The following is a 115,343-nucleotide window of genomic DNA, read 5'->3' as shown; positions in this document are numbered from 1 at the left end:
GGCCACTGTCGTGTTCGGGGCTGACATCGCGCAACGGCGCCAGGGAGCGGGCCAGTTGCTCGCACCAGGAGGCGTCCACGTGGTCGGCCCGCACGTCCGCGATGTCGGGCAGGCCGGTCTGGCGCACCGTCAGATGCCGACCCGTGGCCAGCACGACGGCGGCGCACTCCTCGGGCAGCAGCCGCTCCTGCTCGTCCAGGCAGACGCTGAACACCCGAACGGCCGGGCCGTCGGTGAGCACCTGGACCATGCCGGGCACCTCGCGCAACTGCCGGGCGCCGTCCGCGATCACCAGGATGTCGGGGCCGCTGAACATGGCCTGGCCCATCGACGAGCCCATGCTGCGCCGGCGGCCCTGGATCTGCGCGACCAGTTCGGAGATCCGGTTGGCGGTGGACTCCGGGTCGGTGCCCAGCAGCACGACCGGCGCGGCCGAGCCGGACTGCGGGCGCAGATGCGGCAACCAGCGCACCCAGGCCCAGCCGGCGGCCCGATCGGGATCGGTCAACACCACCACGCGCAGGTCCCGCGGGCTGTGCAGGACGGCGGACTGGATCACCAGCCAGCGGGCCAGCGCCTGGATCGGTTCGCTGGGGCCGGCCACCCCGAGCACGCCGTGGTCGGCGATCTCGACGCCGATCGGGGTGTCCGGCAACGTCCAGCGGGCGGTGCGGTGATGCTCGTCCCGGGCCGGGTCCTCGACCTCCTTGACCGAAGGCTGATCCACCGTGCCGATCCGCAGTACCAGATGGTCGGCGTCGCGCCGGCGCCGCTCCCACAGCCGGCTGCCCGGGCCGGTCGCGATCAGCGCGACCGCGGCCGGGTCGGGGCCGACCTCGCCCCGGACGATGCGCTCGCGCCGCACGGCGGTGCGGATGTCGGTGTGCAGGACGCGCAACCGGCGCCGATACTGCACCCCGTCGAGCTGGTGCTTGAGCCGGTTGCCGCGGCGGCCGGAGATCCAGTTCGCGATCGCCATGAGCGGGCTCATGATGCAAAAGATCAGATAGAAGTACGACTGGAAGAACCCGACCATCGCCAGACCCATCACCAGCGGCGCGATCATCACCAGCAGCGGGAACGGCAACCGGTTCGGCTCCAGCGGCGGCGAGGGCAGCCGGATCTTCTCCGCGTCCAGGTGCGGGGCGATCCGGGGCGGCCGGTTGTAGTCCAGCCCGACGCCGTCGTCGGAGGGCGTGACGTCGGCGTCCGCCTCGACGGGCCCGGACAACCGCAGCAGGGACGGGCCGACGACCAGGTCGGCCTCCTGCGGCCAGGGCGTGCCCGGCGGCGCGGGGGCGCGGACCACCGGCTCCTCGGGCGGGGCGATCCGGGCGCTCTCCCGCTCCACCTTGAGGTCCGCCTCGCGCTCGTCCTCCAGGACCCGTTCCTCGTGCTTGCGCGGCAGCGCCGCGGCGGCGGTGATCGCGTCGGTGGGCGGCGGCGCGACCTCGCGGCCGTGCACCGCGCCGTCGTCGGGGACGGTGCGATGCCAGTACGCCGAGCCGTCCGGGCAGACCGTCACCCACAGGCCCCGGGCCGGAACGCCGGCGACCGGCAGCCGGATCGCGCAACCCTCGTCGGCGCCGATCTCGTGGCTGCCCGGGCCCAACGGCCAGATCCGACCGGTGTAGGGGCCGGAGACCGCGTGCACCTGGACCAGGGTCTGCGGATCGAAGGGATGCCGCGGAGCGCGCACCCGATCGGGCTCGGCGGGCGGTGCACCCAGGCCGAGGACGGTGGCTTCGCGGATACCGCAGACGGTCAACGGAGCGTGCGGATCCAACGCGGTGTCGCCGAGGTAGAGCGACTGCCCCTCGGCCGGCGCCTCGCCGTCGAGGAACGCGCCCAGCTCGGGGGCGCGGCCGTCGGGAGCGGCCTCGACGGGTGCGGTCGGTCGGCGCACGGCGGTCGCGAGGTCCGCCACGATGCTCCCGGGCGGGAGGTCCACGAGATGGTCGCGGCGCAGACCGTCCGCGGCGTCCACGGTGGTGACGGTGAGTCTCACGTTGGCGTGCTCCTGGGGGTGGGCGGGGATTTGCGGCCGGGGGTGCGGCCTGGGATGGGACACGGGAGGTTCGGCCCGGCGGATCACGACGGCGCTGCCCCACCGGGATCCGCCGGAGAGGACCCGAACGCCGGACGGGCCGATCAACGGCCCGTCCGGCGTGGGGACAGTTCACCACCGGACCCGACGGCTCGCCCGACGGGATTCCCAAAGGGTGCGGCGCCGCGCGGGATCACACGTCGACGGAGACGCCGCTCGGCTTGTCGGTGTCGGCGGGCTCGTCGAAGTCGTCGTGCGGGGCCGGCGCGGCCGGGGTCGCGCCCGGCGTCGAACCCGAGGCCGAGGCCGGTGCGTGGGTTGCTGCTCCCGGAACCGGAACCGGAACCGGATCCAGGTCCGGGTCGGCCGCCGGCGGGCCCGGGTGCGCGGCGTCCTCCGTGGACCACGGCGGCAATTGCCACACCGTCGCGGCGATCGCGCGCGGCAGCGGACGGGCGTCCACCCGCAGCGGGGTGCCGTGTACGAGCAGGGCGCCGGTCGGGGACACCGCCAACAGCCGGGCGTGGCCGCGCGGCGTACCCAGGGTCACCACCGACACCGGTGAGGCGGCGGGCACATCGGGGATGTCCGCGCACACCACGACCTGCGGATGGCGGCGGCTCGACGCGGCGGTGGTCGCCAGGGTGAACGCCTCGGCGGTACTCGGCCCGGCATGCCGCGGGTGGATGCCGTCCGCGACGGTGACCGCGCCCGCCGGCAGCCGCGCGTCGAGCTGGGCCGCGAGGGCCTGTACGGTGGCCCGCGCGCCGCGCCGCTCGCCGGACACCGCGAGCACGCGGGGGCCGGTCGACAGGTCGAGGAAGACCACCGCGTCCTCCCGGGTACCGATCGCGACCGGCAACGGGGCCGGACCGGTGCCCACTTCCAGGTCGGTGCGCGCGATCCACCACAGTCGGGGGTCGAGTTCGTCGACCGCCCACGGCTCGGCGGGCTCGGGCAGGTCCGGACCGCAGGTGACCAGGACGCCCACCACGTCGCGCTCCACCAGCGCCGCGTACGGACGCGCACCGGCCGCCACGTCGGCCGCGAGCCGCAGCGCGTTCTCGGCGTCGGCCCAGGTGTCCGGCCCGCGCAGCGCCCGTACCAGCAGTCGGCGGCGCCGCCGATACCGGCTGAGGGCGGCGACCGGCTCGGCGAACGCGGCCACCGTGAGCGCCAGTTCCCGGCGCAGCCGGCGGCGGACGAAGCGCCATCCGCCGCGCCGCATCGCGGCCCAGTGCGCGAGGGCGAAGACGAGGACGACGATCCCCGCATAGCCGAGCAGGGTGGTCAGGTCGTGTCCGGCGACCTGCATGGCGAGGTCCTCGGAGCCTGTCATCCGCTCTCCTCGATCGCGGCCGGCTCCCGACGGATGGCCGCGATCCCGTGGTAGGTACGAGACTTGACCGTTCCGCGCGGTATCCCCAGGGTGCGGGCGACGTCCGCGCCGCTGCGATCGAGCAGGTGCACCTGGGCGAGCGCCTCGCGGTGCGGCGCGGCCAGTGCGCGCAACGCCCGTACGAGCACGCAGCGATCCACGACCGTCGCGGCCGGATCGGGCACCGTCGGCAATCCGGTGAACTCGCTCGGATCGATGCCCACCGGTAGCGACCGGTTGCGCCGCCGGGCGTCCACGGCCAGGTTGCGGGCGACCCGGAACAGCCACATCCGGATCGGCCGGCCGTCCCAGTCCAGCCGATCCGCGGCCTCCCACGCTCGTAACAGCGTTTCCTGAACCACGTCTTCGACGGTGTGCAGGTCGGTGCCCAGGATTCCGCTCACATACCTGCGCAACGGCGCACTCTCCGCCATCAGCAGTTCGATCCGCCGTTCGCGCTCGTGGGTCTCACGGCCAGGCGACACGACTGGGCTCCTCGGAAGTTCGGCCGACGTCCGTTCCGCCGGTCAAGATCACGATATGGAGCCGGAAACACCCTCGGCGGGCCGGAAAATGAACAGTCGGCGATCTTCTGGCGGACCTTCGGTGACCCGAGGTCGTGCGGCCCGAACGTATCTGCGCGCGCGGCCGGTGCGTGCGCCGGGCCGGTCAGCCGATGGCCGGCGGGTGCTGCGCGTCGTAGCGCTCGCGGGCCCGGTCCACCTCGGGGATGTGCTGCTCGGCCCAGGACTTGATGGCCGACATCAGCGGCAGCAGGCTCTCGCCCAGGGGGGTCAGCGCGTAGTCGACCCGGACCGGGACGGACGGCGTGACGGTGCGGGTGACCAGGCCGTCGCGTTCGAGGTTGCGCAGGGTCTGGGTGAGCATCTTCTGGCTGACCCCGGCCACTCGGCGGGACAGGTCGCTGTAGCGCTGCGGGCCGTCGGCCAGCGCGTTGACGAGCAGGCTCACCCATTTGTCGCTGATCCCGTCCAGGAGCCGCCGGGCCGGGCAGTCGGCCATGTACGCGTCGAACGCGGAGCGGGCCTGGGCGCGGCGTTCGGCCGCGGTACGGGTCGGCATGGCTCTCCTTCGGGTGGCATACGCACTTTCGGGTACGTGCTTACCCAGGGAGAGTAACTCTTCGTAGGTTGGCGGTCGAGGGGCCGGACGAACCGGCCCGACGCAGAGCGTGGGAGTGGTGTCATGCGTGCGGTGATCGCCCGAGCCGGATCGCCCGTGGTCGAGGTCGTGGACACGCCCGACCGCGAACCGGGGCCGGGGCAGGTGCGGATCCGGGTCGCGGCGGCGGCGGTGAATCCGGTGGATTCGATGGTGCTGGAGGGTGCGCCGGTGCGATTCGGCCTGGTGCCCGCGCGCGAGGTCTTCGGCCTGGGCTGGGACGTCGCCGGCGAGGTGGCCGGCGTCGGCGCGGGAGTCACCGGGTTCGCGGTCGGCGACGCGGTGCTCGGGTTGCGTGATCGGCTGGATGTACGGACGGGTGCACAGGCCGAGTTCGTGGTGCTGGACGCGGACGCGGTCGGGCCGCTGCCGGCCGGCCTGGATGCCATCGCGGCGGCGACGATCCCGTTGAACGGGCTGACCGCGTGGCAGGGACTGGAACTGCTCGACCTCGCGGCCGGGGACACCCTGGTGGTGACCGGGGCGGCGGGTGCGGTGGGCGGCTTCACGGTCGAACTCGCGGCGGCGCGCGGGGTGCGCGTGGTGGCGGTCGCGGGTGCCGCGGACGAGGACTTCCTCCGCGGGGTCGGCGCCGAGTGGTTCGTGGCTCGCGGCCCGGAACTGGCCGACCGGATCCGGGCGATCGTGCCGGGCGGCGCGGACGCGGCGCTGGACGCGGCGATGCTCGGCCCGGACGCGCTGGACGCGGTGCGCGGGGGCGGGGCGTTCGTGGCGCTCAACGCGGGCGCGGCGCCGCCGGCCCTGCGCGGGACGCGGGTGCACCACGTCTGGGTGCGCGCGGACGGTGCCCGGGCAGCCGAACTCGCGGCGCTGGCCGACAAGGGCGGGCTGACCCTGCGGGTGGCCGGGGTGATCCCGCTCGCGGACGCGGCCGAGGCGTACGCCCCGCCGACGAAGGGCGGGCTGCGCGGGCGGTGGGTGCTGGTGCCGTGAGGGGACGGGCGCCGGGCCGGGGGGCCGGAGGCCGAGCCGAACCAGGGGCCGGCGCGGGGGGCTTCGAGGGTCGGGTCCGCGAGTTCGGTCCGTGCGGGTCGGAGCCGTGCGGGCCGGGTCCGGGGTCGAGTTCGCGTGGGTCGGGCCCGCGAGGGTGGGTCCAGGGTCGGGTCCGCGAGGGTCGGGCCGTGAGGGTGGGTCCGGGCCGGGTCCGCGAGGGCCCGATCCGTGGGCGTCGGGAGCGCGGGGCCGGCTTCGCGTGAGTCGAGTCCAGGCCGGGATCGCGCGGGCCGGGTCCGCGGGGGTCCGGCCCGCGTGGGTGGATCAGGGGGTGCGTGCGTGCGGCGGCTTGGGCGTGTGTACGTGCTCCTCCCACGGCTGCCGCGGCGGCCCGGGGTGGATCGCCTCGTCGATTTCCAGCAGGGATTCACTGTGCCGTTCGCGCTCGAACGCCTCGGCGCCGCCGCGGACCCCGAACAGCCGCTTCGCGACGATGATGTAGACGACCGCGAGGATGTTCAGGGTGAGCGTGGCCACCTTGAACGCGCTCACGTGCTCGCGCATCTCGTAGCCCTCCAGCGGCAGGAACGCCGCGGTGGCGACCACCGTGAGGTATTCCGCCCAGCGCTCGAGCAGCCACAGACCGACCGCCTCGACGATCTCGATCACCGCGTAGACGACCATCGCGACGGCGACCCAGACCAGCGTCGAGTGCTTGTAGTCGAAGGTCTTGCGGATCGAGTCGACGATCGGCGAGTGGTCCAGGTCGTAATGGAAGTGCTCGGCCACCGGCCGGAACGCGGTCAGGTCGTCCTCGAACAACCTGCGCACCGAGTCCTGCGAATTGCTGAAGCGCCAGACCGCGTAGGCCGCGAGCAGGATCAGTACGCCGCGCGCGGCCCGCTCGACGGCCAAAAAGCGCAGGATCAGCACGTCGCGCAGGGCCCGCCCGCGCATCACCGTCGGCGCGTCGCCGGCCGGGCCGCGGCCCTTGACCTCGCCGAGCACGTAGTCCCCGCAGCGCAGGCAGCGCCACGCCTCGCCGACCGGTGTGCTCGCGTGCAGTCGGTCGCGCAACGCCGGTTCGTCGGGAGCGTACGTCTCGTGTCCGCGCCGGGCGCAGGTCCGTCGATTCCAGTCCACGCGGTGAAGTTACGGCCCGTGGATCCCGTTCCGTCCGGGATTTGGCCGGGTGCGGATCAAGGATTGGTCATCGAAGCGTGAAATGACGGCCGCCGGCCCGCCCGGGGCCCGATCACGCCGGGTCGGCCCGGCTGAGCCCGGCCGAGCCGGCTGATCCGGGATGAGCCCGAACGAGCCCGGATCACGCCGGGGTACGGCCGGCCAGCACGGTGTCCAGGTGCAGCGCCCACTGTCGGACGATAGCCCGCCGGCACGCCTCGTCCTCCGTGAGCAGTTCCCTGATGCCCAGTCCGCGGGCCAGGCTCAGGGTGCCCTCGACGGCGGCCGGCACCCCGGGGCGGGACACGTCGGCGTCGAGCAGGTCGACCGCCATGTCGTACATCGCGGCGCACAGTCGCCGATCCAGCGGCACCACCCTGGCCCGCAGCGTGTCGTCCTCCACGGCGGCCACCCACAGGTTGAGTGCGGCCCGGTAGAGCGGGCCCCGGAACATCGACACGAGCGCGTCGACCACCGCCTCGGTGTGTGCGGGGCCGGGCGGGATCCGCGTGCCGTCCAGACGTATCCGGGCGAACAGGTCGCCGGCCATGTGATCGATCGCGGCGGTGAACAGGTCCTCGCGGGTGGGGAAGTGGTGCTGCACCGCGCCCCGGGAGACGCTCGCCCGCTCGGCGACCACGGTCACGGTGCCGCCGAGCCAGCCGACCTCGGCCAGCACCTCGACGGCGGTGTCCAGGAGTTTTGCTCGGGTGACGCGACTGCGGTGCTGGCGTGGTTCGCGTACGGGTGCGCTGGTCACGAAGTTCAGCCTAGGGCCTGTCCTCGGTCCCACATCGCGGTGCTCGGTGTCGTGACCGGCAACGTTCGGTGGTGCTCGGGTCGATGCTTGACAGGGGTTGCGCCGGAGGGTCGAATGTCTTTAGCGAACGTTCAGTAACCTTGCGGATCCGAGGAGACGAAGCCCCATGACCACAGCCGTCATCGTCGACGCGGTGCGGACCGCCTCCGGCAAGGGCAAGCCCGGTGGCGCGCTGTCCGGCACCCATCCGGTCGACCTGCTCGCCCACACGCTGCGTGCCCTGGTCGAGCGCAACGGTCTCGACCCGGCGCTGGTCGAGGACGTGATCGCGGGGTGTGTCTCCCAGGCCGGCGACCAGTCGCTGAACATCGCACGCAACGCGGTGCTCGCCGCCGGATTCCCGGAGAGCGTGCCGGCGACGACCGTGGATCGGCAGTGCGGATCCAGTCAGCAGGCCGCGCACTTCGCCGCGCAGGGCGTGATCGCCGGCGCGTACGACATCGTGATCGCGGGCGGCGTCGAGTCGATGAGCCGGGTGCCGATGGGCTTCGCCGCGCGCGGGGGCGACCCGTTCGGCGAACTGCTCGGCAAGCGCTACCCCGAGGGGCTGATCCCGCAGGGTTACTCGGCCGAGTTGATCGCGGCCCGCTGGAACCTGGACCGGGCGGCGCTCGACCGCTTCTCCGCCCGTTCGCACCGGCTCGCCGCACAGGCCGCCGCCGAGGGCGCGTTCGATCGGGAGATCGTGCCGATCACGCTCGCCGGCGGCGAGCACCGGGTGGACGAGACGGTGCGGCCCGCCACGACCGAGGAGGGTTTGGCCGGGCTCAAGCCCGCGTTCGTGGACGAGGGCATGGGTGCTCGCTTCCCGGAGATCGACTGGCGGATCACCCCGGGCAACTCGTCGCCGCTGACCGACGGCGCCTCCGCCGCGCTGATCATGAGCGAGGAGCGCGCGACCGCGCTCGGATTGACCCCGCGGGCCCGCTTCCACGCATTCGCGGTGACCGGCGACGACCCGCTGCTGATGCTCACCGGGATCATCCCGGCCACCCGCAAGGTGCTCGAACGGGCCGGCCTGGGCATCGACGACATCGACGCGTTCGAGGTCAACGAGGCGTTCGCGCCCGTGCCGTTGGCGTGGGCGGCGGAGGTGGGCGCCGACTTGGAGAAGGTGAACCGGCGCGGCGGTGCGATCGCGATCGGGCACCCGCTCGGCGCGTCCGGCGGGCGGCTGCTGAGCACGCTGCTGGGGGTGCTGGAGTCCACGGGTGGCCGGTACGGCCTCCAGACGATGTGCGAGGGCGGCGGGATGGCCAACGCGATGATCATCGAACGCCTCTGAGGGTTGTGCACCCGCCCACCCTGTTTTCCGCCGATCCGGACTCACCCTGTTTCCGGCCCGGCACCCCGAATTGCCGACCTCGCTTTGATCGTTTTGATCGTTACGGAGACACATAGATGCGCATCGAAGGCACCACCGCCCTGATCACCGGCGGCGCCTCGGGCCTGGGCCTGGCCACCGCCGAACTGCTCGTCGACAAGGGCGCGTCGGTCGTGCTCTTCGACCTGCCCTCGTCACAGGGCAAGGAGGCGGCCGAACGGCTCGGTGAGCGGGCCGTGTTCGTGGCCGGCGACGTCACGCGGGAGGACGAGGTACGTGCGGCGGTGGACGCGGCGGACGCGGACGGCACGCTGGCGATCACGGTCAACTGCGCGGGCGTGGCCAACGCGGCCCGTACGGTGGGGCGGCAGGGCGCCTTCCCGCTGGACCTGTTCGCGCGCGTGGTCAACGTCAACCTGATCGGTACGTTCAACGTGCTGCGGCTGGCGGCGGAGCGCATGGTCGGGCACGAGCCGGTGGACGGCGAGCGCGGGGTGATCGTCAACACCGCGTCGGTGGCGGCCTTCGACGGACAGATCGGGCAGGCCGCGTACAGCGCGTCCAAGGGCGGCATCGCGGCGATGACGCTGCCGATCGCGCGGGACCTCGCCGGTCTGGCCGTGCGGGTGATGACGATCGCGCCCGGGTTGTTCGAGACGCCGCTGCTGGGGGCGCTGCCGGAGGCCGCGCGGGCGTCGCTCGGTGCGCAGGTGCCGCATCCGAGTCGGTTGGGGCGGCCGGCGGAGTATGCGGCGTTGGTCGCGCACATCGTGGAGAACCAGATGCTCAATGGTGAGGTGATTCGGCTCGACGGCGCGATCAGGATGGCGCCGAAGTAGGCGTTGGGCACTGGGCCTTTGGCCTCAAGCGCCGGCCGGGCTGGGGACCCGGCCTCCGGCCGACGGGGCCTCAAGCGCCGGCCGGGCTGCTTGGCCTCAAGCGCCGGCCGGCTGCTTCGCCTTGAGCGTCGGTCGGTCGAGTGGTCTCAAGGGCCGGGTGGGGTGGGTTTGTGGCCGACTGTGGCCAGCGAGATGGTTATGTAGCGGTTGGCGATTTGTTGGGGGGTCAGGGGGCCCGTGGGGCGGTACCAGTTGGCCACCGCCTGGCAGCACGTGATGACGGCGCGGCCGGCGTCCACCGGGTACGGGGTGGTGAACTCGCCCAGGGCCACGCCGTCTCGTACCGCGTCGTGCATCAGGGCTTCGAGTTCGTCGCGCATGGCGATGTAGCGGGCCCGGTTGTCGGGTTCGAGGCTGCGCATCTCGCTGTCCAGGAAGGCCAGCGGCGCGCGGTTCGCCATGTACAGCACGATGCACTCGACCAACGCGGCGAATCGCGCGGTGGGCGCGTCGTCGGCCTCGGCGAGGGCACCTCGGCAGCGACCGAGTGCCGCGTTCATCGAGCCGATCAGCAACTCGACCAGCAGCGCCTGCTTGTTCTGGTAGTGGTAATACAGCGCCGGCACCGTCACGCCCACCCGGCGGGCGATGTCGCGCACGGTCGTGCCGTGATACCCGTGCTCGTCGAACGCGGCGAGCGAGGCGGCCAGGATGGGCGGCAGCAGCAGCGGGTCGTACGCGCGCCAGTCGGTGTGGCCGTCGGCGCGCAGATCCGCCGCGAGTGGCTCCGCCATGGGTCCGGCTCCTGATTCCGCACACGGGCTCCGGCCGCTCCGGGGCACATCGTCTTGGGTGTGGCTATTTCGGGTGTCGCCGTTTTTGGGTGTCGACAGTCTAACGATCGCTCGCTCGGTACCGGGGCGCGGCCGGTGCCCGGGTTGCGGCGATTTCGAACCGGCCCCGAACCCGGCCACGCGGTGCGGTACTTCGTGCCGCCGCTCAGCCGCCGATCTGCTGCAGGGTCTTGACGAGTTCGGCGAAGCCGATGCCGACCTCGTCCAGGACCCGCAGCAGGGCCGGCGGCGGGTCGCCGATCTGCCGGTTGAGCGGACCGACCCGGCCCGGGACGCTCGCCAGGTCGCCGCCGCGGAAGCGCGACTCGGGGTCGGCCGGGGGACGTATCTGGTAGCTGCGCCAGTTCCGGGCAGGCCAGTTCAGCAGCGTCAGGTCGGGCGCGTGCCAGGCCATGAAGGCCCAGCGGCGCTCGTTGCCGGCCTGGATCAGCACCGGCTCGCCGTACTGCGCCAGCCGGGTCGCGGCCACCGCCGCGATCGGGACCGGGTTGCCGAACGAGCCGGTGATCCGCCAGATCCCGTCCTCGATGCCGGCGACCCAGCCGTGTGCGGCGAACTCCTCGATGGCCTCGGCGTACGGGCCGTCCTCGGCGGGGGCGGTCGGGACCGGCTCCGGGTCGAGGTGGGACGGCACGTACAGCGGCGCCGGCGTCGGGGTCGGCGCAGGCGGCGCGGCGGGGGCGGGGGTCGGTGCCGGCGGGCGCGGCGCCGGTGTCGGTGCGGCCGGTGGCGCGGACGCGGCCTGGACCGGCCGCGGCGCGACCGCGGGAGCCGGTGCCGCGGGCCGCGGGGTGGGCGGCGCGGGTTCCGGGCGGGCGGCGAGCCGGGTGTCGCTCGGTCGCGCGGCGGCGGCCGGGCTGTACGCGAAGACCGCGGCGGAGTGGACCACGCCGCCGTCGGCCCGGGTGAAGCTGCCGCGCACGGCCGGCCCCAGGCCCGCCGCGGGCGGGAAGTCGGCGCTCGACGCGCCGCTCGGGATGACGCCCAACTCCCGCCAAGAGCCCGGTGATCCGTCGGCGGAGGTGCTCACCGTGACCGGCTCGCGGGCGGCCTCGGCCAGCACCACGTGCAGCCCCGCGCCGTCCGCCTGCGCGCCGAGCAGCACGAGTTCGGCGCCGACCGCGACGCCGCGCAGCGCGTCCAGGTCGGCGAGCGAGGTGGGCCGGCCGTCGCCGAGCGGCAAAACCGGACCGCCTGCGGTGCGCACCGCGAGGTCGAGACCGCCGCCGGCCGCCGCGGTGCCGGCGAACCCGGCCCGGGTCAGGTCGGCGTTGCCGGTCAGCGCGAACCACCGGTCGCCGATCCGCCACTGCGCGAACCGGCCGTGTACCAGCCGCTGTTCGGGCAGTACGAGCACGTCGGCGGGACGACCGCCGAGTGCGGAGCGCAGCAGCGCGCCGGTGTGGCCCGACCAGTTCTCGTGCACACCCAAGAGCACCCGCGCGGGGGCCAGTCGCGCGATCAGCTCGCGCAGCGTGTCGCCCGCCGGGTCCACGGCCGGCGCGTACACGTGCAGTTCGTCCACCGGGCCGGCCGGCACCCGGTCCAGCAGCGAGCGGTCCAGGTTGTCCAGCAGCCGCGCGTCGGGACCGGGCGTCTCGTCGGCCAGGATGTGCCGCTCGGTCAGCAGCACGGCGATCTCGCGCAGGTACTCGGCGGCCCACGGGGCCATCGCGACCCCGTCGAGTTCGGGCAGCTTGTCCAGCCAGTCGGCCACGTCGGCCAGCAGCGCGTTGGACGCGTCGTCCTCGGTCTCCACCACCGTCCACAGCCGGTCGTCGCCCGCCCAGCCGGGCAGCGCCGGGGTGCCGCCGCCGATCGCGATTCGGCACGCGTGCTCGCCGAGCAGCACGACCAGCTTGGCGCGCAGGCCACCGGGACACACGGTGGGCGCATAGAGGTAGTCACGGCCGGCGCCGCGCACCTCGTGCGGGTGGTGCGCCTCCTGCGCGGCGTCCCCGAAGATCGCGACGCGGGCGGAGAGGCCACGGGCGAGCGGGACCGCGACGCGCTCCAGGAAGGGCAGATCGACGTTCAGGCCGAGGAACAGGGCCTCGTGCAGGGCGGCGCCGTCGGTGCGCTCGTGCCATTCCCGCAGGAGCGTGACGGGGGATGCGGATCGGGTGTGCTGCGACGCGGTCATATGTCGATGTCCAAGGTCGTTCGTCCCGAGGGGATGGCGTGCGGGTGCGGCTCGCGGATGCGGTCGGAGGAGCCCTCGACACGCTTCCGATGGTAGGCCCGGTCGCGAGTCGGAGGAGAAAGGCCGATCACCGCACGGGCGCGCCTCGGATCGGCGCCGGTCGGCGTGCGGGCCGCGCGGGTCATCCGAAACCACCTTCCTCGTCGCGAGGATCATCGCAGGAGTCGGCGGTGGCGATGGCAGAGGTCCCACGTCGTGGGCACCATCCGGGAGCGGAGCGCCCCCGCATTCTCGTCGCGACCCGGCTGCCTGAGATATTAGTCCCATGCGGCATGGGAGTGTCCGGCCGCGTCGGAGTCGATACGCAGGTCACCGGGTTCCGTGAACCGGTCGCGGCACCGGCTTGCCGATCTTCGCCGATCCTCGTCGCCGACACCGATCGCGGCCGGGATCCGAGGAGAATCCGGACATGACGCCGACCTCGACTGCGCGTACCAAGAGCCGGACCGCCCTCGCCCGGGAGACGATCCGCGGCCGCATCCTGCGCCTGGAGATGTTGCCCGGGACGGTGTTCAGCGAAGGGGATCTGGCGACCGCTCTGGACATGGGCAAGACGCCGGTGCGCGAGGCGCTCAACCTGCTCACCCACGAGGGCCTGGTCGCGGTCGCGCCGCATTCGGGCTACCTGGTCATGCCGGTCACCCTGCGCGACATCCGGGAACTGCTCGAACTGCGCCTGACGATCGAGACGTTGGCGGCCCGACTGGCGGCCGGCCGGCGCGATGCGGAGGGGCTGCGCGGGTTGGACGAGGCGGCCCGGGCGTGGCGGCGCACGGCGCTGGGCGGGGCCTCGACGGCGGATCGGGCGTCCGGGTCGGGTCCCGGGGCGAGCGTCGGCTCGGGGCGCGGGCCGGATGTCGGGTCGACGCTCGGACCCGCCGTGGGTGGCGGAGTACGTGCGCGAGCCCGAGTCGCGTCGGTGCCGCTCGGGTGGCTCGGCTTCGGCGCCGCGCTCGCCGAGCGGGCCGGCAACGGGCGGGCCGCCGAGATCGAGGAGTACGTGCTGCGCCACCAACTGCGCCACCTGTGCCTGGCCGTCGTACTCGGCGAGCCGACCTGGCCGGCGCCCGACCACGGGCCGCTGAGCGCGGCACTGGCGGCGGGCGACCAGGAGGCCGCGGCCGCCGCCGTCGAGCACGGCATCCGGGCGCTGGGCACGGCCGTGTTCGGCGCGCTGGTGCCGCCGGTCGCCGCGCACCTGGGCCGCACGGTCGGCGCCGAATGTGCCCCCGAACTGCCGGCCGACCTGCTCGACCTGGACCTGGGCACACTGCTCCGCACGGGCGCGAGCTGAGCCGGCGCCCCGACGGCGGCGTCGGTCGAGTCCGGGCCCGGGTGCGACCGAGCCCGCGTCCGGACGGGGGCGTGGGCCGAGTTCGCTCAGGCCCCGAGCGCGGACCGAGACCGTGCCCCGACGGCGGCGCCGGCCGAGTTCGTTCAGGGCACGGGCGCGAGCGGCGCCCGTGCCCGACACCGGCGCCGGCCGGGTTCGGTCAGGGCCCGGGCGTGGGTCCTGCGATGTTCACGTCCAGGAGGGCGTCGCTGGACAGGAGTGCGTCCAGCACCCGCTCGCGGCATCCGGTGAGCCGGGTGTGTACCGCGTGCCGGGCCGCGTTCGGGTCGCCGGCTGCGAGGGCGTCCAGCAACGGCGCGTCGTCGCCTGCGATCGAGCGCAGGTGCGGCCCGCCGGCGGCCACGCACAGTCGGAGCAGCCGGTGGTGTGCGTGCAGCGTTCCGCCCAGGGCGCGGCGCAGGTGCCGATTGCCCGCCAGCTCGCCGAGCAGCAGATGCAACCGGGTGTACCGGTCCAGCCACGCGTCCGGGTCTTCGACCGGTCGCGCGTCCCGCACCCACGCGCCCTCGCGGGCCACCTGCGCGACGACCTCGGCCGGCCGCCGGGCCACCGCGGCCGCCGCGTCCTGCTCCAGCGCCCGATGCAGGTCGAACAGTTCGCGCGCGGAGCGCAGGGTGACCCGGGAGACCCGGTATCCGCTGCGCGGAAGCACCTCGACGAAGCCGTCCTCGGCGAGCAGGGCGAGCGCCTCGTGCACGGGCGTCTTGCTCATGCCCAGTTCGCCGGCCACCGCCTTCTCGGTGAATCGGGCGCCGGGCGCGAGTTCCAGGTGCAGCACCCGACGCCGGACCTCCCGGTACGCCGAGCCGGTCAGCGACCCGGGCCGACCCTCACCGCCGGTGCGGTAGTAGCCGGGCGGACTCGCATTCGCCATGACACTCCTCTCACTGCTCACCGGCCGGTCGCATCCCGGCGCGCGTCGATTCGGTCCGGTGCGCGGGTCGACCCCGGTGCGGCGGGTCGGCCCGGGCCGGTCAGTAGAAGTGCCGCAGCTCCGGCCACAGGCGCGACCAGGGCTTCGCCGTGCCCGCGCACAGTTCGACCACCGCGTGCTGTTCCTCGTTGTCGACGCCCTCCCCGTTGTCCACCCGGGTGACCAGCCGGCAGTCGACGAAGGCCCGGTATCCGGCCGTCACTTCACCTTCGCGGACGATCACCACCGGACCGTCGGCGCGATCCGGCGGCGGACCCCAGTCGGCGAAGGACATGTGGCCCGAGTACGGCTTGGGCAGCCCTCGGGCGGGGCCGTACCGGTCGAGCGCGCCGGCCTCGCCGTAGTTGCCCGCGAACAGCACCGCCCGGTCGCGCTGTTCGGGCGGGATGCGCGCCCAGGCCACCGCCGCCGCGTCGGCCAGTTCGGGCCAGCCGATCTGCTCGCCCTGCTCCGGGTTGATCCCGTTCACCGCGTTCACCCGATCGGCCGGCAGCAGCGGCAGCGAGATCACCGCGCTGGTGACCGTGGCGACCAAGAGCATCGAGCCGACCGGCACCCGCCGAGCGGGTCGGGACGCGGCCCAGCGCACGGTCGGCTCGCAACCGGCCGCGACCAGCACCAAAAGCAGCGGCAGTGCGTAGTACGACTTGCCGCCCGAGCCGATCACCAGGACGCACAGGACCAGGTATCCGGGCAGTATCGCGCGAGCCCAGCGAAGCTCCGCCGAACGCCACAACCGCACCCCGCCGGCCACCCAGATCGGCACGAACAGCGGTGACAGGTAGGCGATTTGCAGGGGGACGAACATGATCCGGTTCTCGGCGCCGTCGTCCGTACTGATCCCGCCGGCGACGGTGAACTGCGGCCAGCCGTGGCCGGCCTGCCAGATCAGGCCGGGTGCGCTGAGCAGTACCGCGATCGCGATGCCCGCACCGAACAGGCGACCGCGCAGCACCTCGCGCGGGCCGACGGCGAGCAGACCGGCGAGCAGGGCCACCACGAGATAGCCGACCAGGTACTTGTTCAGCATCGCGCCGCCGACGGCCGCTCCCACCGCGAGCCACCAACGCCCGTCGCCGGTGCGCAGCAGGCGCAGCAGGAACCACGCCACCATGAGCCAGGCGAGGATGTCCAACGTCGCGGTGGACCACAGGTGGCCGACGCCCAGCACGATCCCGGACGTGGCCGCGCAGGCCGCGGCGAGCAACTGGCCCGCCCGGCCGGTACCGAACTCGCGTGCTATCAGCGTGACGACCAGGACCGTCGCCGCGCACGCGAGCGCGGCGAAGATCCGTAGATCCTGCGGCTCGTCCCCGAACAACTCGCCGGACGCGCGGGCGAGCAGCGGCGTGAGCGGGGGCTGGTCCACGTAGCCCCACGCGAGATGCCGACCGGCCACCACGAAGTACAACTCGTCGCGATGGAAGCCATAGCGCGCGGACAGCGCCGCCTGCACCGCGAAGACCGCGATCACGATCAGCGCGATCGGCCGCTTCGCGAGCGGCGGCAGGGCGGGCGGTACCGGTGCGGGCAGCAGTGGTTCGGTCGACGTGCGTTTCTCCACACGGCTCATTACGTCATGGTGCCGGATCCGGGGTCGGTACGGCAGAGACTCGCGTGCAGGTCCGGACAACGAGTCGGGATCGAATTCCGGAGTCCGCGACTTCGATGTCGGCGACCCCGGGATGTCCGTTTCCCGACGCGATGACCGAATCGGCCGCACACTGTTTCCCGCTGCTCTGCCCGCTGCCCACGATCGTGCTGCCGGTCCGGCGGACGAAACCTGTCCGGCCATGGGGGACGTGCCCTCTTCATACGGGTAACGTCGCGGTGCGAAGCCCGGCCGCTCCGCACCGCCACTCCATCCCGTATCCCGCATGTGGCATTCCGCATGCCGCATCCCGCCCGAGGAGACCACGACATGTCCAAGACCCCCGAGGTCGGCGCCCCGGCACCGGACTTCACCCTCGACGCGGTACACCTGAGCGACGGCGAGGTCCGCCGGGAATCGCTGACCCTGTCCGCACAGCGCGGTCGTCCGGTCGTGCTGGCCTTCTACCCGGGCGACGACACGGCGGTGTGCACCAAGCAACTGTGCTCGTACTCCTCGGGCTTCGAACAGTTCACCGACCTCGACGCCACCGTCTGGGGAATCAGCCCGCAAGACTTGGACAGCCACGAGAAGTTCGCCCGCAAGCACTCCCTGCGCATGCCGCTGCTCGCCGACACCGACCACAAGGTGGTCGAGTCCTACGGCATCGGCCTGGGCAGCAACGCGCTGCGCCGTGCCGTCTTCATCATCGACGCCGACGGCATCCTGCGCTGGAAGCACGTAGCCCTCGTCGGCCTCACCTATCGCGGCGTGGACACCCTGACGGCCCAACTGAAACTGCTCCGCGGCTGAGCGGCGGTGCCCGGACCGAAGGTTCAGAAGTTCAGGGGTTGGAGGAAGGTGGGGGCGCCTTCGGGTGGGCCGCCACTGATCAGGGCGACTCCGGTGGGGCCGATGTGGACCGGGCCACCGGAGTCGCCGGCGGCGCCGGACTGGGTGCTGCGGACCAGGCCGGTGACCGCGCCCTCGGGGTAGTTGACGGTGACGTCGGTCGCGTCGACGGTGCCGCACCGGGTGCCACTGGCGGCACCGGTGCCGCAGACCCGGTCACGGAGCCGGGGCACGGCGAAGCCGGTGATCGCGGTGGTGGAGTCGCCGTCGACGATGTCGGCCGTCGGAGTCAGGCCCTCGGCCGCGGGGATGACCGCCCAGTCGCCGCCGGGGAAGCGGTACTGGTCGACGTTGCCTACGAGGGCGCCGGTGCGGTCGTACCAGGTGGGGGCGTCCCGGGCGCAATGGCCCGCCGTACCGGTCGCGTTCGGGCGGTAGCCGTTGAAGCCGGCGGTGCAGATGAAGACCGTGCCGGTGAGCCCGCTGTAGATCGTGCTGCCGCCGTGGAACCCGGTCGCGGCGCGGGAGTTCGGGCCGGCCGCCGGTCCTCGGGCCACCCGCGGTCGGATCGGCGCGGGGAGTTCGAGCACCTCGACCGACGCGGGCAACATCCGGGCGGTGCGCAGGAAGGCCGAGGTGGCCGGGTCGGCGGCGCCGCGCAGCTTGGCGATCGTGAGCGTGCAGCGCTGATGGTCGACGTACCAGTACTGGTTGTCGCCGGCTCGGCCGTCCAGGGCCAGCCCGTCCAACCGGTGCCGCAGCGTGAGCAGTTGGTCCAGCCGGTCGACCAGGCAGCCGACGGCGGGCGGATCGGCCGTGGCCGGGCCGACCTGCGTGGTCAGGACGAGCGCGGACGCTGCGGCCATCGACAACATCGAACGCGTCATGGTGGTCCGCTTCATGCCGGACACCGTAGGGACCGGCACCGGGCGCGCGGCGGTCAACCGCACCGCGCTCACCCGAACGAGCGGCGGGATCCCCCGCCCGGGTACCGCACGTTCGCGGCCCGGGCGTGACGTGTGCCACCCGGGCGGATGGCGCCCCGTACCGCCTTGCGCAACTCTGGGAAGGTAAGGCTAACCTAAGCACGACCCCGGGGGTCGTGCCGAGCCCCGGCCCCCGTCCTTACTCGTGCCCGGAGCCCCACATGCCCTCATCTCATCGCCCGCTCGCGACCGCCCGACGGCGCGCGGTTCGGCTGCTCGCCGTGGCGGGGGCGGCCGGTCTGCTGCTCACCGGATGCGGTTCCGACTCCGACTCCAAGTCGGAGACCAAGCCCGCCGCGAGCCAGGGCGGCGGGGCGCCGGCCGCCGGCGACTCGGCCGGCGGCACCCGCACGGTCAAGGACGCGACCGGTACCGCGGTCCAGGTGCCGGCGAGCCCCAAGCGCATCGTGGTGCTCACCCAGGAGGACCTGGACGCGGTGCTCGCGCTCGGCGTCAAGCCGGTCGGCATCACCAACGGCCAGGGCCTGGACAAGCCGCCCGCCTACCTGGCCGACAAGGTCAAGGGCATAGAGGTGGTCGGGAACCTGCTCCAGCCGGTGATGGACAAGGTGATCGCGGCCAAGCCGGACCTGATCCTGGCCGGCGACATGCAGGACGAGCAGGTGCTCAAGCAGCTGCGCAAGATCACGCCGGCGACGCTGGTCACGATGGCCCCCACGGACGACTGGAAGTTGTCCTTCCGCGGTATCGGCAACGCGGTCAACAAGCTGGACCAGGCGAACAAGGTGATCACCGACTACGAGGCCAAGGCCAAGAAGACCGGCGAGGACCTGACCGCGAACAAGGGCGCCGCGGTGAGCATCGTGCGCTGGAACCCGAATGGCCCGAGCTGGATGGAGAAGCGCCAGTTCGCCAGTGGTGTCGCCCTCGACATGGGGCTGACCCGGCCCAAGGCGCAGGACAAGGACGGCAACGCGCACACTCCCGCGCTGAGCCTGGAGAAGATCGCCGAGATCGACGGCGACTGGCTGTTCCTGGGCACGCTCACCGCGGACGGCGCGAGCGCGCTCAAGGAGGTCCAGGAGAAGCCGGCGTACAAGGAGTTGAACGCGGTCAAGAAGAACCACGTGGTCACCGTGGACGGTTCGGTGTGGTCCACCCGAGGCGGTCCGCTGGCCGCCGACGTGGTGCTCGGTGACATCTCCAAGGCACTGTCCGCCACCTCCTGACCCGCCGTCGACGGCAGCGACCGGCCCCGGGACGCGACACGCGCTCCGGGGCCGGGTCCGTTCGTCTTCGTCTTCGCGCAGAAAGTCGAGCATCATGGACACCCCGATACTGAACGCGCTGACCGAGGCGGTCGCCGCCGGACGAGCCGATGCCGGCGCCGAGTTCTGGGCCCGGGTCGAGGCGGTCGGTGCTCCGCTGGTCGAGCCGGACCCGGCCGATCCCGGGCAGCGCCTGGTCACCTTCGTGTGGCGGGACGATCCGGCCGCACCCGCCGGGGACGTGCTCGCGCTGCTGCACACGTTCACCGATCGGGACCGGCACGCGGGCGACCTGACGCCGCATCTGATGCGCCGCGTGCCCGGGACGGATGTGTGGGCGCTCACCCATCGGTTGCCCGCCGACCTGCGTGCGTCGTACCAGTTCTTCGTCGGCGCCGGTCCGCGCGGGCGGATCCTGCGCACCGATCGTGCCGCCTGGCTGGGCGTATTGGACGGCGCGGTGCCCGACCCGTACAACCACGCGCCCACGCTGGCCGCGCGGGACGGTCGCAACCCGTCGTCGGTGCTCGCGCTGCCCGACGCGCCCGAGCAGCCGTGGGTGCGCCGACGGCCGGGCGTGCCGCGCGGATCGCGGCTGGACACCACCGTGGACGGACGCCGGGTCAGCGTGCTGGTGCCCGCCGGCGACCGGCGGGAGCCCTACCGGGTGGCGGTGTTGCTGGACGGCGAGGTTTGGGGTTCGGTACTCGACATCGGCGACACGCTGGACAACCTGCATGCCGAGGGCCGCATCCCGCCCACCGTCGCACTGCTCGTGGACACCATGGGTCGGGATCGCCGGATCGCCGATCTCACCTGCAACGAGGCGTTCGTGGACTGGCTGGCGGACGTGCTGTTGCCATGGGCGGGTCGGCAGTACGGGATCGCCGGGGATCCCGCGCACACCGTGGTCGTCGGGCAGAGCGCGGGCGGTCTGACCGCCGCGTTCGCGGCCCTGCGTCGACCGGACCGGTTCGGCAACGTGTTGTCCCAGTCCGGGTCGTTCTGGTGGCCCGACCCGGACGAGAGCAACGACGGACCGGAGTGGCTGACCCGGCGGTTCGCCGCGACCGAACGGTTGCCGATCCGCTTCCACGTCGAGGTGGGGCTGCTGGAGTGGATGCTGATTGCCGAGAACCGGCGCCTGCGCGATGTCCTGCTCGAACGCGGATACCCACTCACCTACACCGAGTTCGACGGCGGCCACGACTACGCCTGCTGGCGCGGCGGGCTCGCCGTCGGACTCGTCGGGCTGTTGTCAGCCTCGGCCGGGGACTGAGGCACCGGCCGCATCCGTGCGGTCCGGTTCGACGGCGTCGTCGTCCTCGAACGGTGGGGGAGCGGGCGCCTCGCGCGGGAGTCGCAGTGCGAACACCGCACCGAGCGCCACCAGTGCGGCCGTGACCCAGATCGCCGCGCGGTACGGCCCCGGCGCGCTCGCGTCGTGGCCCGAGCCACCACCCGCCTCGATCACCGCGGCACCGGCCGCGATCCCCAGCGACCCGCCGAGCGTGCGCACTATGGTGAACAGGGCCATCGCGTGGCCCATGTCCGGTGGTTCGATCTCAGCGAATCCGGCGATCTGCACGGTCAGCACCGCGGTACCGAGCACGAGCCCGACACAGAACATCAACACCCGTACCGCCCACGCGTTGTCGGCGACCCCGGGCAGGGCGAGCGCGCCGAACACCAGCGCGGCCGAGAGCAACGCGGGCGTGGCCAGTCGCCGCGGGCCGAGGCGGGGCAACAACCGGTCGACCACCTGTGAGGCGAACATCAGGCCGACCGCCTCGGGGAAGACCCCCAGGCCGGCGTCCAACGCGGAAGCGCCGAGCGCCGCCTGATACAGCAGCGGGAAGACGAACAGCACACCCATCAGCCCGGCCGAGGTGACCAGGGCCAGTGCGGTCGCCGCACCGAAGGCTCGGTCGGTCAGCAACCGCAGGCGCAAGAGTGGTTCGGTGACGCGGAGTTGGTGTGCGATCGCGACGCCCAGCAGGACGAGGCCGAGGATCCCGGAGACCGCGATGGCGGGCGTGCTCCAGCCCTGCGACGGCCCGAAGCCGAGTGCGTAGGTGAGCAGTCCGAGGGTCGGTGTGGTGAGCCGGAAGCCGGTCCGGTCGAACGGCCCGACCACGCCCGCCCGGTGCTCGCGCAGTCCGAACAGGCCGAGCAGCACGGCGGCCGTGCCGATCGGCACGTTCACCAGGAACAGCCAGTGCCAGGACAGGTGTTCGGTGAGGAACCCGCCCAGCGGCGGGCCCAACGCGGGCATCAGCGCGGTCGGCACGATCAGCCACTTGGCCAGCCGCATGCGCTCGTGCGGGGCGAACGCGGTGAACAGGATGGTCATCCCGACCGGGGTCGACAGCCCGCCTGCCAGACCCTGTACGACGCGCGCCAGGACCAGCGAGGCCAGGTTCTGCGACAGCCCGCAGGCGGCCGAGGCAGCGGTGAACACGGCGAGCGAACCGAGGAAGACGCGCTTGGTGCCGAATCGATCACCCAACCGCCCGGCGACGGGCAGCGCGGCCACCAGCGCGACCAGGAACGCGATCTCGACCGTGTTCGCCGCCACCGCGGGCCGATCGAAGTCCTCCGCGATGGTCAGCAGCGCCGGATTGACGATCGTCGAATCCAGGCCGTTCATGCACATCGCGGCCGTGTAGACGACGATCACGATCCACCCGGAGGCGCGTTTCGCGGTCGCCGGAGCAGGTCCCGGGTGTTCCGCGGTCACCGCGCGGCCGGGCTCAGGTCGGTCCAGTGCTCGGTGATCCACTCCAGCGCCGCCGAGCGCGCACACGGCCCGTGCACCCCGGTCCAGCCGTCCGGCACGGCGGCGAAGTCGGGCCACAGGGAGTGTTGCCCGAGGTCGTTCACCAGGACCAGGAACTCGCCCGTGTCGTCGTCGAACGGGTTCGTCGGGGTCTCGTGGTCACGAGAGGTCATGGGAGGGGCTCTCCAACTCGGTGAGGCGGTCCCGGACCACGCGCGCGATCCGCGCGATCGGGCCGGGCAGGGTCATGTCCTTGTGCGAGCAGGCCACGTTCGTGGTGTCGATCCGACCGCTTACGTACGGGGCCCAGGTGTCGGGGGTGAGGGTCTCGTCGATGGTGTCGACGGTGGCCCGGAAGAACAGCACGTCGCCGCGGAACACCCGGTGATCGAAGGCGCGGACGAGGTGGTTGGTGTTCAGGTAGATGTCGTTGAGCGCCTCGATCGTGGCTTCGTCCAGACCGGCCAGCGGGCTGCCCTCGCGGCGCAACACCGCGATCACCTCGGCGAGTTCGAACGGGGCGCCGGCCAGGCTCTCCGGTCCGTAGCCGCCCATGGTGAGCAGCGCCTCCAGCGCCTCGGCGAGATCGGGCACCGGCAACTCCCGAAAACCCTCGGCCGGATACGCGTCCAGGATCGCGAGCAACTCCACCTCGTGTCCCAGGTCCTGGAGCCGGGTCGCCATCGCGTGCGCGATGATCCCCCCGGTCGACCAGCCGAGCAGCCGGTACGGACCCTCCCCATGCACCTCGCGCAGCCGGTCGACATAGTGCGCGGCCAACTCCTCCAGCGTGCCCGGCAGCGGCTCGCCGGCGGTCGCCGGGCCGACGCCCTGGGCCTGGAGGCCGTACAGCGGCAGCTCCGCCGGCAGGTTCCGGATCAGGCCCGCGTAGCACCAGGAGAGCCCGCCGGCCGGATGCACGCAGAACAGCGGCGCCCGGTCCGTGGGACCGGCCGGGCGCAGCGGAAGCAGCACGTCCAGCGCGTCGGTGCGATCCGTCGCCTCCAGCGCGGCGTCCAGGCCGGCGGCGGTGGGGGCCTGGAAGATCGTGCCGATGCCCACGTCCGCGCCCAGTGCGGACTTGATCCGCCCGGCCAGCCGGACCGCGAGCAGCGAATGGCCGCCCAGGTCGAAGAAGTTGTCGTGCACGCCGACCGTGGGCACGCCGAGCACGTCGGCGAACAGCGCGCACAGCTGCTCCTCGCGTGGTCCGCGCGGGGCACGACCCGCGGTGGCCGGGGCGGTGTGCTCCGGCCGCGGCAGCGCCTTGCGGTCCAGTTTGCCGTTCGCGGTCAGCGGCAGCCGATCGACCACGACCACGGCCGACGGAACCATGTGCGTGGGCAGGGTCCCGGCGGCGTGTTCGCGCAGTGCGGATCCGTCCGCGAGCGAACCGGCGACCACATAGCCCACCAGTCGCTTGTCCCCGGGAGTGTCCTCGCGCAACACCACGGCCGTGTCCGAGACCTCCGGATGCGCGGCCAATACCGCCTCGATCTCCCCGAGTTCGACCCGGAAGCCGCGAATCTTGACCTGTTGGTCGGCTCGGCCGAGGTAGTCCAGGGTGCCGTCCGCGCGGCGCCGCGCCAGGTCGCCGGAGCGGTACATCCGGGCCCCGCGCTCGCCGAACCGGGCCGCGTGCGGATCGGCCACGAATCGGCCCGCGGTCAGCGCATGCCGACCCAGGTAGCCGCGCGCCAAGCCCTCGCCGGCGACGTACATCTCACCGGTCACCCCCGGTGGGACCGGTTGCAGCCGATGGTCCAGGACGTACACGCGCAGGTCCGGGATGTTCACCCCGATCGTGCTCGCCGCCCCGGCGGCGGCCGACGCGCGGTCCAGCGGGTGGTAGGTGACGTGCACCGTGGTCTCGGTGATGCCGTACATGTTCACCAGGCGCGGCGCGTCGTCGGCGTGCCGCTCGTACCAGTCGGCGAGCCGCGCCGGTTCCAGCGCCTCGCCGCCGAACACCACATACCGCAGCGCCAGTTCGCGCCCGGGGCGATCCCGGTCGGCGGCCACCAACTGGTGGAACGCGGACGGGGTCTGGTTGAGCACGGTGACCCGCTCGCGGGCGAGCAGGTCGAGGAACTCGGCCGGATCGCGGCTGACCAGGTGCGGTACCACGACCAGCCGGCCGCCGAACAGCAGCGCGCCCCAGAGTTCCCAGACCGAGAAGTCGAACGCGTAGGAGTGGAAGAGGGTCCACACGTCGTCCGGACCGAAGCCGAACCAGTGGTCGGTCGCGGTGAACAGCCGGGCCACGTTGTGGTGGGTGACCGGCACACCCTTGGGCCGACCGGTCGATCCGGAGGTGTAGATGACATAGACCGGATCGCTCGCCCGCAGCGGGCGCTTGCGCTGGTGCTGCCCCAGGTCGGAACTCGGGTAGGCGTCCGCGTCCCGGCCGTCCACCGCGATCCGGGGCAGGTCGTGTGCGGGCAACCGGAGTGCGGTCGCCGAGTCGGTGAGCAGGAGCACCGGCGCGGCGTCGTCGAGCATGTAGGCGAGCCGATCGGCCGGGTAGTCCGGGTCGAGCGGCAGGTAGGCGGCGCCCGCCTTGGCGACCGCGAGCAGGGCCACGACCAGTTCGGGCGAACGCGGCAGGGCGAGCGCGACGATGTCGCCGGGACCGATGTCCCGGGCGACCAGCAGCCGGGCCAGGCGGTTGGCGCGCGCGGACAGCTCCGCGTGACTCAGCGACAGGCCCGCACAGCTGACCGCGATGCGCTCGGGGTGGGTACGCGCGGCCTGTTCGTAGCGGGCAACCAGGGTGGCCGACGCGGTCGCGGTCGCGGTGGGTCCGACGTTCCACTCGACGAGCGCGCGGTGCCGCTCGGGTTCGTCGAGCAGCGGCAGTGTGTCGATCGGCGCGTCCGGGTCGGCGACGGCGGCGGCCAGCAGCGCGGCGAGCCGACGGGACAATCCGAGCACGGTGGCCCGGTCGAACAGGTCGGTGCGGAACTCGACGAACCCACCGACGCCGCGCCCGGGTTGCTCGCCCACGTTCAGGGTGAGGTCGAACTTGGCCGTCCCGGACGGCACGGCGGTCATCCGCGCGGTCAGCGGACCGAGCGCGAACTCGGTGTCGGGCAAAGACTGCCACGCGATCAGCACCTGGAACAGCGGGTGCCGGCCCAGCGAGCGCGGCGGGTTGAGTTCGTCCACGACCCGGTCGAACGGCACGTCGGCGTGGTCGTATCCGGCCAGGGTGGCGGTGCGCACCCGGTCCAGCAGGGTGCGGAAGCTCGGCGCACCGGAGGTGTCGGCGCGCAGCACCAGGGTGTTCACGAAGAACCCGACCAGGTCGGCGGTGGCATCGTCGTCGCGGCCCGCGACCGGGACGCCCAGCGGGATGTCGGTGCCGCAGCCGTGCCGGGTGAGCAGCGCGGCCAACGCGGCCTGGACGGTCATGAACACGCTGGTGCCGGTCGAGCGGGCCAGCTCGGCCAGGCCCGCGGCCGCGGTGGCATCCAGGTGGAACGGCACGGTGTCGCCCGCGTAGGAGGCGACCTGGGGGCGTGGCCGGTCGGTGGGCAGGTCCAGTTCGTCCGGCAGGCCGGCGAGGGTGCGCTTCCAGAAGTCGAGTTGCCGGGCGGCCAGGGGAGTGGGCGCCGCGGCGGTGCCGAGCAGGCGGGCCTGCCACGCGACGTGGTCCGGGTAGCGCACCGGCAGCGGGGTGAACTCCGGTTCGCGACCGGCGACCCGGGCCGCATAGGCGGTGGCCAGGTCGCGCGCGAGCGGCGTGGTGGACGCGCCGTCGCCGGCTATGTGGTGCAGCAGCAGGACCAGCGTGTGGGTGTGCTCGTCCGTGCGGAACAGCGTGCCGCGCAGCGGCGGTTCGACCGCGAGGTCGAAGGGATGCCGCACTGCGTCGGCGATCGATTCGCCCGGCGCCGCGAGACGCAGCCGGGGCCGGGCCTGATCGACCGTCAGAACCCGCTGATACGGCTCGCCCGCCTCGCGCACCTCGCCAAGTGTGGGCGCCTGACGCACCTCGCCCTGCGTGGGCGCCTCGTGCACCTCGTCGGGCGCGGGCGCCGTGCCCACCGCGGTCGGCGAGCCCACCGCGCCCGTAGGAGTCGCCGTGTCCATCTCGCCGGCCTCGGGGGGCTCGCCGGTTCCACCCGCCTCGTCCCCGAGCATCGGGTAGACGGTGCGCAGCGTCTCGTGTCGTGCCACGAGGTCGACCAGCGCGCGTTCGAGCGCGGTGTGCTCCAGCGGGCCGGTCAGGGTCAGCACGAGCGGGATGTTGTAGGTGGGGCTGGGCCCTTCGAGCCGGTACATGAACCACAGCCGCTGCTGCGCGGAGGACAGCGGCAGCCGGTCGGCGGGGTGCGCCACCGGTGCCGGCACCGGGCGCGGCCCGGGCGCGGTGCCCGCCCGAACGAGTTCGGCCAGACACGCCGGGGTCGGCCGGCGGAAGACGTCGGCCAGGCCGATCGGCGCCTCGAAGCTCTCCCGGGCCCGCGCCGCCAGCCGCGCGGCGAGCAGCGAATGACCGCCCAGCTCGAAGAAATCGGCGTCTCGGGCCGGTTGTTCGGCCAATTCCAGGACGGCCGCGAACAGATCGCAGATGATCTCCTCGTGCAATCCGCGAGGTCCCTTCCGCAGACCGGGCGCGCTCGGCGCCGGGTCCGGCAGCGCGCGCCGGTCGATCTTGTCGTTGGCGGTGCGCGGCAGCGCCGGCAACACGAGCACCGCGGCCGGAACCATGTGCTCGGGCAACTCGGCGGCCAGGTACGCCCGGAGCGTCTCGGGGGATGGGCTGCGCCCGGCGACCGGGACGGCGTAGCCCAGCAACCGCTTGCCGTGCGCCGCGTCCCGGGCGATCACGGCGGCCTGCGCGACGTCCGGATGGGCGGCCAACACCGCCTGGACCTCGCCCGGTTCGATCCGGAAGCCGCGGATCTTGACCTGTTCGTCGGCCCGGCCGAGCAGTTCGAGCGTGCCGTCCGCGCGGCGTCGGGCCAGGTCGCCGGTGCGGTACATCCGGGCGCCCGGATCGCCGTGCGCGGCGCCGAACGGGTCGGCCACGAACCGCTCGGCGGTCAGGTCGGGCCGGTTGAGGTAGCCGCGGGCCAGGCAGGCGCCGGCGATGTGCAGTTCGCCGGTCACCCCGACCGGGGCGGGGCGCAGCGAACCGTCCAGCACGTAGGCGCGCGAGGCACGAACGACACTGCCGGTACCGTCCGGGCCCCAGAAGTAGGCGTCGACGGTCGTTTCGGTGGGTCCGTACAGGTTGATCGGTCGGCTGCCCGGGATCGCGGCGAGCCGTTGCCACAGCGGTTCGGCGACGCTCTCGCCGCCGACCACCAGCACGGCCGGGTGGTGCCGATCGGGCGCGTCCAAGCCCTCGGCGAGCAACGCCTCGGCGTAGGTGGGTGTCACGTCCAGGTAGTCGATCCGGTGCTCGTTCAGGTAGTCGAGCAGGGCGAGCGGATCGCGGTAGCCGGCGTCGTCGAGCAGGTGCAGCTCGTGGCCGTGCACCATCCACAACACCGGGTCCCACGAGGCGTCGAAGGCGAACGACGCGCTGTGCGCGATCCGCAGCCGGGTACGGCCGGTGCGCTCGACGGCGGGCGCGATGTGGTCGGTGCCGTGGCTCGCGTACAGATTGGCGAGCGAGGCGTGGGTGACCGCGACACCCTTGGGCCGGCCGGTCGAGCCGGAGGTGTGGATCACGTAGGCGCTCTGCCGCAGGCCGGGCGGTTGCGGGGCCCGGTCCGGGTGCGCGGCCAGTCGGGCGCGGGTGGCAGGATCGTCCGACAGCAGGGTGGGGATGGTGTGCGCCGGCAGCTTCGCGATCGTGTCGGTCGTGCCGATCAGGCAGCCCGGTGCGGTGTCGGCCAGCACGTCGCGGATCCGCCGGGCCGGGTGGCCGAGATCGAGGAACTGGCAGACGCCACCGGCCTTGAGCACCGCGAGCAGCGCCACCACGGTGTCCGCACCGCGGTGCAGCGCGATGGCGACCGGGACCTCGGCGGTCACCCCGATCGCGATCAGCTCGTGGGCGAGCCGGTTGGCGGCCGACTCGATCTCGGCGAACGTACGGGCGTCGGCGCCGGCGCGGACCGCGATGGTGTCCGGAGTGCGTGCGGCCCGGCGGGAGTACAGCTCGGGCAGGGTGGTGTCGGCCGGCGGCTCGGCGCGACCGGCGGTGGCCTGCTCGACCTCGGCGGGGGTGAGCAGGTCGATCCGGCCGATCGGCCGCTCGGGCGCGTCGTGCAACCGGTCGACCAGTGCGTCGAGGTAGCGCAGCAGGCCGAGTTCGTGGCCGGCCAGGTCCGCGGCGGAGTAGCGCGCGGGATGCGCGTCCAGGTCGATCCGCAGGCCGCCGTCGGCGGTGGGCACCACCCCGACGGCCAGGTCGTCCACGGGGCCGGCGGCCAGGTTGTGCACCCGGCCGACCGCTTCGCCCAGGTCCGGATCGCGCTCGAACGCCTTGATGTTGACCATCGGCCCGTACAGCGGTCGGGCCCGGCCCGTGGCGCCGAGTTCGCGGAGCAGGTCTTCCTGGCGGAACCGCTGGTGTCGGCGCACCGCACGCAGTTCGAGCACCACCCGGCGCAGCAATTCGGCTGCGGTGTCCCGGGGTTGTACGCGCACCCGCAGCGGCAGGAGGTTGACCGTCATCGCCGGCGTGCGCAGTGCGGTGGGGCTGCGCCGATTGAGCAGCGGCAGGCCGAGCACGATCTCCCGGGCGCCGGTGCGGCGGTGCAGATAGCCGGCGGTGGCCGCGATGAGCAGTTCGGCCCACGTGGCTCGGGCACTCGAGGCGGCCTCGGTGAGCCGCGCGGTGCGGGCGGGCGTGAGTTCGACGCTGCGGCGCAGAATCGGGCCCGTGGGCAGCACGGTTGCCGGTGCCCGGGACAGGGTGACCGGTTCGGGATGATCGGCGAGGCGATCCAGCCAGAACGCGCGATCGGTGTCGTACGCTTCGCTCCCTCGGTAGTCGGCCTCCTCCGCGACCAGTTCGCGCAGCGTGCCGAACGGGTTGGGGGTGGGCCGGTCATGGCGGGTGAAGGCGGTGTACACCTCGGCGACGCGGCGGTCGATCAGGGTGAGTGCGTACGCGTCCACCGCGACGTGGTGCACGCGCCGGTACCACCAGTGCACGTCGTCGGCGAGTCGGAACACGGCGTGCGTGACCAGCGGGCCGGTGGTCGGGTCGACGGGCCGGGCCAGGTCCGCGTGCAGCCAGGCCCGGGCCTTCGCCGCCGGGTCCCGCGCGGTGCGCAGATCCAGGAGATGCACCGGGTGTTCGTGGTCGGTCACGCGCTGGGTCGGGGTGCCGTCGGTGCCCGCGACCACCAGCAGGCGCAGCGTCTCCGCCTCGTTGCCGACCCGGCGCAGTGCCCGGGCGAACAGGTCGGCGTCCAGCGGGCCGCGGATCTCGACCCGGTCGCCGGTGTTGTACCCGGGATCGTCCGGCGTCAGGGCCTGCGCGTAGACGATGCCGGCCTGGGCGGCGAGCAGGGGCAGCCGGGCGGCGTCGGTGCCGGCGGCCGGCGCGGGCGCATCGGCCTCGGCGGGCTCGGCGGTTGGCGCGCTCTCGGCGGCCCGGGCGGGCGCAGCGGGGTCGGCGGATTCGGCCGGATGAGGGACGGTGGTCTCGGCCTGGTGGTGACGCATGGTGTGGAGACTCCCGGGGCGCGACGACGACAGGCGGCACGTACCGGTCCCCGGCACGTGAAGTTAGGTAAGCCTAAGCTATCTTCCGAGGGTTCGTCAGGGTGCCCCCGGGACGAAGAAATCTCGATGGAGCGGAGCGGAACATGAGCGTGGCCGACGTTGCGGACCGACCGGCCTCGGATGCCGACCGGGCCGCGATCCGCGATCGGGTCCGGGCGAACCGGGACGAACTGCTCGCACTCAGCAGGCGCATCCACGCCCACCCGGAGCCGGCGTTCGCCGAACACCGGGCCGCCGCGTGGTGCGCCGACCTGCTGCGCGCCCACGGCTACGCGGTCACCGCGCCCGCGTTCGGCCTGGACACGGCCTTCGTCGCGAGCATCGGCTCCGGCCCGATCACCGTCGCGATCGCATGCGAGTACGACGCGCTGCCCGGAATGGGCCACGCGTGCGGGCACAACCTGATCGCGGCGGCCGGCGTCGGCGCGGCGCTCGCCCTCGGGCCCGCCGCGGACCTGCTCGGCCTCACCGTGCGCGTGGTCGGCACCCCGGCCGAGGAACGCGGCGCGGGCAAGGCGTTGCTGCTGGAGGCGGGCGCGTTCGACGGCGTGGACGCGGCGATGATGGTGCACCCGTGCCCGTTCGAGGTGGCCGAGTTCCGCTCCTTCGCGCTCGGCACGCTGTCCGTGGAATACCTCGGTACCGCCGCACACCCGAGCCTGAACCCGCACGAAGGCCGCAGCGCCGCCGACGCGCTGACGGTGGCTCAGGTCGCCCTGGGCCTACTGGGACGGCAGTTGCCCACCGACTGGCGCGTGCACGGCATCACCACGGCGGCCGGCACCTCGCCCAACGCGGTCCCGGACCGGGCCACCGCCGAATACGAGCTGCGCACCACCGACGCGGCCCACCTGGCCGAACTCCGCACCCGCGTCGAGGCCTGCTTCCGCGCCGGCGCCCTGGCCATCGGCTGCGAGGTCCGGCTGACCCGCCCCGAGCCGGACTACCTCGACTTCCGCACCGACCCGACCCTGATCGCCCTGTGGCGCGCCAACGCCCGGGAGTTGGGCCGCCCGGACCCGATCGAGCGACCCCCCTTCGCATGCACCGACATGGGCAACGTCTCGCACGCCATCCCCACCATCCACCCGGTCCTGGACATCACCGGCGGCACCTGCGGCCCCCACGAGCCGGCCTTCGCCGAAGCCGCCGTCTCCCCGGCCGCCGACCGCGCCATCCTCGACGGCGCCACCGCCATGGCCTGGACCGCCGCGGACTACGCCCTCCTGCGGCAAGGGGGCGGAGGGGGCGCGACGGGGGGATAGCGGCTCGGGATCGAAGCCGGCCCCGTCAGCCCTCCCGGCCGGTCGATCGGAGGCGTTTGCCGATCGTGGTCAGGAACGGCTCGTCCATCGAGGTGAAGGGGTGGTCGCGGACCATGTAGGTCCAGGTCGAGGTGGGGCGTTGGATGTCGGATCGTTCGGCGTCCAGGCCGGCTTCGGTGATGTGGGCGGTGTCCAGGTGCTCGGCGGCGGCCTCGCGGGCGCGGTCGATCAGCGGGACGAAGGCGCGTTGGGTCTCGGCGTGGAAGGCGTCGATCGGGTTCTGCCGGCCGAGGGCGCGCAGGTGGATGCCCTCGCGCAGGTCGGCGGTGCGGGCCAGGTGCTCGCTCCAGGCCGCGTCGAGGTCGTGCAGGAGGATCTGTCGGGCGGCCTCCGCCAGGACGGATTCGCCGACCGCGTCCGAGAGTTCGGCCCAGCGTTCGGGACGCAGGTCGGCCAGGACGCGGGCGGCCTCGTCGCCGTGCAGGACGCGGCGGCGCAGGTCGAGCACCTCCTCGCGCTGAAGCCGCAGTTGTCGGTTGTACCGCCACGTGGTGCGGTGCCCGTCGAGCAACGCGCCCTCGGCCACCCGCTGGACCTGCTCGACGTAGCGCCGCACCGAGGCATCGCGGATCCGCCCGTCGTCCTCCACCCGGGCGGATCGCGGCGGCGGGTCGGACGCGTGCCGGGTGATCGATTCGTCGTCCAGGCTGGTCAGGAAGACCGAAGTGCCCGGGTCGCCCTGCCGGCCGGCCCGGCCTCGGAGCTGGTCGTCCAGGCGGCGGGTGGCGTACCGGCCGACCCCGACCACGAGCAACCCGCCCAGTTCGGCGACCCGTTCGTGATCCGCGCCGTCCCTGCCACCGAGGCGGATGTCCGTGCCGCGCCCGGCCATCTGGGTGGACACGGTGATCGCCCCGACCGCCCCCGCGTCGGCGATGATCGCCGCCTCCCGGCTGTCGTCCCGGGCGTTGAGCACCGCGCAGTGCAGGCCCGACTCCCGTAGCGTCGCGCCGATCTGCTCGGACTTGGCGACGTCGCGGGTGCCCACCAGGATCGGCCGACCGGTGGCGTGCGTGCGCTCGATCAGGTCGATCAGTGCGGCATCGCGCGATGCCTCGTCGTGGTAGAGCCGGTCCGGTTCGTCGACCCGTACACACGGCACGTTCGGCGGCAGGTCGCCGGTCTCCAGGCGGTAGAACTCGCGCAGTTGCTCGGCCACGATCACGGCGGTGCCGGTCATCCCGGCGACGGTGGGATATCCGCCGATCAGGTCCTGGACGATCAACTGGTCCAGCACCTCACCGCGCGGCCCGACGACCAGGCCCTCCTTGGCCTCCACCGCCGCATGCAGCCCGTCCGGCCAGCGTTGGCGCTGCGCCAGTCGGCCGCGATTGGCGTCCACCAGGCGGATCCGGCCGTCCCGGACCAGGTAGTCCACGTCGCGGCGCAGCAACACGCTCGCGTACAGCGCCACGTTGATCTGCGAGAGCCGGGCATCCATGCCGAGTGCGAAGAGGTTGTCCACGCCCAGGGCGCGTTCCACCTCGGTCACGCCCGCGTCGGTCAGGTGCACGGTCATCCCGTCCGCCTCGGCCTCGAAGTGCAGGCCGTCGACCAGGCCCCGGACGACCCGGGCGGCCTCCGCCTCGTCCGAGCCCGCGGCCACCCCGCCGGCCAGGACGAGCGGGATCCGGGCCTCGTCGATCAGCACCGCGTCGGCCTCGTCGACGATCGCCACGTCCGGCTCGGGCAGCACCAACTCGGCGGCGGCGGTGCGCAATCGGTCGCGCAGCGTGTCGAAGCCCACCTCGCCGACCGCGACGTGCACGACGTCCCGGGCGTAGCCGGCCCGCCGCTCGGCGTGGGTGGATTCCTGGGTGACGTAGCCGGCCTGTACGCCCAGGAGTTCGTAGACGGGCCGCATCCACTCGGCGTCGCGGCGGGCCAGGTAGTCGTTGACCGACAACACGTGCACGCGCCGACCCCGGATCGCGAATCCGGCTGCGGCCAGCGCACCGACCAGGGTCTTGCCCTCGCCGGTGGCCATCTCCACCACCGTGCCGCGGAGCAGGCCCAACATGCCCAGGAGCTGTACGTCGAATGCGCGTTCGCCCAGGGCACGGTGGGCGGCCTCGCGGCCCAGTGCGCACAGTTCGACCAGGGCGTCGTCGTCCCAGGACGCCGCCGACGCCTTCCGCGTCCCGGCTTCGTCCCGCGCGGCGGCCCGGCTTCGCAGCACATCCACCGCCGCGCGCAGCTCGGCGTCGGTCAGGGCGCGCAGGGCCGGCTCGCGCTCTCCCGCGCGCCGGACCAGCGGGCGCAGGCCGGTCGAGCCCACCGTCCCGGGTCTGCCCAGGAAGCGACGTACGGACCGGGTGAGAGCACCGGACGAGCCCACTGGGCCTCCACTTCCGCGGGCGCGTGCACACCCGTGTCGTCGTCGACGTCTGGCGCGCCGGGCGCCACGCGACGCCGCTCGAACAACGAAGCGGGGTTCGACCCTGTTCCCCGCGCCACCGCGCCGGAAGCCGCCGATCCGGGCTCCTTGCCGGATAATCGCTGCGGAGATAGTCTCCGCATAGTGTAAATCGATGGACGTGTTCGCGGACGTCCCGGCGGACGTCGCGGTCGAACAGCGAACGAACAGTGCACGGCGAAACCGAACGAACCGGGAGCAGGCGCATCATGTGGACTCACGAGCACACGGTCGAGACCGAAGTCGGCGTCGAGGCGATCTGGGCCGTCCTCGCGGACCTCGACAACTGGGCACAGTGGGACACCTCGTTGGAGGCGGTCTCGCTGGAGGGCCCGTTCGAGGTCGGATCGCACGTCTCGATGACGCCCACCGGTCAGGATCCGATCCGGTTGCGAATCGTGGAGATCGAGGAGCACGCGCGCTACGTCGACGAGACCGAGTTCGGCGGCGTACGGCTGCGTTTCGGCCACACCCTGACCCGGCTGCCCGGCGGTGGCGCCCGGGTGGCGCACCGGCTGGAGATCACCGGCGCGGCGGCGGACGAGGTGGGTCCCGAGCTGGGCCCGGCCATCACGGTCGACTTCCCGGAGGCCATGGCCGCACTCCTGAACCGCGCGGCGGCGCTGCCGGCACCCCGCGGCTGACCGGCCTCGGGCCGGACGGACAACGGGTCGGCAGGCGGTTGGGCCCGCCGGGTCGGGCCGGCGGGGTCGGACGCGGGTCGCGGGCCCGCCGGTTTCCCGGTGCGCGCCGCGAGCCCGTGTCCCCGGGCCCGCGGCGCCGGCCGGTCAGTCGGCCAACAGTTCCGCGCGCAGCCGGGTCAGGATGCGGTTGAGCAGGCGGGACACGTGCATCTGGGAGATGCCGAGGCGTTCCCCGATCTGGGCCTGGGTCAGTTCCTCGCCGAACCGCATCGACACGATGTCCCGGTCGCGTTGCGGCAGCGCCGCCAGCAGCGGCTTGAGCACGTGCAGATTCTCCGCGATCTCGAAGCCGGGATCGACGAAGGAGGACCGTACGGCGTAGCTCTCGGCGGGGCCGTCGTCCCCGGCCGGCGCGTCCAGCGAGGCGGCCGAGTATCCGGCGGCGGCGGTCAGCCCCTCGGTGACCTCCTCGACGCTGAGACCGAGTCGCTCGGCCAACTCGGCGGGCGTCGGCTCACGGTCGAACTCGCACGTGAACGCGTCCCGGGCGCGGGCCAGTTCCAGGCGCAGTTCCTGAAGTCGGCGCGGGACGTGGACGGCCCAGCTGGTGTCGCGGAAGAAGCGCTTGATCTCGCCCGAGATGGTGGGTATCGCGAAGGTGGGGAACTCGGTCCCGAACGACGAGTCGAACCGGTCGATCGCCTTGATCAGGCCGATCGTGCCGACCTGGACCATCTCCTCGGTGGATTCGTGCCGCGAGCGATAGCGGGCGGCCACGAACCGAACCAGAGGGATGTTCAGTTCGATCAGCGTGTTGCGCACGTACTGGTACTCGTGCGTGCCTTCCTCCAACACCTTCAGCCGGTCGAAGAGCACCTTGGACATCGCTCGCGCGTCGCTCGCGGTGACCTCCGACATGTCTTCGACGACCGGCAGGTCGACCACCGGCGGTTCGGCCGCCGACGGCGCGACGGGAGGAGCGGCGTAAACGGCCTCCGCGGCGGCAGTGGAAGCGGTCGTGGCGCTCGGGTTCATGGTCGGCTTCCCCCTCTTGGTCGTACCCGGTGCGTGGTGTTCGGTGCCCGGGCATAGTGCCCCGCCCGTTTCGGAGTACACCCGTTCGGCGTAATTTCTTGTCGCCCGGGCATGTCCGGGCGCATCCGAGCGGGGCAGAGTCGGGCAAAGACGGACAGAACAGGCAGGCCGGGCTTCGGGCAGACCCGCGTCCGGCGGGACGCAGGCACGGAGCGGGCGCAGGTGGTCCGCGCAGCCGCCGCCGGGCCTGATCCTACGCGCGCGTCGCGCTCGATCGCCCCAGCAGCACCCACAGCAGGAACGGCCCGCCGAGCACCGTACCGACCACGCCCACCGGAATCTCGGCGCCGTCCAGCAGGATGCGGCCGAGCATGTCGGCCAGCACGATCAGGATCGCGCCGACCAGCATCGAGCCCAGGATCGGCACCCGCAGCGGCCCGGCCAACCGGCCGGCGATCACCGGGGCGGCCAGCGCGACGAAGCCCACCGGCCCGCAGATCCCGACCGCCAGTCCGGCCAGACACACCGCCGCGATCAGGCAGACCAGCCGGATCCGGGCCGGATCCACGCCCAGCGAGGCGGCGGTGGAGTCGTCGAAGCGCAGCACGTCCAGTTTGCGGCCGAGCACGAGCGCGAGCGGGACCAGTACGGCCAACCCGATCAGTACCGGCCCGGCCACGTCGTAACCGCGCCCGTTCAGGCTGCCCGAGCTCCACACGTACAGCGCGCTCGCCGAGTTGAGCGAGCGTCGGGACAGCACCACCTGGGTGATCGCCGAGGCCAGTGCGGACAGCGCGAGCCCCACCACCAGGACCCGGTAGCCGCGTTGGCCCAGGCCGCCGGCGACCGCGGTGACCACCAGGACGGCGACCATCGCGCCGATCGGCCCGGCCCACCACGCGCCGAAGCTGCCGCTCGCACTGAACGTGACGGAGATCAGCACGGCCGCGGTCGCGCCGTCGTTGACGCCCAGCAACTCCGGGGTGGCCAGCCGATTTCGGGCCAGGGTCTGGGTCAGGCAGCCCGCGACGCCCAGCGCCGCGCCCGCCGCCACGCCGGCGATGATGCGACCGAGCCGGAACTCGCGGACCAGCAGCACGTCGAAGTGGTCGCCGTGGCCGAAGACCGCGTTGAACGTGCGGACCAGGCCCAGTTCGCGTTGACCGGAGTACACGGACAACACGATCGCGCCGAGCAGGGCGACGGCGAGCACGACCGTGGTCAGCACGGCCCGGCTGGGCAGCAGCAGGGACAGGGCGCCGCGACGCAGCACCAGGTGTTCGGGCAGCGTGCGCAGCCGGCGCGGCAGTCGGGCGGCCACGGCCGGGCCCAGCCGCCGCAGTGGCGAGCGCCGACCGCCGGTGCGGCCGGCCGGTTCGGCTGTGGCCGGATCGGTCAGGCCCAGCGCGCCCAGTCGTCGGGAGCGGACCACGCCGATCAGCAGCGGTGCGCCGATCAGCGCGACGATCACCGACACCGGCGCCTCGAACGGCCGGGAGACCACCCGCGCCGCGACGTCGGCGGCGGTCAGTACGGCCGCGCCGATCAGGGCCGCGAAGCACAGTTGGGCCGGGATCCGCGGGCCGACCAGGGTGCGGGCGAGGAAGCCGGCGAGCAGGCCGAGGAAGGAGATCGGGCCGACCAGGGCGACCGAGGACGCGGTGAGCAGGGTGACCGCCAGGGCGACCAGGACCCGGGTCGCCGCGGGGCGGTGGCCGAGGCTGCGGGCGAGGTCGTCGCCGAGCACCAGGGCGGACAACGAGCGGGAGGTCAGCAGCGCGATGGCGAAGCCGACCGCGAGCACCGGGGCCAGGCTGCCGAGCGCCTCGTAGCCCTGGATGCCGGCCAGTGAGCCGAGCACCCAGAAGCGGAAAGTGTCGTACGCCTCGGCCGAGTTGACGATCAGTACGTTGGTGATGCCGCCGAACGTCGCGCTCAGCGCGGCGCCCGCCAGGACCAGCCGCATCGGCGAACCGCCGCCGCGCTGCCCGGAGATCAGCAGCACGAGCAGTCCGGCGACGGCCGAGCCCGCGAACGCCCAGAGCAGGTAGCCGTATCCGGTCTGCACACCGACCAGGGTGATGCCGAGTACGACGCCGAGCGAGGCGCCGGCGTTGACGCCGAGCAGGCCGGTCTCGGCCAGCGGGTTGCGGGTGACCGTCTGGAGCAGGCATCCGGCCATACCCAGCGCGGCGCCGGCGAGCAGTGCGGTCAGTGTGCGGGGGAGCCGCAGGTCGCGGATGACCAGGGTCAGGTGGGTGTCCGAGCGCGCGCCGCCCCGGTCGAAGAGGTAGTCGAACGCGCCGCCGAAGCCGACCTCTCCGGCGCCCACCGAGAGCGAGACGCCGGCCAGCACCGACACCGTGGCGATCAGTGCGATCCCGGAGAAGAGCACCGTGCGCCGGCCGTGCGGGTTCCTCGACAGGGCGTCGGGGCGTTCGTCCGAGGGCGGCTCGGGCGTCGCGTCGGCGGGATCGCTCGGAGGATCCGCCGAGTTTCGCAGAATCGGCTGATGCACAGTCATAAGGTGAGGCTAACCTAAGCATCGAGGGCTCTTCGAGGTGCCCGGAAGGGGTCGTCCTGCGGACCGGCGGCGCCTTGCACCTCTTCCGAGCCTGCGCCGCGAGGGATGCATCCCCGGGAGAAATCCGGCCACTTGTCGAGGTTCGGGTGATTCGAGGATGTCCCCGGCCACCATCGACCGAACATGCGAAGTTAGGTTAGGCTCACCTAAACTCCGACCCCGGAGTCGTGTTTGCCGAGGGGATTTTCGTGCACCCATCAGACCTCGCCGGCCGCGTTGCGGTGGTCACCGGCGCCGCCCAGGGCATCGGTGCCGCCGTCGTCCGGGCCCTCGTCGACCACGGCGCGACCGTCGCCGCCACCGACCGCGACCCGGTCGGCGTCAAGAAGTCGACGGCCGACCACGGCACGGACGCGGTGGTCGCCTACCCGCTCGACGTCACCGACGGCCCGGCGGTCACCGCCACCGTGGCCGCGATCGAGCGACACCTGGGGCCGATCGCCATCCTGGTCAACGTCGCGGGCGTGCTGCACACCTCGCCGGTGAGCGAACTCACCGACCGGGCCTGGGCGGACACGTTCGCGGTCAACAGCACCGGGGTCTTCCACACCAGCCGCGCGGTGGCCGGCCCGATGGCCGCACGCGGTGCGGGCAGCATCGTCACGGTCGGCTCCAACGCGGCCGGCGTCCCGCGCACCGGGATGGCGGCGTACGCGGCGTCCAAGGCCGCCGCGACCATGTTCACGATGTGTCTGGGCCTGGAACTCGCGCGCAGCGGCGTGCGCTGCAACGTGGTCTCGCCCGGCTCCACCGACACCCCCATGCAACGCGCCCTGTGGACCGACGCGGACGCGCCGCGGCGGGTCCTCGACGGCGACCTCGCCAGCTACCGCACCGGGATCCCGCTGGGCCGGATCGCCGACCCGGCCGACATCGCCGAGGCGGTCGTCTTCCTCGCCTCGGATCGGGCCCGGCAGATCACCATGCACAACATGTACGTCGACGGCGGCGCGACGCTGCACGTGTGACGGACCCTCGGCACCTGCGCCGGGCCCGACCCACACCGTCCCGCCCGGCTCGGCGGACACCCCCGCACCCGCACCGGTTCGACCCGGCTCTTCGAACGAGCCACCGCACGCCTCCGCAGCACCCCGCCGGAGAATCAAAGGAGCCTCAGGTGACCACCCCAGAAGCCACCGGCCTCGCCACAGTGGGCGCGGCGACCGCGCTGCTCGACGCGTATCGACCCGGCAGCGCGCGCTTCTTCGCCTCACCCACCCGCACCCTGCTCGCACACGGGGTGCAGGCCGAAATCGGGCACGACGAGCGGCCGTTGACCACCCGGGTGGCGCAGACCCTGGCTGCGGCGAGCCCGGTCGGCGGGCGCGGCCCGATCGTGCTCGGTGCCGTTCCGTTCGATCAGCGCGAGCGCGCCGCGCTGGTGGTCCCGGAGGCGGCCGGCTGGGGACCGCCGCTGTCCGCCGACCCGCTGATCGCGCTGGCCGCGCCCGAACCGGCCGCAACCGCATGGGACATCCGACCCGTGCCGGCGCCCGAGGCATACGGAGCGGGCGTGACCGAGGCGGTCCGGCGGATGCGCGCCGGCACGCTGGACAAGGTGGTGCTGGCCCGCACCCTGGAACTGCGCTCCGCCGAACCGCCGGACATACCCGTGCTGTTGCAGCGACTCGCTCGCCGCGACCCGCAGGGCTACACCTTCGCGGTGCCCGGAGTACGCGCCGGCAGCACGCTGATCGGCGCCAGTCCCGAACTGCTGGTCTCCCGCTCCGGCCGAAACGTGCTGGCCAACCCGCTGGCCGGCTCCGCCAAGCGCAGCACCGACCTGGCCGAGGACGTGCGCCGCGCGACCGGCCTGCTGGAATCCGAGAAGGACCTGCACGAACACGCCGTCGTGGTGGCCGCGGTGCGCGCCGCGCTCGCACCGTTGTGCGAGACGCTGGAGGTGCCCGAACGGCCGACCCTGGTCTGCACCGCCGCGATGTGGCACCTGTCCACCACCGTCACCGGCACGCTGCCGGCCCAGGACCCGGCCTCCGCCCTGGAGTTGGCCTGCGCCCTGCATCCGACCCCGGCCGTGTGCGGCACCCCGACCGCGACCGCCCGGCGCACCATCGCCGACCTGGAGCCGTTCGACCGCGGCCTGTACACCGGCATGGTCGGCTGGGGCGACGCGGACGGCGACGGCGAATGGGTCGTCACCATCCGCTGCGCCGAGGCGGACGCGGACACCCTGCGGCTGTACGCCGGCGCCGGCATCGTGGCGGCCTCCTCGCCGGAGGCGGAGATCGCCGAGACCGAGGCCAAGTTCCGTACCTTCCTGCACGCCGTGGCAGGCCGCTCGTGAGCGCCCCGATCCCCGTGCCCGCACCCACCTGGCCCGCCGAGTTCGCCGAGCGCTACCGGGCCGCCGGGTACTGGCGCGGCGAGACGTTCGGCGGCATGTTGCGCGAGCGCGCCGGCGCACACCCGGACCGGATCGCCATCGTGGACGGCGACCGCCGCTGGAGCTACGCGGACCTGGACGAGCGGGCCGACCGACTCGCCGCCGGGCTGCTCGCCCGCGGGATCGGCAAAGGCGACCGGGTGGTGGTGCAACTGCCCAACGTGGCCGAGTTCTTCGCCGTGGTCTTCGCGCTGTTTCGGATCGGCGCACTGCCGGTCTTCGCGTTGCCCGCACACCGCGAGACCGAGATCGCCTACTTCTGCGCGTTCACCGAGGCGGTCGCCTATGTGATTCCCGACGTGTCCGAGGGCTTCGACCACCGGGCGCTCGCGAGCAGGGTGCGTGCCGACCTGCCCGCACTGAAGCACGTCCTGGTGGTCGGCGACCCCGGCGAACACACCGCGCTGGCCGACATCGAGCGCGACCCCGTGGAGCTCACCGACCCACCCGGACCGGACGAACTCGCCTTCCTGCAACTGTCCGGCGGCAGCACCGGCGTGCCCAAGCTGATCCCGCGCACGCACGACGACTACATCTACTCGCTGCGCGGCTCCAACGAGATCTGCGCGGTGGACGCGGACAGCGTGTACCTGTGCGCCCTGCCCGCCGCACACAACTTCCCGCTCAGCTCGCCCGGCACGCTCGGCGCGCTGTACGCGGGCGCCCGCGTGGTGTTGTGCCCCAGGCCCACCCCGGACGTGGCGTTCGCCCTGATCGAGCGGGAAGGGGTGACCATCACCGGGGTGGTCCCGCCGCTCGCGCTGGCCTGGACCGAGGCAGCCGAGCGCGGTGGCTTCGACCTGAGCAGCCTGCGCGTACTGCTGGTCGGCGGCGCGAAGTTCAGCGAGGAGGCGGCCCGACGGGTCACCCCCACGATCGGCTGCACGCTCCAGCAGGTCTTCGGCATGGCCGAGGGTCTGGTCAACTACACCCGGCTGGACGACCCGAACGAGCTGATCGTCACCTCACAGGGCCGACCGATCTCGCCGGACGACGAGATCCGGATCGTCGACGACGCCGACACGGAACTGCCCGAGGGCGCGACCGGTCACCTGCTCACCCGCGGGCCGTACACGATTCGCGGCTACTGGAACGCGCCCGAGCACAACGCGAGATCCTTCACCGAGGACGGTTTCTACCGCACCGGGGATGTGGTGCGCCGGCTTCCCTCGGGCCACCTGGTGGTCGAGGGCCGGGCCAAGGACCAGATCAACCGCGGCGGTGAGAAGGTCGCGGCCGAAGAGGTGGAGAACCACATCCTCGCCCACCCGTCCGTGCACGACGCGGCCGTGGTCGCGGTACCGGACGCCTACCTGGGCGAACGCACCTGCGCCTACGTGATCCTGCGCACCGGGGCCGCGCCGCTCAAGCCGGTGGCGATCCGCCGCTTCGTGCGCGAACGCGGTCTGGCGGGCTACAAGGTGCCCGACCATGTCGAGTTCGTCGAGACGTTCCCGTATACGGGCGTCGGCAAGGTGAGCAAGAAGGACCTGCGCGCGGCGATCGCGGCCGGACTGGCCGGGGCCGCGGGACCCGGCGATTCCCCCGGGGTGGCGGACACCCCGGGGGCGGTCGACTCCGCGGGGTTCGTCGACTCCCCGGGGCCGGCAAATTCCGCCGAACCGGGCGGTACGACGCACTGATTCGGGCGATTCACCCTGTTTCATCCTCTCCTGAAAGGCCGTCATGGCACTGCCGAACATCGCTCCGTACCCGATGCCGGACCCGGCCGAGCTGCCGGGCAACCGGGTCGACTGGGTCGTCGACCCGGCCCGTGCCGTGCTGCTCGTCCACGACCTGCAGAACTACTTCCTGTCCGCATTCGCACCGGACGCCTCACCGGTCACCGAATTGCTGGCCAACGTCGCCCGGCTCAAGGACGACTGCGACCGACTCGGCGTGCCGGTGGTCTACTCCGCGCAGCCCGGCGGCCAGACGGCCGAACAACGCGGCCTGCAACAGGATTTCTGGGGACCCGGACTCCCGGACGACCCGCACGCGGCGGCGATCGCACCGGCCGTCGCACCCGGCCCGGCCGACACCGTGCTGACCAAGTGGAAGTACAGCGCCTTCGTCCGCACCGAGCTGCGCGAGTGGATGCGCGAACTCGGTCGCGACCAGCTGGTGATCGTCGGGGTGTACGCGCACATCGGCGTGATGACCACCGCGTGTGACGCCTGGATGCAGGACATCCAGGCATTCGTGGTGGCGGACGCGGTGGCCGACTTCACCTCGGACAACCACCGGATGGCGCTGCAATGGGCCGCCGCGAACTGCGCGGTGGTCACCGACACCGAGTCGCTGTTCCGTGGGAAGTAGACCTGACATGGCCCTGACCCTGGACATCATTCGCACCGACGTCGCCGACATCCTCGGCGAGGATCCGGCGGACATCCCCGACGACGAGAACCTGGTCGACTACGGCCTCGACTCGGTGCGGGTGATGGCCCTGGTGGAACGTTGGACGCGCGAGCACGGCGTCACCGTGGACTTCGCCGACCTCGCGGAACGGCCCACCCTGGAGGGGTGGGCCGAACTCCTGTCGCCCAAGGGGTAGTCGGTCGGCGGCCGGGCCCGGGCGTTCACGGACGAGTCGGATCCGGCGCGCACAGGGCGTGGTCGATCAGTGCCCGGGTCGCCGCGTCCACCCGCGCGCCGCCCGCCTCGTCGTTCTCGTCGACGCCGTTCTTCACCACCAGGACGGCGCGCCGACCGTCGGCCGTGACGCCGTTCTCGCTGGAGAAGCCCAGATCGTCGCCACCGTGGTGCCAGTAGCGCCCGCCGCAGCTCGACTCGGTGCTCTCCAGGCCCAGGCCGTAACCGCGCCCGGGCTCGTCGGGGATCGCACGGGTGTGCTGCATCTCGGCGAGTTCGGCGGGGCCGAGCAGCCGACCGGAGAGCAGCGCGACGAAGAACCGGTCGATGTCGCCGGGCGTGCCGTACATCGCGCCCGCCGCGTCGGCCACGGTGTGGTTGAGCACCGTCGTGTCGGTGGGTCGGTCGTCACCGGCGAACGTGTGCTCGGCCTGCGCGTGCGGACGAGGAAGATACGGATCGTCGCCCGGGACGCGGGTGTCGTGCAGGCCGAGCGGTCGCAGGATCCGGTCGCGCACCTCGTCCCCCCACGACCGGCCGGTCACCCGCTCGACGATCATGCCCACGAGCACGTAGTTGGTGTTCGAGTAGGCCCACGCGGTGCCCGGCTCGAACCGACTCGGCAACGTCAGCGCGGCGGAGACCAGTTCGTCGGGCGAATAGTGCCGGAAACGGTTCTCCCGGTAGCCGCGCGCGGAGTACAGACCCGGGACGGCGGCCGGGATCGCGGTGTAACCCGGGATGCCGCTGGTGTGCTGGAGCAACTGCCGCAGGGAGATCCGGCGACCGTCGTTGCCGTTGCCGCGCACCACCCCCGGCAGCCAGGTCTCGATCGGCTCGTCCAGCCGCAGCCGCCCCTCGGCCACCAGTTGCAGGGTGACGGTGGCCACGAACGTCTTGGTGGTGCTGCCGATCCGGTAGTAGCCGTCCCGGGGCAGCGGTCGGCCGCTGTGCGATTCGGCTTCGCCGCTGCGGGTGGTGCGGACCGTGCCCGGTGCGGTGTAGCGCACGGTGACGCCGATCGCACCGGCGGCATGGATCGCGTCGGTGTCGCGTTGGAGACGGGACGCGGGCGGGTCGGAAGGCGTGTTCGGCGCGGCCGCCGTGGTGCCGGCGAGCACGACGCCGACGGCGAGGAGACATGCGGCGCGGAGCCCGGAACGCGATGTCGGGGTGGGTAAGTTCGGCACGGATTGCCTTCCTGTCGGGCGGCGCCGAGGTGGTTCGACGGCGGTGGTGACGTGGTTCGGCATCGGTGGTGACGTGCTGCGGCGGCGGTGCGGACGTGGTCTCAGGGCGCCGCGGGGGCGAGCAGTCGGTCGGTCAGCCGCTGCACGGACACCTCGGAGGACAGTTCGTGCTCGTCGTCCGCGTAGGTGCCGTTGACCACGATCACGGCGCCGCGCCGGCCGTCCTCGGTGACCCCCATCCGGATCTTCGTGCCCTCGATGTCTCCGCCGTGCCCCCAGCGGAATCCGCCGCCGGGCAGCGGCTGGCGCATCAGTCCGAGCCCGTAGCGCACTCCGGGCATGACCTGCTCGAAGTCGGCCGGCATCGGCACGGTGTCGCACATCCGGGCGAGTTGGGCGGGCGGCAACAGCCGGCCCCGCAGCAGCGCGGTGAAGAAGCGGTCCAGGTCGGCGTGCGTGCTGATCATCTCGCCGGCGGCATCGCCCCAGGTCATGTTGCGGATGGTCGTGTCCACCCAGGCGTCCCGGTCCGCGAAGCGGTGGTAGGAGTGGGCATACGGCGCGCGCAGCGTCGGGTCGTCGCCGGGTGCGTAGGTGTCGGCCAGGCCGAGCGGGCGGACCACGCGGCTGTGTACCTCGTCCGCCCAGGAGCGACCGGTGACCCGTCGGACGATCATCCCGGCGAGCACGTAGTTGGTGTTCGAGTACTCCCAGTTCGGCGTCGGATCCGCCGGATCGGCGGGCGGGAAGCTCGGCGCGAACCGCATCGCGCCGGCGACCAGTTCCTCCGCACGGGTGCTGCGCAGCCGCGTCTGCTCGAAGCCCGCCGCGGTGTCCGGCAGTTCGTTGCTGTAGTTGTGCAGGCCGCTGGTGTGCTGGAGCAGGTGCCGCACCGTCACCCGGCGACCGTCGTTCCCGTTGCCGGCGACCACCCCGGGCAACCATTTGTCCACCGGGTCGGTGAGCGCCAACCGCCCCTCGGCGACCAGTTGCAGGACAACGGTGGCCACGAACGTCTTGGTCGCACTCCCGATCCGCAGTTGCCCGTCACGCGGTACGGGCCGCCCGGTGCGCAGATCGGCCGGCCCCGCGTGTCCCTCGGTGTACTCGCGCCCGTCCCGCGCCAGGATCGCGGCGTTCACGTAACCACCGTCCCGAAGCAACCGCTCCGCCTCGCCGCGCAATCGCTCTCGGGCGGGCGTCCGCTGCTCGGCCGCGGCCGCCGGCGCAGCCGCCGCAACCGCCGATCCGGCGAGCGCGACGGCCAGCGCACAACACCGACGGCGGCTCAGCAGGAACGGGCTGCCGGGGACATGGACCACGTGTGCGGACACGACGACTCCTCAGGGTTCACCGATACCGCACCACCATCCCGCGAGACAATCATGGCCAACTACCGTGTGGGCACCCGAAACCACGGTGGTGCGACCCGGTGCGTGAAGGGTGTGGCAAACCGAACCGGCGCACGGCCGGGCGCCGGGTCGAACGGTTTGGGGTGGTGCGGTGATTCCGGCGGGTGGGGGATCGAGGTCAGGGGCCGGTCAGGATGTGGAGTAGGCGGCGGGCCTCGGTGCGGGAACGGGAGGAGCCGGGGCCGGCGGCTTCGGGAAGGCCGGGGATGGGGCCTCGGGCGGCGGTGATGTCGGCCACGTGGACGGCCAGTTCGAGCAGGTCGGCGTGCCGGGTGGGTGGTGGGGTGGCGGCCAGGGTGTGGGGGAGGGCGGCCCGGAGGAGGTCCCATACCGGTTTCGGGGCGCCCGCGTCGGCGAGTTCGCGCAGGCTCGGGACGATTCGGGTCGGGGCGAGTTCGCCGGCGGCGGTGGACCGGCCGATCAGGTCGCCCAGGAAGGCGCCGTCCAGTTGGCCGCGTGCGGCGAGGATGGCCAGGGCGTCCGTGGCGTGCGTACGGTCGGTGCGATCGCGGGCGTTGAGGCCGTGCGCCAGGGCGAGGGCCAGGCCGGCCCCGAACGGTCCGTCCGCGATGGCGAGCATCGGCAGCAGGCGTCCGTCGCCCCGGCCGACCCGGGCGCGGTGGGCGAACTGCGGCACCAGGTGCGCGGCGATCAGGTCCCGATCGTTGGGCAGGAAGGACGGCAGGCAGGCTGCCCAGCGCCCGCTGCGGTCCCCGTCGTAACCGTCCACAAGCCAGTCCTCGGGCGTGTCCAGGCCGAGCCGGCTGCCGGTGGGGACCACGGCCAGCGTCGCGGTCATCGGCTCGGCGATCCGGTGGCCGAACCGACCACGATCGGTGCTGCGGCGCACGGCGCGGGTCGGGTCGGCCGACGGTAGATGCCCGGCGGCCAGTCGCAGCGCCGCCCGGTCGCCCTCGGCGGTGCCCAACGCGCGTGCCTGTGCCGCGAGTTCCGGCTCCGCAGCGATCGGCAGGCGACGCAGCGCGTGCTCCAGGTCGAACGGCCACGGCTGCCAGCCCTCGGCCGCCGCCCGACGCAGCCGGTCGACCAGCACGGCCGGGTCGATCAGGCCGTTCGCGCCGGTGGGGGTGGAGAGCAGGGCGGGACGGGGTGCATGGGCCACGCCGACCGCGATCGCCCGCAGCCGGCGGGCGTAGACCTCGTGCAGCGGCGTCGACTCGGGCCGGCGCAGCAGGGCCCGCCAGTGCCGGTCGCCGGGTGTCGGGTCGGTGCCCGGGTAGGGGGCGCCGAATGCGCCTCGCGCGGGTGCCTGGGCGGCCGCGACCACCAGCATCAGTTCGTCCGCGTGGTGCAGTCGCCGATAGGGGTCGTCGATCGAACCCGCGGGAAGCTCGGTCGGCAGGTACGCGTCCCGGGCGAAGAGCGGCGCAAGCGCGGCCCGCACTCCCGACCGGTCCACGGCGCCGAGTGCGACGAGCGCGGCGAGTACCCGCTCGACCCCGACCGGATCGAGTTCCTCCCGGGACTGCCGGCGCAGCACCGCGATCTCGACCGCCAACTCGGCCGCGTCCACGATGGGCGCCGGCATCTCCTCGGGAACGTACGCCGGCATCGGGAGCGGCACCGGCGCGGCGGAACCGTCGTCGGCGCCCAGCTCGGCCCGTTGGTCGGCGGGCAACTGCCGGGCGGCGGCGAGGAGGTCGGCCCGAGCCCGCGGGTCCGCGTGGTCGATCCAGCGAAGCGCCGAGGAGACGGCTCGTTGCTGGAGGTCCGCGGCCTGCCGGCCGAACGCGACGGCGAGCACCGACAGCGCCGCGCCCGCGCGTGCCGCCGGGTCGCGCGCGGTCAGCGTGTCCAGCCAACCGAGCGCGGTGCGGACGAGTTTCTTCTCGGTCCGGGTACAGGCCGCCTCGACGGCGCTCAGGGCGATCTCCGGCGGCAGCGACCCCGCCCGATCGGCCCGGATCAGCGCCGCCAGGGCGGCATTCGCCACCCGGCCCGGCGCCATCGTGGTCACGGCCACCAACTCCTGCGCATGCGTGCCGATTTCGTTCGCAGTGAGGTCGAGGGCGGTGAATACGCGCAGGTAGCCGGCCAGTTCGCTGGTCCGACCGGGACTGCCGAGTCGGGTCACGCACGCGGCCACCACGTCCGCGCGATCGACGTGCCCCTCGGCGATCAGGGCCGGGAACGCTTCCGGCCACCAGTGCGATGCGTCGAAGAACGAACCCACACCCGGAACCTCGAACAGACGCAGCAACAACGCGCCACACTCCGCACGGTCGGAGGGGAACATCGCAGCCGGCAACGTCGTTCCCGCCACCGTGGATCGCGATGTCGCCGAACCCACGGACACGGAACCCATCGACAACAAACCCATCGACGTGGATCCCGATGTCGAACCCGCGGACCGCGAACCGCCGAACGTGGAATCCACCGACAACAGCCGGGCGGCGCGAGGTTCGTCCAGCCAGGTCAGCACGTACCCGTCGCTCGGCGGCGGGGCCGAGCCGGTCTCCGCCGCCAGCGCCCGGACCAGCAGGAATCGGGCCCGATCGAAGTCCCGGACGGGCAAGCGCTCGGCCAGCCGGGACATCAGGTTCGGCAACCAGGTCGGCGCCCGATCCCGCAGTGCGGTCATCACCAGTTCGGCCCCGACCTCGTCGGTGATGTCGTCCGACCACATGCGCAACCGGTGGCGTGCCAGCCAGGCGGCCAACGGCGCGGCGCCCGGCAGTACCGCCGCGCCCGCCACGGCCAACGCCGGACCACGCCGCCACAGGGTGCTGTCGCGACGCGCGTTTCGTTCGTAGGCGACGAGCGGATCGACCAGGGCCCTGCGGCCGGCGGTGTCGAGTCCGTGCATCGCCGCGCCGACCTCGCGCGGGTCCTGGGCCTCGATCAGCTTGTGTAGCGTCGCCCACTCGGTCATCCGGTCCCCACCGCTCCGATCCCACAGCTCCGACTTCGCAGTCGCGCCGTCGCGCGACCCCGCATACGGTGCCGGCGCGTCCCGACATCGGCGAGCCCCGGCGGCCACGGCCGGCGAACCTCCCGGCACCGCAGCCCGCACCGCTCCCGGCACAGCATTCGGCACAGCTTCGGCCGAAGCCGACGCGTGCGGTATTAGAGTCGGGCCATGGCAACGACAGACGAGGGGACCGTACGCGTCGACAGCTGGATTTGGTCCGTGCGCCTGACCAAGACCCGGTCGCTGGCCGCCGCGGCGTGCAAGGCCGGGCACGTGCGGGTCAACGGCGACAAGGTGAAGCCGGCCCAGTCGATCGGGATCGGTGACGAGGTACGGCTGCGCCAGGACGGCCGCGAGCGGATCGTCGTGGTCAAACGCATCGTCCGCAAGCGGGTCGGCCCGCCGGTGGCCGCCGAGTGTCTGATCGACAACAGCCCCCCGCCGCCCCCGCGCGAAGAGGCGGTCGTGGTGGCCCGGCGCGACCGGGGCGCCGGCCGTCCGACCAAGCGCGACCGTCGTGTGCTGGAGCAGTTCCGCGAACGCTGAGCGATGGTGGGTCCGGCCCTCGGACCGGACCCACCCCGGCCGAGGTCAGGACCCGGCCGTACCGCCGGCCCCGGGGGATCCGGTCGTCGGCCCTACCGACCCCACCGGCCCCACCGGCGCGTCCGGTGTCCTCGGCGGCTCCCGCTCGGCCACCGCGCGCGGCAACGTCTCGCCGCGGAAGAACGCCGGCTGCATGAATCGATAGACGAGCATCAGCACCGCGCCCAGGAGCAGCGCGCCGATCCCGGTCAGGAACACCCCGCCCAGTTGCCAGTGCGGTGGGAACGGCAGGGTCCAGTAGGTCGTGCCGTAGTCCTTGTCCGAGTACACGATGCACGCGTCGATGAAGAAGTACGCCAGCAGCGCCCCGCCCAGGCCCGGCATGATGCCCTTGGTGATCAGATCGCGTCTGCTGCGGGTGAGTACGCGCCGGTGGAACCAGACGCACGCGAAGCCGGTGATGCCGTAGTAGAACGCGATGGCCAGGCCGATCGAACCGATCGAGTCGGTGAGCACGTTGGTGCTGACCCGGGTGATCGCGACGTAGAAGGCCACCGATGCGATGCCCATCCCGACCGTGGACCACGTCGGTACCAGGTTCCGGCTGTGCACTCGGGCGAAGTTCTGCGGGACGGCCCGGTGGGCGGCCATGGACAGCGTGGTGCGCGCGGTCGGCAGGATCGTGGTCTGGGTGGACGCGGCCGACGAGGTGAGCACCATGAACACGAGCAGCTTCGCCATGAACCAGCCGAACCCCTCGGTGCCGAACACGCTCGACCCGAGACTGGACAGCACATCCCCGGAGCTGTCCGGATTGGCCAGGCCGTTGCCGGTCTCGCCGGCGCCCGCGAAGGACAGCGCGGAGGTACTGATCAGCACGTAGATCAGCAGCAGCAGGACGGTCGAGATCACCGCGGCCCGACCCGGTGTGTGCTTGGTGTCCGCGGTTTCCTCGTTGATCGAGACGGCGGTGTCCCAACCCCAGTAGATGAACACCGCGGCCAGTACGCCCTTGGTCAGCGCGTCGATGGAGTCGATCTCGAACGGGTTGAACCAGGACCAGCCGATGTGCACCGAGCCGTCCGGGGCGTTGCCCAGGTAGACCTTCCACAGCGCGGTCAGGCCGAGGGCGATCAGCACCACGACCTCGATGGTCAGCAGTACCTTCTGGAGATCGGCCGACAGTTCGATGCCGACGTAGCAGATCCAGGTCATCAGGACGATCCACACGACGCCGGCGAACGTCGTCCAGAACGTGTCCTCGGCGAGGCCGTGGGCACCGATCAGTCGGAAGCCGTACTGCCCGGCGATCTGCGCGAGGTTGGCCATCACGATGACGTCCGCGACGATGATGGCCCAGCCGCCCATCCAGCCGGTCATCGGGCCGAAGGTGCGCGATCCCCAGGTGAAGGTGGTGCCGCAGTCCGGGGTGTCCTCGTTGAGTTCCTTGTAGCCGTAGGCGATCAGGAACATCGGGATGAAGGCCAGGACCATCACGATCGGCGATTGCAGGCCGACGCCCGCGACGATGATGCCGAGCGTCGCGGCGATGCTGTAGGCCGGTGCGGTGGAGGCGAGTCCGATCACGACGCTGGAGGCGAGACCCAGCGCGCCGGTCTTGAGGCCCTTCTCGCCGGCCGCGCGACGCAGCGGCGATTCGGACGCGGGCGGTCTCGAGGGGTCGATGGTGGCCATGGCGAACCGTCCTGTCCTAGACGGGCACTTTGTACCCGTTCGACCGAAAACGGACCATCGGAAGCAGGCCATCAGATTAGACCCGCCGGTAACCCGACCGGCAGCCCCGGAGCCCGGGAAAATCAACGGAACTGATGCCACGTCAGACGCTCCGGTCGGTGCGTCGACCGTCCCGTCGCAGGATGCGACGGGACGGTCACGTCGTGGCGCGACGGTGATCCCGGCGGACCCTTCTCGCCGCGCCCGGTCGCCGGTGCGGTGCGGCGAGGGCGCGGGTGCGGTGCGGCCCGGACGAACAGGACGGCTCCCGGATACGGCCTAGAGGGAGAGCCCGGCCGCTTCCCGAGCCGGGACGGTCGGCGACGCGGCCTCGGCGCCGTGGTCATGGGCGCGGGTACGCAGGCGCGAGTCGAGTCGGGCGGCGGCCAGCGCGGCCAGGCCCAGGCCCGCGCCGACCCAGGCGACGGCCGCGTAGTCGAAGCCGGCCGCGATCACCCGGCCGCCGAGGAGCGGGCCGATGGTGATGCCGACGTTGAACGCCGCCGTGTTGGTTGCCCCGGCCAGGGTGGGTGCGTCGGCCGCGATGGCGAACACCCGGGCGTTCACGGCCGGGTTGGCCGCGAATCCGGCCAGTCCGAGCAGGAATACCAGGACGAGTGTGGCCGGAACGTTCCGGGCGGTGAGGGCGAGCAGGACGCACACGGCCACGATGGCGCCGATGCTCGCGTACAGGGTGCCGAACGGGTGTTCGTCGGCCAGTCGTCCGCCCACGGTGATCCCGACCACCGCGCCCACGCCGTACCAGGACAACACGAGGGGCACCCATGCCTCGCCGATGCCCGTGGTGTTGGTCAACATCGTGCCCAGGTAGCTGAAGACGGCGACCACGGCACCGAAGCCGGCCGCGGTGGTCGTGTAGGCCACCCACAGTTGTGGCCGCCGCATCGCGCGCAGTTCGCCGCGTACCGAGCGCGGCGCCTCGTGGGCGGGACGCCCCGCCGGCAGGACCATGTACACGGCCACGGTGCTGAGGGCGGTGAGCACCACGACGGCCCAGAAGGCCGCCCGCCAGCCCGCCCAGTTGCCGATCATCGTGCCGAGCGGAAGGCCGACGACGGTGGCCAATGACAGGCCGCCCGCCACCACGGCCATCGCCTTGGCCTTCGCGTTCGCGGCGACCAGGCCGAGCGCGGTGACGGCGGCGACCGCCCAGAACCCGGCATACGCGACGGCGCTCACGAAGCGGGTGGCCAGCACGAGCCAATAGCCGGGCGCGAGCGCGCCGACCACGTGGCCGAGGATGAAGACGACCTGGAACGCGACCAGTGCGGTACGGCGCGGCCATTGCAACGTGGCGACCGCGAGCAGCGGCGCGCCGACGACCATGCCGACGGCGAAGGCCGAGATCAGCAGTCCGGCGTCGGGGATGGACACGCCGAGGTCGGCGGCCATCGTCTCCAGCAGCCCGGAGAGCATGAACTCCGAGGTGCCTTGGGCGAATATGCCCAGTCCGAGGATGTAGACGGCAAGGGGCATGGGGGACTCCCGGGTGGTTCGTGTTTTGTAATGAGCAGTTCAAAACGAAGGCGTGCGTGATTGTGTGATCGCCGGGATGACGGCCGGTGTCGCCCCCGCCCGCCGGCGCCGCCGGTGGGCGGGGGATTCTGCGATCGGCCTAGAGGGCGCCCAGGGTCGTGTTCACGATCGCTTCCAGGCCGGCGCGGTCCACGCCGCTGCGCGCGGCCAGGCGGAGGGCCGACACCGTGCCGATGACGGCGTGTGCGAGCGCGCCGGCGTCCTTGTCCCGGTCCACGTCGCCGTCGAGTCGGCCGGTGTCGATGGCGGCCTTGATCGCGGCGTGGCGGCGTTCGTAGTCGCGCTTGAGCACCTGTGCCACCTCCGGGTCGCGCCCGGCCAGCTCGATCGCGGTGTTCACGACCAGGCACCCGCGCCGGTCGCCGCTCGGATCGGTTTCCTCGGCCACCACCACGGCCAACAGGTCGCGGATCTTGTCGTGCACGGGCCGATCGCTCTCCAGATTCGCGACCTGGAGGGATGTCATGTGCTCGATGTAGCGACGCAGCGCCCGCAGGAACAGGTCGCGCTTGCTGGTGAACGTGTTGTAGATGCTGCTGCGGCCGAGGCCGGTCGCGTCGCACAGGTCCTGTGTCGAGGTGGCTTCGTAGCCGGCGACCCAGAAGGCTTCGAGCGCCGCCTGGACCGCTTCCTCTTCGTCGAACTTCCGAGGTCGGGCCATGGGAGAGACGCTAGCAGGTTTTGTAATGGGCGGTCCAATATGGTCGGGCGATTTGCCGGGGGGCAGGCGCCCTATGCGCCCGTGAGGCTCGGTGCCAGGGTGGTCGGATCGGTGGCCGCGCCGAGGAGGCGGGTGCGGATCGCGGTGCCGGCTCGGGAGTAGGCGCTCTCGTCGTCGTGCAGCATGCTGATGCCGTTGGCGGTCTCCAGGAACGCGATCAGTTCGAAGACGAGTTGGGCCGTGTCGAGGTCGGCCGGCGCGTCGCCGATCGTCTTCGCGGTCTCGACCTCGGTGAGCAACATTTCGCGCCAACCCCGCCAGGCGCCCGCGAGGGTGTCCCGGACTCGACCCGGCCGTGCGTCGAACTCGGCCGAGGCGTTGAAGAAGAAGCAACCACCGGGGAACACCCGATCGCGGGAGTAGGCGATCCAGCGCTCGGTCAGGCGCCAGAGCCGGATCAGACCGGCGGGCTCGGCGAGTGCGGGCGTGACCACGTGCTCGACGTAGACGTCGACGGCCGCGCCGATCGCGGCGAGTTGGAGCTCCTCCTTCGACCCGAAGTGCGCGAACACCCCGCTCTTGCTGATGTCCAGGTCGCCCGCGAGTCGACCGATGGAGAGCCCTTCGAGGCCCTCGACGGACGCGATGTCCGCTGCGCGGCGGACGATCGCCTGTCGGGTGCGATCGCCCTTGCGGACCCGCCCGTCCGTCGGGGACGCACTCACGGCCACTCCTACCCTCGGCGGTTCGACCGATCGGCTGATCGGCCGGACGGTCGTTCGACCGATCGCCGTCGATTATCTCCCGGCGCTACCCGCCTGCCCCGTCTCCGGGCATCTCCCGGCTCCACCTCTTGATTCCCGCTTCCCGGCTTCATTGCCCGGTCTGCCTTGACAGGATCTCGATGCTCAGTAAATAGTACGACCGGTCGTGCAGTTTTCAAGGACACGCTTCCCGTGGCCGGCCGCCCGCTCGCCTGCTCGCCCACTCGTTCGCCCGGGGCGCCGGGCGCCCACCGGCCACGCGTCCACCCGCCCTCGTCCATGGAGGTCGCCTCATGATCGACACCGAAGCACCCGCCACCACCGGCCCCGCCGCCGATATCGCCGGCCTCGACGTGCAGGCGTCGGACCGCCGGGCGACCGTGATCGCGCTGGATACCCTGCGGCTCGTCCGGCGTGATCAGTGGGACCTGCCCACCCCGTGCACCGGGTGGAACCTGCGTGATCTGCTCGGCCACATGGTCGCGGAGAACCGAGGCTTCATCGCCGCTGCCGCCGGCGCCACGGATCCGGACGTCTGGCGGGACGACGCGCTCGGCGAGGATCCGTGGGTCGACTTCGCCGGCTCGGCGGTGGGCGTCACGGCGGCGCTGTCCGGCCCCGACGTCCGCGAACGGCAACTTCTCATCCGCGAGTTCGGTACGTTCCCCGGCGCGGTCGCGATCGCGATGCACTTCGTGGACAACCTCGTGCACGCCTGGGACATCGCCCGCACGATCGGTTTGCCCGGCCACATCGAACCCGAACTCGCGCTGACCGCTCTGGCGTTCGCCGAGCGTTGGGAACTGGGCAGGCCCGGAACCGCATTCGGCGGCGCGGTCGAGCCGCCCGTGGACGCGACACCGGGGGAGCGTCTCGTCGCGCTGCTCGGCCGCACGCCGCACCGGCGGTCGGCATGAGTGCCGTCGAGGCGTCCGCGCGGATCACCCTGCGCGCCACCGGCACGTTGTCCCCGCGGGCGGCCGGCGCGCTGGCGTACCTGCTGTTCCGGCGTCCGTTCGTGCGAGGTCGGGTGCGGCCCGCCGAGCGTTCGGCACACATGTTCGCGACCACCGACACGATGTACGTCGGCGGCAAGCGGGTGGTCACCTATCGGTGGGGCAACGGCGCGGAGCCGGTGCTCCTCCTGCACGGCTGGCAGTCGCGCGCCTCGCGATTCGCGCCGTTCGTCGAGGAGTTGCGGGCTCGCGGGCTGACCCCGATCGGGTTCGACGCGCCGGGACACGGGGATTCCGGCGGGACGAGCACGACCGTCCTCGAATATGCCGAGATCGCTCGCCGACTCCAGGACGAATACGGCGACTTCCGGGCGGTGCTCGCGCATTCCTTCGGCGTGCTCGGCGCGTTCCAGGCGCTGCGCTCGGGTGTACGGGCCGATCGGGTCGTGGCGGTGGCCGGGGTCTGCGACATGGAGTACCTGTTGGACCGGTTCAGCGTCGAACTCGACCTCGACCCACGGGTCAAGGCCATGGTGCGGGAGCGGGCGGACGCTCGCCTCCTGGCGCCGGAGTCGGCCATCTGGCAGCGGTTCTCCGCTTCCTCCGGAGCCGGTCCGGAGCGGGTGCCGATCCTGGTCGTGCACGACGAGGACGACGCGATGGCGGTGGCCGACCAGGGATATCGACTGGCGGCGGCCTACCCCGACCAGGCCCGACTGTTCGTGACCCGAGGACTGGGCCACAACCGGGTACTGGGCGACGCCGCGGTACTCGCCGAGGTGCTCCGCTTCCTCGACGCACCTCGACGGGAGCCCATGATGGAGTGCGTCTAGGCCGTGTCCGGCGAGGCATGGTGGCAGGCTTCGTCGGGCGTTCACCGAGGCCATTCGCCGGCCCGCCGGTTCGTGGGCCAGGGCACCGGCCACGGGTAACGATCCAGGTTTCGCGCGGGCGGCACCACGACGGGCGTCCCGTCGTCGAGGATCCGGTTGTACCGCAGCGCGAAGTAGTTCGCGGTCGGGTGGCCCGCGAGCAGCGGATCGGCGAAGCTGCCGGTGTCCTTGGCCATGTCGGAGTTCGAGTTGGCCATCTGGATGTAGGTGAACGTGCCCGCGTCGCGGCTCACCCACCCGGTGAAGAGCACCACGTGGCCGTCGTCGGTGTCGTCGAGCGCGTCACCCGGGAGCAGGTTGTCCCGCTCGATCCGGCCGGTGACCGAACGCCGATCGAGAGTGTCGGTGTCGACGTCCGTGTTCGGGAGATGCCAGGCCATGGCGACCATGCCCGAACAATCCGTGCGGTAGTCGTGCGTGCCTTCCCGGTCCGGGGCTTCGGCTCCCTGGTCGTACTGGACGCCGCGGTCGTACCAGTCCTCGGCGCGCTCCAGGACCTCGGAACGGGTGATGCTCCCGCCTGCTTCGGAGAAGGGCGGTGCGGCGGCTCCGGAAGGGGCGGCGGCGGGAACCGCGGCTTCCGCCGCCGGTGCGGCGGGCCCGCCGAGCACGGCGGTGACGAGGAGCGGGAGAGCGACCAGGGCACGCGTGCGGCAATATGCGCCGAACATGATGATGTGGTGCATTCGTCCAGAGTTGGACATATTGGCGCGCTCGTGGTGGACCGCAACGCGGGTCGGCCCGGGAAATCACGACGCGGGCGGCCCGGCGGCGATCGGCGCACCGGGCGCGACGTGGTGCGGGCGACGCCGGCAGGTGCCGGTTCTCCCCGCCCGGGGATCAAGTGTCGAGCGCCGCTCGGGAAGCGGCCAGGGCGGTGCCTTCGATCGACGCGGGCGGCGTGCGGCCGGCCGCCAGGTGACGACGGACCGCCGCGTACGGGATGTCCACCAGCGCGAAGGTGACCCGCTCCAGCGCGACCGAGGTGACCCGGCCGAAGCGCGCGCGCGTGTGCGTGCGCAGCGCGTCGGCCACGGCGTCGTTGAGCGTGGTCGGCTCCGAGCCCGGTTCGTCGGGCCAACGCGCGATCAGATCCTCGCGTCGGTGCAGGAGCAACACGGCTGCCTCGTGCGGGTGTTCGCGCACCCAGGCGAACACGGCCCGGACCGCGCGGGTGGCCCCCCGGTCCGGGTCGGGGTCGGCGAGCGCGGTCAGGAACGGATGTTGGAAGCGCCGTACCGTGCGCACCCACAGGCGGGCCAGCAGCAGGTCACGCGACGCGAAGCGGTGATACACCGACCCGACCGGGGCCCCCGCCTCGGCGGCCACCGCCGCGACGGTCACTGCGCCGGCGCCGGTGCGGGCGATGACCCGGAGCGCGGCGTCGAGGAAGTCGTCATCGGTGAACCTCGGTTTGCGGCCCATGCGCATCCGTCCTTGACACTGTCCGCCGCTTGGCGTTTTCTGGAATTGGGATTCTAGTATGGATCGACCAATACGGCGAATGATTGATGGTGCAGCATGCCTAGTTCACCGACTTCACCGACTTCACCGACTTCACGGGCCGCACGGGCTTCATCGACCGCAGCGACGGCGTCGGCGCTCTCGGCCGCCTCGGCGCACCCGATATCCCCGACCTCACCGCCCGGCGCCCCGAACCCGGTCGATGCGGCGCTGCGCATCCTGCGCTCGTATTCGCTCGGCTTTCTGGCCACCATTGGCGCGACCGGCGCGCCGAACGTGCGCCTGGTGCAACATCTCGCGGTCGACGACGACGCGACGATCCGGATCGGCACGAGTCCGCGTTCACGCAAGGCGATCGACCTGGTCGCCCGGCCGGAGGTGTCCTACTCGGTCGAGGATCGCGCGGCGGTGGCCTACGCGACGTTCTACGGACGTGCCGAACTCGTCTGTACAGGACCGGAGTTGATGGACCACTGGGACGAGACGCTGCGGCCGTTCTTCCCGGCCGGGCCCACCGGCGGCGACTTCGCGCTCATACGCCTGGTGCCGCATCGAGTGGAACTGATCGACTTCACCGCCGGAATCCACCCGGACCCGTATGGGCTGGTCTCGGCGGTGTCGCAGCTGCCGTAGCGATGTGCACGACCGCGGTCAGGCCGGGAAGTCGAAGGTGTACCCCTGCTGAACCAGCCAGGGCAACAGCTGCTTGAGCGCCGCCAGGGTCTGCGCGCGGTCGCCGCCCGCGTCGTGCATCAGGATTATCCCGCCGGGCTTGAGCTCCTTCTCGGCCGTGGCCAGGATCTTGTCCGCGCCGGGACGCTGCCAGTCGCGCGTGTCGTCGGACCAGTCCAGCGAGCGCATGCCGTATCCGGCCGCCATCGCACGCACCTGCGGGGACCAGTCGCCGCCGGGTGCGCGGAACCAGTCCACCCTGGCCCCGGGACCGGCCGCCGCGACGATCTGGTCGTGCGCGGTGGTGATCTCGTACTTGATCCGGGACAGCGGGCGCTTGGCGATGCCCTCGTCGTGGGTGACCGAGTGGTCGCACAGCCGGTTGCCGTTCGCGACGACCTCCTTGACCAGCTTCGGATTGGCCTTCGCGTTCGGGCCCAGCATGCAGAAGGTGGCCTTGGCCCGGTACTCCTTCAACAGCGCGAGCACCTGCGGCGTCCACTGTGGACTCGGCCCGTCGTCGAAGGTCAACGCGACGGTACGGCCGCCGCCCGCGGTCTTGCGCACCAGCGCGTCCGGCACCAGCGGCGGCGGTACCGACACGTTCGGATCGGCCGCCGTCGGTGCGTCGGAGGGGGTCGGCCCGGCCTCGGCCGCCCCCTCCCGCCCACCGGGCTGGGCCGCCTTGTCGTCGGAGTCCGAGGAGCACGCTGCGGTGCCCACCGCGAGCACGCCGGCAACGGCGAGAACGGTGAGATTACGCAGGCCACGACGGGTGTTGAGGCTTGTCACCGGTTGACTCCCAGCACTGTTCGAAAGCGAGGACACGCTTGCGAACACGACCGGATCCAACGAAGGGGTTCCGTACCGGCGACCCATTTTGCGGCGACTTTGTGCGTTGTCGACCAGCCGCAGACGTGCGGCGCGCGCGGGGCGTGGGGCGTGGGACACGGCGCGGTCCGACCCGACCTGCCGCAACGCAACGCGGCGTGACCCGAGGAGACGCGGGCCCGGCGGCTCCCGGTCGGTCGGGTGGGCGCGGCTCGGGCCCGCGCCTCCTCGGGCCGCGCCGGATCGGGTGCGATCAGGTCCGGTCGAGGGCGGTGAGCGTGCCGGCCAGGTCGGGGGCTTCCGCGGCGGGGCGGTTGTACGGGAGCCTGCCGAGCACCGACGCCATGCCGCACGTGTTGGTGACGGCGGAGAAGATCAGACCGGAGCCGATGGCGCCGGCCAGCAGGCGGGCCTTGGGCGAGCGGCGGCCGGCGGCCAGGCCGAGGACGACCAGGGTCCCTGCGGCCAGCCGGACCTGACGTTCCATCGGCCACACGTTGCGGGCGCCGATCGGGCCGTCCAGGGCGTGACCGTCGGCGACCCAGGCCGAGGTGCCGCCGGTCAGGTGCGCAGCCTCGATGCCGGCGGCGGTCAGCTCGGCACGGGCGCGCTCCGAGCGGGCTCCGGACGCGCAGACGATCAGCAGGTCGGCGTGTTCGGCCCGCTTGAGCACCGGTACCGCCTCGCGCAGTCGGTCCAGCGGGACGTTGTGCGCGCCGGGGATGTGCCCGGTCGCGTACTCGCCGGGGGTGCGCACGTCGAGCACGGTGAACTCGGTCAGCCGGGCGCGGACCTGCGCGGGGGCCAGGGCGGTCATGATGATCGGGCCTTTCGACGGAGCCCGGCGCCGGACCGGGAGGGGCGCACCGGTTCGCGGCGGATCCTTCGGTCGGACACCGGGCGGCAATGTGGAACGCTACCTGCCGGTTGTGACTACCTTCGGGTAACGGTGGGGTCGAGCTCGGTGTTCCGGGTCCGGCTCAGGTTTCCGGTCCGCTCTTGATCTCGGTCCCTGTCGCGGTCCCTGTCTCGATCTCGATCTCGGTCTCCGTGTCCGTCCCGGTCCCGGTCCCTGTTCCGATCCCCGGAATGGTGCGAAGCCGGGTCGGGGGCCGGAGCGGACGGCGGAGCCGGAGTCGAGGCCGGGACCCGGGCCGGACCCGGACCACCCGGACCCGGTCCCGGGTCCGGAGCAGTGCTCGGCTCCGCGGTTCCCTCCGGAGCTTCGCTCCGGCCCGTGTTCCCCGTCCGTTCCAGCAACTCCGCGAGCAGTGGCGCCACTTGATCCAGTTCGATCAGGAAGCCGTCGTGGCCGTACGGCGACTCGACCACCCGTAGCGGACCCGCTCCCGGGATGCCGTCGGCGAGGGTCTGCTGTTGGCTCGGCGGGTACAGCCGGTCGCTGTCCACGGCCGCGACCACGGTCGGTGCGGTGACCCGGGCCAGGGCCGCGGCCACGCCGCCGCGATCCCGGCCCACGTCGTGGCTGTTCATCGCCTCGGTGAGGCTGACGTAGCTGCCCGCGTCGAAGCGTGCGGTCAGCTTGGCGGCATGGTGGTCGAGGTACGACTCCACGGCGTACCGCCCGGGCGGGGCATCGCCGGGTTGCCGGTCCCGGCCGAACCGGGCGGCCAACTCGGTTTCGCTGCGGTACGTGATGTGCGCGATCCGCCGGGCCAGGCCGAGCCCGCGCCAGGGCCCGGACTCGGCCGGCCGGTCGTGGTAGTCGCCGCCGGCCCAGCCCGGATCGGCCCGGATGGCGTGCACCTGGGTCGAGCACCACGCAATCTGCTCCGCACTCGCCGCCGCGGTGGTGGCGATCAGGAACAGCGCGCCGACCCGGTCCGGGTGCGTCACCGCCCACTCCACCGCACGCATGCCGCCCATCGACCCGCCCACCACCGCCGACCAGCGCTCGATGCCGAGCAGGTCGGCGGTGGCCGCCTCCGCCGCGACCTGATCGCGAACGGTCAACCGGGGAAAGCGACTTCCCCAGGCCCGGCCGCCCGGCCCGGGTGACGCGGGTCCGGTGGTGCCGCGGCAGCCGCCGAGCGCGTTCGGGGCGACCACGAAGTACCGATCGGTGTCCAGTGTGCGGCCCGGCCCGATCAGGCCGTCCCACCACCCCGGGGTGGGGAACCCCGGGCCGGCGGGCCCGGCGACGTGGCTGTCCCCGGTCAGCGCGTGCAGGACCAGAACCGCGTTGGAGCGGTCCGGGGCGAGCCGACCCCACGTCTCGTAGCCGACGTGGACCTCGGGCAGCACCTGCCCGGATTCGGTCCACAACGGCTGCGGCAGGGTCAGGGAGTGCGGTCCCGCCGGGGCGGCGGGAGTGGTGGGCGTGGCATGCGACATGGTGAGCCGTTCCGTCCGGATTCGCGGCTAGTGCGCCTGCGCGGCGCGGAGGCCGGCCACCAGGTCGGCGCGCAGATCGGCCAGGCCCTCGATGCCGACGGAGAGCCGGACCAGGCCCGGGGTGACCCCGGTGGCCAGCCGCTCCGCGTCGGTGAGCTGCGCATGCGTGGTGCCGGCCGGGTGGATCACCAGACTGCGCACGTCGCCGATGTTGGCCAGGTGGCTGAACAGAGACAGGCCCTCCACGAATCGGCGGCCGGCCTCGATCCCGCCCTTGAGCTCGAACGCGACGATCGCACCGGCACCGCGCGGCAGATAGCGCTTGCCCGCGTCGTACCACCGGCTGCTCGGGAGACCTGCGTAGTGCACGGTCTCCACCTCGTCCCGGGCCTGCAACCACTCGGCCAACGCGCTCGCGTTCGCCACGTGCCGCTCGATCCGCAGCGACAACGTCTCCAGGCCCTGGAGCAGCAAAAAGCTGGTCAACGGCGCGATCGAGGCGCCCACGTCGCGCAACAACTGCACCCGCAACTTGGCCGCGTACGCCCCCGGGCCCAGGTCCGGCCAGTAGCGCAGCCCGTTGTAGCTCGGGTCCGGCTCGGAGAAGCCGGGGAAGCGGTCCGGGTGGGCACCGAAGTCGAACGTGCCGCCGTCCACCACGATCCCGCCGATCGCGGTGCCGTGGCCGCCGAGGAACTTGGTCGCCGAGTGCACCACGACGTCCGCGCCATATTCGAGCGGCCGGAGCAGATACGGCGTCGGCACCGTGTTGTCCACCACGAGCGGCAGGCCCGCGGCGTGCGCCAGGTCGGCCACCGCCGACACGTCGAGCACGTTGCCGCGCGGGTTGCCCAGCGTCTCGGCGAACAGCAGCTTGGTCTCCGGTCGGATCGCCGCGCGCCACGCGTCCGGGTCGTCCGGGTCGTCGACGAAGGTGACCTCGATGCCGAGCTTGGGCAGCGTCCAGTGGAACAGGTTGTACGTGCCGCCGTACAGCGACGAACTGGACACGATGTGGTCGCCGGCGCCCGCGAGGTTGAGCACCGCCAACGTGGTCGCGGCCTGCCCGGACGCGGTCGCCACCGCCGCAACGCCGCCTTCCAGGGCGGCCACGCGCTGCTCCAGCGCGTCGGTCGTCGGGTTGTGGATCCGGGTGTAGATGTGTCCTTCCTCGGACAGGTCGAACAGCCCGGCGGCGTGCGCGGTGTCCCGGAAGACGAACGACGTGGTCTGGTAGATCGGCACCGCACGGGCCCCGGTGGTCGGGTCGGGCGAGGCGCCGGCATGCACCTGGCGGGTCTCGAAGGACCACGCCGCGGGGTCGTCGGCGGGCACGGTTTCGATGCCGGGCGGCGCGTCGGTTGCTTCGAGGGTCATCGGGAAACTCCTTGCGGGGTAAGGGAGTCGACGGCGTTGTCGGGTGCGCCTGTGCTCGGCGCTCGGTGATTTCGGGTGCACGACACTCGGGCACTCGACGGACGGGCGCTCCGTCCGAGCAGGACGGAGCAGGACGGAGCAGGACGGAACGGCGCGCGGCAGGCCGGGGCAGTCCGGTGGAAGCACGCCGCGGGTAGTGGCGATCGGGTACGCGCGATCGACCGCGGGCGCGCCGAACCGGCTCGCTACGCGGCGATCCGCGGACGAGGTCCGGACGCAGCGGGCCCGGGTGGGAAGAGCGGGAGCGGGACGCGGGGAGTCGGCGGGTCAGCGCCCGGACTCACACACCGCGCGAACCATCGGGACCGAAACGGTCACCGAGGTTCAGTGGGACATTCGACACGCCATGCTGGTCACGCGCACGAGATCCACGTGGCGGCGACTGACGAGCATGGGACTGGACATGGCCGCGAGTCTAGGCGGCCCGACCGGCATTGCGCCACGGGGTTGCCCACAAGACCCGGGAAAGAGCCGCCACGCGACCCGGAGGGCAGTCCCACGGGCGGTTCGGGGTGCGGGCGCGAGTGGTTTCGGCTGGACCGATGCGCCTTCCTCGTGCTTACATCACCGCCATGACTCCGCGTCAGGTCGCTTCCGCGCTGCTCGACCCCTTCTGGGTGGGTCGACGAGCCGACCACTTCGACCAGATCTGTCGCTGAACCCTGCGTTCGTGCGGCTTGCCGCCGCCGAATGAGCAGAGCGTGCCCCCGCCCCGCGTGACCCTCGTCGGTCCGCCGCGCCCGGGCCCGGCCCTGCCGCGTCGCCGCCTTCCGTGCCGCGCCGCCTTCGCACCCGATCCTGCCCCACCCGCCGCAGGTTCGTCCCGCCGTGTTCGGCCCGTCCCGGGCCGCCGCCCGGCGTGCTCGGACCGAGGCTGTACCGAGGACCCAGTCATGGCAACCACCGCACCGCCCACCCTCCCTGTGATCGATATCTCCCGATTCCGCGACCCCGCCGCGGACTCGGCCGCCTTCCTGGCCGAACTGCGCTACGCCGCACGTGAGATCGGCTTCTTCTATGTGGTCGGCCACGGCGTCGACCCGGAGCTGCGCGCCCGTGCCCTGGAGGTCTCCAAGCGCTTCTTCGCGCTGCCCGAGGCGGACCGGCTCGCGGTCGAGAACGTCAACTCGCCGCAGTTCCGCGGCTACACCCGCACCGGCACCGAGTACACCCGGGGCGGCCCCGACTGGCGCGAGCAACTCGACATCGGCCCGGAGCGCGCCGCGCTCACGCTCGGCCCGGACGACCCGGCCTATCTGCGTCTGATCGGGCCCAACCAGTGGCCGGCCGCGCTGCCGGAGCTGCGCGAGACGGTGCTCGCGTGGCAGGGCGAGGCGCTGCGGGTCAGCCGTGAGGTGCTGCGCGCGCTGGCCGCGGCGCTGGGCCAGGACAGCGGCTACTTCGACGAGTGGTTCGACGAGGAGGCCGCGGTACACGTCAAGGTCGTGCACTATCCCGGTCGACCGAGTGCCGACGTGGACCAGGGGGTGGGTGCGCACAAGGACTACGGGTATCTGGCGCTGCTGCAACAAGACGACGTCGGCGGCCTTCAGGTGCAGGCACGGGACGGGTCGTGGATCGATGCCACGCCGCTGCCGGACGCGTTCGTGTTCAACATCGGCGAGATGCTGGAGATCGCCACGCGTGGTTATCTGCGTGCCACGCAGCACCGGGTGATCGCACCGCAGCCCGGCGTGGACCGCTATTCGCTGCCGTTCTTCCTCGGCCCGCGCCTGGACGCGGTGGTCGAACCCCTCACCCTGCCCGCCGAGTTGGCCGCGGTGGCGGACGGCGTCACCGAGGACCCGAACAATCCGCTCAAGCCCGCGTACGGCGAGAACGCGCTGATCGGCTGGCTGCGTTCGCACCCGCGCGTGGTCGAGCGCTGGTGGGCGGACCGACTCCCGGCGCAGCCGGCCGGCGGCACGACCGATGCCGCGGCGTCGGACGCGACTCCGGGCGCCGAGTCGGCGGGCGCGGAATCCCTCGCCGCGTCGCCGCGCGCGGGATCCGTGGGGTCGGCGGGGGCGGCCTCCCACTCCGGGTCGCCGAGCGTGACACCCGATGTCGCCCCGGTGGGCGGAACTCCCGCCGCCGGGCCGACTTTCGAGACCCTTCAGGTGCACGCGGGTGCCCGACCCGATCCGGGCACCGGCGCCCGCGCCGTGCCGATCTACCAGACCAGCAGCTACGTCTTCCGGGACGCGGCGCACGCGGCCGACACGTTCGCGCTCACCGACCTGGAGACGCACGCCTACACCCGGCTGTCCAACCCCACTACCGCCGTGGTGGAGGAGCGGATCGCCGCCCTCGAAGGCGGCACCGCGGCGGTGGCCGTGGGCAGCGGCCAGGCCGCCACCACCCTCGCGCTGCTCAACCTGGCCCGGGCCGGCGACCACCTGGTCGCGGCGGCCTCGTTGTACGGCGGCACCCGCACCCTGCTCGAACACACCTTTGCCGACCTGGGTATCGAGGTCACCTTCGTCGACGACCCGGACGACCCGGACGCGTGGCGCGCGGCGATCCGGCCGCGGACCAGGGCACTGTTCGGCGAGAGCGTCGGCAACCCGCGCGGCAACGTGCTGGACCTGGCCACCGTGGCCGGCATCGCGCACGAGGCCGGCGTGCCGTTCGTGGTGGACAACACCGTGCCGACGCCGTACCTGCTGCGCCCGTTCGAGCACGGCGCGGACATCGTGGTGCACTCGACCACCAAGTTCCTGGGCGGCCACGGCACCGCGATCGGCGGGATCGTGGTGGACGGCGGCACGTTCGACTTCGGCGCCCACCCGGATCGTTATCCCGGCCTGGTCGCGCCCGATCCGACCTACCACGGACTGTCCTTCTGGGAGCGGTTCGGCGCCGACCGGGTCGCCTACGCGCTGCGTCTGCGGGTGCGGCTGCTGCGCGACCTGGGCCCGGCGGTGTCCCCGCTGAACAGCTTCCTGCTGCTCCAGGGCATCGAGACGTTGTCGTTGCGGATCGAGCGGCACACCGCCAACGCCGAACGGGTCGCGGCCTGGCTCGACGCGCGGCCCGAGGTGTCGCGGGTGGACCACCCGAGCGTGCCCACCAGCCCGTGGCACGGTGCGGCGCAGCGCTACCTGCCGCGCGGCGCGGGCGCCGTGCTCTCGGTGGACCTGGCCGGCGGCCTGGCCGCGGGTCGGCGATTCGTCGAGGGACTGCGACTGTTCAGCCACCTCGCCAACATCGGCGACGCACGCAGCCTGGCCATCCACCCCGCGTCCACCACACACGCGCAACTGGATCCGGAGCAGCAGGCACACGCCGGCGTGACCCCGGGCCTGGTCCGGCTGTCCATCGGCCTCGAAGGCATCGACGACCTGCTCGCCGACCTGGACCGCGGCCTGGCCGCGGCGACCGACCGCGGTGACCGCGCCGGAAGCGGCGTCGGTGTCGAGACCGGCACCGGTGCCGGTGCCGAGGCCGAGGCCGGTGACAGTGCCGACGCGGCCGTCCACGCCGCCACTGGCGTCGTTTCCGCCGCCGTCCGCGCCGAGAGCGCGACGGAGGGCGTGCGATGACGACGCGTCAGGCCGTACACGAAAGCCGGATCCGCAGTGCGCGCGGCGAGATCCATCTGCGGGTGTGGCCGGCCGCCGACGAGCCGGTCGCGGTCGTGCTGTTCCTGCACGGTCTGGGCGAACACGCCGGTCTGCACGAGCCGTTGGCGCATCGCCTGAACGCCGACGGGATCGAGGTGTGGGCCCCGGACCAGATCGGCCACGGCCTCAGTGCCGGCACCCGCGTCCTGGTGGAAAGCCTGGACGCGCTCGCCGACGACGCCGAGCTGATCCTCGAACGCATCGCAACCGGCCGCCCCGGCGTGCCGCTGATCCTGGCCGGCCACTCGCTCGGCTCGGCGGTCACGCTGCTCCTCGCGGGCACCCGCGCCGCCGCCGCACCCGCCCGCGCGCTCGTTCTGGCCGGCGCCGGAACCGGCCTGTCGGCGGGCGAGAGCGGCCTGCGCAGGCTGTTGGCGGAGCACGGCATCGACCCGATGTCGTTGCGCAAGGACCCGAGCGAGCTGTGCGGGAACGCCGAGTACGCCGAACGGCTGCGCAACGACCCGCTGGTGTGGTCCGGCGGCCTGCGCCCGGAGACCCTGGACGCGCTGGAGGCGGGCGGCGAGCGAATCGCCGCACTGATCGCCGCCGGCACGATCACCCGGCCGGTGCTCTTCGTGCACGGCGAGGCGGACGATCTCGCCCCCGCGAGCGCCGTACTGGCCGCCGCGAAGACGTTGCCGAACGCCCGGGCCCGGATCTTCCCGGGCGACCTGCACAACGTGCTCGCCGAAAACGACCGCGCCCGAGTGCACGACGAGATCGCCGAGTTCGTCCTGGCCGCCGCGCGCGACTGATCACCCGCCCGCCCGGCGAGCACCGGGCGAGGCACACCCCGAAACGCCCTTTCCAGCAAGGAGATCGATCCACCATGCGCCGCTCCGCGCTCCGCATAGCCGCCGTCCTCGCCCTGGCCGGACCGGTCCTCGCCGCATGCGGCTCCGGCGGCACGCCCACCCCCGGCGCCACCGGTGCCGACTCCCAGGCCCCGGCGCCCGCCGCCGGCGCGCTCGACCCGAACGCGACGGCCAGGGTGCGTCTGGTGCTGGAGCCGACCAGCCTCAACCTGACCAGCACGGCCGGTGTCGCGGTCGAGCAGGTCCTGCTCGACAACGTCTACCAGGGCCTGCTCAGCGTCGACACCACCGCGGACAACAAGATTGTGCCCGCGCTCGCGACCGGCTTCGAGACCTCCGCCGACGGCCTCACCTACACCTTCCACCTCACCCCGGGCGCCACGTTCCACGACGGCTCGCCCGTCACCGCCGAGGACGCCGTCTGGTCGCTGCAACAGGTGCTCGCGCCGGGCTCCAAGCAGCCGAACGCCAAGACCCTGGCCACCATCGCGAACGTCGCGGCGCCCGACCCGGCCACCGTGGTGATCACGCTCAAGCAGCGCGACACCAACCTGACCTGGGCGCTCACCCAACGGGTAGGCGTCGTGTACCGAAAGGGCACCGACTTCACCAAGCTGGACGCCGCGGAGAACGGCACCGGCCCGTTCAAGCTGGACGGTTGGCAGCGCGGTTCGGCGATCACCCTGGTGCGCAACGACGCGTACAAGGGCGCCAAGGCCAAGGTGGCCAAGGTCGTGCTCAGCTACATCCCGGACCGCAACGCCGCGAACAACGCACAGGCCACCGGGCAGACCGACATCGAGACGGCGGCCGAGGCCACCCTGCTCCAGCCGTTCACCGGCAACGACAGGTTCACCGTGCTGCGCGGCACCACCACGGACAAGTACACGCTGGCGATCAACAACGCCAAGCCGCCGCTGAACAACCCGGCCGTGCGGCACGCGATCCGGCGCGCGATCGACAAGGACGCGCTGATCAAGACGCTCGGCGGGGCCGGCGTCCGGCTCGGCGGTCCGATCCCCACCTCCGACCCGGGCTTCCAGGACCTGAGCACGATCGACCCGCACGACGCCGCCGCGGCGCGGAAGGCGCTGGCCGACGCGGGCGTGGGCAATCTCAAGTTGACGCTGAAGATCCCCAACATCTACCCCGCGGCGATCGGCGACGTGCTGGTCGCCAACCTCAAGGAAGCGGGCATCGAACTCACGGTCAAGCAGCAGGAGTTCACCGCCTGGCTGAGCGAGGTCTACACGGCGCGGGACTACGACCTGAGCCTGGTCAACCATGCCGAGCCGCACGACATCGCCAACTTCGCCACCCCCGGCTACTACTTCGGCTACGACAACGCGCAGGTGCGCGAGTGGTACGCCCAGGCCGTCGCCGCACCCGACGAGCGCACCCGTACCGAGCTGCTCAGCAGGATCGGCCGCCAGGTCACCGAGGACGCCGCCGCCGACTGGCTGTTCCAGGCGCAGACGTTGACCGTCGTGCGCAAGGGCGTCAGCGGCGCACCGCAGCACCACACCAGCAGCCGGCTCAACCTCGCCGGCATCGGGATCACCAAGTGACCGCCCGCAGCCGCCCGTTCCGACCGGTACCGGTACCGCACCCCGTCCCGCGTCGACCGGCAGAGCGGCGTCCGACATGACGGTGTTCGTCGCACGCCGACTGGGACTGCTCGCGCTGTCCCTGCTCGGCGCGAGCGTACTGACCTTCACGCTGCTTCGGCTGCTGCCCGGTGATGCCGCCACCTCGGTCGGCGGCATCACCGCGGACACCGCGCAACTGCGGGCGATCCGGCACGACCTGGGCCTGGACCGGCCGTTGCTCGTGCAGTACTGGACCTGGCTGACCGACGTCCGCACCGGCGACCTGGGCCACTCGCAGCTCAACGGTTCCTCGGTGACCGGCGAACTGGCCGAGAAGTTGCGGGTCACCGGCCCGCTGGTACTCGGCGCGCTGCTGCTCGCGCTGACCTTCGCGGTACCGCTGGGCATGCTCGCGGCGGTGCGCCGCGAGCGTCGCGACGGCACCGTGATCAGCGTCGCGAGCCAACTCGGCATCGCCCTGCCCACGTTGTGGGTGGGCCTGTTGCTGATCCTGCTGTTCGCCGTGCAGACGCCGCTGCTGCCCGCACAGGGCTTCCCGGTGGAGGGCTGGGCGGACCCGGGCGAGGCGGCCCGCAGCCTGGTGCTGCCGACGCTGACCCTGGCCCTGTCCGAGGGCGCGGTACTGCTGCGGTTCGTGCGCTCGGCCACCCTCGACGTGCTGCACCGGGACTACCTGCGCACCGCGCGGGCCGCCGGGCGGACCCGCACCGGCGCGCTGCTGCGGCACGGCGTGCGCAACGCGGCCGGCCCGGTGTTGTCCATGCTCGGCGTGCAGGTCGCCGCCCTCCTGGTCGGCGCGATCGTGGTGGAGAAGGTCTTCACCCTGCCCGGCGTCGGCTCGATGCTGGTGGCCGACGTGGGCAACCGCGATCTGGTCAAGGTGCAGGGCGAGGTGATGCTCCTGGTGGCGATCGTGCTGTTCGTCGGCTTCCTGGTGGACGTCGCACAACGGCTGATCGACCCGCGCCTGGCGGACGTTCGCACCCGGGAGGTGTCCGGATGAAGGCCCCGCGGGCGCCCGGTTCGCCCACCCGTACCGTCCTGCGCGCGCTGGTCCGCGACCGCAACGGCCTGATCGGCGGCACACTGGTCGCGATCCTGGTCGGCGCGGTGCTGCTGTCGCTGGTGTGGACCCCGTACGATCCCACCGCCGTCGACCCGAACGCGCCCTGGCTGCTCCCGTTCCGGGACGGACACGTGCTCGGCACCGACATGCTCGGGCGCGACCAGTTCAGCCTGATCCTGGTCGGCTCCCGGGAAACCCTGCTGATCGCGCTCGCCTCGGCCGGCATCGCCGCCGTGCTCGGCCTGCCGCTCGCACTGGCCGCGGCGCTGGGACCGCGGCGGTTCGCGGCCGGCGTGGTCCAGCTGATCGACGTCGCGATCGCCTTCCCGGCGCTGCTCACCGCGATGATCCTGGCCGCCGTGTTCGGCGGATCGGTGTGGACCGCGGCCGGCGCGATCGGCGTCGCGTTCGGGGTGCACCTGGCCCGGATCGCGCGCGCCGAGATCGAGCGGGTGCACGGCACCGACTACGTGCTCGCCGCGACCGCGAGCGGATCGAGCACGTGGCGCACGGTACGCCGGCACATCCTGCCGAACATCGCGCCCACCCTGCTGGTGCAGCTCTCCCTGGTGATGGCCGTCGCCTCGCTGACCGAGGCCGCGCTGTCCTATCTCGGCTACGGCAGCCCCGCGCCCGCCGTGTCGTGGGGCCGGATCCTGCACGACCAGCAGCCGTACATCTCGGCCCGGCCGCTGCTGGTGGTCTGGCCGGGACTGGCCGTCGCGCTGTCCGTCCTGGGCTTCAACCTGCTCGGCGACGCCTTGCGCGACGCGACCGATCCGCGACTGCGCCGGCACGCGGGCGAAACCCGGCCCGACGACGTCGGCGAATCCGAGGAAGTGGCCGCGCCCCGTGCGCCGTTGCCGGCGGACGGCGCGCTGCTCCAGGTCACCGACCTCACCATCCGGATCGCCGGACGGACCGTGGTCGACGGCATCGACCTGACCTTGGCCCCCGGCGAACGGCTGGGCCTGATCGGCGAATCCGGGTCCGGCAAGTCGCTCACCGCGCTCGCCGTACTCGGCCTGCTGCCGGAGGGCGCCGAAGTCACCGGCAGCATCCGCCTGGACGGAGTGGAACTGCTCGGCAAGCGCGAGCGCGAACTCGCCCGCATCCGCGGGAACCGGGTCGCGATGGTCTTCCAGGAGCCGCTCACCGCACTCGACCCGACCATGCGGATCGGCCGCCAGATCGCCGAACCGCTGCGCCTGCACCGGGGGATGTCCCGCCGTCGGGCCGACCTCGCGGCGATCGAACTGGCCGAGCAGGTGGGCCTGCCGGACCCGGCCGAGTTGGTCCGGGCCCGGCCGCATCAACTCTCCGGCGGCCAGCGTCAGCGGGTGGGCATCGCGATCGCGCTCGCCTGCCGACCCGCGCTGCTGATCGCGGACGAGTCGACCACGGCGTTGGACGTCACCGTGCAGCGGGACATCCTGGCGCTGCTCGACGCATCGACCCGCCGGCAGGGCACCGCGCTGCTGTTCATCACGCACGACCTCGCGGTGGTGTCCCGGGTGAGCGATCGGATCGCGGTGCTGCGGACCGGTCGGGTGGTCGAACAGGGGCCGCTGGATCGCATCCTGCACGACGCCGACGCGGACTACACGCGTGCGCTGCTGGCGGCGGCCCGGGCCACGGCGTTCGACGCAACCGCCTTCGGCGCAGCCGCTGTCGGCGCCGACTCCGATGCCGCCCGCGACGCCGACTTCGGTGCGGTCGAGCCGACGCCGGGTGTCCGTACCTCGACCGAGACCGTGGAGGCACCACTGTGACCGCGCCCGCCGTACTGCTGCGCGCCGAGGGGCTGACCCGGACGTATCGTCTGCCGCGCCGGTCGTTGTGGCGCCCGGCCGGGCAGCGGTACGCGTTGCGTGGGGTGGACCTGGAACTGGTCGAGGGTGGTGCGCTCGGCGTGGTCGGCGAATCCGGCGCGGGCAAGTCCACCCTGATCCGGCTGCTGCTCGGGCTCGACCGGGCCGACGCGGGAACGGTGCGCTACCGCGACCGCGAGGTCCGGCCCGGGCCGGCGCGCTCGCTGACCTGGTTCCGGCGCGAGGTACAGATCGTCCTCCAGGACCCGATGAGCTCGCTCGACCCGCGCCTGCGCGTACGCGACATCGTGGCCGAGCCGCTCGAATGCCTCGGCGTCGGGGGCGACCACGACGCGCGCGTGGACGAGGTGTTGGCAGCCGTCGGATTGGATCCGCAGGCCCGCACCCGCCACCCGCACGAGTTCTCCGGCGGCCAACGACAACGCATCGCGATCGCCCGGGCACTGGCACCCGACCCGCGCGTCCTGGTCGCGGACGAGCCGGTCAGCGCCCTCGACGTCTCCGTCCGAGCACAGGTCCTCGACCTCCTCCGCGACCTCACCGCCCGCCTCGGCCTCTCCCTGATCCTGGTCTCCCACGATCTCGGCGTCGTGCAACACCTGTGCGACCACGTCCTGGTCCTGAAGTCCGGCGAAGCCCTCGAATCAGGTCCCACCCGCCAAGTGCTCGGCAACCCCCGACACCCCTACACCCGCACCCTCCTCAGCGCGATCCCCACCCTCCCGACCCCGAGGGCGCCGGCACCCACGGACGCGCCGGCACCCCCGGACGTCGCGGCGCCTCGGGACACGCCGGCCGCCAAGGGCTCGGGGATCGGCTGAGGCCACTCCGGGCCCGGTCCGGGCACCTTCAGCCCGGCCGGCGGTCGAGGCAAGGGAGCCGGGCCGGCATTCGTGGTCACCCCGGCCGCAGGCCGGTCGAGCCCGGCTCGGCCGGGCGGAACGAGGCCGAGCAGCCCGGCCGGCGTTCGCGGTCACCCGGCTCCCGAACCCCGAGTGTGAGGCCACCGGCTTCGGGTACCAGCGAAGATCCCGGGCCGGGCCCACGGCCCCGAGCGTGCCCTCGGGAGGGAGCATGGCCGCCGACGAAGTCGCAGCCGAAGTCGAAGCCGAAGCCGAAGTCGTCGAATTCCGCGTCAACGGCGTGGCCCGAGCGCTTCGCATCGACCCCCGCGTCACCCTGCTGGACGCCTTGCGTGAAGTCCTCGGCCTGACCGGCCCCAAAAAGGGCTGCGACCTCGGTCAGTGCGGCGCCTGCACGGTACTGGTCGACGGCCGCCGAATCACCTCGTGCCTGACCTTCGCGCTCATGCACGAGGGCCGCGACGTGACCACGATCGAGGGCCTCGGCGGCGATCCCGAAGGGGACCTGCACCCGGTCCAACAGGCGTTCGTCGACCACGACGCGTTCCAGTGCGGGTTCTGCACGCCGGGCCAGATCATGTCCGCCGTCGCGCTCCTGGCCGAGGGCCACACCGGTGACGACGACGAGATCCGCGAGTGGATGAGCGGCAACCTGTGCCGGTGCGCCGCGTATCCCAATATCGTCGCGGCGATCGCCGCCGCGGCCGGACGGTAGGCCCCGATGCGTTCCTTCACCTACACCCGTCCGGCCGAACCGGCCCGGGCCTGGGCCGACCTGGGCCCGGACGCGATGTACATCGCCGGCGGCACCAACCTCGTCGACCTGATGAAGTGCGGCGTGGCCGCCCCGGCCCGACTCGTCGACATCGGCCGACTCCCGCTCGCGGACATCACGGTGGACGCGGCCACGGACACGCTCCGGATCGGCGCCCTCGTGCCCAACAGCGACCTCGCCGCGCATCCGGTGGTGCGCGAGCGCCTGCCGGTACTCTCCCGCGCGCTGCTGGCCGGCGCGTCCCCGCAGTTGCGCAACCTGGCCACGCTCGGCGGGAACCTGTTGCAGCGCACCCGATGCGGATACTTCCGCGACCTCGCGATGCCGTGCAACAAGCGCACGCCCGGCAGCGGATGTGCCGCGCTGGACGGCGAGCACCGGGGCCACGCGGTGCTCGGCACGAGCAGCCGGTGCATCGCCACCCACCCCTCCGACCTCGCCGTCGCGCTGCTGGCGTTGGAGGCGCGGGTGTCGATCGACGGCCCGAACGGCCCGCGTGTCGAGCCGATCGAGGCGTTCCACCTGCCGCCGGGGGACACCCCCGAGCGGGAGACCACGCTGACCCACGGCGAACTGATCACCGCGGTGGAGGTGCCGATGACCGTGCTCGGCGCCCACTCGCACTACCTCAAGGTGCGCGAGCGGGCCTCGTTCGCGTTCGCGATGTGCTCGGCGGCGGTTGCCCTGGAGGTGCGCGAGGGCACGGTACGCGCCGCGCGGATCGCACTCGGCGGCGTGGCGACGACGCCGTGGCGGGCGTACGCGGCCGAGGCGGCGCTGATCGGCGGCCCACCGAGCACCGGTGCGTTCGCCCGGGCGGGCGATGCCGCCACGGAGGGCGCCGTACCGGGCCGGGACAACGGCCACAAGGTCGAACTGATCCGCCGCGTCGTCGCCCGCGCCCTGAGCACCCTGACGGCCGGCGACCCCCCGGCCGCCGGCGAAGCCCCCGGCCCCGCGGAAGGGGATCACCGATGAGCCCGCACCCCACCCCGTGGATCGGCGCCGACGAACCCCGCGCGGACGGCCCGGCCAAGGTCACCGGTACCGCGACCTACACCGGCGACGTGGAGCTGCCGGATCTCGCGCACGCGGTGCTGGTGCAGAGCACGATCGCCAAGGGCCGGATCACCGGGATGGACATCGCCGCCGCCGAGACCGCACCCGGCGTGCTCGCGGTCTGCACCTCCGACGGGTCGTTGGGCATCGGCCGGGTCGCCTCGTTCTACTCGGCCGACGGCGGCCCGATGGGCGACGGCCGCGTTCCGCTGTCCGACCCGGTGATCCACCACCACGGGCAGCACATCGCGATGGTGGTGGCGGAGACGCTCGAACAGGCGGTGGCCGGCGCCGAGCGCATCCGCATCCGCTACCGCCACGAAGCGCCGCTGGTCCGGATCGAGGACGCCATTCCGCAGACCCCGCCGGGTCGGGAGGACATCGTCCGCGGCGACCTGGCGACCGGCCTCGCGGTGGCCGACGTGACGGTGGAGGCGTACTACGAGACGCTGCCGCAACACATGAACCCGATGGAGCCGTGCACGACCACCGCGCGCTGGTTGGGCGACCGGCTCACGGTGTACGACTCGACGCAGTACGTGTACGGCGTGCGGGACGCGCTGGCGACCGCGTTCGGGGTGCCGGCGGCGAACGTGCGGGTGTTGTCCGACTTCGTCGGCGGCGGCTTCGGCAGCAAGGGCACGGTCTGGCCGCACGTACTGCTGGCCGCGGCGGCGGCGCGACTGGTGGGCCGGTCGGTGCGACTCGCGCTGACCCGGCCGCAGATGTTCACCTCGTGCGGCTCCCGGCCGGCGACCCGCCAACGGATCGTGCTCGGCGCGCATCGGGACGGCCGGGTGACCGCGATCGGGCACGACGGCACGTCGGCCACCTCGCCCGGGGAGAACGTGGTCGAGTCGACCGGTGGGCTCACCTCGATCCTGTACGCCTGCCCGAACGTGACGATCCGTCAGCGCATCGTCCGGCTGGACATGCAGGCGCCGACCTTCCAACGGGCCCCGGGGCGGGCTCCGGGATCCTTCGCCCTGGAATCCGCACTGGACGAGCTGGCTCACGAACTCGGCCTGGACCCGGTCGAGTTGCGGATGCGCAACCACGCCGACGCGGACCCGTCCTCGGGCCGGCCGTGGTCGGGCAAGCACCTTCGGGAGTGCTACCGGATGGGCGCCGAACGATTCGGCTGGGACCCGGCCGACCGCACCCCCGGCACCCGCCGCGAGGGCGACGTGCTGATCGGCAGCGGAATGGCGTCCGCGACCCACGAGATGGACCCGGGCGCCGCCTCGGCCTACGCCGAACTACGCGTCGACGGCACGGCGGTGGTCGGCGTCGCGTCGCACGACATCGGCACCGGGACGTACACCGTGTTCGGCCGGATCGCCGCGGACGTGCTGGGCCTGTCCGCGGAGCGGATCATCGTCCGACTCGGCGACACCGATCTGCCCGAGGCGCCGCCGTCGATCGGCTCGCAGACCGTCGCCTACGTGGGCCCGGCGATCCGGCGCGCCTGCGAGGCGGTGCGCGACAACCTGCTCGCGGCGGCCGTCGCCGACCCCGAATCGCCGCTGTACCAACGGGAGATCGACGCGATCGAGTTCGGCCCGGAGACGTTCGTCGCCGAACTGGCCCGGATGGGGGAGCCGTCCGTGTCGGCGGTCGGCCACCACCACCCGGACGCCAACTCGCGCTATGCGGTGCACTCGTTCGGCGCGCAGTTCGCCGAGGTGGCGGTGGACGCGCTCACCGGTACGGTCCGGGTGCGTCGCATGGTCGGCGCGTTCGACATCGGCCGGGTGATCAACCCGCGTACCGCACGCAGTCAACTGCTCGGCGGGATGACCTTCGGCCTGGCCCAGGCGCTGATGGAGGCGACCTTGATCGACCCGCGCCGCGGACATGTGGTCGAGCCGCATCTGGCGGGCTATCACCTGCCGGTCAACGCCGACATCGGCACGATGGACGTGCTCTTCGTCGGCGAACCGGACCCGCACATCAGCGATCTCGGCGCACGCGGCGCGGGCGAGATCGGCGTGGTCGGCGCGGCGGCGGCGATCGCCAACGCGGTGTTCCACGCGACCGGAGTGCGGGTGCGTACGCTGCCGATCACGCCGGACCGGGTGGTGACCGGCTCGGCCGTCGGCAGGTGACTCGCGACCGGCCGGCGTCGGCTCGTCCGGTGAAGTCCGCCCCGCGGCGGGAGCTTTCCCGCCGGTCGGCGTTCACCTCGCGGTGGGTGCCTGCTTCTCGGTCGGCGTCTGCTCCTCGGGGGGCGCCTGCCGATCGGTCGGCGTCTGCTCCTCGGTGGGCTTCTGCTGCTCGACGGGCGCCTTCTTCTTGGTAGGCGCCTGCTTCTTGGTGAGCGCCTGTTTCTTGGGGGGCTTCGTGACGGTCGGTGTTGTGCCGGCGCGGGTCGTGTCGGTCGGTGCAGCGTCGGCCGGTGTCGTGATGGGCAGGGTGAAGGTGATCCGGGTGCCGGTGGTGTGTTCGGGGTCCAGCGCGATCGTGCCGCCGTGGAACTCGACGATCTTCTTGCACATGGCCAGGCCCATGCCGTTGCCCGGATACGCGTCGCGGGTGTGCAGCCTCTGGAAGATCACGAAGATGCGGTCCGCCTGCGCCGGATCGATGCCGATGCCGTCGTCGGTCACCGAGATCCGCCACATCCCGTCCACCTGCTCCGCGCCCACCACGATGTGCACCGGCCGGTCCGGCCGGCGGAACTTCACCGCGTTGGCGATCAGGTTCTGCAACACCACGGACAACTGGATGCGGTCGCCGCGCACGGTGGGCAGTGGATCGTGCGTGATCTCGGCATCCGCCTCGCGGATGGCGATGTCGAGATCGCCGACGACCGTCTCGTACACGGTGTTCAGGTCCACCGAGGTCTCGTTCACCGGTCCGCGGCCGACCCGGGAGAACGCGAGCAGGTCGTTGATCAGGGCCTGCATTCGGACCGCGCCGTCCACCGCGAAGGCGATGTAGCGGTCGGCACGCTCGTCCAACCGTCCCTGATAGCGCTTCTCCAGGAGGCCACAGAAGCTGGCCACCTTGCGCAGCGGCTCCTGGAGGTCGTGCGAGGCGACGTAGGCGAACTGTTCCAGATCGGCGTTGGAGCGGCGCAGCTCGGTGGCCTGTGCGTCCAGGCGGCGCCGGGCGTCGTCGGAGAAGGCCAACTCGTCGGCGAGCCGGCTGCGCATCGCCTCCATCGCTTCGGCCAGGGCGCGCAGATCGGCCGGTCCGGTGGGGGTGATCGCGTGCCCGAAATCGCCCCGGGACACCGCGTCCGCGTCGGCCACCAGTCGGCCCACCGGCAGCGTGACGCCGCGGCGCAGGCCCGCGAACACCATGATCGTGCCCGCCACGATCACCAGCGCGATCGCGCTGAACACCCACGTGCGCAGATCGCGGACGTCCTGGAGGTCGGCTCGGGCGACGTCGCGTTGACGCTGGAGGCGCTCCACCTGGTCGCGGGTCGCCGTGCGCAGCGCCGCATAGGGCGACGGGTCGGCGAGGGCCGCGCGTACCTCCGCCGGCGGCGTCGTCCCGGGTGTGACGGTCAGGGCCGGGCGGACCACTCGGTCCTCCCACGTCCGGGCGCGCTCCAGCACCACCCGCAGCCGGGCGATCGAGCGGGCGTCGTCGCGCAACAGCTCGTTCAGCACGGCGACCTGCTCGCGCTCGGTCTCGCGGCCGACCGCATAGGCGTTCGGGAGAGGTGCGTTGCCGGTCAGGATGTGCTCCCGGATCGCGGCGTCCTGGTCGGCGTACGCGGTCTCCAGGCGCACCGCGGCGATCAGCGCCGGCGAACTGTGGTCGACCAGGTGCCCGTTGACCGAGGTCGACCGCGTGAACACCCAGATGCCGGACAGCGTCAGCAGGGCCAGTACGACCAATGTCGCGGACACGCCCACGAGCAGCCAGCGTCGGGTGTCCCACGCCCGCCGGCGCGGGGCGTGCGTCGGCGACCCCGATCGCGGGTCGGCTTCGTCCGGTTGCTCCACCACATCGTCCCCATCGTCGCGAACCCGCTGCCGTGCCGGCCGTGAGCCCGGACATCGTACGAGGACCGATACCTGCCCGGATCGCGGATTCTTGCACCTGGTGGGGGGACGCGCGGTCGGGTACCACGCGGGGTGGGGTCGGGGGCGGGTGGGAGCGGGGTTGGGGCGGGGGTCAGGCGCCGGTGGTCGAGCCCGGGCGCACGATCATCAGGACCGTCACGGTCGCCCAGAGCAGGTTGAAGATGCCGGTGAACATGGCCAGCCGCACGGTGGCGCGGTGTGCGGCGGATGGTTGGGCGGGGGGTGTGGGGGTGAGTGGGGGCGTGCGTGTGGGTTCGGTCGCGGTTGCGAGCACGGGTTCGGCCGTGTGTCCGGGGGTGGGCGCCGGCGCGGGTTCGGTGGTGGCGATGGTGGTGAGGAGGGCGTCCTGCCGGGGCAGTACGAGCAGCGCCAGGACCGCCGCGGCGAGCGCGGTCAGCACGATCGAGACGATCAACCAGGTGTCGCCGAGCACGTCCATGTTCAGCGCGACGCCCAGGCCGAAGACCGGTACCACGACGCCGACGACGGCGTAGATGCGGCAGATCCGCGACAGGTTGCGGACGATCGCGAGGGCATGTTCGTCGTGCGGGTCGGCGAGGGCGTGCCGGGCGGCGGGCGGGAACATGCTCGCGGCGACCGTCACGGGTCCGATCGCGACGATCGCGGCGAGGACGTGGATGGCGAGGAGGAACTTGGTCACGGACCGAGGCTAGAAGCGGTACCGGGGCGCGACGAGTGGCAATAATGACACTGTTCCACGGATTCTCGCCACGTCGATTCCGGGCTCGGCGGGTGCCCGGTATCCGGGGCCGATTCTGGTGTGTCCGCCTTCCGGCCTTCTCGCCTTCCCGCCTTCTCGCGCTCCGGCCTTCTCGCCTTCCCGCGTTCGTGTGTCGGTGTGCGGGCGTGTTGCCGAGTCGGCGACTTTGGCGGGAATCGGGTGGACGCATAGATTATTGCCATGCATACCGTCGCCATTCTGGCCCTCGACGGCGTCATCGGGTTCGATCTGACCACGCCGATCCAGGCCTTCGGACGCTCCCGGTTGCCGGACGGGCGGCCCGCCTATCGGGTCCGCGTATGTGCGCTCGAGGCGGGGGCCGACGTGGACGCCGGGGAATTCACGCTGCGCGCACCGTGGGGGCTGGATGCGCTGGCCGAGGCGGATACGATCGTCTGTCCCGGCAGGGCCGACCCGACCGAGCCCACGCCTGCGGCTGCGGTCGCCGCGCTGCGGGAGGCCGCGGCGCGGGGGACCCGGATCGCGTCGATCTGCGTGGGCGCGTTCGTGCTCGCCGAGGCGGGCCTCCTGGACGGTCTGCGGGCCACCACGCACTGGCTCGGCACGGCCAAGCTGGCCGAGTGTTATCCCAAGATCGCGGTGGACCCGGACGTGCTCTACATCGACAACGGCTCGATCCTCACCTCGGCCGGTGCCGCCGCCGGTCTGGACCTGTGCCTGTACATGATCCGCCTCGACCACGGCTCGGCGGTGGCCGCGGACAGTGCCCGGGACGCCGTGATGCCCCTCGAACGTGCGGGCGGCCAGGCCCAGTTCATCGTGCACGAGCCACCCGCCCCGGACGGCGCGAGCCTGGAACCGCTGCTCCGCTGGCTGCGCGAGCACAGCGACCGCGAACTGCTCCTGGACGACATCGCCGCGCAGGCCGGAATGAGCGCGCGGAGCCTGAACCGGCACTTCCGCGAACAGACCGGCACCACCCCGCTGCAATGGTTGCACCGGGTCCGGATCAGCCGAGCCCAGCACCTCCTGGAAACCACCGCCCACCCGGTGGACCGGATCGCCACCGAGACCGGGTTCGGCTCGCCCACCGCCTTCCGCGACCGCTTCAAACGCATCACCGGCACCACCCCCCAGTCCTACCGCCGCGCCTTCCGCACCCGTAACACCTGACCCGGTCCCCGCCGACCGCTGCCGACCGCTGCCCGGCCGCTGCGCCCGCGCCGGCCACCGTCCGCCCCGTTCGCTCGCCGTACGGGCGTTCGCGCCCCGCTCCGCTCGTCCGTCCGATCCGCCGTCCGCCGGACGCGTGTTCGTGCGGCTTGTCGTCGGAGGGTCGATGAAGTGGGGCCGGGTTGGGCAGGACTGACGGTGGGCTCGGACGGATTTGTCGGGGCGGGATGCAGAGGGGACGGGGATCGAGGGATGACGCTCGACGGTGTGGGGGCCGCGGACGACGTGTGGTGGAAGTCCGCCGTGGTGTATCAGATCTATCCGCGCAGTTTCGCCGACTCCGACGGCGACGGGATCGGCGACCTGGCCGGGATCACCGCACGGCTCGACTACCTGGCCGCCCTCGGGGTGGACGTGTTGTGGTTGTCGCCGGTGTACCCGTCGCCGCAGGACGACAACGGCTACGACATCAGCAACTACCGGGACATCGACCCGATGTTCGGCAACCTGGCCGACTTCGACCGGCTGCTCGCCTCCGTACACGAGCGCGGGATGCGGCTGGTGATGGACCTGGTGGTCAACCACACCTCCGACGAGCACCCGTGGTTCCGCGAGTCGCGCGAGGGGCCGAACAGCGCCAAGCGGGACTGGTATTGGTGGCGGCCGGCGCGCAAGGACGTTGGTACCGCGGCGGATCGCACGGGGGAGGAGCCGCCGAGCGCGGGGGCGCCGGGTGCCGGGGCGCCCGGTGCGGAGCCGAACAACTGGGGGTCGTTCTTCTCCGGGTCGGCGTGGCAGCTCGATGCCGCGAGCGGGGAGTACTACCTGCACCTGTTCTCGCCCAAGCAGCCCGACCTCAACTGGGAGAACCCCGAGGTCCGGCAGGCCGTGTACGCGCTGATGCGATGGTGGCTGGACCGCGGGGTCGACGGCTTCCGGATGGACGTGATCAACCTGATCTCGAAGGACCCCGACCTCCCGGACGGCCGGCTGCACGGGGACGGCCTGTACGGCGACGGCTCGCCGTACTACGTCTGCGGCCCTCGGGTGCACGAATACCTTCAGGAAATGCACCGCGAGGTCTTCGCCGGTCGGCCCGAACGCCTGCTCACCGTGGGCGAGATGCCCGGGGTGACCCTGGAGCAGGCCCGGCTGTTCACCGATCCGGCCCGCGGCGAGGTGGACATGGTCTTCCAATTCGAGCACGTGGGCCTGGACTTCGATCGGAACAAGTTCGACGTGCGGCCACTGCGGCTCACCGACCTCAAGGCCTCGCTCGGCCGCTGGCAGACCGGACTGGCCGAGTCGGGCTGGAACAGCCTGTACTGGAACAACCACGACCAGCCCCGGATCGTCTCCCGGTTCGGCGACGACGGCCCGGAACACCGGGTGCGCTCGGCGACCATGCTGGCCACGGTGCTGCACCTGCACCGCGGCACGCCCTACATCTACCAGGGCGAGGAACTGGGCATGACGAACGCGCCGTTCGCCACCATCGAGGACGTGCACGACATCGAGGCGCTGCGCCACTACGCACAGGCGGTACGGGCCGGCGAGGACCCGGACCGGGTATTGCACGGTCTGCGCGCACGGGGTCGGGACAACGCCCGTACACCGATGCAATGGGACGCGTCCCAGCACGCGGGCTTCACCACCGGCACGCCCTGGTTGCCGGTCAACCCCAACCACACCACGATCAACGCCGTTGCGGCGGTGGCCGATCCGGACTCGGTGTATCACCACTACCGCCGGCTGATCGCCCTCCGGCACACCGAACCGGCGGTCGTACACGGCGACTTCACCATGCTGCTCGCGGACGACGAACGCGTGTACGCATTCACCCGCCGGTACCACGACACCACGCTGCTCGTGCTCGCCAACTTCACCGGCGAGGCGGTGGCGATACCGGCCGAGTTGGCGGCGGAGTGGGCGCAGGCGCCGCTCGTACTGGGCAACGCGGGGCCGATCGACGAGATGGTGCTGCGCCCGTGGGAGGCCCGCGTACATCGGCACGGGTAGCGGCCCGAGAGACCGGATGCGGACGGTGTATCAGGGCTGTCGTTTCCGTCACCATCCCTGCCGTCGTGTGTCGCCGGTCGTGGTGACGGGCCCGGCCTCGACGACCGGCGCTCGGGAGGGGAGCGGGCCGCCGTCGAGGTCGTCGTTTCGGGCGAATCGGGCACGGTGCGGTGGGTGTGCGGTTTTCAGGGCGGATACTTGAGGTCTACCTAAGGAATCTCATGATTCGCAGGACTCGCATGACCCTCGGCATTCTCGGTTCCTCCTTGAAGGAGAACGAGCACCGGTTGCCGGTCCACCCGCTGCACATCGAGCGGATCGCCCCGGACGTGCGCGAACACCTGTTCCTGGAGGAGGGGTACGGCGAGCGCTTCGGCGTCGCCGACGCGGAACTCGTCCGGCACGTGGCCGGTCTGCTGCCGCGTAAACGGTTGCTTGCGGAGAGCGACGTGGTGTTGCTGCCGAAACCCACCCACGAGGACGTGGCCGCGCTGCGCGACGGCCAGGTGTTGTGGGGCTGGCCGCACTGCGTGCAGGATCCGACGATGACCCAGCTGGGCATCGATCGCAAGCTGACGATGATCGCGTGGGAGGAGATGAATCACTGGACCGCGGCGGGCGCGTTCAGCGTTCACGTCTTCCACAAGAACAACGAACTGGCGGGCTACTGCTCGGTGTTGCACGCACTGGCACTCGGCGGCGCGACCGGCAGCTACGGTCGTCGGATGCGGGCGGCGGTGCTCAGCTTCGGAGCCACGGCGCGCGGCGCGGTGATAGCACTGGAGGCGATGGGCGTTTCGGACGTGACCGTACTCACCGCGCGGGACGCGGTGGCGGTCGCCTCGCCGATGCCCTCGGTCGTGATGGGCCACTTCCAGTTCGGCGAGGACGATCCGACGCGGTTGGACGCGCTCACCGAGACCGGGCCGGTGCCGCTGGGCACCCACCTCGCCGGCTACGACATCGTGGTGAACTGCATCCGGCAGGACACCGACGCGCCCTTGACCTTCGTGCTGAACCGGGACCTTCCCGAGTATCGGCCGGGGTCGTTCTTCATCGACGTCTCGTGCGACGACGGCATGGGCTTCGAATGGGCCCGCCCGACCACGTTCGAGGAGCCGACCTTCACGGTCGGCGACAACTGCCACTACTACGCGGTCGACCACAGCCCGTCCTACCTGTGGGACTCCGCGACGTGGGAGATCAGCGAGGCGCTGATCCCCTATCTCGGCACGGTCATGGACGGCCCGGAGGCGTGGGACGCGGACCCGACCATCGCCAAGGCGATCGAGATCCGCGACGGCGTCGTGCGGAACCCGAAGATCCTCAGTTTCCAGCAGCGTTCCGCGGACTACCCGCACCCGACGAGCGCCGCGGTCCACACGGGAGGATGACGCCGACGGTCGCAGCTTCGAGGCCCCATGGCTCGAACTCCGGCCGTACGTGGTGTGCACACACGCGCCGAAGGCCCCCGTGGATCTTCCTGGGGGCCTTCGGCGTCGGTTTGCTCGCGTTCCCTGCGTCGCTTCGTACGTACCGTGTGGTGCTTCGTGCGTCGTTTGCGTGGCCGTCCGGTCACTCCTTGTGCCAGGGGCGGCGGTGGGCGCCGCCGGATTCGGTGTGCGTCTCGGGCTGAGCGGCGGTGTCGGCGGACCAGGTGGTGTCGGCTTCGTCGGCGCCCACGGGCTCGTGCCCGGCACGCTCGGCGCGCGCCTCGGCCTCTGCGGCCCGCTCGCGGGCCTTGGCCGCGTCCTCGCGGGCGGCGGCGGAGTCGCGTTCGAGGGCGGCCTGGTCGCGGGCGCGCCGCTCGCGGTTGCGCCGGGCCCGGCTCAGCCGTGCCTTCCCGCCCATCAGGAGCAGGCCGAGGCTGAAGATCAGGCCCAGAGCCAGGCCCGAACAGAAGATCGCCAGCGAGTTGAGCGTGACCATGTCGGTGCCGAAGATGGTCACCGTGTACTCGGGTCCACCAGAGGTGTTGTAGGCGATCAGCAGGGCCGCGAACGCTCCGGCGCACGCGGCGAGCAACAGTCCCAGAAGGAACATGGCTTCACCTTTTCCAGAGGGCGATGACCCCCCGCAGTCAGCGCATACCCGCTCACCCACCCCCCACACGGCCGACTGTGCCCGCCAAGTCCGACGCGGGAGACAACCGGCGGTAGGGACGGAGGCGGCGGACGCGGCGCAGGCCGCGCGAGACGCTGGGGCGGTCCGTGAGTGGTGCGTGGGGTGCGACGCGGACGGGGTGGCGTGGCATGGCGGCGCGAGCCGGTCGCGGTGGAACGCGCGGGTGGCGGCGGGGCGCGGGGTGTGCGGGGGTAGCTAGGGTCGGGGCGACTTGGTTGTTGTTCGGAGGGGACGTCCGGAGCATGCGTCTTGGGTTTGCCGGGTTTGCGCACAGTCACCCGTTCACGGATGCGGGTGTGGCCCGTGACCTGGGGGTGCGGCGGATCGACGGCTGGGATGCCGGTGAGCCGGAGCGGTTCGCGGCCTTTCGGGAGCGGCACGAGTGCGAGCCGGCAGGGTCGCTCGCGGAGTTGCTCGACCGCCGGCCGGACGCCGTGGTGGTCACGGTGCGGCCGGCGCTGATCGCGGACACCGTGTCCCGGATCCTGCGGGCGGGCCTGCCCTGTTTCGTGAACAAGCCGGCCGCGTCCTCGGCCGCCGCGCTTGCCGAGTTGGATCGGGCCGTGGCCGGGTACGAGGAGCGTTTCCTGACCACGTCCGTGTTGCGCTACGCGCCTGCCGTAACCGAGTTGGCCGAGCGGGTCGCGGGCCGCCGGGTGCTGAGCGCCCGGGCGCTGGTCCGGCACGACATCGCCGGTTTCCTGACGCCCGAGCGCGCCTGGCAGGACGACCCGGCCGAAGGCGGCGGCACCCTGGTCTCGCTCGGCCTGCACGGCGCCGAACTCCTGGACGCGGCAGCCGGCCCCGGCGCGCGTGTACTGGCCGCGACCGGCTCGGTGCTGGTTCACCCGACGACCCGCTCGGAGGACGTCGGCGCGATCCTGCTCGGCTGGCCCGACGGGCGGGTGGGCACGATCGAGGTCGCCGGCGTGGGCGGCGACGAGGTGTACGAGGTGGCCGTACAGACCGAGGACGGCGTCGAGACCGCTCGCCTGGGCGGCGCCGACTGGCAGGAGGCCCTGGGCTACCGCGCGACCATGCGCGCCGTACTCGCCATGGCCGCCGGCGCCCCGTCCCCCATGCCGTGGCCCCGTACCCGAGCAGTCCTCACCTGCGCCACGACCGCAGCCGCCCTCGCCCGCCCCTGAGTCCACCCCGCGCCGCGCTCGCCTTCCCACGTGCGGTGCGGTGCGCCGTCTCGTACCGGTTCAGGGCCGGGACGGGGGCTTGGGGCGGGTGCTTTTGTGGAGGATCGGGAGGGAGGCCAGGAGGAGGATGGGCAGGAGGAGGAACGCGGTGCGGACCGGCATCAGGTCGGTGGCCAGGCCGAGGAGGAAGGGGGCGCCGCCGGCGGCCAGCGTCGTGGCCACGGCCAGGCGGGAGACGGCAAGGTCGGCTCGGCCGTCGGCGGCGCGGATGGCGGCCGCGGTGGCGAGTGGGAACTGTACGGACATGCCCAGGCCGGAGACGAACAGGCCGAGGTAGGCGAGCCAGGGGACCGTGGCCGACCAGAACAGGGCGAAGCCGACCAGGTTCACCGCGACGGCGCTGCCGTACAGCCGGTCCAGCGGTATGCGCAGGGCGAGCCGACCGCCGGCCAGGCGACCCAGGCACAGGCCGGCCACGACGGCGGTCATCGCGGTGGCCGCGGCGCCCTCGGACATGCCGGTGCGGTCGCGCAGCAATGTGGAGGCCCACAACGACAGGGAGAACTCGACCCCCACCGAGCACACGGTCAACAGCCAGGCCCACCAGTACGCGGCGGGCAGCGACCCACTCGACGGCGAGGTCGGCGAGGTCGGTGATGTCGGGGAGGTTGGTGAGACGGGCAAGGCGGGTGAGACCGGCGAGGCGTGCGCAGACGGCGGGGCCGATGCCGACGACGGAAGCGTCGGCGCCGAGAAAGGGGCCGGGCTGGTCGACGAGTCCGAAGAGCCCGGTGTGGATGCGGGCGTCTCGGTCGAAGCCGCCTCCGGCGCCGTGGGCGGGCCCGATGAATCCGGCGAATTTGATGAACCCGGCGAACCGGACGAGATCGACGGGCCCGGTGTGGTCACCGGCGCGCCTGCCGAGGACGCCCCCGACGTCACCAGATCCGGTATCCGCGTTCGACCGAGGCTCACCGCCAGCGTGCCGAAGAGCAGCGGGACCACCACCATCGCCCAGCGCCAGCCCGGTCCGGAGGAGTCCATCACGCCGATCAGCAGGGGAGCGGCCATGCCGACCCCGGCCGCCAGGCCGTTGGCCTCGTTCAGGGCGCTCGGGCCGGCGATCGGGCCGTGGTGGTCCGCGAGTGCCGTGCCGGCCACATTGACCACCAGGAACGCGCCGAAGCCGCACAGCAGCGCCGCGCTCAGCGACACCGCCGGCGTGCCGGCCGCGCAGTACGCCAACACGCCCGCGCTCAACAGTGCGCAGCCCGCCCACAACGTGCGTCCGCGCCCGAAGCGGCGCATCGGCCGGTCGCCGAGCAGCGCGATCAGCACGCCGGCCGCCGCGTACGCCGTACTGTGCAGCGCCGCCACCGCGTTGCTCACGCCCAGGTCGTCGCCGAGCAGCGTGACGGACGGGCCGAAGCAGTACAGGAAATAGCCGAACGCGGCCATGTGCAGATACAGCAGCCAGGTCGCGCGGTCACGGGTCAAGCCCGATACCGAACCGTCGGTCACGCGAAATCGCCCACTGTCGTCCTCGTCCGCATCATGTGGGTCCCCTCGCGGATGGTCCCGCCCCGCCGGGATCGTATGCGACCGACGTGAACACCCGGGATGCCGCCCGCCTCCGCTCGCGGGGCACCAATTGGGGCCGGGTCGTACGTGGTGGTGTGGTGGGTCGCACGTGCGCTTCGCGGCCGGGGTTCGGTCCGGTGCTCCGCATCCGTGTTGCTCGTCCGCTACGCGGCCGGTGCTGCTCGGGTCGGCCGCACGAGTCGGCGGCAGCGGTGCCGTTGTGGCCGACGTGAAGCCGGGGTGGCGGCCGGTGGGCGGTGAGGCTGCGCTACCTCCCCGCCCACGCGACGCCGCCCGGTTCGGCCGTGCGCCCTCGCCGAGCGCGCGGCCGACTCCCCGCCCCGCCCGTCGGGTCCCCCGCGGCACGCCGGCCCTCTCCCGGCGGTACGCAGGCGACCCCCGTGCCGGGCGCCGCGGTCGGGTCAGGCCGTACGCCCCCAGCCGGTTCGCAGCAGGTGCTCCGCCTTGCCCGTCGGGTCCTCCGGTGCTCGGCCGTCGGCGCGGAGGCGGTCCAGGCCCAGCAGGGCCGCGCCCACCACCGGTGGATCGACCGCCACCCGCAACACCGCCCGTGGCGCGGAGTGCAGGATCAGGCGGGAGACCGCCGCCATCAGCATCGGGGGCTGGGCCGCCAGGACCCCGCCGCCCAGCACGACGTCGGCCTCCTCCGCCAGCAGATCGAGTCGGCCCAGCGCGGTCACCGCCATCACCGCGATCTCCTTGGCCTGCCGCTCGACCACCTCGCCCGCCACCGGATCCCCGGCGTCGGCGATCCGGAACAGCAGCGGCACCAACTCGTGCAGCCGCTCGGACGGCAACTCGCCCAGATGCACCGCCTCGGCCACGGCGGTCGCCGAGTCCAGGCCGAAGTGCCCGGCCGTCGCGTCGGCCAACGCGGTCGCCGGACCACGACCGTCCTCGGCTCGGACCGACGACCACATCACCTCCTCCATCAGGCCGAGCCCGCCGCCCCAGTCGCCGGTCATCCGCCCCAGCGCCGGGAAGCGCGCGGTCCGGCCGTCCGGCAGCAGGCCCACGCAGTTGATCCCGGCCCCGCACACCACCGCGACCCCGCGCGGCGCGCCCGTGCCCGAACGCAGCACCGCGAAGGTGTCGTTGCCGACGGTGACCGTGCGGGCCCAGCCGCGATCCTCGAACTCCTTGCGCAGGTGCAACTCCTCGACCGGCAGGTCGATGTTGGCCAGGTAGGCCGCCACGTGCTCCACCGGTCCGGCCCCCGCGGCCGACCGCAGCACCTCCTCGACCAGCGAGGCGATCCGCTCGACCGCCGCGTCCTGGCCGAGTTGGTACGGCGCATAGCCCGCGCCCCGGCCGCGCCCCCAGACCCGACCGTCCGCGTCGACCACCGCGACGTCGGTCTTGGAGTTGCCGGCGTCGATCGCGAGCACGGCCGGGGCCGCACCGGAGGAATCGGCCCCGCCCTCCGTCACCGGGCCCACGGTAGGTGCTCCTTGCCCGCCGCGAGCAGTCGATCGGCGAGGGCCTCGGCGATGTCGTACTGCCCGACCAGCGGATGCGCGAGCAGCGCGGTGACCACCCGCTCGCGCCCTCCGCGCAGCGCGGCATCCAACGCGAGTTCCTCGTACGCCGCGACATGCGCGATCAACCCGGAGTGCAGCGGCCCCAGCGGCGCCACCGGCAGCGGCGTCGCGCCGTTCGCGTCGATCCGCGACGGCACCTCGATCACCGCGTCGTCCGGCAGGAACGGCAGCGTGCCGTTGTTGCGCACGTCCGCGACCTGGACGCGATCGGCGTCGTCGGAACCGGACCCGGAACCCGTGCCCAGCAGCGCGGCCACCAGGGCCACCGCCGCCTCCGAGTAGTAGGCCCCGCCTCGGCGTTCCAGCAGCTCCGGCTTGGTGTCCAGGGTCGGATCCGCGTACAGCTCCAGCAGTTCGCGCTCGATCGCGGCCACCTGCTGGGCCCGGGACTCGGTGTGTCGCTGTGCGGAGACCACCGCGTCGTGCGCGTAGAAGTAACGCAGGTAGTACGACGGCACGGTGCTTTGCGCACGCAGCAGTTCCACCGGCAGCTCGATGTCGGCGGCGATCGCCGGACCGTGCTCGGCCAGCAGCGTCGGCAGCAGGTCCGGACCGGGCTCGCCGTGCTCGTCCAGGACGTGCACCCCGCGTTCCCAGGTCAGGTGGTTGAGTCCGACATGGTCGAGCCGCACCCGGTTCGGCGCGACGTCCAGCATCGCGGCGAAGCGGCGCTGGAAGCCGATCGCGACGTTGCACAGCCCCACCGCGCGGTGACCGGCGTCCAGCAGCGCGCGGGTGACGATGCCGACCGGGTTGGTGAAGTCCACGATCCACGCGTTCGGCGCGGCCCGGCGCACCCGTTCGGCCGCGTCCAGCACCACCGGCACGGTACGCAGCGCCTTGGCCAGGCCGCCCGCGCCGGTGGTCTCCTGGCCCACGCAGCCGCAGTCCAACGGCCATTCCTCGTCCTGCGCGCGGGCCTCCTGACCGCCCACCCGGAGCTGGAAGAGCACCGCGTCGGCGTCCTCGACCCCCGCGTCCAGGTCGTCGGTCAGCACCACCCGGGCCGGGTGGCCGTACCGGGCCAGGATGCGACGCACCACCGCGCCGACCGGTTCGAGTCGTTCGATCACCGGGTCGACGAGCACGAGCTCGTCGACCGGCAAGGTTTTGTGCAACCGGCCCAGGCCGTCCGCCAGTTCGGGCGTGTAAGTGGACCCACCGCCCACCACCGCGAGCTTCAACCCTTTACTCCCGTCAACGTCACGCCCTCGATGAACGCCTTCTGGGCGAAGAAGAACACGAGGATCACCGGCGCCATCACAAGAAGCGTGGCGGCCATCATGAGATTCCAATTGACCTGGTGTGCACCCTTGAACGATTCCAGGCCGTAGGACAGGGTCCACGCGCCCGGATTCTCGGACGCATACACCTGTGGACCGAAGTAGTCGTTCCAGCAATAGAAGAACTGGAACAGCGCCACCGCCGCGATCGCCGGCCGGATCATCGGCACCACGATCGAGATCAGGATGCGCAACTCGCCGCACCCGTCCACCCGGGCCGCGTCCAGGTATTCGGACGGGATGGTGAGCAGGAACTGGCGGAGCAGGAAGATGGTGAACGCGTCGCCGAAGGCCATCGGGATGATCAGCGGCCACAACGTCCCGCTCAGGTGCATCTGTTTGGCCCAGAAGATGTACATCGGGATGACGATCACCTGCGGCGGCAACATCATCGAGGAGATCACCAGCATCAGCGCCACGCCCCGGAAGCGGAACCGGAACTTGGCCAGCGCGTAGGCCACCGGCAGGCTGGAGACGACGGTGAACAGGGTGCCGAGCCCGGCGTACATCAGCGTGTTGCGCCACCAGGTGCCGAAGCCCGGCGTCTTCATCACCTTGGTGTAGTTGCCCCACTCCCACGAGGTGGGCCACAGGTCGCTGGTCAGCGCCTGCTTGTTGCTCATCACCGAGGTCAGGAACAGGAACACGAACGGCAGGATGAAGAACAGTACGGCGGTGACGGCGAGCGTGTGCACGCCGATCCAGGTCAGTACGCGCTTGCGCCGTTGTGGGCGCGGCGGCGTCCGGGCGGGCGCGAGCGGCGGCGCGATGCCGGCAGCCTCGGCCGTGACGGTCTGGGCCATGGATCCGATCCCTTCTGGGCACGGTGGATCGTCGAACTCGGGCTGCCGGACCGGGAGTTCCGGTTCCGGCGTGATGGCGTGCGGTGCCTCAGTCGTCGTCGAGCAGGCCCGAGCGGCGACGCAGCAGCAGGAAGGTGAACGCCATCGCGATCACGAACAGGAGCAGCGAGATCACGCACGCCGCGCCCGTGTTGAAGGTGGAGAACCCTTCCTCGTACACCAGTTGCGGCAACGTCAGCGTGGTGCCCTGCGGGTAACCCGGTTCGAACGACTGGCCGGAGTTGCCGATGATGCCGCTCGCGACCTTTCCGGCCACCATCGCCTGCGTGTAGTACTGCATGGTCTGGATCACGCCGGTGACCACCGCGAACAGCACCACCGGGGTGATCGCCGGCCAGGTCACGTAGCGAAAGCGTTGCCACGGCCCGACGCCGTCCAACTCGGCCGCCTCGTACTGCTCGCGTGGCACGTCGAGCAGCGACGCGGTGAAGATCACCAGCAGGTCGCCGATGCCCCACAGGGCGAGCAGGGTCAGGGCGGGCTTGGACCAGTCCGGGTCGTTGAACCACCCGGGCTGCGGCATACCGACGTTGCCGAGCAGGTGGTTGACCGGTCCGGTGCCCGGGTTGAGCAGGAACGCGAAGCCGATCGTGGCGGCCACCGGCGGGGCCAGGTAGGGCAGGTAGGACAGCGTGCGGAAGAGCCCGCCGCCGCGCTTGAGCCGGATCGCCAACATGCCCAGGCCCAGGCCGAAGATCACCCGCAGGGTGACCATCACCACGACCAGCCACAGCGTGTTGCGCAACGCCTGCCACAGCGGCGGGTAGTCGTTGAGCACGTAGTTCCAGTTGCGCATGCCCACCCAGACGGGTGGGTTGATCAGGTCGTAGCGGGTGAACGAGTAGTACACGGTCGCGCCGAGCGGATACGCGAAGAAGACCGAGAAGCCGATCAGCCACGGGGACAAGAACGCGAGCGTGCGCAGGTTCCGCCGGCGGCGCTGCCTGCGCAGCGCCGCCGGGACCTCCGCCGCCGCGGGGGCGGTCGTGGTCATCGGATCACTTGACCTGGGCCACGTCGGTGTCGATCTGCTTGTCCAGATCGGCCAGACTCTTGGTCAGGTCGCCGCCTTGACCGGCCTCCCACTTGTAGGCGTACTCGGAGAGGGTGACCTGGTACTTGCCGCCGTTGGGGCTGGCGGGCGTGGTGTTGCTGGCGGGGTGCTTGAAGGCGTCGATGAACGGCTTGAAGTGCTCGTCGTTCGCCAGCGGCGACGCGGCCAGCGCGGCGTTGGTGCTGGGCACGTTGTGGATCGCCTGCGAGAAGGCGACCAGCGCCTCGGTGTCGGTGGTGACGAACTTGACGAACTCCCAAGCCGCGGCTTGGTGGTGGCTGGACTTGGCGATGCCGACGGTGGTGCCGGTGAGGTAGCTGCGGCCGTACTTGTCGAGTTGGTCGTCCGGGACCGGGAACGGCGCGGTGCCGTAGTTCAGGTTCGGCGCGTCCTGGGCGATCATCGCCGTGCGCCACTCGCCGTCCATGGTCATCGCGAGCTTGCCGCTCATGAACGGGTTCTCCGCGGAGAACTCCTCACCGAAGGTGGTGCGGAACTTCTCCAGCTTGTCGAACCCGCCCTGGCTCTCCACGAATTGCTTCTGCCAGTTGAAGAACTGGGGAACGACCGGGTCCTTGGACAGGTTCGACTTGCCGTCGGGCGTCTGGTAGGTCGGTCCGAACTGGGCCAGCGTGTGCGCGGCGGAGAACTCGTAGGCGTGGAAGGTCGGCAGGAAGCCCGCGACCTTGAACGTCCCGTCGCCGTTGAGCTGGTTGAGCTTCTTGGCGGTCTCGGTCAGCTCGGTGAACGTCTTCGGCGGCGCGGTGATGCCCGCGGCGGCGAACATGTCCTTGTTGTAGTACAGCCCGTAGGAGTCGGCGAGCAGCGGCAGTGCGCACCGCTTGCCCTGGAACTGGGTGTAGTCCAGCACCGGCTTGGGGAAGGTCGTGGCCGGGTCGATGTTGGACTTGGCCAGCCACGGAGCCAGATCGGTCCACGAACCCGACGTACAGAACTGGCCGACGTTGTCGGTGGTGAACGAGGAGACCACGTCCGGGCCCTTGCCGGAGCGGATGCCCTGGGTGATCTTGTCGTCGGTGACGTTGGAGACGACCTTGACCTTGATGTTGGGGTGCTTGGCGTTGAACTTGGCGACCAGGTCGTCGACCGCCTTGACCTCGCTCTCGGCGCTCCACCCGTGCCAGAAGGTGATGGTGACCTTCTTGTCGGGCGCCTCGTCGGCACCGGTCCCCGAGCCGCCGTCGTCGCCGGCGCACGCCGAGGCCAGCATGGCGAGCGTGGCGGCGCACGCGAGGGTCGTGATGGAACGACGGAGCCGTGGGAGTCTGTGCACTGGGTCCTCCTCCGGAGATGGCGACGGCGCGGCCGGGACGAGCGGCGCCGGGGGCCTTACGGTGGTGCGGGTCGGGCGACAGAGCGCGCGACCGGGCAAACGGGCACACCGCAGTGGGAGTGCGGTGCCGAGTCGCGAACGAGAGTGCGGTGCCGGGTCGGACGCGGATGCGTCAGGTCGTGGTGAAGACGACGTCGCGGGCGACGTCGAGCGCCGCGTGTACGGCGCCGGTGAGAACGGGATTGGCCGGTACGTCGCCGAGTACGACGCGCGGACGCGGGATCGCGAGGCGTTGCAACTCGTCGACCACGCGTGAGCGCAGCGCCTCGCCGCCGGCCATCGGGATGGCCCCCGACAACACGACGAGTCCCGGATCGAGCACCGAGACGATCACCGCGAGGCCCACCGCCAGCCGGTTGGCCAGCTCGTCGAGGAAGGCTCCGCCGCGCGATTCGGTCGCGCGCACCGCTCGGGCGACCGCCTGCGGCGCGGTACGACTGCCCACCCCGTAGGCGCGGGCCAGGGACAAAACGGCGGGCGCGCCCGCGAGTTGCTGGAAGCCGCCGGTGTTGCGGCGGCTGACGTCGTGCGGCAGCGGGGCGCCGGGCATCGGCATGTAGCCGACCTCGCCCGCGCCACCGGTGGAACCTCGGTGCAGTCGACCGCCGAGCACGATCGCGCAACCGATGCCCTCGTCGACCCACAACAGGACGAAGTCGCCGCCGTCGCGGGCGGATCCGTCCCGCTGCTCGGCGAGTGCGGCCAGGTTGACGTCGTTCTCCACGTCCACGGTCAGGCCGAGTTCCTCGCGGACGAGGTCCAGCACGCCGGGGGAGTGCCAGCCCGCGAGGTGGCGGCCGTAGCGGAACTGTTCGGTGGTCGGGTCGAACGCGCCCGGAATGCCGATCACCACGTGCGCGAGGTCGGCGAGATCGAGCCCGGCGGGCTTGGCCGCGGCGCGCACCGCGTCCCGGATCCGGCCCGGCGTATCGGCCGCTTCCCGGCGTGGGGTGGGCAGTTCGTGTTCGCCCACCACCCGTCCGGTCAGATCGGCGATGGCCACCCGGATCCGGGCGGGCGTGACGTCCAGGCCCGCGACGTGTCCGGCCGCCGGGTTGATCTCGTACAACTGGGCGCCGGGTCCGCGGCCACCCTCGGTGGTCCCGACCCCGACGACCAGGCCGGCCGCCTCCAGGCGGGAGAGCAGCTGTGAGGCGGTCGGTTTCGACAAACCCGTCATCGAACCGATCTGGCCCCGGGACAGCCGCCCGTGCCGCAAGAGGAGTTCGAGCGCGGCCCGGTCGTTGATGGCCCGCAATAGGCTCGGCCGCCCGGCCTGCTCCCGCCCGGACGCTCCCGCGCCGCGCTCGGTGCTTCCGGCCATGAGCGGTTCTCCTCTTCGCCACTGTTAGGAAACCTTCCTAAGAGTTGTAAGGAAATTAGGCCCGCCCTCTCGGCACTGTCAAGGGTGTCCGCCAAGGTCGTTTGCCGTGCGGGGCAGGGGAATCGGGGCCGAGGTCAGCCGGCGCGCGGATGTGCGGCACGTGCGGCGGCTCGGCATCCGGCGCGGAGCCCGGCCGCGACGACCGCGCCGGAGGTGTTCAGGAGCACGTCGTCCACCGAGGACACCCGCCCGATCGCAAGCAACCACTGGGCGATTTCGATCGCCACCGACCCCGCCGCGGCCAGGCCCGCGATCCGCCACGCGCCGGACCGACCGGCGAAGCGCGGTGCGTGGAACGGCAGCAGGAAGCCGAGCGCCGCGAAAACCGCGAGATTGCCGCCCACCTGGATCACCGCGGTCACCGGATCGCCGCCGAGGACGGCCACGAGGTCGTGCAGCGGCACCAGGCTGAGCGCGCGGCCGGAGCCGACCGGGGTCAGCACCATCCACACCCACGGGAGGGTGCCGAGCACCATCCCGGCGACGACCGCGACGCGCGGCCGGCGCAGGGCGAGCAGCACGACGAACGGCGCGACGACGGCGCATGCGATCAGCACCGCCCCCCACCGGGACCACACCCCACCCATTCGGCGGACTGTACCGGCGAACGGCGGGGCGCGCGGGTGTCCGCAGGGGTGTGACCGGCGCCATCCGGGCGCACGGTCATGGTTAGGGCGGTGATCTCGGGCAACTCTCAGAGTCCGGCGAGTTCCTTGGACCACGGCATCGCACGCACCGCGCCGGATCGGGACGAGTGCACGGATCGCAGGAGGCGGCGTTGGCCGGCAGCACATCGACGACCGGACAGTCGAGTGGCGACACCTATACGGAGCACCTCGGCCACGTCATCTTCATCACCGCCGCCGCCGCGATGGGCGGATTCCTCTTCGGCTACGACAGCTCGGTGATCAACGGCGCGGTCGAGGGCATCCGGGGCAAGTTCGAGCCCGGATCCAGCCTGCTCGCCCAGGTCGTGGCCGCAGCGTTGATCGGCTGCGCGATCGGCGCGGCGATCGCCGGACGGATCGCCGACCGGATCGGCCGGATCCGGGTGATGCAGATCGCCGCCGTGTTGTTCGCGGTCAGCGCGGTCGGCTCGGCGCTGCCGTTCGCGCTGTGGGATCTGGCCATGTGGCGGGTGCTCGGCGGGATGGCGATCGGGATGGCCTCGGTGATCGGCCCGGCCTATATCGCCGAGGTCGCCCCGCCCGCCTACCGAGGTCGGCTGGGCTCGTTCCAGCAGGCCGCGATCGTCACCGGCATCGCGGTCTCGCAGCTGGTCAACTGGGGCATCCTCAACCTCGCCGACGACGACCAGCGCGGCAAGCTGCTCTTCGGCCTGGAGGCGTGGCAGGTGATGCTGGGCGTGATGGTGATCCCGGCCGTGCTGTACGGCCTGTTCACCTTCACCATTCCCGAGTCGCCGCGCTATCTGATCTCGATCGGCCGGGTGGATCAGGCCAAGAAGGTGCTCGCCGAGGTGGAGAGCGACCAGGTCGACCTCGACGCGCGCGTCGCCGAGATCAAGGAGGCGATGCGCCGCGAGCACAAGTCCACGTTCCGGGACCTGCTGGGCGGCGGCGGGTTCCTGTTCCTGCCGATCGTGTGGATCGGCATCGGGCTCTCGGTCTTCCAGCAGCTCGTCGGCATCAACGTGATCTTCTACTACTCGGCGTCGTTGTGGCAGTCGGTGGGCATCGATCCCAACAGCTCGTTCCTGTACTCGTTCACCACGTCGATCATCAACATCATCGGAACGATCATCGCGATGTCGCTGGTCGACCGGGTGGGCCGCAGGCCGCTCGCGCTGGTCGGCTCCACCGGCATGGCGATCTCGCTCGGCCTGGTCGCGTGGGCCTTCTCCGCCCGGACCGGCAAGGGCAAGAACATCAAGCTCCCGGACACCGAGGGCACCGTGGCGCTGATCGCGGCCCACTCGTTCGTGTTGTTCTTCGCGCTGTCGTGGGGTGTGGTGGTGTGGGTCTTCCTCGGTGAGATGTTCCCGAACAGGATCCGCGCCGCGGCCCTGGGCGTGGCCGCGTCCGCGCAGTGGATCGCCAACTGGGTGATCACCGTGACGTTCCCGACGCTGTCGGACTGGAACCTGTCGGCGACGTACGTGATGTACGCGTGCTTCGCGGTGTTGTCCATCCCGTTCGTGCTCAAGTTCGTCAAGGAGACGAAGGGCAAGACACTGGAGGAGATGGGCTGAACGCGGCCCCCGGCCCCCGGCGGCCGGGCCCGTGGGGGCTCGGCCGCCGGGGTGCGATGCCGGTTCGGAGTGGTGTCGGTTCGGGTGCGATGTCGGTCGGGGTTCGGTCTCGGTCCGGGTTCAGTCCAGGCGTGCCCGCCGCCCAGGGTCGGGTCCGGCCCGCGTCCGGGTCCGGTGTTGCGTCCGGAGTCGGAGTCAGTCCAGGTCGCGCCCGCGGAGCGTGCTCAGGCCCGCCGCCGGCAGCGCGAGTGCCAGGGCGAGCAGCCACACGTACGGCGTGGCCGTGACGTCGGCGCCGGGCAGTTTCGGCAGGTGGCCGAACGGCGACACGTCCAGGACCGCCTGCGGCAGTTCGAGCACCGGCCCCAGCCAGCCGAGCGCGATCACCGACCCGACCAGCCCCCACACCGCCGCGCTCAGCCGCGGCAACGCACCGACGACCAGTACGGCGAGCCCGGTCAGCACCCACACGGCCGGGAGTTGGGCGAGCGCGGCGAGCAGGATGCGCGGCAGTTCGCCGGATACGTCGCCGACGGTGATCCCGTACGACAGGCCCATCGCGAGACCGCCCGCGGCCAGGATCAGCACCGGGCCGGCGTACGCGATCACCAGGTGCCCGCCCGCCCAGCGCAACCGGCCGACGGTGTTCGCCAGCAGCGGTTCGGCCCGGCCGTTCGTCTCCTCGTCGCGCAGCCGCAGTACGGAACCGGCGGTGAACACCACGCAGATCAGGCCGAGCATGCCCACCAGCGTGGACAGGAACGCGTCGGTCAGCGCCACATGGCCGCCCATGCGGCGGATCAGGTCGCGGGTCCCGGTGTTGTCGCCGACGATGTCCTGCGCGCCGTCCGCGATGCCGCCGAACACCGCGCCGGCGAACGCGAAGCCGACCGCCCAGGCGAGCAGCGTGCCGCGCTGCAGACGCCAGGCCAGGCCGTACGCGCCGGCCAGCGACGCGGGCGCGTGCGCCGGTCCCGGGCGTGGTCGCACGAAGCCGGCGCCCAGGTCGCGCCGACCCGCGAGGGTGTACGCGAGCGCGACGCACCCGGCGATCAGGCCGACCGGCAGGAGCAGCACCCACCAGCGGTCGCCGGCGAACGGCCGCACGTTCTCGGCCCAGCCCAGCGGCGACACCCAGACCATCGGGTGGCTGCCGGCCGAGGCCGCCTCCCGGGCCGCGTCGCCGGAGGCACGCAGCACGAAGGCGGCGCCCAGGACGGCGCCGGCGATGCCCTTGGCGAGCCGGGCGTTCTCGGTGAGCTGCGCGGCGACCGCGGCGACGGCGCCGAACATCAGCCCGGACAGCGCGATGGCGAGGCCGAACGCGAGCGAGCCGGCGGCCGGTTGGCCCGCGCCGAGCAGGATCGCCGTGCACGACACCAGGAGCAGCGCATCGGCCAGCGCGGCGGTGGCCAGGGCCGAGGTGAGCGGCGCCCGGCGGCCCACCATCGCCGCGGACAGCGCCTCCTGACGGCCCGTCTCCTCCTCCTCACGGGAGTGTCGGATCACGATGAGCAGGCTCATCACACCGGCCAGCAGGGCGGCGTAGCCGCCGATCCGCCACGTGGTGAGGGCTCCGTACGAGTCGCCGAAGACCGCGCCGTACAGGGCCCGGAGCGAGCCGTTGGCGTTCATGTCGGCGGCGAGCTTCGCCCGTTCGGCGCCGGTGCCGTAGAGGCTCTCCAGGGAACGTTCGACGCCGGACACGGCGGCGGCCACGACCAGCACCCAGACCGGGATCAGCACCCGGTCGCGGCGCAGGGCGAGGCGGACCAGGGCGCCGGTGCCGGTCAGGTGGTGCGCGGAGCCGCCGCGCGGCAGCGGGAGGACGGCGGCGGTCATCGCGAGGCCACCAGCGGGGCGTCGCCGGCCTGGTCGCGGTAGTGCCGTAGGAACAGCTCCTCCAGGGTGGGCGGGCTGCTGGTCAGGCCGCGTACGCCGATCTCGGCGAGCCGGCTCAGCACCGGGTTCAGATGTTCGTTGTCGACCTGGAGTACGACGTGGTCCGCGTTCGCCGCCACGTCGTGCACACCCGGGAGCTCGGCCAGGCCGTCGCCCGGGCCGCGCAGTTCGGCGCGCACCGTGGTCCGGCTCAGGTGCCGCAGGTCGGCCAGCGAACCCGACTCGACGGTGCGGCCGTTGCGGATGATGCTGACCCGATCGCACAGCGCCTCGACCTCGGCCAGGATGTGGCTGGACAGCAGCACGGTCCGGCCGCGCTCGCGTTCCTCGCGCACGCAGTCCCGGAACACGTCCTCCATCAGCGGGTCCAGGCCGGACGTGGGCTCGTCCAGGATCAGCAGGTCCACGTCTGAGGCGAACGCGGCGACCAGGGCCACCTTCTGCCGGTTGCCCTTGGAGTAGGCGCGGCCCTTCTTGGTCGGGTCGAGCTCGAACCGGGCCAGCAGGTCGGCGCGCCGGGCCGGGTCCAGGCCGCCGCGCAGCCGGCCGTACAGGTCGATCACCTCGCCGCCGCTGAGGTTGCGCCACAGCGTGACGTCGCCGGGCACGTAGGCGACCCGGCGATGCAGGGCGACGGCGTCGCGCCACGGGTCGCCGCCGAGGAGCGCGACGTCGCCGCGGTCGGCGCGGATCAGGCCGAGCAGGACGCGGATGGTGGTGGACTTCCCGGCGCCGTTGGGGCCGAGGAAGCCGTGTACCTCGCCGGCCGTGACGTGCAGGTCGAGGCCGTCGAGGGCGTGGGTGCGCCCGAAGGACTTGTGCAGACCGGAGACGCTGATCGCCGTATTCATGTTTCAGAACATACGCTTCGTTCAGGAAGTTGTGGAGTTTGGAAAGATCGAGAATCATGGATCGAAGGTGTCGGGAAGCGGGCTGAGCGGAAGGTGACGACCCGAATGCGGGACGACGACGGGCGGGCGCGAGAGGACGAGCCGGTGGGGGGCGGGGGGTCCGGGCGGGGCGCGGAGCCGGTGCGGGGCGAGGGGTCGGCGCGGGGCGAGGGGTCGGTGCGCGACGAGGCCGAGGTCGCGCGGTACATCGAGCGCTTCGCGGGCGAACTGGCCGACGCCGGCATGCAGCGGATGGCCGCACGGGTGTTCGTCGCGCTGCTCGCGGCCGACTCGGCGAGTATGACCTCCGCCGAACTCGCCGAGTCGTTGCAGATCAGTCCGGCCGCGGTGTCGTCGGCGATCGCCTACCTGTCGCAGATCAGGATGGTGCACCGCGAACGCGAACCCGGCTCGCGCCGGGACCGCTACCGGTTGCACAACGAGCTCTGGTACGAGACCTACAGCGAACGCGACAAACTCCTGGCCCGCTTCGAGATGGTCCTGCGCGAGGGCGCACAGGCCCTCGGGCCGAACACCCCGGCGGGCATCCGGGCCCAGGAATCAGCCGAGTTCTTCGCCTTCCTCCAGGCGGAGTTCGTCGGAATCATGGAACGCTGGCGCAACCGGGAACGCTGACTGACTGACTGACTTACCGACTCGGCCCGGCCCGGCCGGCGTTCGAGGCCGCCCGAGCCGCAGGCCGGGCCGCTTCGGGCCGGCCCGCGTTCGAGGCCGTACAGGCCGAAGCCCCTATCGCGTGCCGGGCGAAATCGGCACGTTGGGACACTGCGCGCCCAGCCGCTGGAGCGTGCCGAGTTCGGTGTTGTCCACCGTCAGGTCGTACTTCGTCTTCACCGTCACCCAGTCCGTCAGGTACGCACACCGGGCCCCCTCGTACGGCGGCAGCCAAGTCCCCGGATCCTGATCGGCCTTCGAGCGGTTGTACTTGGCGGTCACCGCGACCAGTGCCCGAGGCTGGTCGAGATCGTTCGCGTACTGCTCACGCTCCTTGGACGTCCATCCGGACGCGCCCGAGTCCCACGCCTCGGCCAACGGCACCATGTGGTCGATGTCCAGGCCGGACGCGCCCTCGACGTAGGCGTCCTCGTAGTACGAGTACCAACGACCGCCGGTGAGTGCGCACTTGGCGCCGATCTCGGGTGGGGTGACGGCCTCCTCGATGAGTACCTCGGCGCGCGTCGAACACCCGTCCCGATCCGCGTCGACCCAGTGCCGGAACGCGTCCCGGTCGTAGCCGGACCGATCCTCGTCGGCCACCCGCAAACCCGCGATCGCGTCCCGGAGCGGAATCCGCGTGCCGGTTTCGGTCGTAGCCGTCGCCTGCGCGGGCCGGGCCGGCGCCCCCGCCGCGTTCGTCGCCGGCGCGAACAGCAGTGCGCCCATGCTCGTTGCCGCCACCAGCAGCGAGGCGGTCCGACGCCCCACCGTGATTCCCGTGTGCATCATCGCGTTTGCCCCAGAGTCGCCGTGACAGGTCCGCTCCTGTTGTAGCGATGTGCCCGAGCGAGATCGACAACGGCGCGGTTGTGCCACTCGAAAGAGTGGTCCTGGGTGGGCATTTGCGGGAGCTCCGCCACGGGGCGCTTCGCGAAGGTGGACGCCGGCGACATCGTGGTGGCCGACGAGGGGGTGTGGTGGTCGTGCCCGCCGCGCGTCGCGAGCAAGTACTTCGGGACGCCCGGACGAAGTCGGCTGAAGAGGTGGACGGATCGCTCGACGTGGGGGAGGAGGCGCATTGCGCGAAGGTTGACGCGATCCTGGCCGGGCACGGGTTCGAGGGCCGAGCGGCGGCCCTCGCGGTCAGGGCCGGATCGGGCGAGTCGGGGCCGGCCTGCCGGTCAGGGCCGGATCGGGCGGGCGCTTTCCCAGGACGGGTAGTGCCGCATGGTGTCGCGTCCGCAGGGGCAGTACACGGCGGCGCGCTGATCGAGCACGAAGACCACGCCGATCCAGTAGTTCCGGAGTGCGCGTACGCACCACTGGTAGGGCAGGAGTTCGCCGGTCGGGACGAGGGTGGTCAGGTAGGTGCCGAGGTTGGCGCCCATCGGCACGAGTGGCATGCGCTGCGGCAGGAGGGTGTGCCAGACGCCGCGATCGGTGACCTGGATGGAGCCGGCGTCGCCGCTGCCGCCGGTTTCGGCGATCACGGCGATGGTCATGGGTACGTCGTCGGCGACGCCCGAGTGCGGGAAGAGCGCGGAGGCGCCGTTCGGGTGCGATACGGCGAGGTCGCCGTCGCGGTGGGCGCCGACCGGCGATACGTGCATGATCGCGTCGATCCTGCCGAGGTATTCGGGGACTTCCTCCAACCACGCGACCCGATTGCGGGCGACTTCGAGCACGCGCGGTACGGGCTCGCCCGGCGCCTCCCAGGCCACGGTCGCGTGGCCGCCCGGGACGCCGGGGAGAAGTCGGATGTCCGCGAGGGAGAGGCAGGTCAGGAAGGCCCGCGCGGCGTCGAAGCTCTGGAGCAGACCTACCACCCGATCGGGTGACAACAGGTGGGTGCCGGAGGAGCAGGGTCGGTTTTCGGACATGGCGACTCCGAAGTCGATGAACGTGACGGATGGTCGGACACCCGACTCCTCAAAGCCGAGCAACAACAAACGGCGCCGCCAACGCGGCGCCCGGGCCGGGCGGTTCGGGCACGATCTCGGCCCGGACCCACTTCCCCCCACCACGCACGGGCCCGGACCCCAACCCGCACCCGAGCGCCCAGACCAGGAACAACCCCCGCCCGGAGCACTCGTCGTCGTCCTCGGGCGGATCGACGCTGAGCGCGAACGGCGCACCGTCGTCCACGACTTCGACGACAACGACCCCGTCGACCACCTCACACGAGATGGACCGCGCCCCACCGGCGTGCCGGATGGCATTGCCGACCAGTTCGGAGGCGGCGAGGCGCAATACGTCGACGGCTGCGGACGCGCCGCGCGCGGCGCCCGCTATCGCTACGAAATCCCTTGCCAGGGAGGCTGCTTCGGGACCGGGTGGCAGATTGATTCGGCTCGTCGCCGGCAACCGGGGCATGGCGCTGACTCCTCACTGCCATGTGGTGCGCAAGGCATCGCGATCCTGCTGCGCTTGGTGATTCGACGGGCGCAGAGGGTGACTGGAACGAGATTGCTCCTTTTTGTGTACGCGCGTCAAGCGACTCTCACGCAAAATGCAGGACTGCTGCGCGCAAGAAGCTGGATGGCTACGCTCGATCTGTCCGCAATGCTGTCCGGAAGTGCAAACACCCATCCGCACACCTGAGCGAGGGAGAGACATGGCGAGCACAGGCCCCGGAAACCTGAAGGCCCGACGAGACCTCGGTGATCAGCTCCGCAAGCTCAGAGGGAAGCGCACTGCCACGAGCATTGCCGAAGAACTCGGTGTGAGTCCGTCCACCGTGACGCGCACCGAGACCGGCGAACGTGTATGCACCGAGGAGTACTTCCATGCCTTGGTCGAGGTCTTCGGCCTGACGGGGAAGAAGCGTCAGACACTCGAAGAACTGGCTATCGCCGTTTGGGACGCGGATCCGCCCTGGTGGGCCAAGTTCGCCGACGTCCTGTCGGCGAACTACGCCGCGCTGCTTGAGTACGAGGAGACGGCACTTCGTCGTCGGGACTACCAAATCAACCTGATCCCGGCCCACCTACAGACGGAGCCGTACTCCGAGGCGGTGACGGCAGTCGATTTCGCTGGATTGAGCCGGGACACGATTGATGATCTCGTGGCCATTCGGCTGGAACGGCAGCGCCGAGTGTTCGAGGCGGACCCGCGACTTGAAGTCGAAGCCGTGGTGACTGAGGGGGTGTTGCGATGGGCCGTGGGCGGTCCTGAAGTGCATCGCAACCAGCTTGCTCGGCTCCTTGACGTGACGGAGCTTCCGAACGTTTCGTTGCGGGTGATCCCATTCACGGCCGGAGCCGGTGGGACTTACGCCAGTTCGTTTCAGATCCTGTCGTACGGTGGGGACGAACCCGAAGTCGTCTTCGGTCAGGGCGTCTCCGGGAGCACCTTCATGAACGACCCTCGCGAGGTACGGCGATTCGGCCGATTGTTCACCACCCTGTCCAAGCACGCATTGAGCTTGGAAGATAGCCGTGCACTGATCGCGACCATCAAGAAAGACACCACATGACCCTGGCTAAAGGTACCGACACCGTTCTGGCCTGGAGGAAGAGCACTTTCAGCGGTGCCAACGATGACTGCGTCGAGACCGCGCCCACCGCCACGGCCGTGGCCGTGCGGGACAGCAAGGACCTCGCCGTCGGCAACTTCGCTGTCCCCAACCACTCCTGGGCCCGGCTGACGGAAGCACTCAAGCGCTGATTCGGTCGACACGACGAGTGGGGGGAAACCCAGGCGGGCTTCCCCCCGACCATTCCCGCAGGGTTACCAGGGCACTTCCCCGTTTTCGTCCTGGAAGGTTCCCGTCGGGCCGTCCGCGTCGAGGGTTGCGAGCCGTACGACGACCCTGGCGCTCTCCTCCGGCGCCCTTCCGATTCCGAATGCCGCGGTCAGGTCGGTTGCGGTGGTGCCGGGCTCGACCGCGTTGAACTTGATGCCCGGCTGGGACTTGGCGTACTGGACCGTGAGCATGGTGGCCGCGGCCTTGGACGCGGAGTAGAGCGCCAACGGCAAGTGGAACTCGGGCCGGTCCGGGTTGGTCACCGCCCAGAAGGACCCGGCACTGCTCGAAACGGTGACCACAGTCGGGTTCGGGGATTTGCGCAGCAGAGGAAGTGCCGCCTCCGTGACGCGCACGATTCCCACCGCGTTGGTGTCGAAGGCCCGGAGAGCGGTGGGACCGTCGGTTGCTCCGTGCCCGAGGATGCCCGCGTTGTTCACCAGGACGTCGAGTCGGCCCTCGGCCGAGTCGATCGTCGCCATCGCGCCGCGCACCGATGCGTCGTCGGTCACGTCGAGTTGCACGAATCGTGCGCCGAGTGCCGCCGCGGCCTTCTCGCCTCGCTCGACGTCACGGGCGCCTATGTAGACAACGTGGCCCAACGCCAGAAGCTGCCTGGCTGTCTCGAAGCCGATGCCCTTATTGGCCCCGGTGATCAAGGTGGTGGTCATACATATCCTCACGAGTTTGTGGCCCGAGCCGGCCATGAGTGGCGTTCGGACTGTTCTTCGAGTCGCAGGCGCCGATCCGGAGGTCAGCCGGTCGGCTGCCGGAGAGGTTCGCCGGCGTCGTGCAGGGCGGTCATGTGCACGAACCGTCCGTTGCGGATGCGGAGATGAGCCGCGCCCTCGACTTCCGCATCGATCGATGCGGAAGTCGAACGTAGCACTTCTGTAGCGATCGATGCGGAAAAGGTAGGCTGCCGGGGTGGAGACGAAACAGAACGGCCCGATCGGCCGACCGCGAGGATTCGACGTCGACGAAGCACTCGAGCGCGCCATGCTGGTCTTCTGGGAACACGGCTACGAGGGGGCCAGCCTGGCCACCCTGACCGACGCGATGGGTATCTCCACCACCAGCATGTACGCGGCCTTCGGCAACAAGGAGAAGCTGTTCCGCAAGGCTCTGGAGCGCTACACCGAGGGCCCGAGCGCCTACCTGGCCCGGGCCCTGGAGGAGCCGACCGCCCTCGACGTCGCCACCGCGATCCTGGCCGGCACCGTGCGCACCACCACCCGCCCGGCTCATCCTCGCGGGTGTCTGGGCGTCCAGGGCGCACTGGCCGCCGGTGATTCGGGACGGGAAGTCCGCGACCTGCTCGTCGCGTGGCGCAACCACGGCTGCTCCTGCATCCGGGAGCGATTCCGGCGAGCCGTCGATGACGGCGACCTGCCCCCGGGAACCGATCCGGGACTCCTGGCCCGCTACGTCACCACCCTGGCATTCGGCATCGCCGTACAAGCCGCGAGCGGTATCGGCCGCGACGAACTCCAGGAGATGGCCGACGCCGCCCTGCGCAACTGGCCGCTCTCCTGAGCGGGCATTCGACGGCCGTTACCGCTTCATCGTCCATGCCGGCTGCATCAGGTGGCTCGATCATCCGGCACGAGGAGCGTGCCATCGCCGATGCCTGGTTCGGTTCGGTCCGGTTCGGTTCCGGCTTCCACGCCGGCTCGTTCGCGCCGGGTGGCGGTCGGACATCAGAGCTGAGTGCCTTCGGCGAAGTCGGTCGTACACGGCTGCGTCGCCCCGCCCCATGGTGGCCTGCCCCGATCGAGAGCGGAGGCCGCTTCATGCGTGAGCGATGAGTTTGGGCGGCGGATCGGGTCTGCCTTGGTATGACTCGAATCATCGCCGACATCTCGGTTTCCCTCGACGGTTTCGTCACCGGGCCCGACCCCGGCCCGGACAACGGTCTGGGTACCGGCGGCGAGGCCCTGCACACGTGGGCGTTCTCCGACGACCCCGACGACCGCCGGGTCCTGCGCGAGGGGACCGTCCGCTCGGGCGCCGTCATCCTCGGGCGCCGGCTCTTCGACCTGGTCGACGGGCCGAACGGCTGGGACGACACGTGCGGTTACGGCGCCGGCGAGGTCGGCAGGCCCGCGTTCGTCGTGGTGACGAGCTCGGCGCCGGAGTCGGTGCGGACATCCGACCTCGACTGGACGTTCGTCACCACCGGTCTGCCCGACGCCGTCACCGCCGCGCGCGAGCGGGCCGAGGCGGCGTCGTCGGACAGCGGCAAGGACCTCGACGTCGTCCTCATGGGCGGCGGCGCCACGATCGGCTCGGCGTTGGACGCCGGGCTGGTCGACGCGCTGACGCTGCACCTGGCGCCGGTGGTGCTGGGCGCCGGGACACCACTGTTCACCGGCGGAATGCCGCGCACGCTGGTGCAGCGGAGCGTGCTCTCGACATCGACCGCGACCCACCTGACCTACGACGTCTCCCGGTGATCCGATGACCACTGTCACTACTGTCAACGCCAATGACATCGCCTTGGGCATCGAGTCGTTCGGTGACGAAGACGCACCACTCGTCCTACTCGCGGGCGGGACGACGATGCTCTCCTGGCCCGACGCGCTGTGCGAGCGCCTCGCCGCCGGCGGGCGCCGTGTGGTGCGCTACGACCTGCGCGACAGCGGGGAGTCGACCACGACGGACCCCCAGGCGCCCGCATACACCCTGCGCGACCTCGCCGCCGACGCGGCGGCCCTGGTCGGCGCGCTCGGCGGGGGACCTGCGCACCTCGCGGGAATCGGCGTCGGCGGGATGGTCGCCCAGGTGGCCGTGCTCGATCATCCGGGCGCGTTCTCGGCGCTGACCCTGGTCGGCACCCGCGCGGTTGTCCCCGGCCCGCCCGACGACGACCTTCCCGACCACGACCGGGCGACGATGAGCCGGTTGTTCGGGCGTGCGATGCCCGATTGGAGCGACCGCGAGGCGGTTGCGGAATTCGCCGCCGCCGGCGCGGAGATCCTCGGCAACGACCCGGTCGCCGCGCACGCAATCGCCGCGCGCATCTGGGACCGCACGCCCGGCACCGCACCACCGGTCCAGATGGCCAACCAGATGGGCATGGTGTTCTCCCGGCTCGACTGCGAACCCCGCTGGCGCGAGCGCCTGCCCGAGATCGCGGTCCCCACCCTCGTCGTCCACGGCCGCCGCGACCCGTTCTTCCCCGTCGGCAATGGCGAGGCGATCGCGCGCGAAATCCCCGGCGCACGACTGCTCGTCCTCGACAAGGCCGCCACCACGATCCCCGAAGCCGCGATCGACGAGGTCACCGAGGCGATGCTCGCACTCGGATAGGGGACGGCCGACCCCGCGTGGGTGCGTCCTGCACGCGGTAGCGGAGGCGCGCCCGCGATCTGCACGATTCCAACCCGGCGAAAGCTTGGCGCCGAGGCTTCGCCTGCCACTGGGCGCTTGTTAAAGTCGCGAGCGGTCCGAGGGTCGTAGCGGGCGAAGGCGGGGGATCGAATGAGCGATCAAGGCCAGCCCAAATGGGCTTGGTGGGTCGTCGGGATCATCATCCCGATCGTCGGCATCGTGGTGACGGTCTGGGCAGCCGGCGGCCTGTCGTTCGGTGGAGGCGACGGCCTGGACGAAGTCGCGCCAGGCGCTTCGAGCTCGTCCCCCCGGACGCTGCCGGCGGTGCCTGGCGGTTCGGTTCCCGATGTTCCACCGCGGGCCGTTTCACCCACCGACGCACCACCGCCGAAGGTGTCGACCGGTGTCGTCGACCTCTTGCTCGAACCCGGGCTGCGGTACCTGGACTTGGATGGCGACCCTCCCACGGCGACGCCGTCCGCCGCGGGCGCAGATCTCGTGGCGCTGTTCGATGGCCGTCCACCGTCACTTGCCCCGGAAGGCTCGACCGCGACGGTCGCTCGCCTGTCCCAAAGTGCCCGCGCCGCGACGCCCGCGGAATGCGCGGCCGCGTTGGCGAGCCATGGCACCCACCAAGCCGCTGTCGCCGCAGTGGGCACGCGCTACTGCGTGCGGACGGACGAAGGCCGCACGGCGTACGTGGAGATCGTCCTTGGTGTGCCCGTGGAACCGCATGTGCGTGTGAAGGCGACGGTCTGGAAGTAGCGGGCTCTGCGGAGCCGGGACTGTTCGTCGTCGCCCTCGATCACATACCGGAATCCCGCCTTCCGTGGGAACCGGTCACCAATCGGTGGCTGCGTCGACGCGGTCGGCGCGGATCGCACCGATACCGCTGTCTCACCCCGCACGTGACGCCGCACGATCCCTTGCCGTCGTCCGCGTGCCCCCGCCGGCCGTAGACGGAAAGGTCGCCTGGTCTGCCGGAGGGACGTAGCGTTGGGGGTGCGGGGGAGATTTCACATATCTGCGAGGCGTCGGCGGTTGGTCGTTTGACGCTCGGCCGCGATCGATGCCTCCCGAGTGGAGGAGGAGACCATGACCGGTCTCGTCCGTAAGAATTTCGCATCGCCCGAGGAAACACGTCCGTTCGAAGCGGACAAGGGCAAGGTCGATTTGGTTTCCCTGAATGCCATTCCGGTGGGTCGGGGCACGTTCGAACCGGGCTGGCGCTGGTCGGAGCACGTGAAGCCGATCGCCGGGACCGACAGTTGCCAGGCGTCGCACGTCGGCTTGACGCTCTCGGGACGAATGCACATCGTCATGGACGACGGTGAGGAGATGGAGTTCGGAGCCGGAGACCTGATGGTCTGCCCGCCCGGACACGACGCGTGGGTCGTCGGTGACGAACCGTGCGTGGTGCTCGACTGGGCCGGCTTCGGCGACTACGCCAAGCGATAGCGCATATCGAACGCCAGGGCCGGGTGGCTTGGGCGGAAGGTTACGTCACGCCTCGGCGTGGAGTTCCGTGAAGTACTGGGCCACCGCTTGGCCGGCCGCGGTGACGAGGTCGGTTTCGACTTGGCCTTCGGCGAGGCCGTCGGGGTCCGGCTTGAGAATGTACGCGGTGAGCCCGTCCGTGCCGACCTGGTCCATCTCGGTACGGACGGCCCCGACCAAGGCGTGGTCGACGTGGGCCTGTTCCAGGGCGGTCATCGCCGCCCCGCCGACGTCGACGCGGCCGTCGACGATGTGGGTCACCGTGGTCTGGAAGTCGGTGATGGCACCGATCGTCTCGTTGCCGACCAGGCCGTCGAGACCGATCAGGCCCCGGCCGTTGTTGCCACGCCAGTCGTTGAGCAGCGCCTGGACGTAGCGTGTGTCCTGTGTGCCGTTGCCGCCTCCGTTGCCGACGCTGTCTTCCAGCGGCGAGTTCTCGGCCAGCACGACGACGCCGCCCGCGACCGGGACGAACAGGCTCAGTACCGCGAGCACGGCCAACTTGATGAGTGCTTTGACGAAGACCTCGGCCAGGAGTTGCCCGGTGACCTTCACGCAGACCTCGTAGACGAGAAGCCCCTCCTCCTCGCGGAAGAAGTGGAAGAAGACCTGCACCGGCGACCCGAACCAGGTGCCGTCCCACAGGAGGATGCTCCGGTCCGGGTCGAAGAGTGTGCCGCGGTCGTATTTCATCGTCGGCACCGAGGTGGTGCGCAGGAAGTCCACCATGGCCTGGAAGGCATTCAGTTTGACCCGGCCCTTGCTCTTGCTCGACTGGGAGTTCGGCTTCACCTCGTAGAATTCCCGCCGTCCGGCGGCCGGATCGTGGGTGATGATGTCCGGTACCGGGAACTTCTCCCCTTCGTCGTCGTCATCACGCTTGCGGATCTCGCACGTCTGCGCCACGAAGATCTCGTCCAGCGCAGGGTGGTGGAACTTCAGGAAGGCGGCGAGGTAGCGGCAGCGGGTGGTGCCGGCGTTCTCGTCGAAGAAGTCCGTCTGCGGCCCACCGGGCAGCGTGAGGAATTCGCTGCATCCGCCTTTGGCCAGGCAGTACTCCTGCCTGATGAACCACTCGGCGATTCGCCCGAACACCTGCGTGAGGCGGATGTGGACGCCTGCCTGCGAAGGCGTGAAGCACTGCTGGACCATGGCCGGGCTACCTTTCGCGCGAGCGCCCCGCAGCCGAGGAGCCGGCCGTCGAAGGGCACGGGTGACCGCTCTTCCAGCACACGCCCGTCATGCCTCGGTCGCAACCCGACGTGCGGCGTGCGTCGCCTCGCTCGGGTTCGCGTCGCAGTGGGCCGGGTGCATCGCCGCGCGCAGCCGTGACGGGCCCCGGCCGGCCCGTCCACGACGAGGTCGGGCCGGCCGGGGGGTGGTCACGCGTCGTGGTCGCTTCGCGGTGCGTGGCTGCTGTGCAGGGCTTCGATGAGCCATGGATGGATCGGGAGCAGGCCCGGGATCAGCTGCCAGCCCCGCACGATCCATACGAGCCGCCAGTAGCGGTCCACCCGGGGGTCGTGGGCGGGCTCGAACTGCCGGGCCAGCCAGGTGCGGAAGGCCGGGTCGGGGGTTCGGCCGAGGGCCTCGGCGAATCGGCGGACCAGGTCGTCGACCACGGGTGCGGCCTGTTCGTCGGCCGGGTCGATGCCCGCCTCCCTGGCCGCGGCGACCCTCCGGCGGGTGAACTCCATCAGTTCGCCGCCGGCCTCGGTCTCGATGTCGAGCGTGCGTCGGCCGGCCTGGTAGGGGGCCACCTGCCGCATTCGGGCGCGGAAGTCCGCGTCGCCGACCAGTTCGGCGATCTCCACCCATGCGGCGACCTGTTCGGGGGACGGGTCGTCGGGGAGATCGGGTGTGGCGGAGCGGACCATCGCCGCGACCACGGGGTCGGCGCCCACCGCCTTCGGGCCGAAGGTGTCGTCCAGGAAATCGTCGATCAGGCGGCGGCGTTCGTCACCCGACAGCTGCGTGAGTCGGTGCATGAGCTTGGTCTCCTCGGGACTGGACCCGCGCGTGGCCACGACTCGCAGGACACTCCGACGCAGTTGCAGGATTCGAATCTGCACGTCCACCGCGTCGGCATGCGCCGCGGCGACGTCCGCCACCGTGCGTTCGCGGTTCAGCACCTGCCGTACCGTGGCGAGGTCCATGCCCAACTCGCGCAAGGTGCGGACGAGTTCCAGTCGCAGCAGGGCGTCGAGGTCGTAGAGCCGATATCCGGCGGGAGTTCGGTCGGTCGGTACCACCACGCCCGAATCGGAGTAGAACCGGATCGTCGTGACCGACAAGCCGGTCCGCCGGGAAAGCTCCCCGATCGAGTAGAGAGTCGCACCGTCCATGCCCCCACCCTCCTGTCTCGAGCCACTGGAGACTCAAGTGGCGCAACCCGCCTCGGGACCCATTCTCGGCAGTCGTAGAGCAGTATCGGGTTGTCGACGGCGAGCAACGAGACGTGCCACTCCATCGAGCAGCCGCGTGAGGTCGGGTATGGCCACGCCACCGGCATTCCTTCGTGCACGGAGGCGACGGGCATGGGGAGTTCAGCGCAGGATCTCGGCGATCGCCTTGGCCACGGCGATGACGACGGGGAGGGCGAGCAGGACGCCGAAGATGAGCGCGACGGGCAATGTGCCGTACAACTGGCCGCGTTCGTCACCGATCCGCACCCGTGTCTCCGGCGCCTGCGGGTCGTAGCGGACGTCCACAAGGTCCCCGACCGTGGTCGTTTGCGGCGCGTGGAGCGGCACGCCGGCGGTTACCGTACGGCCGTCGACCGTGGTGAACCGCTGGCTCCACACGCGGTAACGACGGTTGGACACCCTGCCGCTTCTGATCGGGACCCGCACGGTGACTCCGCGTTTACGCAGGTGGTAGCGGTCACGCGTGGTGTCCGCAAAGAACGACAGGGAGAGGAAGGACAGGAGGCTGAGGCACCCTGCGAGGGTCAACTCGACGGTGTGTCCTCCGCCGGCCGTGACCCCGAGTGTGATCAGGATCGCGAAGTACGGCACCAGGCAGAGGATGATGCGCACTCGGCGCCCGGAGACGTCCGGCCTCCACGCGGGCACTGTCTCGACGGAGACCGCGGGGGTGGCCGGCCCGGGCGTGCCCGCGGCCGCGACGCGCCGGCGCAGTCCGTCGGCGAACGCTGTCAACGCGGCCGCGTTGTCCTCGGGGGTGCGGTACTGCGTTCCGTCGTGAAGAGTGATGCACACGTCTCGTGAGGGTTCCACCAAGGCTGCACGAACATGTGCGTACGGAACGCGAGTTCGCGTTCGCCGGCTGACGAGAACGAGTCCTGCGGGTTCCAACCGCGCGGCAGATCCGCCCGATCCGAGCACCACGTCCACGTCCTGAATACCTGGCATCACATCTCCCCCTCGGGCGCCGACGGTATCGCGGTCCCCACCGGTTCGTCGGTGCTCCTCGGAAGAAGGTACTCGGTGGCCACCGACTACCGGGCCGCATGTCGATGCCTGTCGGGGCCCGCCGCGCGCGAGGCGCCGTCGAGGACGATGTCCACCGTGCGGGACGCGAAGTCCGGGTCGGCCGGGAGGCGGCGGAAGACCAGGTGCAGCCAGGCGGCGCCGGCCAGGAGGTCCATCAGGAGCATCGGGTCGGTGTCGGGGGCGAGTTCGCCTCGGGCGACGGCGCGTTCGAAGAGGGGCCGTTCGCGGGCCATGCGGTCGGCGAAGAACGCCCGTGTGTGTTCGGCGAGTTCGGGGCTGTGGGTGACCGCGCCGAGGGCGGCGACGGCGATGTCGGCGGTGGGTGGGGCGGTCAGCAGCCCGACGATCCCGTCGGTGAGGGCGATCAGGTCGCCGCGGAGGCTGCCGGTGTCGGGCAGCGGGAAGTCGAGCCGACCGGCGCCGGTGAGGGCGGCGCCGAGCAGGGCGCCCTTGGACGGCCACCAGCGGTAGATCGTGGTCTTGTTGACGCCGGATCGTTCGGCGACGCCCTCGATGGTCAGACCCTCGTACCCCTTGTCCGCGAGCAGGTCGAGGGTGGCGTCGAAGATCTCCCGGGACTTGCGTGGCCCGCTCCCGGTGCGCACGCCGCTCCCGCGGTAGGCGTCGCCGGTGTCGCGGCCGGCCGAACCGTCGCCGCCCGTGACGGCGGGACTCGTGCCGGCGGGGTCCGCCGTGTGCTGCTCGTTCTTCATGCCGGGAGATTACCTCGAAATACAACGCGACGTTGCGTTGCGTTCGGTGTTAGCGTGGCGGACATGGAGCCTCAGGAGCACGAATCCGGCCCGCCGGCGACGAGTGGGCGCGTCTGGGAGATCGAGGAGTCGTTGACCGTGCCGCTTCCGCCGGAGGCGGTCTATGCGGTGGTCGCCGACGTGCGGCGGATGAAGGAATGGAGCCCGGAAGTCTTTGCGATCTGGCCCCGCGGCCGAAGCTTCGTCGGCTTCAACCGCCGGGGCCCGTGGGTCTGGTTCACCACGTGCCGGATCGTGACGGCCGACCCGGGCCGGGAGTTCGCCTTCGACGTCACCTCGTTCGGCCTGCCGATCGCCCGCTGGGGCTACCGCCTGACGCCGGCGGAGGAGGGGACGGTGGTCACCGAGTACTGGAACGATCGTCGCCGCGACGGGTGGCGTCGTCGGGTCGCCGAAGTCCTCGGCCTGGTCTTCACCGGCACCCCGCCCGCGCAGCGTGCCGCGCGCAATCGCCACGGCATGCGCACGACGCTGGTTCGGCTCAGGGCCGCGTGCGGAGGAGCCCCCTGACCCGCCGGGGGCCGGGACGGCTACCGCGCCGCGTACGGGTGGTACAGGGCCCGGCAGCGGGCCGGATCCGGCGACGCCTCGGCCGTGACGGTGAGGAAGTGGTCGAGCTGCCAGGCCCGGGTCCGGTCGGCCTGCCGGTTGGTGGTGCTCACCCACGGCGGGTAGACGCGGAAACCGCGCTTGCCGCCATCGCCCCGCACCGAGAGGATGCCGCGCTCGCGCAGGACCGCCTTCGGGAAGACGAACTGCCCGAAGTGATCGCCCTGCCGGGAGCTGATCACCACCAGGTCGAACCGATCCTCGGCGGCGAGCGGCTCGATCGGGCCGGCCGCCGAGCGCTGCCACAGGGTGACGAACTGGCCGACCTTGGTCGGTGTGGTCCCGGCGATCCGGAAACGCACCTCGGCTCCGTCGACGGTGAACACGTGGGCCCCGTACTCCGCGCTCTCCGGCTCGGCCACCGGCGTCGAGCACACGAACCCGTTCGGGTCGTAGACCAGGGCCTTCGCCGCGAGCAGGTCGGCGGGCAGCGACACCGGCCAGGGGACGCATGCGGACTCGGGTCGGGACCCGGACCCGGACCCGGACCGGCACCCGCAACCGGAGTCGGACCCACTCCCGGACCCGGCGACGTCGCAATGGTCGGGGTTCGTGGTCATTCCGGCATCCTGCCGGCACCGGCCCGCGAAGCCGGCGGCGGCACCCCGCGCGATCGGCCGCGGCCGCCCGGCCGGCCCCGCACGGTGTGATGCCCGGCAGGCCATGTTGCGGCCTACCGGGCATCACAATCGGGGAAGTCGGGACCAACTTACGTGCGGATCGACTCAGCAGGCGCCGAGGTCGACCCACACTCCCCACTGACCGGTGGTCCCGGGTTCCTCGCCCTGGGTCCACCACTTGGCGCGGTAGGTGTGGCCGTTGTGCGAGACCACACTGCCGTTGGTGTAGATCGAGTTCGCGTCCCACGCGGGCGCGGTGCAACTGCCCGGACCACTGCCGACGGTCAGCGTGTACGTCGTCGAGTGCACGACGGAGCCGGTGCCGGTGATGGTGATCGGGTAGGTGCCCGGAGTGGTGTTCGCGGCGACCGTGATGGTCGCGGTGGCCGACGAGCCGGACTGCACGGACGTCGGGTTGATACTCACGCCGACGCCGTTCGGGGCGCCGCTGGAGGTGAGCGTCACGGTCTGCGCCGTGCCGCTCACGGTGGTGGTGTTCACCGTCGCGGTGCCCTGGCCGCCGAGTTGGATGGTGCCGGCCGCCGGGACGGTCGTGATGGAGAAGTCGGGGCCGGGCGTGGTGCCGCCGACCGCGGTCTTCCAGATCGCGTAGGCGATACCGTCGGCGCTGCGGTTGAGGACCGTGGCGTCGACGTTGGACGTGGTGTCACACGCGGAGTGGTAGCAGGAGTCGTACGAGGCGCCCGCCGTGCCGCCCCACTTCGTGGCCTGTGCCTGCGTCTTGGTGGCGCTGGCACCGGCCGCGTAGCCGGAGGTGGGGATGCCGGCCTGCTGGAAGGAGTAGTCGTCGGAACGGCCCTGGCCCTCGACGTTCTCCTCGGGACGCAGGTTCAACGTGTCCCAGTACGCCTTCAGCGGTCCGGCGGTGGTGGAGGTGATGTTGTTGATGAAGTAGCCCGCGTTGCGCGAGCCGACCATGTCGAAGTTGTAGTAGCCCTTGATCGCGGCACGCTGCGTGGAGCCGAGCTGGCCCACGTAGAACTGGGAGCCCTGGAGGCCCTGTTCCTCGCCGGCCCACCAGCCGAAGCGGACGTGCTTGGTGAGGGTGGGGTTGGCCT

At 71.9% G+C, this 115,343-nt stretch carries 94 protein-coding genes and 3 pseudogenes (1 of these 97 running past the window's edge); 42 read left to right on the top strand and 55 right to left on the bottom strand.

Annotated features, from left to right (window positions below; translation table 11 throughout):
- The 4 genes from ACIBM5_RS24635 to ACIBM5_RS24620 form a co-directional block, all read right to left on the bottom strand.
- Positions 1–2,008: the 5' end (the start) of an FtsK/SpoIIIE domain-containing protein gene (locus ACIBM5_RS24635; RefSeq protein WP_396008792.1), read on the bottom strand. The gene continues 2,651 nt to the left of window position 1, outside the view; 2,008 of the gene's 4,659 nt are visible here — the first part of the coding sequence; its start codon is at positions 2,006–2,008; the stop codon falls past the left edge of the window.
- 232 nt (positions 2,009–2,240) lie between these two features.
- Positions 2,241–3,386, bottom strand: coding sequence for a hypothetical protein (locus tag ACIBM5_RS24630; RefSeq protein WP_396008791.1), 1,146 nt, complete (start codon positions 3,384–3,386; stop codon positions 2,241–2,243).
- On the bottom strand, positions 3,383–3,910 hold the full coding sequence (locus tag ACIBM5_RS24625; RefSeq protein ID WP_396008790.1) for a sigma-70 family RNA polymerase sigma factor: 528 nt from the start codon (positions 3,908–3,910) through the stop codon (positions 3,383–3,385). The genes ACIBM5_RS24630 and ACIBM5_RS24625 overlap by 4 nt, the downstream gene beginning before the upstream one ends.
- Positions 3,911–4,094: 184 nt before the next feature.
- Complete coding sequence (locus tag ACIBM5_RS24620) at positions 4,095–4,508, bottom strand: winged helix-turn-helix transcriptional regulator (protein WP_391587770.1); 414 nt, start codon at positions 4,506–4,508, stop codon at positions 4,095–4,097.
- Positions 4,509–4,631: 123 nt separating this feature from the next.
- Here ACIBM5_RS24620 and ACIBM5_RS24615 point away from each other — a divergent pair, with 123 nt between their 5' ends.
- Complete coding sequence (locus tag ACIBM5_RS24615; RefSeq protein WP_396008789.1) at positions 4,632–5,561, top strand: NADP-dependent oxidoreductase; 930 nt, start codon at positions 4,632–4,634, stop codon at positions 5,559–5,561.
- A gap of 324 nt (positions 5,562–5,885) precedes the next feature.
- On the opposite strand, the gene ACIBM5_RS24610 is transcribed toward ACIBM5_RS24615, so the two are convergent.
- Together ACIBM5_RS24610 and ACIBM5_RS24605 are read right to left on the bottom strand one after the other, a co-directional pair.
- Positions 5,886–6,704, bottom strand: coding sequence for a DUF2127 domain-containing protein (locus tag ACIBM5_RS24610; RefSeq protein WP_396008788.1), 819 nt, complete (start codon positions 6,702–6,704; stop codon positions 5,886–5,888).
- 181 nt (positions 6,705–6,885) lie between these two features.
- On the bottom strand, positions 6,886–7,503 hold the full coding sequence (locus tag ACIBM5_RS24605; RefSeq protein ID WP_396008787.1) for a TetR/AcrR family transcriptional regulator: 618 nt from the start codon (positions 7,501–7,503) through the stop codon (positions 6,886–6,888).
- 166 nt (positions 7,504–7,669) lie between these two features.
- On the opposite strand from ACIBM5_RS24605, the gene ACIBM5_RS24600 reads away from it, so the two are divergent.
- Both ACIBM5_RS24600 and ACIBM5_RS24595 read left to right on the top strand, forming a co-directional pair.
- Positions 7,670–8,848: a thiolase family protein gene (locus ACIBM5_RS24600; protein ID WP_396008786.1), complete on the top strand. Its 1,179-nt coding sequence runs from the start codon at positions 7,670–7,672 to the stop codon at positions 8,846–8,848.
- 116 nt (positions 8,849–8,964) lie between these two features.
- The gene (locus ACIBM5_RS24595; protein WP_396008785.1) at positions 8,965–9,726 is read left to right on the top strand and encodes a 3-hydroxyacyl-CoA dehydrogenase; all 762 of its coding nucleotides are present in this window, start codon (positions 8,965–8,967) and stop codon (positions 9,724–9,726) included.
- Positions 9,727–9,872: 146 nt separating this feature from the next.
- Here ACIBM5_RS24595 and ACIBM5_RS24590 read toward each other — a convergent pair whose 3' ends face one another.
- Positions 9,873–10,520: a TetR/AcrR family transcriptional regulator gene (locus ACIBM5_RS24590; protein WP_396008784.1), complete on the bottom strand. Its 648-nt coding sequence runs from the start codon at positions 10,518–10,520 to the stop codon at positions 9,873–9,875.
- 205 nt (positions 10,521–10,725) lie between these two features.
- Entirely contained in the window at positions 10,726–12,723 is a 1,998-nt protein-coding gene (locus ACIBM5_RS24585) for a hypothetical protein (protein WP_396008783.1), read from the bottom strand.
- A gap of 469 nt (positions 12,724–13,192) precedes the next feature.
- Between ACIBM5_RS24585 and ACIBM5_RS24580 the strand changes: the two genes are divergently transcribed.
- Positions 13,193–14,077, top strand: coding sequence for a GntR family transcriptional regulator (locus ACIBM5_RS24580; RefSeq protein ID WP_396008782.1), 885 nt, complete (start codon positions 13,193–13,195; stop codon positions 14,075–14,077).
- Positions 14,078–14,276: 199 nt separating this feature from the next.
- Here ACIBM5_RS24580 and ACIBM5_RS24575 read toward each other — a convergent pair whose 3' ends face one another.
- On the bottom strand, positions 14,277–15,011 hold the full coding sequence (locus ACIBM5_RS24575) for a GntR family transcriptional regulator (RefSeq protein WP_396008781.1): 735 nt from the start codon (positions 15,009–15,011) through the stop codon (positions 14,277–14,279).
- 100 nt (positions 15,012–15,111) lie between these two features.
- Positions 15,112–16,644: an ArnT family glycosyltransferase gene (locus ACIBM5_RS24570; RefSeq protein WP_396008780.1), complete on the bottom strand. Its 1,533-nt coding sequence runs from the start codon at positions 16,642–16,644 to the stop codon at positions 15,112–15,114.
- Between the two features lie 348 nt (positions 16,645–16,992).
- Between ACIBM5_RS24570 and ACIBM5_RS24565 the strand changes: the two genes are divergently transcribed.
- Positions 16,993–17,475, top strand: coding sequence for a peroxiredoxin (locus ACIBM5_RS24565; protein ID WP_396008779.1), 483 nt, complete (start codon positions 16,993–16,995; stop codon positions 17,473–17,475).
- A 23-nt stretch (positions 17,476–17,498) separates the two neighbouring features.
- On the opposite strand, the gene ACIBM5_RS24560 is transcribed toward ACIBM5_RS24565, so the two are convergent.
- Positions 17,499–18,416 carry a S1 family peptidase gene (locus ACIBM5_RS24560; RefSeq protein ID WP_396008778.1) on the bottom strand — a complete coding sequence of 306 codons (918 nt, stop codon included), beginning with the start codon at positions 18,414–18,416 and terminating at the stop codon, positions 17,499–17,501.
- A gap of 245 nt (positions 18,417–18,661) precedes the next feature.
- Between ACIBM5_RS24560 and ACIBM5_RS24555 the strand changes: the two genes are divergently transcribed.
- Together ACIBM5_RS24555 and fes are read left to right on the top strand one after the other, a co-directional pair.
- Positions 18,662–19,690 carry an ABC transporter substrate-binding protein gene (locus ACIBM5_RS24555; RefSeq protein ID WP_396008777.1) on the top strand — a complete coding sequence of 343 codons (1,029 nt, stop codon included), beginning with the start codon at positions 18,662–18,664 and terminating at the stop codon, positions 19,688–19,690.
- Positions 19,691–19,784: 94 nt separating this feature from the next.
- Complete coding sequence (gene fes, locus ACIBM5_RS24550; protein ID WP_396008776.1) at positions 19,785–21,008, top strand: enterochelin esterase; 1,224 nt, start codon at positions 19,785–19,787, stop codon at positions 21,006–21,008.
- On the opposite strand, the gene ACIBM5_RS24545 is transcribed toward fes, so the two are convergent.
- From ACIBM5_RS24545 to ACIBM5_RS24535, 3 genes are read right to left on the bottom strand one after another with little or no spacing between them, the layout of a single operon-like run.
- A complete protein-coding gene (locus ACIBM5_RS24545) occupies positions 20,988–22,409 on the bottom strand; it encodes a DHA2 family efflux MFS transporter permease subunit (protein WP_396008775.1) in 1,422 nt (473 codons plus the stop codon). The two genes, fes and ACIBM5_RS24545, sit on opposite strands and share 21 nt — an antisense overlap.
- Before the next feature lie 56 nt (positions 22,410–22,465).
- Complete coding sequence (locus ACIBM5_RS24540) at positions 22,466–22,681, bottom strand: MbtH family protein (protein ID WP_391587786.1); 216 nt, start codon at positions 22,679–22,681, stop codon at positions 22,466–22,468.
- Positions 22,668–30,143, bottom strand: coding sequence for an amino acid adenylation domain-containing protein (locus ACIBM5_RS24535; protein WP_396008774.1), 7,476 nt, complete (start codon positions 30,141–30,143; stop codon positions 22,668–22,670). The genes ACIBM5_RS24540 and ACIBM5_RS24535 overlap by 14 nt, the downstream gene beginning before the upstream one ends.
- 143 nt (positions 30,144–30,286) lie before the next feature.
- Here ACIBM5_RS24535 and ACIBM5_RS24530 point away from each other — a divergent pair, with 143 nt between their 5' ends.
- Positions 30,287–31,468 carry an amidohydrolase gene (locus ACIBM5_RS24530; protein WP_396008773.1) on the top strand — a complete coding sequence of 394 codons (1,182 nt, stop codon included), beginning with the start codon at positions 30,287–30,289 and terminating at the stop codon, positions 31,466–31,468.
- Positions 31,469–31,493: 25 nt separating this feature from the next.
- Here ACIBM5_RS24530 and secA2 read toward each other — a convergent pair whose 3' ends face one another.
- Positions 31,494–33,866 carry an accessory Sec system translocase SecA2 gene (secA2, locus tag ACIBM5_RS24525; RefSeq protein ID WP_396008772.1) on the bottom strand — a complete coding sequence of 791 codons (2,373 nt, stop codon included), beginning with the start codon at positions 33,864–33,866 and terminating at the stop codon, positions 31,494–31,496.
- 287 nt (positions 33,867–34,153) lie between these two features.
- On the opposite strand from secA2, the gene ACIBM5_RS24520 reads away from it, so the two are divergent.
- Complete coding sequence (locus ACIBM5_RS24520) at positions 34,154–34,588, top strand: SRPBCC family protein (protein WP_396008771.1); 435 nt, start codon at positions 34,154–34,156, stop codon at positions 34,586–34,588.
- A 144-nt stretch (positions 34,589–34,732) separates the two neighbouring features.
- On the opposite strand, the gene ACIBM5_RS24515 is transcribed toward ACIBM5_RS24520, so the two are convergent.
- Together ACIBM5_RS24515 and fhuB are read right to left on the bottom strand one after the other, a co-directional pair.
- Positions 34,733–35,623 carry a SigB/SigF/SigG family RNA polymerase sigma factor gene (locus ACIBM5_RS24515; RefSeq protein ID WP_396008770.1) on the bottom strand — a complete coding sequence of 297 codons (891 nt, stop codon included), beginning with the start codon at positions 35,621–35,623 and terminating at the stop codon, positions 34,733–34,735.
- 253 nt (positions 35,624–35,876) lie between these two features.
- Entirely contained in the window at positions 35,877–38,147 is a 2,271-nt protein-coding gene (gene fhuB / locus ACIBM5_RS24510; protein WP_396008769.1) for a Fe(3+)-hydroxamate ABC transporter permease FhuB, read from the bottom strand.
- A gap of 248 nt (positions 38,148–38,395) precedes the next feature.
- On the opposite strand from fhuB, the gene ACIBM5_RS24505 reads away from it, so the two are divergent.
- The 5 genes from ACIBM5_RS24505 to ACIBM5_RS24485 all read left to right on the top strand — a co-directional run bounded on the left by ACIBM5_RS24505 (position 38,396) and on the right by ACIBM5_RS24485 (position 43,168).
- Entirely contained in the window at positions 38,396–39,175 is a 780-nt protein-coding gene (locus ACIBM5_RS24505; protein WP_396008768.1) for a 2,3-dihydro-2,3-dihydroxybenzoate dehydrogenase, read from the top strand.
- Positions 39,176–39,324: 149 nt separating this feature from the next.
- Positions 39,325–40,512 carry an isochorismate synthase DhbC gene (gene dhbC / locus ACIBM5_RS24500; protein WP_396008767.1) on the top strand — a complete coding sequence of 396 codons (1,188 nt, stop codon included), beginning with the start codon at positions 39,325–39,327 and terminating at the stop codon, positions 40,510–40,512.
- On the top strand, positions 40,509–42,254 hold the full coding sequence (locus ACIBM5_RS24495) for a (2,3-dihydroxybenzoyl)adenylate synthase (protein ID WP_396008766.1): 1,746 nt from the start codon (positions 40,509–40,511) through the stop codon (positions 42,252–42,254). Before dhbC ends, ACIBM5_RS24495 begins: the two co-directional genes overlap by 4 nt.
- Before the next feature lie 43 nt (positions 42,255–42,297).
- Positions 42,298–42,930 (top strand): isochorismatase family protein, encoded by a 633-nt coding sequence (locus ACIBM5_RS24490; RefSeq protein ID WP_396008765.1) that lies wholly within the window; start codon positions 42,298–42,300, stop codon positions 42,928–42,930.
- Positions 42,931–42,937: 7 nt separating this feature from the next.
- Positions 42,938–43,168: a phosphopantetheine-binding protein gene (locus tag ACIBM5_RS24485; RefSeq protein WP_396008764.1), complete on the top strand. Its 231-nt coding sequence runs from the start codon at positions 42,938–42,940 to the stop codon at positions 43,166–43,168.
- A gap of 25 nt (positions 43,169–43,193) precedes the next feature.
- Here the strand turns inward: ACIBM5_RS24485 and ACIBM5_RS24480 are convergent, their stop codons facing one another.
- The 3 genes from ACIBM5_RS24480 to ACIBM5_RS24470 form a co-directional block, all read right to left on the bottom strand.
- Positions 43,194–44,396, bottom strand: coding sequence for a serine hydrolase domain-containing protein (locus ACIBM5_RS24480; protein WP_396008763.1), 1,203 nt, complete (start codon positions 44,394–44,396; stop codon positions 43,194–43,196).
- A 101-nt stretch (positions 44,397–44,497) separates the two neighbouring features.
- On the bottom strand, positions 44,498–45,730 hold the full coding sequence (locus ACIBM5_RS24475) for a serine hydrolase domain-containing protein (protein WP_396008762.1): 1,233 nt from the start codon (positions 45,728–45,730) through the stop codon (positions 44,498–44,500).
- 196 nt (positions 45,731–45,926) lie between these two features.
- Positions 45,927–48,701, bottom strand: a complete 2,775-nt coding sequence (locus tag ACIBM5_RS24470) for a DUF6493 family protein (RefSeq protein ID WP_396008761.1) — start codon at positions 48,699–48,701, stop codon at positions 45,927–45,929.
- Positions 48,702–48,908: 207 nt separating this feature from the next.
- On the opposite strand from ACIBM5_RS24470, the gene ACIBM5_RS24465 reads away from it, so the two are divergent.
- Positions 48,909–49,286 (top strand): RNA-binding S4 domain-containing protein, encoded by a 378-nt coding sequence (locus tag ACIBM5_RS24465; protein ID WP_391587801.1) that lies wholly within the window; start codon positions 48,909–48,911, stop codon positions 49,284–49,286.
- Positions 49,287–49,331: 45 nt separating this feature from the next.
- On the opposite strand, the gene ACIBM5_RS24460 is transcribed toward ACIBM5_RS24465, so the two are convergent.
- The 4 genes from ACIBM5_RS24460 to ACIBM5_RS24445 form a co-directional block, all read right to left on the bottom strand.
- Positions 49,332–50,981 (bottom strand): APC family permease, encoded by a 1,650-nt coding sequence (locus ACIBM5_RS24460; RefSeq protein ID WP_396008760.1) that lies wholly within the window; start codon positions 50,979–50,981, stop codon positions 49,332–49,334.
- Between the two features lie 318 nt (positions 50,982–51,299).
- The gene (locus tag ACIBM5_RS24455; protein WP_396008759.1) at positions 51,300–52,517 is read right to left on the bottom strand and encodes a Cmx/CmrA family chloramphenicol efflux MFS transporter; all 1,218 of its coding nucleotides are present in this window, start codon (positions 52,515–52,517) and stop codon (positions 51,300–51,302) included.
- Between the two features lie 139 nt (positions 52,518–52,656).
- Positions 52,657–53,238, bottom strand: coding sequence for a TetR/AcrR family transcriptional regulator (locus ACIBM5_RS24450; protein WP_396008758.1), 582 nt, complete (start codon positions 53,236–53,238; stop codon positions 52,657–52,659).
- Positions 53,239–53,309: 71 nt separating this feature from the next.
- Complete coding sequence (locus ACIBM5_RS24445; RefSeq protein WP_396008757.1) at positions 53,310–53,963, bottom strand: TetR/AcrR family transcriptional regulator; 654 nt, start codon at positions 53,961–53,963, stop codon at positions 53,310–53,312.
- A gap of 332 nt (positions 53,964–54,295) precedes the next feature.
- Here ACIBM5_RS24445 and ACIBM5_RS24440 point away from each other — a divergent pair, with 332 nt between their 5' ends.
- Together ACIBM5_RS24440 and ACIBM5_RS24435 are read left to right on the top strand one after the other, a co-directional pair.
- Positions 54,296–54,919: a TIGR03086 family metal-binding protein gene (locus tag ACIBM5_RS24440; RefSeq protein ID WP_396008756.1), complete on the top strand. Its 624-nt coding sequence runs from the start codon at positions 54,296–54,298 to the stop codon at positions 54,917–54,919.
- Complete coding sequence (locus ACIBM5_RS24435) at positions 54,916–55,791, top strand: alpha/beta hydrolase (protein ID WP_396008755.1); 876 nt, start codon at positions 54,916–54,918, stop codon at positions 55,789–55,791. Before ACIBM5_RS24440 ends, ACIBM5_RS24435 begins: the two co-directional genes overlap by 4 nt.
- A gap of 41 nt (positions 55,792–55,832) precedes the next feature.
- Here ACIBM5_RS24435 and ACIBM5_RS24430 read toward each other — a convergent pair whose 3' ends face one another.
- The 3 genes from ACIBM5_RS24430 to ACIBM5_RS24420 all read right to left on the bottom strand — a co-directional run bounded on the left by ACIBM5_RS24430 (position 55,833) and on the right by ACIBM5_RS24420 (position 57,569).
- Positions 55,833–56,537, bottom strand: a complete 705-nt coding sequence (locus ACIBM5_RS24430) for a hypothetical protein (protein WP_396008754.1) — start codon at positions 56,535–56,537, stop codon at positions 55,833–55,835.
- A gap of 154 nt (positions 56,538–56,691) precedes the next feature.
- A complete protein-coding gene (locus tag ACIBM5_RS24425; protein ID WP_396008753.1) occupies positions 56,692–57,276 on the bottom strand; it encodes a TetR/AcrR family transcriptional regulator in 585 nt (194 codons plus the stop codon).
- Positions 57,277–57,329: 53 nt separating this feature from the next.
- On the bottom strand, positions 57,330–57,569 hold the full coding sequence (locus ACIBM5_RS24420; RefSeq protein WP_396008914.1) for a hypothetical protein: 240 nt from the start codon (positions 57,567–57,569) through the stop codon (positions 57,330–57,332).
- On the opposite strand from ACIBM5_RS24420, the gene ACIBM5_RS24415 reads away from it, so the two are divergent.
- Positions 57,478–57,948 (top strand): pyridoxamine 5'-phosphate oxidase family protein, encoded by a 471-nt coding sequence (locus tag ACIBM5_RS24415; protein ID WP_396008911.1) that lies wholly within the window; start codon positions 57,478–57,480, stop codon positions 57,946–57,948. The genes ACIBM5_RS24420 and ACIBM5_RS24415 overlap by 92 nt on opposite strands.
- Positions 57,949–57,966: 18 nt before the next feature.
- Here ACIBM5_RS24415 and ACIBM5_RS24410 read toward each other — a convergent pair whose 3' ends face one another.
- The 5 genes and pseudogenes from ACIBM5_RS24410 to ACIBM5_RS24390 form a co-directional block, all read right to left on the bottom strand.
- Complete coding sequence (locus tag ACIBM5_RS24410) at positions 57,967–58,779, bottom strand: polysaccharide deacetylase family protein (protein ID WP_396008752.1); 813 nt, start codon at positions 58,777–58,779, stop codon at positions 57,967–57,969.
- Positions 58,780–59,071: 292 nt separating this feature from the next.
- Positions 59,072–59,635, bottom strand: coding sequence for a rhodanese-like domain-containing protein (locus tag ACIBM5_RS24405; protein WP_396008751.1), 564 nt, complete (start codon positions 59,633–59,635; stop codon positions 59,072–59,074).
- A gap of 431 nt (positions 59,636–60,066) precedes the next feature.
- Positions 60,067–61,166, bottom strand: a pseudogene (locus ACIBM5_RS24400) (homoserine O-acetyltransferase); the annotation flags it as partial.
- 34 nt (positions 61,167–61,200) lie between these two features.
- Positions 61,201–62,550: a bifunctional o-acetylhomoserine/o-acetylserine sulfhydrylase gene (locus tag ACIBM5_RS24395; protein ID WP_396008750.1), complete on the bottom strand. Its 1,350-nt coding sequence runs from the start codon at positions 62,548–62,550 to the stop codon at positions 61,201–61,203.
- A gap of 384 nt (positions 62,551–62,934) precedes the next feature.
- Positions 62,935–63,015, bottom strand: a complete 81-nt coding sequence (locus tag ACIBM5_RS24390; protein ID WP_395864073.1) for a putative leader peptide — start codon at positions 63,013–63,015, stop codon at positions 62,935–62,937.
- 488 nt (positions 63,016–63,503) lie between these two features.
- Here ACIBM5_RS24390 and ACIBM5_RS24385 point away from each other — a divergent pair.
- From ACIBM5_RS24385 to ACIBM5_RS24340, 10 genes and pseudogenes are all read left to right on the top strand, one after another.
- Positions 63,504–64,328: pseudogene (locus tag ACIBM5_RS24385) on the top strand (isopenicillin N synthase family dioxygenase); the annotation flags it as partial.
- A 336-nt stretch (positions 64,329–64,664) separates the two neighbouring features.
- Positions 64,665–65,990: pseudogene (locus ACIBM5_RS24380) on the top strand (O-acetylhomoserine aminocarboxypropyltransferase/cysteine synthase family protein); the annotation flags it as partial.
- Positions 65,991–66,151: 161 nt separating this feature from the next.
- Positions 66,152–66,994 carry an alpha/beta fold hydrolase gene (locus ACIBM5_RS24375; protein WP_396008749.1) on the top strand — a complete coding sequence of 281 codons (843 nt, stop codon included), beginning with the start codon at positions 66,152–66,154 and terminating at the stop codon, positions 66,992–66,994.
- A 74-nt stretch (positions 66,995–67,068) separates the two neighbouring features.
- Positions 67,069–68,622, top strand: coding sequence for an ABC transporter substrate-binding protein (locus ACIBM5_RS24370; protein WP_396008748.1), 1,554 nt, complete (start codon positions 67,069–67,071; stop codon positions 68,620–68,622).
- A gap of 76 nt (positions 68,623–68,698) precedes the next feature.
- Positions 68,699–69,667, top strand: a complete 969-nt coding sequence (locus tag ACIBM5_RS24365; RefSeq protein ID WP_396008747.1) for an ABC transporter permease — start codon at positions 68,699–68,701, stop codon at positions 69,665–69,667.
- Complete coding sequence (locus ACIBM5_RS24360) at positions 69,664–71,502, top strand: ATP-binding cassette domain-containing protein (protein ID WP_396008746.1); 1,839 nt, start codon at positions 69,664–69,666, stop codon at positions 71,500–71,502. The genes ACIBM5_RS24365 and ACIBM5_RS24360 overlap by 4 nt, the downstream gene beginning before the upstream one ends.
- Positions 71,499–72,383, top strand: a complete 885-nt coding sequence (locus tag ACIBM5_RS24355; protein ID WP_396008745.1) for an ABC transporter ATP-binding protein — start codon at positions 71,499–71,501, stop codon at positions 72,381–72,383. Before ACIBM5_RS24360 ends, ACIBM5_RS24355 begins: the two co-directional genes overlap by 4 nt.
- 253 nt (positions 72,384–72,636) lie before the next feature.
- Positions 72,637–73,140: a (2Fe-2S)-binding protein gene (locus ACIBM5_RS24350; RefSeq protein WP_396008744.1), complete on the top strand. Its 504-nt coding sequence runs from the start codon at positions 72,637–72,639 to the stop codon at positions 73,138–73,140.
- 6 nt (positions 73,141–73,146) lie between these two features.
- Positions 73,147–74,178, top strand: a complete 1,032-nt coding sequence (locus tag ACIBM5_RS24345; RefSeq protein ID WP_391587822.1) for an FAD binding domain-containing protein — start codon at positions 73,147–73,149, stop codon at positions 74,176–74,178.
- Positions 74,175–76,367 (top strand): xanthine dehydrogenase family protein molybdopterin-binding subunit, encoded by a 2,193-nt coding sequence (locus ACIBM5_RS24340; RefSeq protein ID WP_396008743.1) that lies wholly within the window; start codon positions 74,175–74,177, stop codon positions 76,365–76,367. Before ACIBM5_RS24345 ends, ACIBM5_RS24340 begins: the two co-directional genes overlap by 4 nt.
- A gap of 72 nt (positions 76,368–76,439) precedes the next feature.
- On the opposite strand, the gene ACIBM5_RS24335 is transcribed toward ACIBM5_RS24340, so the two are convergent.
- On the bottom strand, positions 76,440–78,221 hold the full coding sequence (locus tag ACIBM5_RS24335; RefSeq protein WP_396008742.1) for an ATP-binding protein: 1,782 nt from the start codon (positions 78,219–78,221) through the stop codon (positions 76,440–76,442).
- Between the two features lie 172 nt (positions 78,222–78,393).
- On the bottom strand, positions 78,394–78,963 hold the full coding sequence (locus ACIBM5_RS24330; RefSeq protein WP_396008741.1) for a protease: 570 nt from the start codon (positions 78,961–78,963) through the stop codon (positions 78,394–78,396).
- Positions 78,964–79,224: 261 nt separating this feature from the next.
- On the opposite strand from ACIBM5_RS24330, the gene ACIBM5_RS24325 reads away from it, so the two are divergent.
- The 3 genes from ACIBM5_RS24325 to ACIBM5_RS24315 all read left to right on the top strand — a co-directional run bounded on the left by ACIBM5_RS24325 (position 79,225) and on the right by ACIBM5_RS24315 (position 83,591).
- A complete protein-coding gene (locus ACIBM5_RS24325; protein ID WP_396008740.1) occupies positions 79,225–80,178 on the top strand; it encodes a GlxA family transcriptional regulator in 954 nt (317 codons plus the stop codon).
- Positions 80,179–80,430: 252 nt separating this feature from the next.
- The gene (locus tag ACIBM5_RS24320) at positions 80,431–82,197 is read left to right on the top strand and encodes an alpha-glucosidase (RefSeq protein ID WP_396008739.1); all 1,767 of its coding nucleotides are present in this window, start codon (positions 80,431–80,433) and stop codon (positions 82,195–82,197) included.
- Positions 82,198–82,418: 221 nt separating this feature from the next.
- Positions 82,419–83,591, top strand: coding sequence for a N(5)-(carboxyethyl)ornithine synthase (locus tag ACIBM5_RS24315; RefSeq protein ID WP_396008738.1), 1,173 nt, complete (start codon positions 82,419–82,421; stop codon positions 83,589–83,591).
- A 181-nt stretch (positions 83,592–83,772) separates the two neighbouring features.
- On the opposite strand, the gene ACIBM5_RS24310 is transcribed toward ACIBM5_RS24315, so the two are convergent.
- Positions 83,773–84,240, bottom strand: a complete 468-nt coding sequence (locus ACIBM5_RS24310; RefSeq protein ID WP_396008737.1) for a hypothetical protein — start codon at positions 84,238–84,240, stop codon at positions 83,773–83,775.
- A gap of 377 nt (positions 84,241–84,617) precedes the next feature.
- On the opposite strand from ACIBM5_RS24310, the gene ACIBM5_RS24305 reads away from it, so the two are divergent.
- Entirely contained in the window at positions 84,618–85,469 is an 852-nt protein-coding gene (locus ACIBM5_RS24305) for a Gfo/Idh/MocA family protein (protein WP_396008736.1), read from the top strand.
- A gap of 60 nt (positions 85,470–85,529) precedes the next feature.
- Here ACIBM5_RS24305 and ACIBM5_RS24300 read toward each other — a convergent pair whose 3' ends face one another.
- From ACIBM5_RS24300 to ACIBM5_RS24265, 8 genes are all read right to left on the bottom strand, one after another.
- Complete coding sequence (locus tag ACIBM5_RS24300; protein ID WP_396008735.1) at positions 85,530–86,966, bottom strand: MFS transporter; 1,437 nt, start codon at positions 86,964–86,966, stop codon at positions 85,530–85,532.
- A gap of 506 nt (positions 86,967–87,472) precedes the next feature.
- On the bottom strand, positions 87,473–88,510 hold the full coding sequence (locus ACIBM5_RS24295) for an N-acetylglucosamine kinase (RefSeq protein WP_396008734.1): 1,038 nt from the start codon (positions 88,508–88,510) through the stop codon (positions 87,473–87,475).
- Entirely contained in the window at positions 88,498–89,796 is a 1,299-nt protein-coding gene (locus tag ACIBM5_RS24290; protein WP_396008733.1) for a 6-phospho-beta-glucosidase, read from the bottom strand. Before ACIBM5_RS24290 ends, ACIBM5_RS24295 begins: the two co-directional genes overlap by 13 nt.
- Positions 89,793–90,698, bottom strand: coding sequence for a carbohydrate ABC transporter permease (locus ACIBM5_RS24285; protein ID WP_396008732.1), 906 nt, complete (start codon positions 90,696–90,698; stop codon positions 89,793–89,795). The genes ACIBM5_RS24290 and ACIBM5_RS24285 overlap by 4 nt, the downstream gene beginning before the upstream one ends.
- An 88-nt stretch (positions 90,699–90,786) precedes the next feature.
- The gene (locus ACIBM5_RS24280; protein WP_391587835.1) at positions 90,787–91,752 is read right to left on the bottom strand and encodes a carbohydrate ABC transporter permease; all 966 of its coding nucleotides are present in this window, start codon (positions 91,750–91,752) and stop codon (positions 90,787–90,789) included.
- Between the two features lie 4 nt (positions 91,753–91,756).
- Positions 91,757–93,043: an ABC transporter substrate-binding protein gene (locus ACIBM5_RS24275; RefSeq protein ID WP_396008910.1), complete on the bottom strand. Its 1,287-nt coding sequence runs from the start codon at positions 93,041–93,043 to the stop codon at positions 91,757–91,759.
- Positions 93,044–93,278: 235 nt separating this feature from the next.
- Positions 93,279–94,490, bottom strand: a complete 1,212-nt coding sequence (locus ACIBM5_RS24270; RefSeq protein ID WP_391587836.1) for an ROK family protein — start codon at positions 94,488–94,490, stop codon at positions 93,279–93,281.
- A 134-nt stretch (positions 94,491–94,624) separates the two neighbouring features.
- Complete coding sequence (locus ACIBM5_RS24265) at positions 94,625–95,137, bottom strand: VanZ family protein (protein ID WP_396008731.1); 513 nt, start codon at positions 95,135–95,137, stop codon at positions 94,625–94,627.
- A 191-nt stretch (positions 95,138–95,328) separates the two neighbouring features.
- On the opposite strand from ACIBM5_RS24265, the gene ACIBM5_RS24260 reads away from it, so the two are divergent.
- Entirely contained in the window at positions 95,329–96,762 is a 1,434-nt protein-coding gene (locus ACIBM5_RS24260) for a sugar porter family MFS transporter (protein WP_396008730.1), read from the top strand.
- 195 nt (positions 96,763–96,957) lie between these two features.
- On the opposite strand, the gene ACIBM5_RS24255 is transcribed toward ACIBM5_RS24260, so the two are convergent.
- Together ACIBM5_RS24255 and ACIBM5_RS24250 are read right to left on the bottom strand one after the other, a co-directional pair.
- Positions 96,958–98,604: an ABC transporter permease gene (locus ACIBM5_RS24255; protein WP_396008729.1), complete on the bottom strand. Its 1,647-nt coding sequence runs from the start codon at positions 98,602–98,604 to the stop codon at positions 96,958–96,960.
- Complete coding sequence (locus ACIBM5_RS24250) at positions 98,601–99,515, bottom strand: ATP-binding cassette domain-containing protein (RefSeq protein ID WP_396008728.1); 915 nt, start codon at positions 99,513–99,515, stop codon at positions 98,601–98,603. The genes ACIBM5_RS24255 and ACIBM5_RS24250 overlap by 4 nt, the downstream gene beginning before the upstream one ends.
- Positions 99,516–99,731: 216 nt before the next feature.
- Between ACIBM5_RS24250 and ACIBM5_RS24245 the strand changes: the two genes are divergently transcribed.
- Positions 99,732–100,190 (top strand): GbsR/MarR family transcriptional regulator, encoded by a 459-nt coding sequence (locus ACIBM5_RS24245; RefSeq protein ID WP_396008727.1) that lies wholly within the window; start codon positions 99,732–99,734, stop codon positions 100,188–100,190.
- A 114-nt stretch (positions 100,191–100,304) separates the two neighbouring features.
- Here ACIBM5_RS24245 and ACIBM5_RS24240 read toward each other — a convergent pair whose 3' ends face one another.
- The 3 genes from ACIBM5_RS24240 to ACIBM5_RS24230 form a co-directional block, all read right to left on the bottom strand.
- On the bottom strand, positions 100,305–100,958 hold the full coding sequence (locus tag ACIBM5_RS24240; protein ID WP_396008909.1) for an HNH endonuclease family protein: 654 nt from the start codon (positions 100,956–100,958) through the stop codon (positions 100,305–100,307).
- A gap of 455 nt (positions 100,959–101,413) precedes the next feature.
- The gene (locus ACIBM5_RS24235) at positions 101,414–102,112 is read right to left on the bottom strand and encodes a hypothetical protein (RefSeq protein WP_396008726.1); all 699 of its coding nucleotides are present in this window, start codon (positions 102,110–102,112) and stop codon (positions 101,414–101,416) included.
- 49 nt (positions 102,113–102,161) lie between these two features.
- Positions 102,162–102,605, bottom strand: coding sequence for an ATP-binding protein (locus ACIBM5_RS24230; protein WP_396008725.1), 444 nt, complete (start codon positions 102,603–102,605; stop codon positions 102,162–102,164).
- A 241-nt stretch (positions 102,606–102,846) separates the two neighbouring features.
- Here ACIBM5_RS24230 and ACIBM5_RS24225 point away from each other — a divergent pair, with 241 nt between their 5' ends.
- Positions 102,847–103,707, top strand: a complete 861-nt coding sequence (locus ACIBM5_RS24225; RefSeq protein WP_396008724.1) for a helix-turn-helix domain-containing protein — start codon at positions 102,847–102,849, stop codon at positions 103,705–103,707.
- Positions 103,704–103,898 (top strand): DUF397 domain-containing protein, encoded by a 195-nt coding sequence (locus tag ACIBM5_RS24220; RefSeq protein ID WP_396008723.1) that lies wholly within the window; start codon positions 103,704–103,706, stop codon positions 103,896–103,898. Before ACIBM5_RS24225 ends, ACIBM5_RS24220 begins: the two co-directional genes overlap by 4 nt.
- A gap of 63 nt (positions 103,899–103,961) precedes the next feature.
- On the opposite strand, the gene ACIBM5_RS24215 is transcribed toward ACIBM5_RS24220, so the two are convergent.
- Positions 103,962–104,648, bottom strand: coding sequence for an SDR family NAD(P)-dependent oxidoreductase (locus ACIBM5_RS24215; RefSeq protein WP_396008722.1), 687 nt, complete (start codon positions 104,646–104,648; stop codon positions 103,962–103,964).
- Between the two features lie 256 nt (positions 104,649–104,904).
- Between ACIBM5_RS24215 and ACIBM5_RS24210 the strand changes: the two genes are divergently transcribed.
- From ACIBM5_RS24210 to ACIBM5_RS24190, 5 genes are all read left to right on the top strand, one after another.
- Complete coding sequence (locus tag ACIBM5_RS24210) at positions 104,905–105,513, top strand: TetR/AcrR family transcriptional regulator (RefSeq protein WP_396008721.1); 609 nt, start codon at positions 104,905–104,907, stop codon at positions 105,511–105,513.
- 302 nt (positions 105,514–105,815) lie between these two features.
- Positions 105,816–106,433 carry a dihydrofolate reductase family protein gene (locus tag ACIBM5_RS24205; RefSeq protein ID WP_396008720.1) on the top strand — a complete coding sequence of 206 codons (618 nt, stop codon included), beginning with the start codon at positions 105,816–105,818 and terminating at the stop codon, positions 106,431–106,433.
- A gap of 4 nt (positions 106,434–106,437) precedes the next feature.
- The gene (locus ACIBM5_RS24200) at positions 106,438–107,289 is read left to right on the top strand and encodes an alpha/beta fold hydrolase (protein WP_396008719.1); all 852 of its coding nucleotides are present in this window, start codon (positions 106,438–106,440) and stop codon (positions 107,287–107,289) included.
- Positions 107,290–107,460: 171 nt separating this feature from the next.
- Positions 107,461–108,075 (top strand): hypothetical protein, encoded by a 615-nt coding sequence (locus tag ACIBM5_RS24195; RefSeq protein ID WP_396008718.1) that lies wholly within the window; start codon positions 107,461–107,463, stop codon positions 108,073–108,075.
- Between the two features lie 330 nt (positions 108,076–108,405).
- Entirely contained in the window at positions 108,406–108,768 is a 363-nt protein-coding gene (locus ACIBM5_RS24190) for a cupin domain-containing protein (protein ID WP_391587849.1), read from the top strand.
- 45 nt (positions 108,769–108,813) lie between these two features.
- On the opposite strand, the gene ACIBM5_RS24185 is transcribed toward ACIBM5_RS24190, so the two are convergent.
- The 4 genes from ACIBM5_RS24185 to ACIBM5_RS24170 all read right to left on the bottom strand — a co-directional run bounded on the left by ACIBM5_RS24185 (position 108,814) and on the right by ACIBM5_RS24170 (position 112,975).
- Positions 108,814–109,959: a hypothetical protein gene (locus ACIBM5_RS24185; RefSeq protein WP_391587850.1), complete on the bottom strand. Its 1,146-nt coding sequence runs from the start codon at positions 109,957–109,959 to the stop codon at positions 108,814–108,816.
- A 230-nt stretch (positions 109,960–110,189) separates the two neighbouring features.
- Positions 110,190–111,152 (bottom strand): MerR family transcriptional regulator, encoded by a 963-nt coding sequence (locus ACIBM5_RS24180; RefSeq protein ID WP_396008717.1) that lies wholly within the window; start codon positions 111,150–111,152, stop codon positions 110,190–110,192.
- A gap of 201 nt (positions 111,153–111,353) precedes the next feature.
- Positions 111,354–112,028 (bottom strand): DUF3592 domain-containing protein, encoded by a 675-nt coding sequence (locus tag ACIBM5_RS24175; RefSeq protein WP_396008716.1) that lies wholly within the window; start codon positions 112,026–112,028, stop codon positions 111,354–111,356.
- Positions 112,029–112,267: 239 nt separating this feature from the next.
- A complete protein-coding gene (locus tag ACIBM5_RS24170) occupies positions 112,268–112,975 on the bottom strand; it encodes a TetR/AcrR family transcriptional regulator (protein ID WP_396008715.1) in 708 nt (235 codons plus the stop codon).
- Positions 112,976–113,038: 63 nt separating this feature from the next.
- On the opposite strand from ACIBM5_RS24170, the gene ACIBM5_RS24165 reads away from it, so the two are divergent.
- Positions 113,039–113,545, top strand: a complete 507-nt coding sequence (locus tag ACIBM5_RS24165; protein ID WP_396008714.1) for an SRPBCC family protein — start codon at positions 113,039–113,041, stop codon at positions 113,543–113,545.
- A gap of 20 nt (positions 113,546–113,565) precedes the next feature.
- Here ACIBM5_RS24165 and ACIBM5_RS24160 read toward each other — a convergent pair whose 3' ends face one another.
- Positions 113,566–114,204: a MepB family protein gene (locus ACIBM5_RS24160; protein WP_396008713.1), complete on the bottom strand. Its 639-nt coding sequence runs from the start codon at positions 114,202–114,204 to the stop codon at positions 113,566–113,568.
- A gap of 165 nt (positions 114,205–114,369) precedes the next feature.
- The coding region (locus ACIBM5_RS24155) for a M28 family peptidase (RefSeq protein WP_396008712.1) at positions 114,370–115,343 on the bottom strand (974 nt) is incomplete at its 5' end.

Origin of the sequence: Embleya sp. NPDC050493, assembly GCF_044458105.1 — a bacterium.
Classification (GTDB): domain Bacteria; phylum Actinomycetota; class Actinomycetes; order Streptomycetales; family Streptomycetaceae; genus Embleya.
This window is presented reverse-complemented; position numbering and strand designations above follow the sequence as displayed.

Coding starts and splice junctions, on each gene's coding strand:
- ACIBM5_RS24630 (WP_396008791.1), bottom strand. CDS start 3,386: ATGACAGGCTCCGAGGACCTCGCCATGCAGGTCGCCGGACACGACCTG.
- ACIBM5_RS24620 (WP_391587770.1), bottom strand. CDS start 4,508: ATGCCGACCCGTACCGCGGCCGAACGCCGCGCCCAGGCCCGCTCCGCG.
- ACIBM5_RS24615 (WP_396008789.1), top strand. CDS start 4,632: ATGCGTGCGGTGATCGCCCGAGCCGGATCGCCCGTGGTCGAGGTCGTG.
- ACIBM5_RS24600 (WP_396008786.1), top strand. CDS start 7,670: ATGACCACAGCCGTCATCGTCGACGCGGTGCGGACCGCCTCCGGCAAG.
- ACIBM5_RS24595 (WP_396008785.1), top strand. CDS start 8,965: ATGCGCATCGAAGGCACCACCGCCCTGATCACCGGCGGCGCCTCGGGC.
- ACIBM5_RS24590 (WP_396008784.1), bottom strand. CDS start 10,520: ATGGCGGAGCCACTCGCGGCGGATCTGCGCGCCGACGGCCACACCGAC.
- ACIBM5_RS24585 (WP_396008783.1), bottom strand. CDS start 12,723: ATGACCGCGTCGCAGCACACCCGATCCGCATCCCCCGTCACGCTCCTG.
- ACIBM5_RS24580 (WP_396008782.1), top strand. CDS start 13,193: ATGACGCCGACCTCGACTGCGCGTACCAAGAGCCGGACCGCCCTCGCC.
- ACIBM5_RS24575 (WP_396008781.1), bottom strand. CDS start 15,011: ATGGCGAATGCGAGTCCGCCCGGCTACTACCGCACCGGCGGTGAGGGT.
- ACIBM5_RS24570 (WP_396008780.1), bottom strand. CDS start 16,644: ATGAGCCGTGTGGAGAAACGCACGTCGACCGAACCACTGCTGCCCGCA.
- ACIBM5_RS24565 (WP_396008779.1), top strand. CDS start 16,993: ATGTCCAAGACCCCCGAGGTCGGCGCCCCGGCACCGGACTTCACCCTC.
- ACIBM5_RS24560 (WP_396008778.1), bottom strand. CDS start 18,416: ATGAAGCGGACCACCATGACGCGTTCGATGTTGTCGATGGCCGCAGCG.
- ACIBM5_RS24555 (WP_396008777.1), top strand. CDS start 18,662: ATGCCCTCATCTCATCGCCCGCTCGCGACCGCCCGACGGCGCGCGGTT.
- fes (WP_396008776.1), top strand. CDS start 19,785: ATGGACACCCCGATACTGAACGCGCTGACCGAGGCGGTCGCCGCCGGA.
- ACIBM5_RS24540 (WP_391587786.1), bottom strand. CDS start 22,681: ATGACCTCTCGTGACCACGAGACCCCGACGAACCCGTTCGACGACGAC.
- ACIBM5_RS24535 (WP_396008774.1), bottom strand. CDS start 30,143: ATGCGTCACCACCAGGCCGAGACCACCGTCCCTCATCCGGCCGAATCC.
- ACIBM5_RS24530 (WP_396008773.1), top strand. CDS start 30,287: ATGAGCGTGGCCGACGTTGCGGACCGACCGGCCTCGGATGCCGACCGG.
- ACIBM5_RS24520 (WP_396008771.1), top strand. CDS start 34,154: ATGTGGACTCACGAGCACACGGTCGAGACCGAAGTCGGCGTCGAGGCG.
- ACIBM5_RS24515 (WP_396008770.1), bottom strand. CDS start 35,623: ATGAACCCGAGCGCCACGACCGCTTCCACTGCCGCCGCGGAGGCCGTT.
- fhuB (WP_396008769.1), bottom strand. CDS start 38,147: ATGACTGTGCATCAGCCGATTCTGCGAAACTCGGCGGATCCTCCGAGC.
- ACIBM5_RS24490 (WP_396008765.1), top strand. CDS start 42,298: ATGGCACTGCCGAACATCGCTCCGTACCCGATGCCGGACCCGGCCGAG.
- ACIBM5_RS24485 (WP_396008764.1), top strand. CDS start 42,938: ATGGCCCTGACCCTGGACATCATTCGCACCGACGTCGCCGACATCCTC.
- ACIBM5_RS24470 (WP_396008761.1), bottom strand. CDS start 48,701: ATGACCGAGTGGGCGACGCTACACAAGCTGATCGAGGCCCAGGACCCG.
- ACIBM5_RS24465 (WP_391587801.1), top strand. CDS start 48,909: ATGGCAACGACAGACGAGGGGACCGTACGCGTCGACAGCTGGATTTGG.
- ACIBM5_RS24460 (WP_396008760.1), bottom strand. CDS start 50,981: ATGGCCACCATCGACCCCTCGAGACCGCCCGCGTCCGAATCGCCGCTG.
- ACIBM5_RS24455 (WP_396008759.1), bottom strand. CDS start 52,517: ATGCCCCTTGCCGTCTACATCCTCGGACTGGGCATATTCGCCCAAGGC.
- ACIBM5_RS24450 (WP_396008758.1), bottom strand. CDS start 53,238: ATGGCCCGACCTCGGAAGTTCGACGAAGAGGAAGCGGTCCAGGCGGCG.
- ACIBM5_RS24440 (WP_396008756.1), top strand. CDS start 54,296: ATGATCGACACCGAAGCACCCGCCACCACCGGCCCCGCCGCCGATATC.
- ACIBM5_RS24435 (WP_396008755.1), top strand. CDS start 54,916: ATGAGTGCCGTCGAGGCGTCCGCGCGGATCACCCTGCGCGCCACCGGC.
- ACIBM5_RS24430 (WP_396008754.1), bottom strand. CDS start 56,537: ATGCACCACATCATCATGTTCGGCGCATATTGCCGCACGCGTGCCCTG.
- ACIBM5_RS24425 (WP_396008753.1), bottom strand. CDS start 57,276: ATGGGCCGCAAACCGAGGTTCACCGATGACGACTTCCTCGACGCCGCG.
- ACIBM5_RS24420 (WP_396008914.1), bottom strand. CDS start 57,569: ATGGTGGCCAGAAAGCCGAGCGAATACGAGCGCAGGATGCGCAGCGCC.
- ACIBM5_RS24405 (WP_396008751.1), bottom strand. CDS start 59,635: ATGACCGCCCTGGCCCCCGCGCAGGTCCGCGCCCGGCTGACCGAGTTC.
- ACIBM5_RS24395 (WP_396008750.1), bottom strand. CDS start 62,550: ATGACCCTCGAAGCAACCGACGCGCCGCCCGGCATCGAAACCGTGCCC.
- ACIBM5_RS24390 (WP_395864073.1), bottom strand. CDS start 63,015: ATGTCCAGTCCCATGCTCGTCAGTCGCCGCCACGTGGATCTCGTGCGC.
- ACIBM5_RS24375 (WP_396008749.1), top strand. CDS start 66,152: ATGACGACGCGTCAGGCCGTACACGAAAGCCGGATCCGCAGTGCGCGC.
- ACIBM5_RS24370 (WP_396008748.1), top strand. CDS start 67,069: ATGCGCCGCTCCGCGCTCCGCATAGCCGCCGTCCTCGCCCTGGCCGGA.
- ACIBM5_RS24365 (WP_396008747.1), top strand. CDS start 68,699: ATGACGGTGTTCGTCGCACGCCGACTGGGACTGCTCGCGCTGTCCCTG.
- ACIBM5_RS24360 (WP_396008746.1), top strand. CDS start 69,664: ATGAAGGCCCCGCGGGCGCCCGGTTCGCCCACCCGTACCGTCCTGCGC.
- ACIBM5_RS24350 (WP_396008744.1), top strand. CDS start 72,637: ATGGCCGCCGACGAAGTCGCAGCCGAAGTCGAAGCCGAAGCCGAAGTC.
- ACIBM5_RS24345 (WP_391587822.1), top strand. CDS start 73,147: ATGCGTTCCTTCACCTACACCCGTCCGGCCGAACCGGCCCGGGCCTGG.
- ACIBM5_RS24340 (WP_396008743.1), top strand. CDS start 74,175: ATGAGCCCGCACCCCACCCCGTGGATCGGCGCCGACGAACCCCGCGCG.
- ACIBM5_RS24325 (WP_396008740.1), top strand. CDS start 79,225: ATGCATACCGTCGCCATTCTGGCCCTCGACGGCGTCATCGGGTTCGAT.
- ACIBM5_RS24320 (WP_396008739.1), top strand. CDS start 80,431: ATGACGCTCGACGGTGTGGGGGCCGCGGACGACGTGTGGTGGAAGTCC.
- ACIBM5_RS24315 (WP_396008738.1), top strand. CDS start 82,419: ATGATTCGCAGGACTCGCATGACCCTCGGCATTCTCGGTTCCTCCTTG.
- ACIBM5_RS24310 (WP_396008737.1), bottom strand. CDS start 84,240: ATGTTCCTTCTGGGACTGTTGCTCGCCGCGTGCGCCGGAGCGTTCGCG.
- ACIBM5_RS24285 (WP_396008732.1), bottom strand. CDS start 90,698: ATGGCCCAGACCGTCACGGCCGAGGCTGCCGGCATCGCGCCGCCGCTC.
- ACIBM5_RS24280 (WP_391587835.1), bottom strand. CDS start 91,752: ATGACCACGACCGCCCCCGCGGCGGCGGAGGTCCCGGCGGCGCTGCGC.
- ACIBM5_RS24275 (WP_396008910.1), bottom strand. CDS start 93,043: ATGCTGGCCTCGGCGTGCGCCGGCGACGACGGCGGCTCGGGGACCGGT.
- ACIBM5_RS24270 (WP_391587836.1), bottom strand. CDS start 94,490: ATGGCCGGAAGCACCGAGCGCGGCGCGGGAGCGTCCGGGCGGGAGCAG.
- ACIBM5_RS24265 (WP_396008731.1), bottom strand. CDS start 95,137: ATGGGTGGGGTGTGGTCCCGGTGGGGGGCGGTGCTGATCGCATGCGCC.
- ACIBM5_RS24255 (WP_396008729.1), bottom strand. CDS start 98,604: ATGACCGCCGCCGTCCTCCCGCTGCCGCGCGGCGGCTCCGCGCACCAC.
- ACIBM5_RS24250 (WP_396008728.1), bottom strand. CDS start 99,515: ATGAATACGGCGATCAGCGTCTCCGGTCTGCACAAGTCCTTCGGGCGC.
- ACIBM5_RS24240 (WP_396008909.1), bottom strand. CDS start 100,958: ATGGGCGCACTGCTGTTCGCGCCGGCGACGAACGCGGCGGGGGCGCCG.
- ACIBM5_RS24235 (WP_396008726.1), bottom strand. CDS start 102,112: ATGTCCGAAAACCGACCCTGCTCCTCCGGCACCCACCTGTTGTCACCC.
- ACIBM5_RS24230 (WP_396008725.1), bottom strand. CDS start 102,605: ATGCCCCGGTTGCCGGCGACGAGCCGAATCAATCTGCCACCCGGTCCC.
- ACIBM5_RS24225 (WP_396008724.1), top strand. CDS start 102,847: ATGGCGAGCACAGGCCCCGGAAACCTGAAGGCCCGACGAGACCTCGGT.
- ACIBM5_RS24220 (WP_396008723.1), top strand. CDS start 103,704: ATGACCCTGGCTAAAGGTACCGACACCGTTCTGGCCTGGAGGAAGAGC.
- ACIBM5_RS24215 (WP_396008722.1), bottom strand. CDS start 104,648: ATGACCACCACCTTGATCACCGGGGCCAATAAGGGCATCGGCTTCGAG.
- ACIBM5_RS24205 (WP_396008720.1), top strand. CDS start 105,816: ATGACTCGAATCATCGCCGACATCTCGGTTTCCCTCGACGGTTTCGTC.
- ACIBM5_RS24200 (WP_396008719.1), top strand. CDS start 106,438: ATGACCACTGTCACTACTGTCAACGCCAATGACATCGCCTTGGGCATC.
- ACIBM5_RS24195 (WP_396008718.1), top strand. CDS start 107,461: ATGAGCGATCAAGGCCAGCCCAAATGGGCTTGGTGGGTCGTCGGGATC.
- ACIBM5_RS24190 (WP_391587849.1), top strand. CDS start 108,406: ATGACCGGTCTCGTCCGTAAGAATTTCGCATCGCCCGAGGAAACACGT.
- ACIBM5_RS24185 (WP_391587850.1), bottom strand. CDS start 109,959: ATGGTCCAGCAGTGCTTCACGCCTTCGCAGGCAGGCGTCCACATCCGC.
- ACIBM5_RS24180 (WP_396008717.1), bottom strand. CDS start 111,152: ATGGACGGTGCGACTCTCTACTCGATCGGGGAGCTTTCCCGGCGGACC.
- ACIBM5_RS24170 (WP_396008715.1), bottom strand. CDS start 112,975: ATGAAGAACGAGCAGCACACGGCGGACCCCGCCGGCACGAGTCCCGCC.
- ACIBM5_RS24165 (WP_396008714.1), top strand. CDS start 113,039: ATGGAGCCTCAGGAGCACGAATCCGGCCCGCCGGCGACGAGTGGGCGC.
- ACIBM5_RS24160 (WP_396008713.1), bottom strand. CDS start 114,204: ATGACCACGAACCCCGACCATTGCGACGTCGCCGGGTCCGGGAGTGGG.